99 protein-coding genes, 2 tRNA genes and 2 pseudogenes (2 of these 103 running past the window's edge) are annotated in these 113,241 nt (G+C 69.8%); 55 read left to right on the top strand and 48 right to left on the bottom strand.

What is annotated here, in order from left to right; all coding sequences use genetic code 11:
* Together AC5677_RS19465 and AC5677_RS19460 are read right to left on the bottom strand one after the other, a co-directional pair.
* A protein-coding gene (locus AC5677_RS19465) for a serine/threonine-protein kinase (protein ID WP_497196286.1) crosses the window boundary here: on the bottom strand, nucleotides 1–461 show its beginning. It extends 892 nt beyond the left edge of the window; only the first 461 of its 1,353 coding nucleotides appear in the window; its start codon is at nucleotides 459–461; the stop codon falls past the left edge of the window.
* Nucleotides 462–502: 41 nt separating this feature from the next.
* A complete protein-coding gene (locus AC5677_RS19460) occupies nucleotides 503–1,051 on the bottom strand; it encodes a helix-turn-helix domain-containing protein (RefSeq protein WP_497196285.1) in 549 nt (182 codons plus the stop codon).
* A gap of 128 nt (nucleotides 1,052–1,179) precedes the next feature.
* On the opposite strand from AC5677_RS19460, the gene AC5677_RS19455 reads away from it, so the two are divergent.
* Nucleotides 1,180–1,252 (top strand) — tRNA-Ala (locus AC5677_RS19455).
* A 226-nt stretch (nucleotides 1,253–1,478) separates the two neighbouring features.
* Here AC5677_RS19455 and AC5677_RS19450 read toward each other — a convergent pair.
* The 3 genes from AC5677_RS19450 to AC5677_RS19440 form a co-directional block, all read right to left on the bottom strand.
* Nucleotides 1,479–2,822 (bottom strand): (2,3-dihydroxybenzoyl)adenylate synthase, encoded by a 1,344-nt coding sequence (locus AC5677_RS19450; RefSeq protein ID WP_497196284.1) that lies wholly within the window; start codon nucleotides 2,820–2,822, stop codon nucleotides 1,479–1,481.
* A 598-nt stretch (nucleotides 2,823–3,420) separates the two neighbouring features.
* Nucleotides 3,421–4,122 (bottom strand): transglycosylase family protein, encoded by a 702-nt coding sequence (locus tag AC5677_RS19445; RefSeq protein WP_497196283.1) that lies wholly within the window; start codon nucleotides 4,120–4,122, stop codon nucleotides 3,421–3,423.
* A gap of 308 nt (nucleotides 4,123–4,430) precedes the next feature.
* Nucleotides 4,431–5,159 (bottom strand): DUF5324 family protein, encoded by a 729-nt coding sequence (locus AC5677_RS19440; RefSeq protein WP_497196684.1) that lies wholly within the window; start codon nucleotides 5,157–5,159, stop codon nucleotides 4,431–4,433.
* Nucleotides 5,160–5,498: 339 nt separating this feature from the next.
* On the opposite strand from AC5677_RS19440, the gene AC5677_RS19435 reads away from it, so the two are divergent.
* Nucleotides 5,499–6,026, top strand: a complete 528-nt coding sequence (locus tag AC5677_RS19435; RefSeq protein WP_497196282.1) for a peptidylprolyl isomerase — start codon at nucleotides 5,499–5,501, stop codon at nucleotides 6,024–6,026.
* Nucleotides 6,027–6,242: 216 nt separating this feature from the next.
* Nucleotides 6,243–7,157 (top strand): rhomboid family intramembrane serine protease, encoded by a 915-nt coding sequence (locus tag AC5677_RS19430; protein WP_497196281.1) that lies wholly within the window; start codon nucleotides 6,243–6,245, stop codon nucleotides 7,155–7,157.
* 271 nt (nucleotides 7,158–7,428) lie between these two features.
* Here AC5677_RS19430 and crgA read toward each other — a convergent pair whose 3' ends face one another.
* A complete protein-coding gene (gene crgA / locus AC5677_RS19425) occupies nucleotides 7,429–7,683 on the bottom strand; it encodes a cell division protein CrgA (protein ID WP_497196280.1) in 255 nt (84 codons plus the stop codon).
* A gap of 182 nt (nucleotides 7,684–7,865) precedes the next feature.
* Here crgA and AC5677_RS19420 point away from each other — a divergent pair, with 182 nt between their 5' ends.
* From AC5677_RS19420 to AC5677_RS19395, 6 genes are all read left to right on the top strand, one after another.
* On the top strand, nucleotides 7,866–8,636 hold the full coding sequence (locus tag AC5677_RS19420; RefSeq protein WP_497196279.1) for a DUF881 domain-containing protein: 771 nt from the start codon (nucleotides 7,866–7,868) through the stop codon (nucleotides 8,634–8,636).
* Nucleotides 8,637–8,673: 37 nt separating this feature from the next.
* A complete protein-coding gene (locus AC5677_RS19415; protein WP_497196278.1) occupies nucleotides 8,674–9,402 on the top strand; it encodes a class E sortase in 729 nt (242 codons plus the stop codon).
* 81 nt (nucleotides 9,403–9,483) lie between these two features.
* Complete coding sequence (locus AC5677_RS19410; protein WP_403499871.1) at nucleotides 9,484–9,660, top strand: hypothetical protein; 177 nt, start codon at nucleotides 9,484–9,486, stop codon at nucleotides 9,658–9,660.
* The gene (locus tag AC5677_RS19405; RefSeq protein ID WP_497196277.1) at nucleotides 9,657–10,313 is read left to right on the top strand and encodes an aminodeoxychorismate/anthranilate synthase component II; all 657 of its coding nucleotides are present in this window, start codon (nucleotides 9,657–9,659) and stop codon (nucleotides 10,311–10,313) included. The genes AC5677_RS19410 and AC5677_RS19405 overlap by 4 nt, the downstream gene beginning before the upstream one ends.
* Nucleotides 10,310–11,881, top strand: coding sequence for a class E sortase (locus AC5677_RS19400; protein WP_497196276.1), 1,572 nt, complete (start codon nucleotides 10,310–10,312; stop codon nucleotides 11,879–11,881). Before AC5677_RS19405 ends, AC5677_RS19400 begins: the two co-directional genes overlap by 4 nt.
* A gap of 24 nt (nucleotides 11,882–11,905) precedes the next feature.
* Complete coding sequence (locus AC5677_RS19395) at nucleotides 11,906–12,655, top strand: class E sortase (RefSeq protein ID WP_497196275.1); 750 nt, start codon at nucleotides 11,906–11,908, stop codon at nucleotides 12,653–12,655.
* A gap of 98 nt (nucleotides 12,656–12,753) precedes the next feature.
* Here the strand turns inward: AC5677_RS19395 and pknB are convergent, their stop codons facing one another.
* The 6 genes from pknB to AC5677_RS19365 form a co-directional block, all read right to left on the bottom strand.
* The gene (gene pknB, locus AC5677_RS19390) at nucleotides 12,754–14,748 is read right to left on the bottom strand and encodes a Stk1 family PASTA domain-containing Ser/Thr kinase (protein WP_497196274.1); all 1,995 of its coding nucleotides are present in this window, start codon (nucleotides 14,746–14,748) and stop codon (nucleotides 12,754–12,756) included.
* A gap of 146 nt (nucleotides 14,749–14,894) precedes the next feature.
* Complete coding sequence (locus AC5677_RS19385; RefSeq protein ID WP_497196273.1) at nucleotides 14,895–16,364, bottom strand: peptidoglycan D,D-transpeptidase FtsI family protein; 1,470 nt, start codon at nucleotides 16,362–16,364, stop codon at nucleotides 14,895–14,897.
* A complete protein-coding gene (locus AC5677_RS19380) occupies nucleotides 16,361–17,758 on the bottom strand; it encodes an FtsW/RodA/SpoVE family cell cycle protein (protein ID WP_497196272.1) in 1,398 nt (465 codons plus the stop codon). Before AC5677_RS19380 ends, AC5677_RS19385 begins: the two co-directional genes overlap by 4 nt.
* Nucleotides 17,759–17,781: 23 nt before the next feature.
* A complete protein-coding gene (locus AC5677_RS19375; protein WP_497196271.1) occupies nucleotides 17,782–19,365 on the bottom strand; it encodes a PP2C family protein-serine/threonine phosphatase in 1,584 nt (527 codons plus the stop codon).
* Between the two features lie 132 nt (nucleotides 19,366–19,497).
* Complete coding sequence (locus AC5677_RS19370) at nucleotides 19,498–20,025, bottom strand: FHA domain-containing protein FhaB/FipA (RefSeq protein WP_497196270.1); 528 nt, start codon at nucleotides 20,023–20,025, stop codon at nucleotides 19,498–19,500.
* 10 nt (nucleotides 20,026–20,035) lie between these two features.
* Nucleotides 20,036–20,860, bottom strand: a complete 825-nt coding sequence (locus AC5677_RS19365) for an FHA domain-containing protein (protein ID WP_497196269.1) — start codon at nucleotides 20,858–20,860, stop codon at nucleotides 20,036–20,038.
* Between the two features lie 529 nt (nucleotides 20,861–21,389).
* Between AC5677_RS19365 and AC5677_RS19360 the strand changes: the two genes are divergently transcribed.
* Nucleotides 21,390–21,473 (top strand) — tRNA-Leu (locus AC5677_RS19360).
* 379 nt (nucleotides 21,474–21,852) lie between these two features.
* Here the strand turns inward: AC5677_RS19360 and AC5677_RS19355 are convergent.
* Nucleotides 21,853–22,503, bottom strand: coding sequence for an FMN-dependent NADH-azoreductase (locus AC5677_RS19355; protein ID WP_497196268.1), 651 nt, complete (start codon nucleotides 22,501–22,503; stop codon nucleotides 21,853–21,855).
* Between the two features lie 126 nt (nucleotides 22,504–22,629).
* Between AC5677_RS19355 and AC5677_RS19350 the strand changes: the two genes are divergently transcribed.
* Nucleotides 22,630–22,992 (top strand): winged helix-turn-helix transcriptional regulator, encoded by a 363-nt coding sequence (locus tag AC5677_RS19350; protein WP_497196267.1) that lies wholly within the window; start codon nucleotides 22,630–22,632, stop codon nucleotides 22,990–22,992.
* Nucleotides 22,993–23,072: 80 nt separating this feature from the next.
* Here AC5677_RS19350 and AC5677_RS19345 read toward each other — a convergent pair whose 3' ends face one another.
* Nucleotides 23,073–23,507 (bottom strand): MarR family winged helix-turn-helix transcriptional regulator, encoded by a 435-nt coding sequence (locus tag AC5677_RS19345; RefSeq protein WP_497196266.1) that lies wholly within the window; start codon nucleotides 23,505–23,507, stop codon nucleotides 23,073–23,075.
* Nucleotides 23,508–23,783: 276 nt separating this feature from the next.
* On the opposite strand from AC5677_RS19345, the gene AC5677_RS19340 reads away from it, so the two are divergent.
* The 4 genes from AC5677_RS19340 (at nucleotide 23,784) to AC5677_RS19325 (ending at nucleotide 28,768) form a co-directional block, all read left to right on the top strand.
* Complete coding sequence (locus tag AC5677_RS19340; protein WP_497196265.1) at nucleotides 23,784–25,121, top strand: ABC-2 transporter permease; 1,338 nt, start codon at nucleotides 23,784–23,786, stop codon at nucleotides 25,119–25,121.
* A gap of 574 nt (nucleotides 25,122–25,695) precedes the next feature.
* Nucleotides 25,696–27,111 (top strand): DUF2252 domain-containing protein, encoded by a 1,416-nt coding sequence (locus tag AC5677_RS19335; RefSeq protein WP_497196264.1) that lies wholly within the window; start codon nucleotides 25,696–25,698, stop codon nucleotides 27,109–27,111.
* A gap of 324 nt (nucleotides 27,112–27,435) precedes the next feature.
* Nucleotides 27,436–28,413 carry a J domain-containing protein gene (locus tag AC5677_RS19330; RefSeq protein ID WP_497196263.1) on the top strand — a complete coding sequence of 326 codons (978 nt, stop codon included), beginning with the start codon at nucleotides 27,436–27,438 and terminating at the stop codon, nucleotides 28,411–28,413.
* A gap of 10 nt (nucleotides 28,414–28,423) precedes the next feature.
* Nucleotides 28,424–28,768 carry a rhodanese-like domain-containing protein gene (locus tag AC5677_RS19325; protein ID WP_497196262.1) on the top strand — a complete coding sequence of 115 codons (345 nt, stop codon included), beginning with the start codon at nucleotides 28,424–28,426 and terminating at the stop codon, nucleotides 28,766–28,768.
* A gap of 155 nt (nucleotides 28,769–28,923) precedes the next feature.
* Here AC5677_RS19325 and AC5677_RS19320 read toward each other — a convergent pair whose 3' ends face one another.
* From AC5677_RS19320 to paaA, 6 genes are all read right to left on the bottom strand, one after another.
* Nucleotides 28,924–30,057 (bottom strand): acyl-CoA dehydrogenase family protein, encoded by a 1,134-nt coding sequence (locus AC5677_RS19320; protein ID WP_497196261.1) that lies wholly within the window; start codon nucleotides 30,055–30,057, stop codon nucleotides 28,924–28,926.
* 114 nt (nucleotides 30,058–30,171) lie between these two features.
* Nucleotides 30,172–31,224: a 1,2-phenylacetyl-CoA epoxidase subunit PaaE gene (gene paaE / locus AC5677_RS19315; RefSeq protein ID WP_497196260.1), complete on the bottom strand. Its 1,053-nt coding sequence runs from the start codon at nucleotides 31,222–31,224 to the stop codon at nucleotides 30,172–30,174.
* The gene (gene paaD / locus AC5677_RS19310; RefSeq protein WP_497196259.1) at nucleotides 31,224–31,730 is read right to left on the bottom strand and encodes a 1,2-phenylacetyl-CoA epoxidase subunit PaaD; all 507 of its coding nucleotides are present in this window, start codon (nucleotides 31,728–31,730) and stop codon (nucleotides 31,224–31,226) included. Before paaD ends, paaE begins: the two co-directional genes overlap by 1 nt.
* Nucleotides 31,724–32,446, bottom strand: coding sequence for a 1,2-phenylacetyl-CoA epoxidase subunit PaaC (gene paaC / locus AC5677_RS19305; protein WP_497196258.1), 723 nt, complete (start codon nucleotides 32,444–32,446; stop codon nucleotides 31,724–31,726). The genes paaD and paaC overlap by 7 nt, the downstream gene beginning before the upstream one ends.
* Nucleotides 32,443–32,784: a 1,2-phenylacetyl-CoA epoxidase subunit PaaB gene (gene paaB / locus AC5677_RS19300; protein ID WP_497196257.1), complete on the bottom strand. Its 342-nt coding sequence runs from the start codon at nucleotides 32,782–32,784 to the stop codon at nucleotides 32,443–32,445. Before paaB ends, paaC begins: the two co-directional genes overlap by 4 nt.
* Complete coding sequence (paaA, locus tag AC5677_RS19295; protein WP_497196256.1) at nucleotides 32,781–33,731, bottom strand: 1,2-phenylacetyl-CoA epoxidase subunit PaaA; 951 nt, start codon at nucleotides 33,729–33,731, stop codon at nucleotides 32,781–32,783. Before paaA ends, paaB begins: the two co-directional genes overlap by 4 nt.
* 177 nt (nucleotides 33,732–33,908) lie before the next feature.
* Between paaA and AC5677_RS19290 the strand changes: the two genes are divergently transcribed.
* The 3 genes from AC5677_RS19290 to AC5677_RS19280 are packed head-to-tail and all read left to right on the top strand — an operon-like array spanning nucleotide 33,909 to nucleotide 36,588.
* Nucleotides 33,909–34,577: a DUF5819 family protein gene (locus AC5677_RS19290; RefSeq protein WP_497196255.1), complete on the top strand. Its 669-nt coding sequence runs from the start codon at nucleotides 33,909–33,911 to the stop codon at nucleotides 34,575–34,577.
* Nucleotides 34,574–35,902, top strand: a complete 1,329-nt coding sequence (locus AC5677_RS19285; RefSeq protein WP_497196254.1) for an HTTM domain-containing protein — start codon at nucleotides 34,574–34,576, stop codon at nucleotides 35,900–35,902. Before AC5677_RS19290 ends, AC5677_RS19285 begins: the two co-directional genes overlap by 4 nt.
* A 17-nt stretch (nucleotides 35,903–35,919) precedes the next feature.
* Entirely contained in the window at nucleotides 35,920–36,588 is a 669-nt protein-coding gene (locus tag AC5677_RS19280; RefSeq protein WP_497196683.1) for a TrmH family RNA methyltransferase, read from the top strand.
* A gap of 33 nt (nucleotides 36,589–36,621) precedes the next feature.
* On the opposite strand, the gene paaN is transcribed toward AC5677_RS19280, so the two are convergent.
* Complete coding sequence (gene paaN, locus AC5677_RS19275) at nucleotides 36,622–38,334, bottom strand: phenylacetic acid degradation protein PaaN (protein ID WP_497196253.1); 1,713 nt, start codon at nucleotides 38,332–38,334, stop codon at nucleotides 36,622–36,624.
* 225 nt (nucleotides 38,335–38,559) lie between these two features.
* Here paaN and AC5677_RS19270 point away from each other — a divergent pair, with 225 nt between their 5' ends.
* Together AC5677_RS19270 and AC5677_RS19265 are read left to right on the top strand one after the other, a co-directional pair.
* Nucleotides 38,560–40,080: a 3-hydroxyacyl-CoA dehydrogenase gene (locus AC5677_RS19270; protein ID WP_497196252.1), complete on the top strand. Its 1,521-nt coding sequence runs from the start codon at nucleotides 38,560–38,562 to the stop codon at nucleotides 40,078–40,080.
* Nucleotides 40,081–40,082: 2 nt separating this feature from the next.
* Nucleotides 40,083–40,673: a TetR/AcrR family transcriptional regulator gene (locus AC5677_RS19265; protein ID WP_497196251.1), complete on the top strand. Its 591-nt coding sequence runs from the start codon at nucleotides 40,083–40,085 to the stop codon at nucleotides 40,671–40,673.
* Between the two features lie 50 nt (nucleotides 40,674–40,723).
* On the opposite strand, the gene AC5677_RS19260 is transcribed toward AC5677_RS19265, so the two are convergent.
* On the bottom strand, nucleotides 40,724–41,242 hold the full coding sequence (locus AC5677_RS19260) for an Lrp/AsnC family transcriptional regulator (RefSeq protein ID WP_497196250.1): 519 nt from the start codon (nucleotides 41,240–41,242) through the stop codon (nucleotides 40,724–40,726).
* A gap of 221 nt (nucleotides 41,243–41,463) precedes the next feature.
* On the opposite strand from AC5677_RS19260, the gene pdhA (AC5677_RS19255) reads away from it, so the two are divergent.
* From pdhA (AC5677_RS19255) to AC5677_RS19225, 7 genes and pseudogenes are all read left to right on the top strand, one after another.
* Nucleotides 41,464–42,624 (top strand): pyruvate dehydrogenase (acetyl-transferring) E1 component subunit alpha, encoded by a 1,161-nt coding sequence (pdhA, locus tag AC5677_RS19255; RefSeq protein WP_497196249.1) that lies wholly within the window; start codon nucleotides 41,464–41,466, stop codon nucleotides 42,622–42,624.
* A complete protein-coding gene (locus tag AC5677_RS19250; RefSeq protein WP_497196248.1) occupies nucleotides 42,621–43,655 on the top strand; it encodes an alpha-ketoacid dehydrogenase subunit beta in 1,035 nt (344 codons plus the stop codon). The genes pdhA (AC5677_RS19255) and AC5677_RS19250 overlap by 4 nt, the downstream gene beginning before the upstream one ends.
* A complete protein-coding gene (locus tag AC5677_RS19245) occupies nucleotides 43,655–45,052 on the top strand; it encodes a dihydrolipoamide acetyltransferase family protein (RefSeq protein ID WP_497196247.1) in 1,398 nt (465 codons plus the stop codon). Before AC5677_RS19250 ends, AC5677_RS19245 begins: the two co-directional genes overlap by 1 nt.
* Nucleotides 45,053–45,231: 179 nt before the next feature.
* A complete protein-coding gene (locus tag AC5677_RS19240) occupies nucleotides 45,232–46,140 on the top strand; it encodes an NTP transferase domain-containing protein (RefSeq protein ID WP_497196246.1) in 909 nt (302 codons plus the stop codon).
* Entirely contained in the window at nucleotides 46,137–47,708 is a 1,572-nt protein-coding gene (locus AC5677_RS19235) for a molybdopterin molybdotransferase MoeA (protein WP_497196245.1), read from the top strand. The genes AC5677_RS19240 and AC5677_RS19235 overlap by 4 nt, the downstream gene beginning before the upstream one ends.
* A pseudogene (locus tag AC5677_RS19230) lies at nucleotides 47,705–48,112 on the top strand (potassium channel family protein); the annotation flags it as partial. The gene AC5677_RS19235 and the pseudogene AC5677_RS19230, both read left to right, overlap by 4 nt.
* A 396-nt stretch (nucleotides 48,113–48,508) precedes the next feature.
* On the top strand, nucleotides 48,509–49,915 hold the full coding sequence (locus tag AC5677_RS19225; protein WP_497196244.1) for a S8 family serine peptidase: 1,407 nt from the start codon (nucleotides 48,509–48,511) through the stop codon (nucleotides 49,913–49,915).
* Nucleotides 49,916–50,057: 142 nt separating this feature from the next.
* On the opposite strand, the gene AC5677_RS19220 is transcribed toward AC5677_RS19225, so the two are convergent.
* The gene (locus AC5677_RS19220) at nucleotides 50,058–51,167 is read right to left on the bottom strand and encodes a potassium channel family protein (protein WP_497196243.1); all 1,110 of its coding nucleotides are present in this window, start codon (nucleotides 51,165–51,167) and stop codon (nucleotides 50,058–50,060) included.
* 174 nt (nucleotides 51,168–51,341) lie between these two features.
* On the bottom strand, nucleotides 51,342–51,821 hold the full coding sequence (locus AC5677_RS19215) for an NUDIX domain-containing protein (protein ID WP_497196242.1): 480 nt from the start codon (nucleotides 51,819–51,821) through the stop codon (nucleotides 51,342–51,344).
* An 887-nt stretch (nucleotides 51,822–52,708) separates the two neighbouring features.
* Between AC5677_RS19215 and AC5677_RS19210 the strand changes: the two genes are divergently transcribed.
* Nucleotides 52,709–53,116, top strand: coding sequence for a hypothetical protein (locus tag AC5677_RS19210; RefSeq protein WP_497196241.1), 408 nt, complete (start codon nucleotides 52,709–52,711; stop codon nucleotides 53,114–53,116).
* Between the two features lie 37 nt (nucleotides 53,117–53,153).
* Nucleotides 53,154–54,464, top strand: coding sequence for a VanZ family protein (locus AC5677_RS19205; protein WP_497196240.1), 1,311 nt, complete (start codon nucleotides 53,154–53,156; stop codon nucleotides 54,462–54,464).
* Between the two features lie 36 nt (nucleotides 54,465–54,500).
* Here the strand turns inward: AC5677_RS19205 and AC5677_RS19200 are convergent.
* A pseudogene (locus AC5677_RS19200) lies at nucleotides 54,501–54,977 on the bottom strand (recombinase family protein); the annotation flags it as partial.
* On the opposite strand from AC5677_RS19200, the gene AC5677_RS19195 reads away from it, so the two are divergent.
* The 4 genes from AC5677_RS19195 (at nucleotide 54,906) to AC5677_RS19180 (ending at nucleotide 59,006) form a co-directional block, all read left to right on the top strand.
* Nucleotides 54,906–56,000, top strand: coding sequence for a potassium channel family protein (locus AC5677_RS19195; protein WP_497196682.1), 1,095 nt, complete (start codon nucleotides 54,906–54,908; stop codon nucleotides 55,998–56,000). The pseudogene AC5677_RS19200 and the gene AC5677_RS19195 overlap by 72 nt on opposite strands.
* Before the next feature lie 119 nt (nucleotides 56,001–56,119).
* On the top strand, nucleotides 56,120–57,097 hold the full coding sequence (locus AC5677_RS19190; protein WP_497196239.1) for an NAD(P)H-quinone oxidoreductase: 978 nt from the start codon (nucleotides 56,120–56,122) through the stop codon (nucleotides 57,095–57,097).
* Between the two features lie 200 nt (nucleotides 57,098–57,297).
* Complete coding sequence (locus tag AC5677_RS19185) at nucleotides 57,298–58,197, top strand: hypothetical protein (protein WP_497196238.1); 900 nt, start codon at nucleotides 57,298–57,300, stop codon at nucleotides 58,195–58,197.
* Between the two features lie 236 nt (nucleotides 58,198–58,433).
* Nucleotides 58,434–59,006 carry a bacterial proteasome activator family protein gene (locus AC5677_RS19180; RefSeq protein WP_497196237.1) on the top strand — a complete coding sequence of 191 codons (573 nt, stop codon included), beginning with the start codon at nucleotides 58,434–58,436 and terminating at the stop codon, nucleotides 59,004–59,006.
* A 102-nt stretch (nucleotides 59,007–59,108) separates the two neighbouring features.
* Here the strand turns inward: AC5677_RS19180 and AC5677_RS19175 are convergent, their stop codons facing one another.
* A complete protein-coding gene (locus tag AC5677_RS19175; RefSeq protein ID WP_497196236.1) occupies nucleotides 59,109–60,782 on the bottom strand; it encodes a Stk1 family PASTA domain-containing Ser/Thr kinase in 1,674 nt (557 codons plus the stop codon).
* Between the two features lie 314 nt (nucleotides 60,783–61,096).
* Between AC5677_RS19175 and AC5677_RS19170 the strand changes: the two genes are divergently transcribed.
* Complete coding sequence (locus AC5677_RS19170; RefSeq protein ID WP_497196235.1) at nucleotides 61,097–62,716, top strand: protein kinase domain-containing protein; 1,620 nt, start codon at nucleotides 61,097–61,099, stop codon at nucleotides 62,714–62,716.
* 59 nt (nucleotides 62,717–62,775) lie between these two features.
* On the opposite strand, the gene AC5677_RS19165 is transcribed toward AC5677_RS19170, so the two are convergent.
* The 3 genes from AC5677_RS19165 to AC5677_RS19155 all read right to left on the bottom strand — a co-directional run bounded on the left by AC5677_RS19165 (nucleotide 62,776) and on the right by AC5677_RS19155 (nucleotide 65,159).
* Entirely contained in the window at nucleotides 62,776–63,822 is a 1,047-nt protein-coding gene (locus AC5677_RS19165) for a phosphotransferase (protein WP_497196234.1), read from the bottom strand.
* 128 nt (nucleotides 63,823–63,950) lie between these two features.
* Nucleotides 63,951–64,367 (bottom strand): pyridoxamine 5'-phosphate oxidase family protein, encoded by a 417-nt coding sequence (locus AC5677_RS19160; RefSeq protein WP_497196233.1) that lies wholly within the window; start codon nucleotides 64,365–64,367, stop codon nucleotides 63,951–63,953.
* Between the two features lie 132 nt (nucleotides 64,368–64,499).
* Nucleotides 64,500–65,159 carry a response regulator gene (locus AC5677_RS19155; RefSeq protein ID WP_497196681.1) on the bottom strand — a complete coding sequence of 220 codons (660 nt, stop codon included), beginning with the start codon at nucleotides 65,157–65,159 and terminating at the stop codon, nucleotides 64,500–64,502.
* Nucleotides 65,160–65,488: 329 nt separating this feature from the next.
* Between AC5677_RS19155 and pdhA (AC5677_RS19150) the strand changes: the two genes are divergently transcribed.
* Genes pdhA (AC5677_RS19150) through AC5677_RS19140 form a run of 3 tightly spaced genes read left to right on the top strand, consistent with a single transcriptional unit; the run spans nucleotide 65,489 to nucleotide 69,213 of the window.
* Complete coding sequence (gene pdhA / locus AC5677_RS19150) at nucleotides 65,489–66,700, top strand: pyruvate dehydrogenase (acetyl-transferring) E1 component subunit alpha (RefSeq protein WP_497196232.1); 1,212 nt, start codon at nucleotides 65,489–65,491, stop codon at nucleotides 66,698–66,700.
* 2 nt (nucleotides 66,701–66,702) lie between these two features.
* Nucleotides 66,703–67,686, top strand: coding sequence for an alpha-ketoacid dehydrogenase subunit beta (locus AC5677_RS19145; protein ID WP_497196231.1), 984 nt, complete (start codon nucleotides 66,703–66,705; stop codon nucleotides 67,684–67,686).
* A gap of 24 nt (nucleotides 67,687–67,710) precedes the next feature.
* The gene (locus AC5677_RS19140; RefSeq protein ID WP_497196680.1) at nucleotides 67,711–69,213 is read left to right on the top strand and encodes a dihydrolipoamide acetyltransferase family protein; all 1,503 of its coding nucleotides are present in this window, start codon (nucleotides 67,711–67,713) and stop codon (nucleotides 69,211–69,213) included.
* 92 nt (nucleotides 69,214–69,305) lie between these two features.
* Here AC5677_RS19140 and AC5677_RS19135 read toward each other — a convergent pair whose 3' ends face one another.
* Nucleotides 69,306–69,488, bottom strand: coding sequence for a hypothetical protein (locus AC5677_RS19135; protein WP_497196230.1), 183 nt, complete (start codon nucleotides 69,486–69,488; stop codon nucleotides 69,306–69,308).
* A 203-nt stretch (nucleotides 69,489–69,691) separates the two neighbouring features.
* On the opposite strand from AC5677_RS19135, the gene AC5677_RS19130 reads away from it, so the two are divergent.
* The 3 genes from AC5677_RS19130 to AC5677_RS19120 all read left to right on the top strand — a co-directional run bounded on the left by AC5677_RS19130 (nucleotide 69,692) and on the right by AC5677_RS19120 (nucleotide 72,696).
* Nucleotides 69,692–70,558: a GNAT family N-acetyltransferase gene (locus AC5677_RS19130; RefSeq protein ID WP_497196229.1), complete on the top strand. Its 867-nt coding sequence runs from the start codon at nucleotides 69,692–69,694 to the stop codon at nucleotides 70,556–70,558.
* Between the two features lie 111 nt (nucleotides 70,559–70,669).
* Nucleotides 70,670–71,359: a GntR family transcriptional regulator gene (locus AC5677_RS19125; protein ID WP_497196228.1), complete on the top strand. Its 690-nt coding sequence runs from the start codon at nucleotides 70,670–70,672 to the stop codon at nucleotides 71,357–71,359.
* Between the two features lie 26 nt (nucleotides 71,360–71,385).
* A complete protein-coding gene (locus AC5677_RS19120; protein WP_497196679.1) occupies nucleotides 71,386–72,696 on the top strand; it encodes an MFS transporter in 1,311 nt (436 codons plus the stop codon).
* Between the two features lie 215 nt (nucleotides 72,697–72,911).
* On the opposite strand, the gene AC5677_RS19115 is transcribed toward AC5677_RS19120, so the two are convergent.
* A complete protein-coding gene (locus tag AC5677_RS19115) occupies nucleotides 72,912–73,736 on the bottom strand; it encodes a maleylpyruvate isomerase family mycothiol-dependent enzyme (protein WP_497196227.1) in 825 nt (274 codons plus the stop codon).
* A gap of 144 nt (nucleotides 73,737–73,880) precedes the next feature.
* Between AC5677_RS19115 and AC5677_RS19110 the strand changes: the two genes are divergently transcribed.
* Complete coding sequence (locus tag AC5677_RS19110; RefSeq protein ID WP_497196226.1) at nucleotides 73,881–74,669, top strand: carbon-nitrogen family hydrolase; 789 nt, start codon at nucleotides 73,881–73,883, stop codon at nucleotides 74,667–74,669.
* A gap of 19 nt (nucleotides 74,670–74,688) precedes the next feature.
* On the opposite strand, the gene AC5677_RS19105 is transcribed toward AC5677_RS19110, so the two are convergent.
* On the bottom strand, nucleotides 74,689–75,219 hold the full coding sequence (locus tag AC5677_RS19105) for an LURP-one-related/scramblase family protein (protein ID WP_497196225.1): 531 nt from the start codon (nucleotides 75,217–75,219) through the stop codon (nucleotides 74,689–74,691).
* A gap of 64 nt (nucleotides 75,220–75,283) precedes the next feature.
* Between AC5677_RS19105 and AC5677_RS19100 the strand changes: the two genes are divergently transcribed.
* On the top strand, nucleotides 75,284–77,095 hold the full coding sequence (locus AC5677_RS19100) for an NHL domain-containing thioredoxin family protein (RefSeq protein ID WP_497196224.1): 1,812 nt from the start codon (nucleotides 75,284–75,286) through the stop codon (nucleotides 77,093–77,095).
* A gap of 86 nt (nucleotides 77,096–77,181) precedes the next feature.
* On the opposite strand, the gene AC5677_RS19095 is transcribed toward AC5677_RS19100, so the two are convergent.
* The 7 genes from AC5677_RS19095 to AC5677_RS19065 all read right to left on the bottom strand — a co-directional run bounded on the left by AC5677_RS19095 (nucleotide 77,182) and on the right by AC5677_RS19065 (nucleotide 86,551).
* Entirely contained in the window at nucleotides 77,182–77,880 is a 699-nt protein-coding gene (locus AC5677_RS19095; RefSeq protein WP_497196223.1) for a DUF4232 domain-containing protein, read from the bottom strand.
* A 138-nt stretch (nucleotides 77,881–78,018) separates the two neighbouring features.
* Nucleotides 78,019–78,729, bottom strand: a complete 711-nt coding sequence (locus AC5677_RS19090; protein ID WP_497196222.1) for a helix-turn-helix domain-containing protein — start codon at nucleotides 78,727–78,729, stop codon at nucleotides 78,019–78,021.
* Nucleotides 78,730–79,030: 301 nt separating this feature from the next.
* Nucleotides 79,031–80,080, bottom strand: a complete 1,050-nt coding sequence (locus tag AC5677_RS19085; RefSeq protein ID WP_497196221.1) for an NlpC/P60 family protein — start codon at nucleotides 80,078–80,080, stop codon at nucleotides 79,031–79,033.
* A gap of 326 nt (nucleotides 80,081–80,406) precedes the next feature.
* Nucleotides 80,407–81,066 (bottom strand): DUF4232 domain-containing protein, encoded by a 660-nt coding sequence (locus tag AC5677_RS19080; protein ID WP_497196220.1) that lies wholly within the window; start codon nucleotides 81,064–81,066, stop codon nucleotides 80,407–80,409.
* A gap of 166 nt (nucleotides 81,067–81,232) precedes the next feature.
* Nucleotides 81,233–83,173, bottom strand: a complete 1,941-nt coding sequence (locus AC5677_RS19075) for an AfsR/SARP family transcriptional regulator (RefSeq protein ID WP_497196219.1) — start codon at nucleotides 83,171–83,173, stop codon at nucleotides 81,233–81,235.
* A 1-nt stretch (nucleotide 83,174) separates the two neighbouring features.
* Nucleotides 83,175–84,470 carry a M18 family aminopeptidase gene (locus AC5677_RS19070; RefSeq protein WP_497196218.1) on the bottom strand — a complete coding sequence of 432 codons (1,296 nt, stop codon included), beginning with the start codon at nucleotides 84,468–84,470 and terminating at the stop codon, nucleotides 83,175–83,177.
* 254 nt (nucleotides 84,471–84,724) lie between these two features.
* On the bottom strand, nucleotides 84,725–86,551 hold the full coding sequence (locus tag AC5677_RS19065) for an acyl-CoA dehydrogenase (RefSeq protein WP_497196217.1): 1,827 nt from the start codon (nucleotides 86,549–86,551) through the stop codon (nucleotides 84,725–84,727).
* Between the two features lie 177 nt (nucleotides 86,552–86,728).
* Between AC5677_RS19065 and AC5677_RS19060 the strand changes: the two genes are divergently transcribed.
* From AC5677_RS19060 to AC5677_RS19045, 4 genes are all read left to right on the top strand, one after another.
* Nucleotides 86,729–87,205 (top strand): SseB family protein, encoded by a 477-nt coding sequence (locus tag AC5677_RS19060; RefSeq protein WP_046927143.1) that lies wholly within the window; start codon nucleotides 86,729–86,731, stop codon nucleotides 87,203–87,205.
* Between the two features lie 174 nt (nucleotides 87,206–87,379).
* Nucleotides 87,380–88,333 carry a pirin family protein gene (locus AC5677_RS19055; protein WP_497196216.1) on the top strand — a complete coding sequence of 318 codons (954 nt, stop codon included), beginning with the start codon at nucleotides 87,380–87,382 and terminating at the stop codon, nucleotides 88,331–88,333.
* Nucleotides 88,334–88,475: 142 nt separating this feature from the next.
* A complete protein-coding gene (locus tag AC5677_RS19050) occupies nucleotides 88,476–88,823 on the top strand; it encodes a hypothetical protein (RefSeq protein ID WP_497196215.1) in 348 nt (115 codons plus the stop codon).
* A gap of 88 nt (nucleotides 88,824–88,911) precedes the next feature.
* Entirely contained in the window at nucleotides 88,912–90,066 is a 1,155-nt protein-coding gene (locus tag AC5677_RS19045) for an AI-2E family transporter (protein ID WP_497196214.1), read from the top strand.
* Here AC5677_RS19045 and AC5677_RS19040 read toward each other — a convergent pair.
* Complete coding sequence (locus AC5677_RS19040; RefSeq protein WP_497196213.1) at nucleotides 90,000–92,159, bottom strand: ATP-binding SpoIIE family protein phosphatase; 2,160 nt, start codon at nucleotides 92,157–92,159, stop codon at nucleotides 90,000–90,002. The genes AC5677_RS19045 and AC5677_RS19040 overlap by 67 nt on opposite strands.
* Before the next feature lie 288 nt (nucleotides 92,160–92,447).
* On the opposite strand from AC5677_RS19040, the gene aspS reads away from it, so the two are divergent.
* Nucleotides 92,448–94,235, top strand: coding sequence for an aspartate--tRNA ligase (gene aspS, locus AC5677_RS19035; RefSeq protein WP_497196212.1), 1,788 nt, complete (start codon nucleotides 92,448–92,450; stop codon nucleotides 94,233–94,235).
* Nucleotides 94,236–94,385: 150 nt separating this feature from the next.
* On the opposite strand, the gene metG is transcribed toward aspS, so the two are convergent.
* From metG to AC5677_RS19020, 3 genes are all read right to left on the bottom strand, one after another.
* Nucleotides 94,386–96,101: a methionine--tRNA ligase gene (metG, locus tag AC5677_RS19030; protein WP_497196211.1), complete on the bottom strand. Its 1,716-nt coding sequence runs from the start codon at nucleotides 96,099–96,101 to the stop codon at nucleotides 94,386–94,388.
* A 158-nt stretch (nucleotides 96,102–96,259) separates the two neighbouring features.
* A complete protein-coding gene (locus AC5677_RS19025; RefSeq protein WP_497196210.1) occupies nucleotides 96,260–97,843 on the bottom strand; it encodes an MFS transporter in 1,584 nt (527 codons plus the stop codon).
* Between the two features lie 215 nt (nucleotides 97,844–98,058).
* The gene (locus tag AC5677_RS19020; RefSeq protein WP_497196209.1) at nucleotides 98,059–99,636 is read right to left on the bottom strand and encodes a vWA domain-containing protein; all 1,578 of its coding nucleotides are present in this window, start codon (nucleotides 99,634–99,636) and stop codon (nucleotides 98,059–98,061) included.
* A 357-nt stretch (nucleotides 99,637–99,993) separates the two neighbouring features.
* Here AC5677_RS19020 and AC5677_RS19015 point away from each other — a divergent pair, with 357 nt between their 5' ends.
* Nucleotides 99,994–102,060, top strand: a complete 2,067-nt coding sequence (locus tag AC5677_RS19015) for a PhoX family protein (RefSeq protein WP_497196208.1) — start codon at nucleotides 99,994–99,996, stop codon at nucleotides 102,058–102,060.
* Between the two features lie 266 nt (nucleotides 102,061–102,326).
* Nucleotides 102,327–103,637: an alpha/beta hydrolase gene (locus tag AC5677_RS19010; protein ID WP_497196207.1), complete on the top strand. Its 1,311-nt coding sequence runs from the start codon at nucleotides 102,327–102,329 to the stop codon at nucleotides 103,635–103,637.
* A 96-nt stretch (nucleotides 103,638–103,733) separates the two neighbouring features.
* On the opposite strand, the gene AC5677_RS19005 is transcribed toward AC5677_RS19010, so the two are convergent.
* Nucleotides 103,734–104,552 carry a polysaccharide deacetylase family protein gene (locus AC5677_RS19005; protein WP_497196206.1) on the bottom strand — a complete coding sequence of 273 codons (819 nt, stop codon included), beginning with the start codon at nucleotides 104,550–104,552 and terminating at the stop codon, nucleotides 103,734–103,736.
* A gap of 275 nt (nucleotides 104,553–104,827) precedes the next feature.
* Here AC5677_RS19005 and AC5677_RS19000 point away from each other — a divergent pair, with 275 nt between their 5' ends.
* The 3 genes from AC5677_RS19000 to AC5677_RS18990 are packed head-to-tail and all read left to right on the top strand — an operon-like array spanning nucleotide 104,828 to nucleotide 107,231.
* On the top strand, nucleotides 104,828–105,592 hold the full coding sequence (locus AC5677_RS19000) for an ABC transporter permease (protein WP_497196205.1): 765 nt from the start codon (nucleotides 104,828–104,830) through the stop codon (nucleotides 105,590–105,592).
* A complete protein-coding gene (locus AC5677_RS18995; protein ID WP_497196204.1) occupies nucleotides 105,589–106,263 on the top strand; it encodes an ABC transporter permease in 675 nt (224 codons plus the stop codon). Before AC5677_RS19000 ends, AC5677_RS18995 begins: the two co-directional genes overlap by 4 nt.
* A gap of 26 nt (nucleotides 106,264–106,289) precedes the next feature.
* Nucleotides 106,290–107,231, top strand: a complete 942-nt coding sequence (locus AC5677_RS18990) for an ABC transporter substrate-binding protein (RefSeq protein WP_497196678.1) — start codon at nucleotides 106,290–106,292, stop codon at nucleotides 107,229–107,231.
* 112 nt (nucleotides 107,232–107,343) lie between these two features.
* Here AC5677_RS18990 and AC5677_RS18985 read toward each other — a convergent pair whose 3' ends face one another.
* Together AC5677_RS18985 and AC5677_RS18980 are read right to left on the bottom strand one after the other, a co-directional pair.
* Nucleotides 107,344–108,501, bottom strand: coding sequence for a betaine/proline/choline family ABC transporter ATP-binding protein (locus tag AC5677_RS18985; protein WP_497196203.1), 1,158 nt, complete (start codon nucleotides 108,499–108,501; stop codon nucleotides 107,344–107,346).
* A 111-nt stretch (nucleotides 108,502–108,612) separates the two neighbouring features.
* A complete protein-coding gene (locus AC5677_RS18980) occupies nucleotides 108,613–109,275 on the bottom strand; it encodes a response regulator transcription factor (protein ID WP_497196202.1) in 663 nt (220 codons plus the stop codon).
* A 360-nt stretch (nucleotides 109,276–109,635) separates the two neighbouring features.
* On the opposite strand from AC5677_RS18980, the gene AC5677_RS18975 reads away from it, so the two are divergent.
* Together AC5677_RS18975 and AC5677_RS18970 are read left to right on the top strand one after the other, a co-directional pair.
* Entirely contained in the window at nucleotides 109,636–110,577 is a 942-nt protein-coding gene (locus AC5677_RS18975; RefSeq protein ID WP_497196201.1) for an NADP-dependent oxidoreductase, read from the top strand.
* 120 nt (nucleotides 110,578–110,697) lie between these two features.
* Nucleotides 110,698–111,258, top strand: a complete 561-nt coding sequence (locus tag AC5677_RS18970) for a DUF4291 domain-containing protein (RefSeq protein ID WP_497196200.1) — start codon at nucleotides 110,698–110,700, stop codon at nucleotides 111,256–111,258.
* A gap of 88 nt (nucleotides 111,259–111,346) precedes the next feature.
* Here the strand turns inward: AC5677_RS18970 and AC5677_RS18965 are convergent, their stop codons facing one another.
* Nucleotides 111,347–112,336 carry a hypothetical protein gene (locus tag AC5677_RS18965; protein ID WP_497196199.1) on the bottom strand — a complete coding sequence of 330 codons (990 nt, stop codon included), beginning with the start codon at nucleotides 112,334–112,336 and terminating at the stop codon, nucleotides 111,347–111,349.
* A gap of 160 nt (nucleotides 112,337–112,496) precedes the next feature.
* On the opposite strand from AC5677_RS18965, the gene AC5677_RS18960 reads away from it, so the two are divergent.
* Nucleotides 112,497–112,805, top strand: a complete 309-nt coding sequence (locus AC5677_RS18960; RefSeq protein ID WP_497196198.1) for a hypothetical protein — start codon at nucleotides 112,497–112,499, stop codon at nucleotides 112,803–112,805.
* A gap of 170 nt (nucleotides 112,806–112,975) precedes the next feature.
* On the opposite strand, the gene AC5677_RS18955 is transcribed toward AC5677_RS18960, so the two are convergent.
* Nucleotides 112,976–113,241 carry the 3' end of a hypothetical protein gene (locus AC5677_RS18955; protein WP_497196197.1) on the bottom strand. Its footprint extends 364 nt past the window's final position, so the window shows 266 of its 630 coding nt (coding positions 365–630); its start codon lies beyond the right edge, outside the window; its stop codon occupies nucleotides 112,976–112,978.

Raw genomic sequence — 113,241 nt, 5'->3', positions numbered from 1 at the left:
ATCGCGATGCCGAAGTCGCTCAGCCGCAGATGCGGACGGCCCGTGCCGGTGGCCTCCAGCAGGATGTTCGCGGGCTTGATGTCCCGGTGCACCACCCCCTCCGCATGCACCGCGGTCAACCCGGCCAGCAGCTGGTCCAGCAGCGTGCACACGAACCGCGGCGGCAGCGGACCGTAGTCGCCGATCAGATGCGCCAGCGAGCCGCCGTTCACCAGATCCATGGTGAACAGCACCTTGTCGTCGTCCGCGGCCCAGCTCGCCGGGGCCAGCACATGCGGATGGTCGATCCGCAGCGCCTGTTCCCTCACGAACCGCAGCAGGGTGTGCGCATCGCTCTGTTGCAGGACCTTGGCCGCGACATAGCGGCGCCTTCGCTGGTCCCAGGCGCGCCAGACGGCACCCACACCGCCTCGACCGATCGGGTCGACCAACTCGTACCGACCGGCGAAGATCTCACCCATGACGCCCCGTCCGCTCCCGAACTCCGCAAGCTCCGCTGTGGCTAGCTCTGGTGCGCCTCATAGTGCGCCACCGCGTCCGCGGTGCGGCCGGCACCGTAGACCCTGAGGAACTCTGCCAGTTCGGGGTGAGTGGGGGCGAGGGTGTTCGCCGCATCGATGATGTCGCCCGCGTCGGAGACCGAGCGCAGCAGCGACTGGATCTCGCGCACCACGCGCCGTACGGTCGTGGCCCCCGTCGACGACGTCTGCTGCGTGGTGTTGTTGAGCACCGAACCGCCGGCCGTCTTCTTGATCTCGTCCATCCGGTCGGTGGCCTCGGCGGCGCTGACGCTGCCGTCCGCCACCTGTCCGGCCAATTCCTGCAACGCCTGGACGCGCTGGACCACCGCCGGGTTGCCTATCTTCGCGCGCTGCCCGCTCATCAGCTGCGACAGCATCGGGGCGGACAGACCGAGTACGGCGGCGAGCCGGGCCTGGTTGAGGCCGAGATCATCGATGAGACGGCGGAACAGCGCACCCAGAGGCTCCCCGTACCAACTGCGCTGCAGCTCCCGAGCCCGCGCGGTGGCTTCCTGCTGTGCTGCGTCCATACGTCTCCCCTGTCTCCCCGGTCCCGCTTCGCTGCCGCGAATCTCGCGAAGCATCCTACGGAGAGTGGCGGGGTGCGGCGATACCCGGTCGGGAAACCGGTTGGGGACCAGGTACCCTGGTCCGCGAAGGGGCCTTAGCTCAGTTGGTAGAGCGCTGTCTTTGCATGGCAGATGTCAGGAGTTCGACTCTCCTAGGCTCCACTTCTAGATACCCCTCTGACCTGCGGAAACGCAGTCAGGGGGGTTCTTTTGTCCCGATTTCCCGTGCGTGTCCGCGGGATGTGCTTGCCGCCTGTCCGATGCGCTGATCGCGACGGCCGCCCCGGATCATCACGACCTGCCTGGTCACAGCGGGCAGGCAGGCCGTGACGAGCCGCGTCAGACGCAGCCGCAGACGCAGTGAGCCGAGGCCGCGGAGGCCGGAGTCCTAGAGGCGGCCGGTCACCACCAGGTTGCCGTCCGGGGTGCGCCGCGCGAGGCCGCCGGTGCGGAAGTAGCCGTCGGTGGTGAAGGAGCGTGCGTTGTGGTCGGGCGCCCGGTAGTAGCCGCGCAGGGTGTACGGGCCGCGGGCGAGGAGTTCGCCGGGCTCCCCGTCGGGCACGTCCTTGCCGTCGGCGTCGACGATGCGGATCTCATCGTCGGGCGAGAGCGGGCGGCCCTGCGTGGTGAGCACGGTCTCGTCCGGATCGGTGGGCCGGGTGAGCGTGAGCGGCCCCTCGGCCATGGCGAAGACCTGCTGCAGGCGGCAGCCCCATTCGGGGCCTATCCGTTCGGCGGTCGACCGCGGCAAGGGCGCGCCGCCGATCTGCACGAGACGCAGGCTGCTCAAGTCGGCCTGGACCGTGGGAAGTACGTCGAGCCAGAGCTGCGCGGCCTCGGGCACCACCGATGTGAGGGTGACCCGCTCTCGTTCGATGAGCGCAAGGCATTCGGCGGGTTCCAGGTCCTGCGCCAGGACGACGGTGCCGCCTGCGGACAGGGTGCCGACGATGCCGGGGCAGCCGAAGGTGAAGGTGAACCCGGCCGGCAGTGCGGCGAGGTACACGTCGTTCTCGGTGAGCGACACCAGCTCGGCGGCGGCCCGCGCCTGGTAGGCGTAGTCGTTGTGGGTGCGCGGAACGATCTGGGGCGCCGCGGCGGTGCCGCCGGAGAGCAGGAAGAACGCCACCTGGCCGGCGCTCTGCGCCCGTGTCGGCGCCGGCGGGGCGTCGACGGAGCCCAGCGGGAAGTAGTGGCAGCCGGATATGTCGGTCGTCAGGCCGCCGTACGGGGAGGAGGTGCCCGGCGGCTCAAAGGTGAACACACGTCGTAGGAAAGGCCCTTGGCGCGCGATGTCCGCGGCCATCGCCTTGTGGTCGAAGCCCCGGTACGTCGAGGGACCGACATAGCCGACGGCCTCGGTGACCTGCACAAGGCGTGACACTTCGGACGTGCGGTCCGAGACCGGGCAGAACACGGGCAGCGCGCCGATGCGCATCAGCGCGAATGCGGTGATGACGAACTCGGGAACGTTCGGCAGCTGGACGACGACCCGTTGGCCGGGCCGGAGGCCGCGCAGCCGGAATCCGGCGGCCGTGCGGTCCACGCGCCGGTTCAGGTTCGCGTACGTGATGCGGGTGTCGCCGTGCACGAGCGCGGTCCGCGGTCCGTACTGCAGGGCCCAGTCACGCAGCAGGTTGTCCAGCGTATTGCCACGCCAGTGCCCGGCCGCCCAGTAGCGGTCGACGAACTCCTCGGGCCAGGGCGTGCAGCCGTTGAGCAGGGATGTCATGCGCTTCCTTCTGTACCGGATTCATCACCGGAAGCCGTGTGGGGTGCGTTGCGCCGTGACGGGGCGGGGCAGCGGAGTCCGGCCGCCCAGGCCACCGGGTCACCAGGTCAGGGCCGGTTCAGCGCAACGGTGGCCGCCAGGGGGAGCCGGGCTCCCGGCGACAGTCGGGCCTGCCGGTGTTCAGCCAGGTCGACGTCGCAATGCGACCCCATATCGCCCCCCCCTTTTCGACGCCGGGGAGTGATTCCGCCGTCTTGATCTCGGCAATCCAATCCCTCAACACCCCTACGGGCAATGCGCTTTCTCAACCATGGACGCTGAATTCCCTCAGCAGAAAGTCCAATGAGCGCCGTTGACCAGGAGGGACGGTCGGGGATCAGGCCGACTCGGCCTTGGGGGAGCGAGGTCGGCACGGTGGGCGGCCGGTGGAATCACGGGGCAGGGGGAATTCTGATGCGCCGGGGAGGCTGAGGGGTTGAGAGAAAGCCAGGTGCTGCGAGGTGCCGGCCGGTTACCGGGGCTGCCGCCTCCGGTAACCGGTCCAGGTCACCAATGCAGGTCACGGATGCAGGTCACCGGTGCAGATCACCGGTGCCGATCACTGATGCAGAAGCAGCTGCTGCCCCGGGTAGATGTGGTCCGGGCCCTCGTCGAGCGTCTGCTTGTTCAGGTCGTACAGGGCCTGGGCGCCGCCGTGAATCTGCTGACTGTTCGCGATGACCGAGAGGCAGTCGCCCCGCTGTACGACATAGGCGCTGCGGGCATGGGAGCCGGAGGCCTTGTGGCTGCGCTGGTGCGTCGGGGCCTGGGTGGCCGAAGGGGACCGATGGGTCCGGTGAGACTGATGTGTCTGGTGCGTCTTACGTGAGTGGTGTGTCGCCGACGAGTGCCGGTGGGGGGTGACGGCCTTCTCGTAGCCGGTGGCCGAGTCGTCGGAGTCGAAGAGGCCGAAGCGCCCGCAGTTCGGCCACGGGGCCAGGCCACGCTCCTCGGCGATGCGCTCGCCGACCGCGATCTGCTCCGACCGGGAGGCGAGGTCGGCGCGGGGCGCGTAGCGCCGGCCGCCGAATTCCTGCCAGGTGGTGCCGTCGATCTGGAGGCCGCCGTGGTAGCCGTTGCCGGTGTTGATGTGCCAGCGGCCGCTGCTCTCGCAGTGGGCGATGCGCTCCCAGTTGGTGTCCTCTGGAGCCGTTGGCGGCGCGGCCGCGACGGCCTGGCCGGCGAGGCCGGGGGTGCTCAGCAGCACGATCAGCATGGACAGGATCGCTTCGACGGACCGTTTGGCGACGTGCGACGACATGACGGTACTCCTCCGCTGTGCTCCGGAGCGGTCGCGGACGCGATGCACGCCACGACCGGTGGGCAGGGACGAGGTAACCGGCCAATATGCTTTTCGGCACGTTTGACGGCCCTGAAGGCGCGTGTTTCACCTGCCTGGACGCAGGGTTCTGACGGAGCGTGAGGGCCTACGGGCGGCGCCTCGGGCCCGCGGCCGGCCGCCCCGGTCCTCGGGCCGGCCCCCGTGCCGCCAGAAGCGCCAACGGGCCGTGCCCGCCGCCCTGTTGAAGGGGAGGCGGGCACGGCCCGTCGTGAGGGTGCCGAGTGGCGTCAGGTGGCGTTGCCGCCGCGCTCGTCGGCCTCGTCCTCGGCCTGCTTGGCCTGGACCTCGGGGTCGAGGGAGGCGCCCTCGCTGCCGTCCACGGCATTGAGGCGGCCGCGCTCGCCGACCTCGGTGGGGGCCGGCGGCTCGACCAGCCAGTCCGGGTTGGCCTGCTTGTCCCACCACTTCCAGGCGGCAACCGCGGCACCCACCGCGAGGCCCAGGATCGCCAGGCGCTTGGCGGCCTTGCCGGCGCAGGCGCGGCGGTGGTGCTTCTTCTGGAGCTTGGCGATCTCGGCGGCCGTCACCTGCCCGCGCAGCGCGGCCAGCGCGGCGCTGCCGCGGGCCAGCGCCTCGTCGCGTACCGGCTCGGCGGCGGCACGTGCGGTGCTCACCGCGTGCTCCAGCCGCGGCGCGGTGTACTCGGCGGTCTGCCGGGCGGCCTTGCGGGTGCGGGCGGCGGCCCGGCAGGCCGCGGCGTCAACCTTGGGCGGCAGGGCGTCACGGGCGTGGTCACGGGCGTGCTCGAGGCGCGGCTGCAGATGCGCGTCGTACTGCGAACGGGCCTGGTGCGCGGCTTCGACGACCTTGGGCCCCATGCGGGTGCGTGCCTCGTGGGCGTAGTGCACGGCGGCGTCCCTGGCCGTTCCGGCATACGGAGCCACCACCTCCGCGGCGTGCCGCACGCTCTCCCTGGCCGTACCGGTCGCGGCGCGCACGCTGTCCTTGCGGGTCACGGGATCCTCCTCCTCGGTGGCGTGTCCGGGGCTGTGGGGGTGGTCCCCCATGTCTGCTGTGTCGCCTGTCCACCCGGTTCAAGATCATGCCCGCTCAGATGTCGTACGGCATGTGCGAGCGGGCATCCGGGTCATTGGGGACCTTCCGGAGCCTTGTGACGACAATGCCACGGTTTGCCGCCCGGCGCGCCCGGTTCCGGTGGCCCGACGTACCGAGTGAAACCCGGAGTAACCGCGAGAAGTCAGTACGAGGGCGTCAGAGGGTGGCAGTCGCGGGACGGGCGGTCCGGTCCGTGCGAGGATCGGTAACCGCCAGTGAAGACTGATGGAAGGTAGATCGTGGCTGAACAGCTCTACGCCACCCTGAAGACCAACCAGGGCGACATCGAGATCCGGCTGCTGCCGAACCACGCCCCCAAGACGGTCAAGAACTTCGTCGAGCTCGCCGGCGGCGAGCGGGAGTGGACGCACCCCGCGACCGGCAAGAAGTCCACGGACAAGCTGTATGACGGCACGGTCTTCCACCGTGTGATCAGCGGTTTCATGCTCCAGGGCGGCGACCCGCTCGGCGACGGCACCGGCGGTCCGGGCTACCAGTTCGCCGACGAGTTCCACCCCGACCTGGCCTTCAACAAGCCCTACCTGCTCGCCATGGCGAACGCCGGTCCGGGCACCAACGGCTCGCAGTTCTTCATCACCGTCGCGCCGACCGCGTGGCTGACCGGCAAGCACACCATCTTCGGTGAGGTCACCAACGACGCCAGCAAGAAGGTCGTGGACGCCATCGGCAACACCCAGACCAACCCGCGGACCGACCGTCCGCTGCAGGACGTCGTCATCGAGACGGTCGTCATCGAGACCCGCTGAGCGGGTCCCGCGGCCCGACGCCGGACCGGTAGCGTCCCGCTCGGGGAACCATTGCGCCCCGCCCGGTCGTAGACATAAGGCGGGGCGCGAAGCTCGTTGCGGGCGGTGGCCGGGCGACGGGCGGACGGGCCGCGAAGCATGTTCAGGGGCTGGTGGCGCCGGGTGACGGGCGGTGTGTGGACGCTCCCCAGACGGAGACGAAGGACGAGGGGACCGATGGACCAGGTGCCAGGCAGCCCGCAGGAGCCGAAGGACGCCCACGGCGGCGACGGCCTGTCGGCGTGCTACCGCCATCCGGACCGTACGACCGGCATCCACTGCACCCGCTGCAACAAGCCGATCTGTCCGGACTGCATGATCAGCGCCTCGGTCGGTTTCCACTGCCCGGACTGTGTACGCGGCGGCAGCGGCACCGGCCACTCGGCGTCCGCGACGGCGCCGCGCACCATCGCGGGCGGCACCATCGCCGCCAATCCGCGGCTGATCACGTTGATCCTGATGGGCATCAACCTCGCGGTATTCATCGCGGTCTACATCGCGTCCAAGACGGACGGCAACCGGCTGCTGGGCGATCTGGTCATGCTCGGCCGCACCCCTCCCGGATACCTTCCCCAAGGTGTCGCGGAAGGCGAGTGGTACCGCCTGGTGACCGCGATGTTCCTGCACCAGGAGATCCCGCACATCGCCTTCAACATGCTCTCGCTCTGGTGGCTGGGCCCGCCGCTGGAGGCGGCGCTGGGCCGGCTCCGGTTCATCGTCCTGTACATGCTCGCCGGCCTCGGCGGCAGCGCCCTGTCGTATCTGCTCGCCCCGCCGGACGCGGCCTCCCTCGGCGCCTCCGGCGCGATCTTCGGGCTGCTGGGCGCCACCGCCGTCCTGATGCGCCGGCTGAACTACGACATGAAGCCGGTACTGATCCTGCTCGGCCTCAACCTGGTCTTCACCTTCGCCTGGCCGAACATCTCCTGGCAGGCGCACATCGGCGGCCTGGTGGTGGGCGCCGCGGTGGCGTACGGGATGGTGCACGCGCCGCGCGAGCGCCGGAATCTGGTGCACACCGCGACCTGTGTGGTGGCGCTGCTGGCCATCGTCGCCGTGGTGTGGGTACGGACCCTCCAGCTGGTCGGCTGAGCGGGTCGCACAGCTTTCGGGGACTCCCGGCGCCAAGTTGTCCACAGTGCGTGGTGGATCTTGTGCAAGCTGTGGGGAACACCCATTCGTTGCGGCGCTGACCTGCGTTTCCCCAGTCGGGACACGGGGACGCGGGTGTCGGGAGGTGGTCGACGCCGGTCACACCGGCGTCAACCGCCCGAGGGTTATCCACAGATCTTCTGAAGTTTTCCCCGGCTGTGGATAACCGTGTGGATGGCCTTGGGCAGGACTTGCCAAGGCCGGATGCGCGCTACTTCCACTGAGTGGAGACGCCGAAGCCCACCGCGATGAAGCCGAAGCCGCACACGATGTTCCAGTTCCCCAGGGCCTTGACCGGAAGGTCACCCTCGGAGACGTAGAAGAGCACGATCCAGGCGAGTCCGATCAGGAACATCGCCAGCATCAGAGGCGCGACCCAGCCACGGCCTGAATTCATCTTCAGACTGGTGGTCTTCGCCGGCGGCGGCGTGAAGTCGTCCTTCTTGCGGATCCGTGACTTCGGCACGAGGAACACTCCTGTCGATGCGCTGCTCCCCCCACCCCGGGCGGCGCTCGAGCGGGCGGTGCCCCCACCTGCGCGGGGGCGGTACGGAAGGGGTGCCGGGAGGGGAAACGGTGGGGCGCGATTCCTCGCCGCGGCGTCCGTTAGCGTAGTGCTTCCGCGGCGTCGTAAGGAGTAAGGGTACGTTGAGCAATTCCGCTGACTCCCCAGGTCGCCCCGCCCGCCCCCGTCTGCGGCCGGTACGGCTTCTGACGCTCACGGTCTTCGCGCTCGCCGGACTGCTGTTCTGGCTGAGCTTCGACACCGCCCGCGGCACCAACCTGCGCTCGGACGACTCCATGCTGCGACTGTCCGACCTCATCGAGGAACGCAGCCACAAAAACGGTGCCCAGGACGACCGTAACGCCGCCCTGCGCCAACGCGTCGACGCCCTCGCCCAGCGCGACAACGGCAGCTCCAAGGCCGAGGACGCCAAGCTCAAGGCGCTGGAGAAGAACGCCGGCACCAAGCCGCTGACCGGCCCCGGCGTCACCGTCACCCTCACCGACGCCCCGCCCAACGCCACCGCCAAGATCCCCGGCATTCCCGAGCCGCAGCCCAACGACCTCGTCATCCACCAGCAGGACCTGCAAGCCGTGGTGAACGCCCTGTGGCAGGGCGGCGCCAAGGGGATCCGGGTCAAGAACCAGCGGCTGATCTCCACCAGCGCGGTGCGCTGCGTCGGCAACACCCTGATCCTCCAGGGTCGTGTCTACTCCCCGCCGTACACGATCACCGCCGTCGGCGACCGCGCGGCACTGAACAGGGCGCTGACCGCCTCCCCCGCCATCCAGAACTATCTGCAGTACGTGAACGCCTACGGCCTCGGCTGGAAAGTCGACCAGCACGAGGCGGTGACTCTTGCCGGCTACTCCGGCACAGTGGATCTCCACTACGCACAGCCTGTGAAGCCGTAGCCCGCACGCCGCGGGGGCGGCGGGAGGGCGGAGCCCCATGCCACTGCGGAGCCGAACAGCGCTGCCGAGCCGGACGACGGTGCGCTGGATCGTACGGACGCTCAGCGAAATCTGCGTCACCACCGGCACACTCATCGTGCTCTTCGTCGTCTATGTGCTCTTCTGGACCGGCGTACGGGCCGACAGCGCGATGGACGGCGAGATCGGCAAACTCCAGGAACGGTGGTCGACCGCCCCCGTCGCCTCCCACGACAACGCCCCCACGCCCACCCGCGCCAAGCCGCCCGGCCCCTACACACCGGGCGCCTCCTTCGCCGTCATGTACATCCCGCGCCTCGGCGCGGACTGGGCCAAGCCCGTACTGGAAGGCACCGCGACCGGCACCCTCCGACGCGGCCTGGGCCACTACGACCGCACCGCACGGCTCGGCCAGGTCGGCAACTTCGCCGTCGCCGGACACCGCCGCACCTACGGCGACCCCTTCAAGGACTTCCCGCGGCTTCGTCCCGGCGACGCCGTGGTGCTGACCGACGGCACGACCTGGTTCACCTACCGCATCGACAACCGCCCCTACACCACACTGCCCGGCGACATCGGGGTGATCGACCCCGTACCGGAAAAATCCGGCTTCAACGGCCCCGGACGCTATCTCACGCTGACCACCTGCGAGCCGGAATGGGGCCACAGCCACCGGCTGATCGCCTGGGCACACCTGGATTCCACCCAACCCGTCGAACAGGGAAGGCCATCGGCTTTGAGCGGCTGACCCACCAGCGCCCGCCCTCGCCCTTTAGTCTGGTGGGGCAATCGACATCGTCATCGGCATCGGCAAGGGGACAGCGAGCGCATGTACGGCTGGATCTGGCGGCATCTGCCGGGCAACGCATGGGTGAAGGCGCTGATTTCACTGGTGCTGGTGCTGGCGATCGTGTTCGTGCTCTTCCAGTACGTCTTTCCGTGGGCGGAGCCTCTGCTCCCCTTCAACGACGTCACGGTCAATGAAGGGATGGCGGCACTCCGATGACCGCACGGATCCTCGTCGTCGACAACTACGACAGCTTCGTCTTCAACCTCGTCCAGTACCTCTACCAACTCGGCGCCGAGTGCGAGGTACTGCGCAATGACGAGGTCGCGCCGCGGCATGCCCAGGACGGCTTCGACGGCGTTCTGCTCTCGCCCGGACCCGGCACACCCGAGCAGGCCGGCGTCTGCGTCGACATGGTCCGGCACTGCGCGGAAACCGGCATCCCGGTGTTCGGCGTCTGTCTGGGCATGCAATCGATGGCGGTCGCCTACGGAGGCGTGGTGGACCGGGCCCCTGAGCTCCTGCACGGCAAGACCTCGCTCGTCGTCCACGAGGGCGCCGGGGTCTTCTCCGGCCTGCCCTCTCCCTTCACGGCCACCCGCTACCACTCCCTGGCCGTCGAGCCCGACACCATTCCCGACGACCTGGTCGTCACCTCCTGGACGGAGGCCGACGACGTCCCCGGCGGACGGATCGTCATGGGCCTGCGGCACCGCGAACTTCCGGTGGAAGGCGTGCAGTTCCACCCCGAATCCGTGCTGACGGAGTGGGGGCACAAGATGCTGGCCAACTGGCTGGTGGAATGCGGTGACGAAGAAGCCCTGCGGCGCTCTGTGGGACTTGCCCCGGTGGTCGGCAAGGCGGGCGCGTGACGCCCCTGCGCCCGGAGCGTGAAGGGAGACCCTATGAGCCGTACGAGTCGGCGCAGTCCTATGCGCACGAGCAGCCCCCTGCGGCTCAGGAGCCATACGACCCACAGGATCCCTACGGCCGCCCCGACGCGTTCGAGGCGGCCGTAGGGCAGCTCAGCGACCCCCTGAACGACCCGCTGCCGGGCCAGGCACCGCAGGCGCCAGAGCCCGGCCCCGCGCCGTACGAGCGACCCGGGCGGCCGGCCCCCCGCACCGCGAGCGCCGACTCGCCCTGGCTCCCGCCGCACCGCGGGACGGAACGGCCCGGCGTGCCGGATCCACAGCCCGCACCCGAGCTGCCCACCCACGAGGGCACACCCCGCCGGCAGCGCACCTTCGGGCCCGAGTCGGCCGCCTCCGACCAGAGCCAGGGATACGCCCGGAGCCAGGGCCACGGCTACGGACCCGGCCACGAGATCTATGCGGCCGCCGAGCCGGCTCCGGAGCCGTACACCACATCGAAGCCCCCGTCCCCCGCCTCCCCGTCTCCCTCCTCCCCACCGCCCGGCTCCGGGCCGCAGCGGGACGACGAGACCATGGCGCTGCGCCAGGCAGAGGAGCCCGCTGCGCCCCGCGGCCGCAGGAAGAGCGCGGACGGGGATGACGTTTCACGTGAAACATCCGCCCGTGAAACCGATGATGTTTCACGTGAAACGTCGGCGACACCGGCACCCGGAGGCCGTGCGGCCCGGCGTAAAGCCGCGCAGGAGGCCGCCAAGAGGGGCGGCAGACGCGGCCGGCACGGCGGCGGGGCCTCCGCAGCCACAGCGGCCGCCAAAGCCGCCTCCGTCCCCGAACCGCCCCCCGCCCCCACCACCCGGCTGGAGGCCCGCCGCGCCGCACGCGCAGCCAAGGAAAGCCTCAGCCTGATCGTCAGCCGCGCCGTGGGCGAGGTGTTCATCTCCCTCGGCGTGCTGATGCTGCTGTTCGTCACCTACCAGCTGTGGTGGACGAATGTGATGGCCGACGAGGAAGCGGGCGGCGCCACCACCACCCTCCAGCACCAGTGGGACAAGGGCGGTGGGGAAAAGAAGAATCTCGCGGTCGGCGAGCGCTTCGGCATCATGTACATCCCGAAGCTCGATGTGAAGGCGCCGATCGCCGAGGGTATCGACAAGCACAATGTGCTCGACCACGGCATGGTCGGCCACTACGACAAGAGCAGCGGGATCAAGACCGCGATGCCCTGGGACAAGAAGGGCAACTTCGCGGTGGCCGCCCATCGCAACACCCATGGCGAGCCGTTCCGCTACATCAACAAGCTCACCAAGGGCGACAAGATCATCGTCGAGACCCAGAGCGCGTACTACACGTACGAAATGGAGAGCATTCTCCCGCAGACGTCTCCGAGCAACACGAGCGTGATCGGACCCGTACCGCCCGGCTCGGGATTCACCGCTCCCGGCCGCTACATCACGCTGACGACCTGCACCCCGGAATTCACCAGTACCTTTCGGATGATCGTCTGGGGCAAGATGGTCGACGAGCGTCCGCGGAGCAAGGGCAAACCGGCAGCGCTCACAGGCTGAACGAAGGTAAGAGGGGTATACGCGGTGACTGTGACCGGACGCGACGAGGACACCGACCCCTCTGAGCCGTCACCGAAGCCGCGCCGCGGATGGCGGATCATCGCCTCCGTCGTCAGCGTTATCGGCGAACTGCTGATCACGGCGGGCCTGATCCTGGGCCTGTTCGTCGTCTACTCGCTGTGGTGGACCAACGTCCTCGCCGACCGCGAGGCCCATAAGCAGAGCGACGCCGTGCGCCAGCACTGGGCCAAGCCCGAGCGCAACGGCCCCAAGGGGCCCGGAGAGCTGGACACCAAGGACGGCATCGGCTTCCTCCATGTCCCGGCGATGGACAACGGAGAAGTACTGGTCATGAAGGGCACCGGCGCGGAAATCCTCAACGAGGGCGTGGCCGGCTACTACACCAAGCCGGTCAAGTCGAAGCTGCCCGAGGACAAGAAGGGAAACTTCACGCTCGCCGCGCACCGCGACGGCCACGGCGCGAAGTTCCACAACATCGACAAGCTCAAGGACGGCGACCCGATCGTCTTCGAGACCCGGGACACCTGGTACATCTACAAGGTCTACGCCGTCCTCAGCCAGACCTCGAAGTACAACGTGGATGTCCTCGACAACATCCCCAAGGAGTCCGGCAAGCGCAAGGCCGGCCGCTACATCACCCTGACGACGTGCACCCCGGTCTACACGTCGAACTACCGCTACGTCGTCTGGGGCGAGCTGGAGCGCACGGAGAAGGTCGACGCGGACCGCACACCCCCCAAGGAACTCAGCTAGGGCCGCGGACGCCCCTACGGCGCCCCTTCCCCTACTACGAAGCCCCGGCAGCCCTTCCAAGGGCCGCCGGGGCTTCGTAGTACGACGTGCTGCGGGGGCTAGTGCCAGCCGCCGATGAAGCCGCCGTTGCCGTTGTTACCCCCGTTATCGTTGCCGCCGCCGCCCTGGGTGGTCAGCGTCACGGTCGTGGTGCTGGGGTCGGACGGGGTGTTCGGCGCCGGGTCCTGGTTGGTCACCAGGGCGTTGTCGTCCTGCGGGCTGTCGGCAGCGAACTGGACGTTCTTGAAGCCGGCCTGTTCCAGGGCCTTCTTCGCGTCCTTGACCGGCATACCGACGACGCTGGGCACCGGCGTCTGCGCCTGGGCCTTGCCGACCGTCAGCGTGATGGTCGAACCCGGCTTGGCGTTGGTGTCGCCCTCAGGGCTCTGCTGGAGCACCTTGCCGACCTGGTTCGGGTCGGGGGTCTCCTGATCAGTCCTTTGGACCGTGAAGCCATTGTCCTCGAGCTGCTTCTTGGCTGCCGCGAAGTCCTGACCCTTGACGTTCGGGACAGGCACCTTCGGGCTCGCCTGCGCGACCGTCAGCGTGATCTTGGTGTCCTTGGCCGCCTTGGTCCCGGCCGTGGGGTCCTGGCTGAGGACGGTGCCCGGCGTACGGTCGGACGTCTTCTGCTCCCGTGCGATGTTGTGGAAGCCCTTGTTTTCGAGTTCCTTGCGCGCGTCCGTGTACTGCAGACTTCCGACGTCAGGCACGATCACCTTGACCGGCCCCGTGCACAGCGTGACCGTGACCGTATCGCCCGAAGAGATCTGTGTGCCGGCCTTCGGTTCCTGCGAGGTGATCTTGCCCTTGTCGGTGTTGGTGCAGGGCTTGCGTCCCCCCAGGGCCACCTTGAACCCGCCGTTTTTCCCGTTCTGCTGCGCTTCGTCCATGCTCTTGCCGATGAGGCTGAGCAGGTCCTGCTTGCCGTTGCCGCCGCCGTTGCCGCTGAACATCGCCCGGCCGATGAAGATCGCACCGACCAGAACGAGAACGGCCGCGAGCACCAGCAGAACCGTCGACGTGTGGCTCTTCTTCTGCCCACCGCCGCGTCGGCGGTCGCCACGCTCGTCGTAGCCGTAGCCCCCGTCGTCAGCGTTCATCGGGGGAAGCATGGAGGTCTTCGGACCGCCCCCGTCCTGCGGGCGCAGCATCGTGGTGGGCTGGTCCTGGTCGAAGCCGCCCGCCCCCATCGCCGACGTCGCGGCGACCGGCTGACCCTCCAGCGCCGCCTCGATGTCGGCGCGCATCTCATCGGCCGACTGATAGCGGTAGTCAGGGTCCTTGACCAGCGCCTTCAGGACGATCGCGTCCATCTCGGGCGTGATCTCGGGATCGAAGTTGCTCGGCTTCTGCGGTTCCTCGCGGACATGCTGATACGCCACCGCGACCGGCGAATCGCCGATGAACGGCGGCCGCACGGTCAGCAGCTCGTACAGCAGACAGCCCGTCGAGTACAGGTCGGAGCGGGCGTCGACCTGCTCGCCCTTGGCCTGCTCGGGCGAGAGGTACTGCGCGGTGCCGATGACCGCCGCGGTCTGCGTCATCGTCATACCGGAGTCGCCCATCGCGCGGGCAATGCCGAAGTCCATGACCTTGACCTGGCCGCTGCGCGTCAGCATGACGTTGGCCGGCTTGATGTCACGGTGGACGATGCCGGCGCGGTGCGAGTACTCCAGCGCCTGCAGAACGCCGATGGTCATCTCCAGCGAGCGCTCGGGCAGCAGCTTGCGGCCGGAGTGCAGCAACTCACGCAGCGTGGAGCCGTCGACGTACTCCATGACGATGTACGGGATCGAGACCCCGTCGACATAGTCCTCGCCGGTGTCGTACACCGCGACGATCGACGGATGGTTCAGCGAGGCGGCCGACTGGGCCTCACGGCGGAACCGGGCCTGGAAAGACGGATCGCGGGCGAGGTCCACCCGCAGCGTCTTCACAGCGACGGTGCGGCCCAGGCGGGTGTCATGCGCGAGGTACACCTCGGCCATGCCACCGCGGCCGAGCACCGACCCCAGCTCGTACCGGCCGCCGAGGCGACGCGGCTCTTCCATAAGCTTCTCCAGCCCTCTCCGTCAGTCCCGACCGCACCTGTGTGTGGTCCGGCGGTGTGCTGTCCGGGCATACCGTACCCGGCTCGCCGCACCGGACCGGGCCGCTGCCACAACCTGATATCCGACCGGTATTGGCATGGTCCGCGTCACTTGTTGCTCTCGAGCACTGCCTCCATGACCCTCTTGGCGATGGGAGCTGCGAGTGCGCCGCCGGCGATGTCGTTGCGGAGTGTGTCGGATCCCTCAATGACAACCGCGACCGCGACGGGGGTTCCCTTCGAGGTCTTCGCGTACGAGATGAACCAGGCGTACGGGTTGTCCTTGTTGTTCTCGCCGTGCTGGGCGGTGCCGGTCTTACCGCCGACGGTGACGCCGGGGATCTGGGCCTTGGTTCCCGTGCCTTCCTTGACGACGGTCTCCATGATGCTCTGGATCTTCTGCGCGTTCTCCGGCGAGAGGGGGTTGCTCATCACCTGCGGCGTGTGCTGCTGCACCACACTGAGGTTCTGGGCCTCCAGCTGCTCGACCATGTACGGCTTCATCAGCTTGCCGCCGTTGGCGACCGCCGAGGCGACCATGGCCATCTGCAGCGGGGTGGCGCGGTTGGACGCCTGCCCGATGCCCGCCATCGCGTTCTGCGGCCGGTTGTCGGTGGGGAAGATGCTCTCCGCGGCCCGGACCGGGGTGTCGATCTCCGGGTCGTTGAAGCCGAACTTCTCGGCCTCGGCCTTCATCTTCTTGTTGCCGAGATCCGCACTGATCTTGCCGAAGACCGTGTTGCAGGAGTACCGCAGCGCCACCCGCAGGCTGGCGTTCTCACACGGGATGGGGCCTTCGTTCTTCAGCTCGATGCCGGAGGTGTCGGGGAGCGTGTACGGCAGCGGCGACTTGGTATCGGCGTCGACGTCGGTGTACAGACCGTTCTCCAGCGCCGCCGAGGCCGTGACGACCTTGAAGGTGGAGCCGGGCGGGTAGGTCTGGCGCAGCGCCCGGTTGAGCATCGGCTCGTCCGGGTCGTTCTTCTTCTGCAGCGCGTTGTACGCCGTGGCGTCCTTGTCGGTGTTGCCCGCGAAGGTCGAGGGGTCGTACGACGGAGTGCTGGCCAGCGCCAGGATCGCGCCGGTCTCCGGGTTGATCGCGGCAACCGCGCCCTTGCTCTTGCCCAGCCCGTCGAAGGCGGCCTTCTGGGCCTTGGCGTCCAGGGTGGTCACCACGTTGCCGCCCTTCTGCTTGCCGCCGGTGAACATGTCGACCGTGCGGCTGAAGAAGAGCTTGTCGTCCGTGCCGGAGAGGATGCCGTCGTTCAGCTTCTCCAGCTGGTTGGCGTCGAAGGCCTGCGAGGCGTAGCCGGTGACCGGCGCCCACATCTTGCCGTTCTTGTACGTCCGCTTGTACTTGAAGTCGCCGCTGTCGGTGGTCGTCGAGCCGGTGATGGCCTTGCCGTCCACGATGATGTCGCCGCGCGGCATGCTGTAGCGCTCGATGGCGACCCGGCGGTTGTGCGGGTCGTTCTTGAGCTCGTCGCCCTGGACGAACTGCACCCAGTTCACGCGGATCAGCAGAGCGAGGACGAGCAGGCCGCAGAAGATCGCGACCCGGCGCAGGGGCTTGTTCACGGGCGGACCACCTGGGTCATCTCGGCGTCGGTGGACGGGGCGGGAGCCGGTGCGGGCCGGCGTGCGGTGTCACTGATCCGCAGCAGGATCGCGACCAGCGCCCAGTTGGCGATCACGGACGAGCCACCCTGGGCCAGGAACGGCATGGTCATACCGGTCAGCGGGATCAGGCCCGTCACACCGCCGGCGACGACGAAGACCTGCAGCGCGAAGGCGCCGGACAGGCCGATCGCCAGCAGCTTGCCGAACGGGTCACGGGCGGCCAGCGCCGTACGGATGCCCCGCTCGATCAGCAGGCCGTAGAGCATCAGGATCGCCATCAGCCCGGCGAGCCCGGTCTCCTCACCGACCGTGGCGAGAATGTAGTCACTCTTGGGCGCGATTCCGCCGATGAGGCGGGAGTAGCCCTGGCCGAGGCCGGAGCCCATGATGCCGCCGGAGCCGAAGGAGTACATCGCCTGGGCGGTCTCCGTGACACCGCCGTTGGACAGCTCCAGCGGGTTGAGCCAGTTGTGGACGCGGACCTGGACGTGCGACTCGAACGTCGCCACGGCGACCGCGCCGCCCCCGCTGAGCAGCAGACCGAAGACGATCCAGCTGGTGCGCTCGGTGGCCACGTACAGCATCACGACGAAGAGACCGAAGAACAGCAGCGAGGTACCCAGGTCGGTCTCGAAGACCAGGATCATCAGGCTCAGCGCCCAGATGACGAGGATCGGTCCCAGGTCACGGCCGCGCGGGAGGTAGAGCCCCATGAAACGGCGGCTGGCCAGCGCCAGCGCGTCCCGTTTGACCATGAGATAGCCCGCGAAGAAGATCGCGATGATGATCTTGGCGAACTCACCGGGCTGCAGACCGCCGACACCCGGGATCGTGATCCAGATTCGGGCACCGAACCGCGCCGGGAAGAACACCGGGGCGATCAGCAGCACCAGCGCGACGACCATGGAGATATAGGTGTAGCGCTGCAGGACGCGGTGGTCCTTGAGGAAGATCAGCACGGCCAGGAAGAGCCCGACACCGAGCGTGGACCACATCAGCTGACCCGGCGCCATCGCGCCGCCCAGCTGCTTGGTGGTGATCGCCGGCTCCTGGTCCAGCCGCCAGATGAAGATCAGACCCAGGCCGTTGAGCAGCGTGGCGATGGGCAGCATCAGCGGGTCGGCATACGGCGCCCACTTACGGACGACCAGATGCGCGACACCCGCCAGCAGCCCCAGCCCCAGCGCATAGCCAAGGACGCCGGCGGGGACCGACCCGTCCTTCGCCAGACCGACGTTGACATAGGCGAACACCGGAATCAGCACCGCGAAGACGAGCATCGCCAGCTCGGTGTTCCGGCGGCTCGGAGCTCCGATGGTGCCGACGGTGGTGGTGTTGGTGGTACTGCTCATCAGATGTACGGCCCCCTACGCCCTCACTGCTGGGTGCTGCAATTCTTTTCCAGCTTCTGCTGCTCCTCTGAGGGGGCCTGGCTGGTGGTGGGTGTGGGAGTGGCGGACGCGGTGAACGCGCTGGGCACCGTGGTGCCCGACGTCGCCTTGTCCGTCGTGCCGGGCTTGGCGGTGCTACCGGGCTTCGCGGTGCCGCCCGGCTTGCCGGCCGAACCGGACTTGCTGCCGGACGTACCGCCTGCCTGGCCCCGGCCCTTGTTACGGGCGGCCTCCTCGGCGGCGGCCTCCCGCTGCTCCTTGGCGAGGCAGGCATTGGCCTGCTTACCGAGCTCAATGACCTTCTCGCTCGCCTGGTTGCGGCTGTCGACCGCGATCGTCTCCTTGACCTGGTTCCGCTGGTACACGGGGAGGTACTTGAGTTCGATCTCGGGGTGGTCCTCGTCCACGTCGTTCAGGGAGATCCACGCCAGGTCCTGGCTGATTCCCCGGTAGAGCGCGACGTGATCGTCCTTGGCGCCGACGAAGTACTGGGTCTGCGTCCAGCGGTACCCGCCGTACAGCCCGCCGCCGACCACGGCCAGCGCGAGGGCGATGAACAGCGACCGCTTGAGCCACTTCCCGCGCCGCGGCGGCTTGAGGAAGTCCTCGTCGGTGAACGCGCCGAACGAGCCCTGCGGCGGGCCCCCGACGTCCGGTCCACCGCTGCCGGGCGGGCCGAAGGCACCTCCGGGAGGCGCCGGGGGGCCGTCCCTGCGGCCGAGCTCGGCGGCACGCGCGGCCGGCGTCTGCATCGTGCTCGGGTCGCTGAGCTGGTTCTGGTTCTCGGCCACGGCGCCGACGATCACCGGGGTGTCGTTCAGCTGCCCGGCCATCGTGTCCGCGCCGTCCACATCGAGGACGTCCGCCACGATGCAGGTGATGTTGTCGGGCCCGCCACCGCGCAGCGCGAGCTGAATCAGCTCCTGCACCGTCTCGTGCGGCCCCTGGTAATGGGCGAGGGTCTCTTCCAGCGTCTGGTGGCTGACCACCCCGGACAGCCCGTCCGAGCAGATCAGATACCGGTCCCCGGCCCGCACCTCGCGGATCGACAGGTCCGGCTCGACATGATCACCACTGCCCAGCGCCCGCATCAGCAGCGACCGCTGCGGATGCGTCGTGGCCTCTTCCTCGGTGATCCGGCCCTCGTCGACCAGCCGCTGCACCCAGGTGTGGTCCTGCGTGATCTGCGTCAGCACACCGTCCCGCAGCAGATACGCACGGGAGTCACCGACGTGTACGAGGCCGAGCCGCTGCCCGGTCCACAGCAGGGCGGTGAGCGTCGTGCCCATGCCCTCCAGCTGCGCATCCTCTTCGACCATCACCCGCAGCTGGTCATTGGCCCGCTGCACGGCCGTGCCGAGCGAGGTCAGGATGTCCGAGCCCGGAACGTCGTCATCGAGCTGGACGAGCGTGGAGATCACCTCGGAGGAGGCGACCTCACCGGCGGCCTGGCCGCCCATCCCGTCGGCGATGGCAAGCAGGCGCGGCCCGGCGTAGCCGGAGTCCTCATTGCCCTCGCGGATCATGCCCTTGTGCGATCCGGCGGCGAAGCGCAGTGACAGACTCATGCGCACCTCACCCGTCGGTTCGGGGTACAGCCGGTCTCCTCGAGCCACACTGCCCACCCTCCGGTCGGGAGCACGCCCGGGTCCGTCGGGCGGACCGCCGCGGCTCGCTCGCTCCGCTCGCTCATTGTCGTACTACTTCCGCAGCTCGATGACGGTCTTGCCGATGCGGATCGGGGCTCCCAGCGGAATCGGGGTCGGGGTCGTCAGCCGGGTCCGGTCCAGATACGTGCCGTTGGTGGAACCGAGATCCTCGACGATCCACTGGCCGTCACGGTCCGGGTAGATCCTGGCATGCCTGCTGGACGCGTAGTCGTCGTCCAGCACGATGGTGGAGTCATGCGCGCGGCCCAGCGAGATCGTCTGGCCCTGGAGGGCGACGGTGGTGCCGGTCAGCGAGCCCTCGGAGACCACCAGTTTGGTGGGTGCTCCGCGCCGCTGGCGGTTGCCGCCGCGGCCGCCGTCCTGGCGGCGCTGCTGCTGCGGCGGCGCGGCAGCCTGGCGCTGCGTACGCGCTTCCTGCCCGCCGCGCCGGGCGGCCCCGCGCTGCGTGACGCGCGTGCCGAACAGATCGCTGCGGATGACCTGAACGGCCACGATGACGAACAGCCACAGTACGGCGAGGAAACCCAACCGCATGACCGTGAGGGTCAGCTCTGACATTGCCCCCGCTTCACCCTTCGGCTTGCCGGTAAACGATGGTGGTACTGCCCACGACAATTCGCGAGCCGTCGCGGAGATTAGCGCGAGTGGTGTGCTGCCCGTCCACCACGATGCCGTTCGTGGAGCCCAGATCCTGGATCATGGGGGGCGTTCCGACCCGGATCTCACAGTGACGCCGGGAGACACCCGGGTCGTCGATCCGTACGTCGGCGTCGGTGCTGCGGCCCAGCACCAGCGTCGGACGCGAGATCTGGTGGCGGGTGCCGTTGATCTCGATCCAGCGCCGGGTCTGCGCATAGGGCTGCGGCCCTGCACCGGGCGGTGCCGTACGGGGTACGGGCTGCGCGCCGCCGGGAGGCGGGGAGGAGGGCATGGGGGGCGCACCCACGTGACCGCCGCCGGGCTGGCCGCCACGGGGCATCGCGGGGGCGGCGCGGTGGCCGGCCGGCTCCTGGGACGTGCTGGAAGCGAGCGTACGGCTGCGGACGCGGTACAGGCCGGTGTCGAGATCGTCGGCCTTCTCCAGATGAACCTTGATCGGGCCCATGAACGTGTACCGCTGCTGCTTGGCGTAGTCGCGCACCATGCTCGACAGCTCATCGCCGAGCTGGCCGCTGTAGGGGCTCAGCCGCTCGAAGTCGGGCGCGCTCAGCTCCACGATGAAATCGTTGGGGACGACCGTGCGGTCGCGGTTCCAGATGGTGGCGTTGTTGTCGCACTCACGCTGCAGCGCGCCGGCGATCTCGACGGGCTGCACCTCGGACTTGAACACCTTGGCGAAGGTGCCGTTGACGAGACCTTCGAGACGCTGCTCGAAACGCTTCAGTACTCCCACGGGGCACCTCCTTCCTCAGTCTTCGTCGGGGTCGTCCTGATCGGGTCGTCCTGATACTGCTTACTGATCGTATCCACGCGTAGGGAAATCGGCTGGTTCCCCTTTCCCGCCTGGGAGACGAGTGTCGCCCCTCACAGGGTTGCCCGGACCTTGCCTGTCTCCTTGCTCACTGTTCAAGCACTGCGATCGTAGATGTGCCCCCAACACAGTGTCCCGCAACCGCCGGGCTCTCCGACCGGGCGGGGGTATGAGCCCTTCCGGCCACGCCAGGGTGCCGCATGGTGCGCCCGGCGAGGCGCGCGACCCCGTCGGCGGACACCGCGAGTGTGAACCCTCAACGCCGCACTCGGCGAATGCCCAGGGTGAGCGCGGTCCGCGGCCCCGGTGGAGTCCGGCGTGCGGGGCCTGGGGAAAGGCGTGTGAAGGCACCCTCAACACCGTGCTAATGTTCTGGATGTCGGAAGGCGCTCGCACAAGACCCGGACGGAACAGCCCGGATCGCGTGAGAGAATCAATCGGCAGCACCCATGCGCGGGTGGCGGAATAGGCAGACGCGCTGGATTCAGGTTCCAGTGCCCGAAAGGGCGTGGGGGTTCAACTCCCCCCTCGCGCACAGATGAGACCCCCGGTCTCCGGAGAAATCCGGAAGCCGGGGGTTTCTTGTTGTGTTGTTGTGCTTGTCACGTTGTTGCGTAGGGCACATGGGGTGGGGTGTATGGGCGGGTCGGGGGCGATCCGGTGGATTCGGTTGATTCGGTCGGTCTGCCTGGTCTACCTGGTCTGACTGTTCTGCCGGGTCTTCCGGATATGACTGCGGGCTGCCGCGCATTCCGGTATTCGATGTATTCGCCGTATGCCATGGAATGCGGCGCGGAGTTCGATGGGGCCGTCGCCGGGCTGTTGGGGTATGCGGGGAAGCGGTATGACAGCGCCGCTCCCCGGTGCCGGGCATGGCGCCGGGGAGCGGCGAAGTCGGGGTGCCGGGTGCGGCGTCAGGCGGCGAAGCGCTCGACGAGGGCCTTGGCCTTGGCCGCCGCGTCCTCGAGGGCCTTGTCGCGGGAGGCCTCGTACTTCGGGATCAGGTCCGCCATCGCCTCGTTCGCCGGCGCCATGGTCAGCTCGGGGACGATGAAGTCGACGTCCAGGCCGAGCCCGCCGCCCAGGACGGCCTCCAGGTAGTTCTGGACGTACTCCATGCCCTCACGAGGAGTGCCCGGCGCGTACGAGCCGCCGCGGCTGGCGACGACGGTCACCGGGGTGCCCTTGGCGGACGGGTCGGGGCCCGCCGTGCGGCCCATGATGATCACCTGGTCGAGCCACGCCTTCAGCGTGGAGGGGATCGTGAAGTTGTACATCGGGGCCCCTATCAGGACCGCGTCGGCCTTCTCCAGCTCCTCGGCGAGCTCGACGCGCACCGCGAAGGCGGCCTGCTGCTCGGGGGAGTGGGTGGCGGGGTCGGAGAAGCCGGCGGAGGCGGCGACACCGTCCAGGTGCGGCAGCGGGGCGGCGCCCAGGTCGCGGTAGATGACGGTGCCGTCGGGGTGCTGCTCCTCCCAGGTCTTGCGGAAGGCCGCGGTCACCGAACGGGACGCGGAGCCGCCCTCAGGGAAGAGGGAGGAGTCGATGTGCAGAAGGGTGGCCATGGTGATCGGTCCTTCGGTCGCGGCCGGACGATGCGCGGCACACTTGTTGAATTCCGTACGTACCTATTAATAGCACAGGAGCTTACTTTTCTGCAGTAGCCAACGGCAAAGCGATACCCTGGGGTCATGGCGGACCACAGTGAGGCGACGTGCAGGCAGGTCGACGTCGGCATGACGCGCGTCTTCGAGCTGTTCGGGAAGCGGTGGACGGGCCTGATCGTCGCCACGTTGATGCCGGGTCCGGTGCACTTCGCCGACCTGCGGCGGGCGATCCCCGGGATCAGCGAGCGCATGCTGTCCGACCGCCTCATGGAGCTGGCGGCCACCGGCCTGGTCGTACGTGAGGTGGACGAGGGTCCGCCGCTGCGCGTCGCCTACCGGCTGACGGAGGCCGGGAGGGCGATGGAACCTGCGCTCGCGGAGCTGTCGCGGTGGGCCGAGACGTATCTCACCGATGGCGGGCAGTGTCCGGAGCGGTTCCGGCGGTAGGTGCGGGAGCGCGGGGCGCGGGAGTGGGTGGGGGCGTCGGCCCCTGGGATCTGCGTTGTCGGGGTGCTGGGGTTTTCGTATCAGCCGAGTCGTTCCTGGGCGGCGTTGTAGCGCCGTAGATACGTCGCGAAGCGGTCGAGGTCGTCCTCGTCCCAGTCGGCCAGCCGCTCATGGAACGCCTGGCGGCGGCTCGCGGTGACGTTGGCGAGCACCTCTGCGCCCTTGTCTGTGGGGTGCAGCACCTGGACGCGGTGGTCGTCGGGGTCGACGCGGCGTTCGACGAAGCCGAGCTTCTCCAGTGCGGCGATCTGCCGGCTGACCGTGGACTTGTCCAGGAGGTAGTGCGCCGCCAGGTCCGTGGCGCGGCATCCGTGCTGGTCGTCGAGGTGCGCAAGCAGGGTGTAGGAGACCAGTGACAGCTCGGGGTGCATCCGCGCGGCGGTCGCGCGGGCCCGCCTGGCGAAAGCGGTCATCTCCTGCTGGATGGTCTCGACAGAGGTGTCGCGGTGGGGCACGGGGTTGCCTTTCCTAGAGGTAGTTGTATAGTACAACGTGAGTTGGTGGTTGTATTTGCCAACCGTCTGGGTTGTATATGCCAACCAGCTGTTCGTTTCTGTGGCGCGTCGGCTCGCTGTCGTGGCGCCGCCCTGGGGATGGCCGTTCCTCCATGGCCGGGTCTTGGCTGACCGTTCATGGAGGGGGCGGGGCATGGCCTGACTGTTCACGGACGGCTGTTCGCGCCGCTGTGTCGACCGAGATGACCGATCCGCCTAGCTGAGAAGGGCTGCACCATGAGTCCGGTCCCCCGTCCCGACCACCGCCGCGACGAGCCCCGCGACGAACTCCGCGACGACTCCCGCGACGACTCCCGCGGTGCCGACCGAGTTGATCGCCGTACGGAACGCCGTACGGAACGCCAGGGCGCGCATCGCTCCGCTCGCTCCGCGGGGCTGCGTCATGTCCTGACGCATCTGATCACCCCGCTGCTGATGTGTATCGGCATGGGCCTGGCGTATCTCGGAGCCTTCGCGCATCCCGCGCCACACCACCTGCCCGTGGCGATCGTCGGGTCGGGGCGGAACGCGCAGCTGCTTGCCCAGTCGATCAACGACAAGGCGGGCGGTGACCTGGAGGTGCGGACGGTCGCCGACCGGTCCGCCGCGATCCACCAGCTCAAGCGCCAGGACATCTTCGGTGCGTATGTGATGAAGCCGAAGGGTGGCCGGGGTGCGATCGCCGGAGGTGGAGCCGGGACCGGTGCCGGGGCCAGGGTTGGAGGGCCTGAGGGGACGGGTGGGTCTCGGTCGTCCGGTCCCGAGCTGATCGTGGCGACTGCGGGGTCCGACACCAGCGCGTCCGTGGTGCAGAAGATCTTCACGCCGATCGCGGCGCAGCAGGGAGCGCCGCTCAAGGTCACTGACGTGGCGCCCACCGCGGAGGACGACCCGACGGGCCAAGGCATCTTCTTCCTGTTGGTCGCGATCAGCATCGGCTCGTACGCCTCGGTCGCCGTGATCGGCGGGGCCGGCGCCGTACTGCCGGTGCGGCTGCGGGCGGCGCTGGCACTCGGCACGTCTTTCGTGGTCGGCCTCATCGGGACGGCGTTCGCCGGCCCGGTCTTCCACCTCGTCGACCACGGTCTGTGGGGGCTGTGGGGCATGGCCTGGCTCTATTCCGCGGGCATCCTGCTGATCGGCACCGGGCTGCACACCTTCCTCAAGCGCTGGACCACGCTCGGAGTGATGGCGCTGTTCGTGATGCTCAACTTCACGTCGTCCGGCGGGATCTTCCGGCCCGAGATGCAGAACGGATTCTTCGCCGCGCTGCACTCCTTCTGGAACGGTGCGGGCTTCGTCGAAGGCATCCGCAGCCATGTCTACTTCGGCGGCTACGGACTGGCCGGGCATGTGTGGACGCTGGCCGCATGGCTGGTCGTCGGCGTGCTGATGGTCGGCGTGGCGGGCCTTGCCGAGAGGAAGCGGCGTCGGGCCGAGGCGACCGCGGTCGCCAATGCCGCGGCGGTGGCGGCGGCTGCGGTGGCGGCGACGGTGCCTGTGCCTGTGCCGTCGCCTGAGCGGGCGGCGCGGGAGGAGACGGAGGAGGAGATGGAGGAGGCTGTGGGGGTGTAGGTGGGTTAGTGGTCCAGGGGGCGGTGGTGGAGTGGGTGTGGGGCTTGGGGCCCGTCGGTCCCTGGCCCCGCGGGGGCTGGATTGGGGGTGCGCTCTGCCCGGTGCCGGCCCTGCCTGATGTTGTGTCAGTCGACGTGCCGTCAGCCCTTCCTGAGGCTCGCTTCCGGGCGCCTCATCTTGCTGTCTCTTCCTCGCACTTCTTTTACTCCTGCTTCTGTCTGCTTCTTCCCCGTCCCGCTTGTCCGTGTCCCGCTTCTTCCTCGTGCTGCTGCTTTGCCGTGTTTCTTCGGCGTCCCCAACAGCTACTGCCTGGCGGTGCTTGTGCGTCGAGCGGCCGGCGGTCAGTGGGCCACGCTGGTGGTCCGACCTCGTGTTTCAGCGGCTTCGATCTCTTTGGCCGACGCCCCCTGCGCCATTCCCATGCCTTTCGCTCCTCATATGTCAGGCCCCTGCGGAGAGTTATCCACAGGCCCTGCCGGACCGCGGGCAGTGTGGGTACCGTCATGGGCGAACGAGACGGAACCGGCCGGTCAGGCCGGACGGGAGCGGGTCGTGAAGGGGGAGGTGGCGCGCGATGTCGCGTGTGCCGTACGTATCGGGGTTTGCGAAGGCGGACGCGCAGGGGGCATCGCCCAAAGCCGCCGGCCGGGCGCTGCGCGACCGGCTGCCGCGTTCCGAGCAGGCCGCGCTGTCGATCGCGGCCGGGCGGCCGGATGCGGTGGCGGCGGTCGAGGAGTCCAATGCCGGACGGTTGCCGGAGCTGACGCCCATACGGGTCGGGCGGATGGCCGCCAGTCCCTTCGCGTTTCTGCGAGGTTCCGCGGGCCTGATGGGCTACGACCTCACGGCCACTCCGGTTACCGGCATAGGCGCACAGATCTGTGGAGATGCCCACGCCGCCAACTTCGGCCTCTACGCGGATGCCCGCGGCGGCCTCGTCATCGACCTCAATGACTTCGACGAGACCGTGTACGGGCCGTGGGAGTGGGACGTCAAGCGGCTCGCGACGTCGCTGGTGCTGGCGGGACGCGAGGCGGGCGTGGACGAGGAGGGCTGCGGCAAGGCGGCGCAGGACGCGGCGGGCGCGTATCGGCGCACGATGCGGCTGCTGGCGAAGATGCCGGTGACTGAGGCGTGGAATGCGATCGCGGACGAGGAGTTGGTCTCGCACACCGACGCCCGTGATCTGCTGGGCACGCTGGAGAGGGTCGCAGCCAAGGCACGCAAGAACACCAGCGCGCGGTTCGCGGCGAAGGCCACGGAGCGGCGGCCGGACGGTGGCCGGCGCTTCGTGGACGCGCCGCCGGTGCTGCGGCGAATACCGGATGCGGAAGCGGCGGCGGTGGCTTCCTCGCTCGCCGGCTATCTGGAGACGCTCCCTGAGGACCGGCTGCCCCTGCTGGCCAGGTACGCCGTGCACGATGTGGCCTTCCGGGTGGTCGGGACGGGCAGTGTGGGCCTGCGCTCGTATGTGGTGCTGCTGCTTGATCACCGGGGCGAGCCGCTGGTGCTGCAGGTGAAGGAAGCGCGAGGTTCGGTGCTGGCTCCGTTCGTGGAGAAGGCCGGTTTTGCGGTGCCGTCGGTGGCGCACGAGGGCCGCCGGGTGGTGCGCGGGCAGAGGCAGATGCAGGTCGTCAGTGACACGTTGTTGGGTTGGACAACGGTGCAGGACCTGGCGGGGAGCGGAACGCAGGAAGGGCTGCCGTTCCAGGTTCGGCAGTTCAGGAATCGCAAGGGCAGCGTGGATCCGGCGCAGCTGACCGGAGACCAGTTGGACGACTACGCGCGGATGACCGGAGCGCTGCTGGCGCGGGCGCATGCGCACAGCGTCGACCCGCGGCTGGTGGCGGGGTACTGCGGCAAGGGGGAGGAGCTGGACGAGGCGATGGTGGCGTTCGCGGTGGCGTATGCGGACCGTACGGAAGCCGATCACGCGGAGCTGGTGGCGGCGGTGAAGAGCGGCCGGATAGCCGCAGAGATGGGGGTATGACCAGCACGGACCGGATCTGGCGGTGATCTGCTGCGGGCTTTGACGTCGGCCTGTGGCGGGGGCTGCTGGGGGTGGGTGGCCGGGCAGGGTACGGGGCCGGGATGGGGGCGCGGGAGGCGGCTGCGGCCACGAGGGCGGGTGGTGGATGGGGCGCGGGGGCGTGGGTTAGGGGCAGGAGCGGGCGCGGGGTGGGGGGAGGGGAGGGGAGGGGAGGGGAAGCCAGGGCGGGCTGTCAGGCGGCCAGCTGCTCTCCCCCACCCCACCCCACCCCCACCCCACCCGCCTGCGGAGCCCCCGCCTCCCCATGGGCCGTACGCTGACCGAGTGACGAACTCGCACGCGGAGAACGCGCAGGACGGCCAGGACCGATCGGACGCACCGGGCGAGCCCGGCGCGTCGGGCGCACCCGATGCCTCGGCCGGCCCGCAGGCACCGGACACTGAGGCCGTCCCGCGGGCGCCCGAGGCCCCGGCCGATCCGCAGGCGGCCGACGTCCACGACGGTGAGCGGGGTGATCACGCGGCTCAGGACGAGGGCACCCGGCGCCTGGCCAAGGCCGTGCTGGCGGCTGAGCAGGCGCTGATCGAGTTCGAGATTGCGGTGGAGACGTTCCGGGTGGAGGTGGAGAACTTCTCCCGGCTGCATCACCAGCGGCTCGGCCCCATGTATGCGCGGCTGGACGAGCTGGACGCACAGATCGCCGAGGCCGTGGCGGCACGTACGGGTGACCCCGAGGACATCCGTAAGGCCAAGGAGGCGCGGGCTTCCGTGTTGCCGATGCCCGATGTGGAGGAGTTGTTCCACGGCTGGATGGGATCGGACGGGTTGTTCCCCGAGGCGCAGGCGATGCTCACCGAGCAGCCGGTGCAGCCGCCGCAGAAGGTGCGGCCCAGCGAGGAGACCCGCAAGGTCTACCGCGATCTGGTGCGCAAGGCTCACCCGGATCTGGCGCGCGACGATGCGGAGCGGACCCGGCGGGATGCGTTCATTGCGCAGGTCAATGCGGCGTATGGACGGGGCGACGAGGCGGCGCTGCGGCAGCTGGCGCAGGAGTGGGCGGCCGGTCCCGCGCCGGCCGAGGAGCGGCTGAGCGAGAGCGAGGAGCTCTATGCGCGGCTGGAGTGGCTGGCCCAGCGCAAGGAGCTGCTGGCCGTTGTCGCGGCGGAGCTCGAGGAGAGCGCGATCGGGGCGATGATCAAGATGGCGCCGCAGGATCCGGACGCGTTGCTGGACGAGATCGCCGAGAAGCTGCTCGCCGATGTCGCGGAACGCGAGGCGTATCTCGCGCAGCTGGTCGGGTAGCGTCGAGGGCATGCATATTGGTTCTGTGCCCACGGTCGGTGTCGACGCTCTCACGTCCGAGGACTTCCTTCTGGACGTGCGTGAGGACGACGAGTGGGAGGCCGGGCACGCCCAGGGCGCTCTGCACATCCCGATGAGCGAATTCGTCGCCCGTTACGGTGAGTTGACCGAGGCGGCGCCCGAGGGCGGCAAGGTGTATGTCCTGTGCCGGGTCGGCGGGCGTTCGGCCCAGGTGGCGCAGTATCTGATCCAGCAGGGCATCGACGCGGTGAACGTTGAGGGCGGCATGCAGGCCTGGGAGGCCACCGGACGTCCCGTGTCCGACGGCAAGGGCGGCACCGGCACGGTTGTCTGAGGTGCTCGGCCGGCGGCCCGGCCGAGCAGGTTCCGGCTGCGTAGTCCCGTCGGCAGACCCCGTCTGAGCTGGTCTTTGGTGGCCCGCTCGCCTCGCGCTCCCCTCTCCTGGAGATCCACGGCGCTCGCGATCGGCTTTGCGGGCCGCTTCCCCCCTCAGCTCAGCGGATGCGCGGCCAGAAGGTCGCCGAGCGTCTCCTCGTGGGCGGCGGCCGGGCCCAGGGAGAGTTCGAGCTGTTTGGCCCAGGCGTGGTAGCGGTGGAGTGGGTAGTCGGTGTCGGCGCCGAAGCCACCGTGCAGGTGCTGGGCGGTCTGGACGACGCGTCGTACGCCGTCGGCGGCCCAGATCTTGGCGACCGCGACATCGCCCGCGGGCGGTAGCGCGCCGGCCGCGCCGGTGGTGATGCGCCACGCGGCCTGCCAGAGGGTGGCTTCCATGGCCCGCAGGTCGATGAAGCGGTCGGCGGCCTGGACGGCGACGGCCTGGAAGGTGGCCACGGGATGGCCGAACTGTTCGCGTTTGCTCGTGTAGTCGCTCGTCATGGCGAGGACTCGTTCGCCGAGGCCCAGGGCGAGCGCGCAGGTGCCGGTGGTCAGGACGTGGCGCAGTGTCTCCCAGGCAGCGGGGTCGGTGATCGTTTCCCGGGTGCTGAGGCGTACGGAATCCAGTCGGATCTCGGCGTGGCGTTCGCCGCTGGTGGAGAACTGGTCCTCAAGAGCGAGGCCCGGGTGGGTACGGGGGACGAGGGCGAGGACGGCGTGGCCGTCGCGGGTGTGAGCGGGGAGCAGGATCCGGTCGGCGGTCTGGGCCCAGGGGACGGCGGTCTGGATGCCGTCGAGTATCCAGTCGGTGCCGTCCTGGCGGGCGGTCACGGCGAGTTCGGCGGGGTCGTGTCCGGTGCTGCCGCCGGCGGCCACCGTGACGACGAGGTCGCCCGTGGCGATGCCCGGCAGCACCTCGGCGCGGAGATCGTCGGCGGCGTAGGTCTGGAGTGTGTACGCGGCGGCGGTGGATTCCAGTAGCGGTACGCGTGCCAGCACCTTGGCCGCTTCACGCAGGACGAGGCAGAGGGCGATCGGGTCGAGGCCCGCGCCGCCGTGTTCGGGGCCGATCAGCAGGCTCAGCAGATCGGCGTCGGCGAGCTTGTGCCACAGGGCGCGGTCGAAGTCGTCGGCGACGGCTCCGGGGGTGAGCGCCGGGCTGGGCACGCTGTCGGGGGCGACCCCGGAGAAGACGGCTCGGGCCGCTTCGAGGGCGGCTTGCTGCTCCTCGGTGAAGGTGAAGTCCACTGGTCTGTCCTCCCGCGCGGCGCATTGACCTGACGGAGCGTCAAGGTAGAACAGGTTGCAGGAATTGGGAATGGCGGGGCGGGAAATGTCCTCTGCCGGGCGTGGCGGCCGGTGTCAGCGGTCGAAGTCCAGCTCGACCTTTTCCGTGACCGGGTGTGACTGGCAGGCCAGCACGTATCCGGCGTCCACTTCTTCCGCCTCCAGCGCGAAATTGCGGTCCATGCGTATCTCGCCGGACACCAGATACGCCCGGCAGGTGCCGCACACCCCGCCCTTGCATGCGTACGGCGCGTCCGCGCGATTGCGCAGCACCGCCTCCAGCAGCGATTCACCCTGCTGCACGGACCAGCTGCCGGAGCGTCCGTCGAGGGTGGCGGTCACCGTGCTGTGTGCGGGGGCGGAGGCGGCGGGGGCCGGGGCGGCGGGCGTGGTGCCGGTCTCGACGTGGAAGATCTCTTCGTGGATGCGCGCGCGGGGGACCTTGAGCGCGCGCAGTGCCCGTTCGGAGGCCTGGACCAGGCCGTAGGGGCCGCAGAGGAACCAGCCGTCGACCGAGTCGAGGGTCAGCAGTGTGGGCAGCAGCTCACGCAGCCGTTGTTCGTCCAGGCGTCCGGAGGGCAGACCCGCCTGCTGTTCCTCGCGGGAGAGGGTCTGGATCAGCTGGAAGCGCTCCGGATAGCGGTCCTTGAGGTCGGCCACCTCTTCCAGAAACATCGTCGAGGCTGCCGTGCGGTCGCTGCGGATCAGGCAGAAGCGGGCGTCGGGCTGCCGGGCGAGCAGGGTGGAGACGATGGAGAGCACGGGGGTGATGCCGCTGCCGCCGACGATGCCGACGAAGTGGCCGGGGCGGGGTGCGAGGGTGAACCGGCCGGCCGGGGCCATGACCTCCACGGTGTCGCCGGCTGTGAGTTCCTTGAGGGCGTAGGTGGAGAAGGCGCCGTCCTCGACGAGGCGGATGCCCACGCGCAGTACGGGCTCTTCGGTGGCCGGAGCGCAGATGGAGTAGGTGCGGCGGATCTCCTGGCCGTCGACGGATCTGCGGAGCGCGATGTGCTGGCCGGGGGTGTGCCGGAAGGTCTCGCGCAGTTCGGGCGGGACCGTGAACGTGACGGCCACCGCGTCGTCCGTGAGCCGCTGGATCTCCCGGACCTGGAGCGGGTGGAACATCACAACTCCTTGAAGTGGTCGAAGGGTTCGCGGCAGGTCTCGCAGCGGCGCAGTGCCTTGCATGCCGTGGAGGAGAAGCGGCTGAGCAGGGTGGTGTCGGTGGAGCCGCAGTGCGGGCAGCGGATCGTCAGGTCGACGGTGACGGGGCCGTTTGCCGGTCCGGTGGGGCGTGGTGGGGCGATGCCGAATGCGGCGAGCTTGCGGCGGCCCTCGGCGGTGATGGCGTCCGTGGTCCAGGGCGGGGCCAGGACCGTACGGACCTCGACCTCGGGGATGCCGTTCTCCTGCAGCACCCGCTCTATGTCGGCGGACATCGCCTCGATGGCGGGGCAGCCGGTGTAGGTGGGCGTGAGCTGTACCTCGGCGTGGTCCGGGGCCGTCAGGCGTACGCCGCGCAGCACGCCGAGCTCGGCGAGCGTGAGCACCGGCAGCTCGGGGTCGGGAACGGATCCGGCCAGTGCCAGCAGCTTCTCTTCGAGGGCGGTGAGGGCGGTGGTGGTCACCATGTCGCTCCCGGGTGGCTGCGGTGCAGATGCTGCATCTCGGCGAGCATCCGCCCGAACGGTTCGGTGTGCAGGCCCTGGCGGCCCGCGCCGGCGGTCCAGGCGCCGCGCTGCGGGCCCTGCGGGACGGTGAGTGTGGCGCGTCCCAGGAGTGTGGTGATGCGGGTGGTCCATGTGTCGTGCAGTGCGGGCCAGGGCGCGTCCAGTCCTTCGACCGGTGCGAAGAGCTCGCCGGTGAAGCGCCACAGGGCGTCCAGGCCGCGCTGCATCCGGGCGTGGCTCTCGTCGGTGCCGTCGCCCAGTCGCAGGGTCCACTGTTCGGCGTGGTCGCGGTGGTAGGCGACTTCTTTGACGGCCTTCGCGGCCAGTGGCGCCAGCTCGCTGCCGCCCGCGGCGAGGTGGTCGAACAGCAGCTGCTGGTAGGTGGAGAAGTACAGCTGGCGGGCGATGGTGTGGGCGAAGTCGCCGTTGGGCTGTTCGACGAGCTGGAGGTTGCGGAACTGCCGTTCCTCGCGGAGATAGGCCAGTTCGTCCTCGTCGCCGGCCAGGGAGAGCAGGATGCGGGCCTGGCCGAGCAGGTCCAGGGCGATGTTGGCCAGTGCGACCTCTTCTTCCAGGACGGGGGCGTTGCCGGCCCACTCGCCCAGACGGTGGGAGAGGATCAGGGCGTCGTCCCCGAGGGCCAGGGCCAGGGCCGGGGTGAGGGTGAGGTTCGTCAAAGGTGATGCACCCCGTCCGGGATCTCGTAGAAGGTCGGGTGGCGGTAGGGCTTGTCGCCGGCCGGTTCGAAGAAGGCGTCCTTCTCGTCCGGTGAGGAGGCGGTGACCTGGGCGGAGGGCACCACCCAGATGGAGACGCCCTCCGAGCGGCGGGTGTAGAGATCGCGGGCGTTGCGCAGTGCCATGGCGGCGTCCGGGGCGTGCAGGCTGCCGGCGTGGGTGTGGGAGAGGCCGCGACGGCTGCGTACGAAGACCTCCCACAGGGGCCATTCGGTGGACCGGGCGCTGCCTGCCGCGTCGGCTGCGGGGGTGTCGGCGGCGGGGCGTGGTGTCGTCATCGGTCGGCCTTCCCGTGCTTGGCCGCGTGTGCGGCGGCCGCCTCGCGTACCCAGGCGCCGTCCTCGTGGGCCTGTCGTCTGCGGCTGATCCGGTCTTCGTTGCAGGGGCCGTTGCCTTTGAGGACTTCCCGGAACTCGGCCCAGTCGATGGGGCCGAAGTCCCAGTGGCCGCGCTCGTCGTTCCACGTCAGGTCCGGGTCGGGGAGCGTGAGCCCGAGGACCTCGGCCTGTGGGACGCAGATGTCGACGAAGCGCTGGCGCAGCTCGTCGTTGGAGTGCCGTTTGATCTTCCAGGCCATGGACTGTGCGGAGTGTGCCGATTCGTCGTCCGGCGGGCCGAACATCATCAGGGAGGGCCACCACCAGCGGTTCACCGCGTCCTGTGCCATGGCGTGCTGGGCTTCGGTGCCGCGGCTGAGGGTGAGGAGGAGTTCATAGCCCTGGCGCTGGTGGAAGGACTCCTCCTTGCAGATGCGGACCATGGCGCGGGCGTAGGGGCCGTAGGAGCAGCGGCACAGCGGAACCTGGTTCGTGATCGCCGCGCCGTCCACCAGCCAGCCGATGGCGCCGACGTCGGCCCAGGTCAGGGTCGGGTAGTTGAAGATCGAGGAGTACTTCTGGCGGCCGGTGTGCAGCTTGTCGAGGAGCTCGTCGCGGCCGGTGCCGAGGGTTTCGGCGGCGCTGTAGAGGTAGAGGCCGTGGCCGGCTTCGTCCTGGACCTTGGCCATGAGGATCGCCTTGCGGCGCAGGGACGGCGCACGAGTGATCCAGTTGGCCTCCGGCTGCATGCCGATGATCTCGGAGTGAGCGTGCTGCGCTATTTGGCGTACCAGGGACGAGCGGTAGGCGTCCGGCATCCAGTCACGCGGTTCGATGCGTTCGTCCGCGGCCACGGTGGCGTCGAAGACGGCTTCGAGTGCCGATTCTTCCGGCGCGATCGTCGTCATGTGGTGCCCCCTCGCTCCCGACCGACCGATCGTTCGGTTCAATGGTGAGTGGGTGGGCCGCGGGTGTCAACCCTGAGAAAACTCAGGGGAGGGTGTGCCGGGTGCTGCCGCGTAGGTACCGTTCCGTGGCGGAGTCGGCCGAGTGTCAGCCGAGTGGATTCTGGGAACGGGGCTGGAATGCAGTCATATGGGGACGAAGCGCGGCCGCCCGCCGCGCTCTCGCTGCCCTCGCGGATCATCGTGGGCGTGGCGGCCAGCGCGGGCGCGGTGATCGTCGCGGTCCATCTGGCCATGATGTTCCTGCATGTTGCGCCTCAGAACACGCTCAGCAAGCAGCAGGGCAGCCTGATCGGCGACTACGTCTATCCCGAGTACGAACAGAACTGGAAGCTGTTCGCGCCCAACCCGCTCCAGCAGAACATCGACGTCCAGGTCCGCGCCCAGCTGCGCGGCGCGGACGGCACGCCGCGGACCACCGGCTGGACCGACCTGACCGCCCGCGACGGGGCCGACATCCTCCACAACCCGGTCCCCAGCCACACCCAGCAGAACATGCTGCGCCGCGGCTGGGACTTCTTCCTCAACACGCACACCGCGCAGAACAACCCCGTCGGCATGCGCGGCGAGCTGTCCGAGCGCTACGTCCGGCGCATCGTGATGTACCGCATGGGTGCCGAATGGAAGGCGGACGGCCGCGTCGAACGGATGCAGGTGCGCTCGATGACCACGGCCGTCAGCCCGCCGCCGTGGAGCACGGAGAAGGTCGGCGCCAAGCCCATGTACCGCGTGCTGCCCTGGTGGCAGGTCACCACAGCCGACCTGCCCAAGGGGGCGACGAACAAGTGACGTCACCGACGCCGCAGTCACCGGCCACCGAGCCCCAGGCGCCTCCCGCGCCCCAGCAGTCCCGCATCCCCGAGCCGCCCCTGGAGGAGACCCGCATCGAGCGCGCCATCGGCCGCGGGTTCGCGCAGGTCACCAGCCGGGCGATGGCCCCGTACCAGACCGCTGTCATCCGCATCGGGTTCTCCGCGACCTGGCTGCTCTTCCTGCTGCGGGAGTGGCCCAACCGCCACGCCCTCTACGGCCCCGACAGCCCCTTCAGCCTCGACATGGCCCGCCGGCTGCTCAACGGCAACCACGCCTTCTCCGTGCTGCCGTGGTCGGGCAGCAGCGGCTGGTTCGAGTGCGTCTACCTGCTGGCCATCGTGGCCAGCGCCCTGCTGATGCTGGGCTGGCGCACCCGCACCATGTCGGTGCTCTTCATGATCGGCGTGCTCTCGCTGCAGAACCGCAGCATCTTCCTGGGGGACGGCGGCGACAACGTCATCCACCTGATGTCGATGTATCTCGTGCTCACCCGGTGCGGCCAGGTGTGGTCCCTGGATGCGCGCCGCGCCGAGCGGGCCACGGCGACGGCGCCGGAGGCACCCGCCCGCGACCTGCCCGGCATCCTCCTGTGGACCGTCCTCGGCCTCGCCCTGGCCGTGGCCCAGCTGCTCGGAAAGTACGGCCTCACCTGGTTCGGCAACGGCCCCTTCCCACACATCGGCTGGAGCCTGGCGCTGTGGGGCCTGTGGGCGGTACACGGTCTGTGGTGGGCGGTGCGCCGCTACGCCCCGGGCGAGCCGCGCATCGTCCTGGACATCCTCGCCAAGCTCGCGCACAACGGCGCGCTGCTGGTGATCATGGTCGAGGTGTGCCTGATCTACGCCACCGCGGGCTGGTACAAAATCCAGGGTTCGCGCTGGCAGGACGGCACCGCGGTCTTCTACCCGATGCACCTGGACTACTTCTCCCCCTGGCCGGATCTGTCCCAGGCGCTCGGCAGCAACGGCCTGATGGTCATGCTGCTCACCTACGGCACGGTCATCGTCCAGGTGGCCTTCCCCTTCACCCTCTTCAACCGCCGCCTGAAGAACGTGCTGCTGGTCGCGATGATCTGCGAGCACCTGTCCATCGCGGCCCTGCTCGGGCTGCCGTTCTTCTCCCTCGCGATGATCGCGGCGGATGCGGTCTTCCTGCCGACGAACTTCCTGACCTGGCTCTCCGCCCGGATCTCGGACCTGCGCAAGCGTCTGTTCGGCCGCGACCGCGCGCCCCGGCCCGATGGCGGCGAGCCGGAGGCCCGTACCGACCGCGACGACGATGGCCATACCCTCGTGGGGTGAGCAGCGAGAAAACCGCCCTGGACGGCGAGATCACCGCCCCGGGCACGGAGCCCCTCCAGTACGACGAGGGCTTCGAGCCCAAGATCGGCGTCGGCCCGCACCCGGAGCCCTGGCCACAGGACACCCGCTACGACCCCGAGCTGCTCGCGCACGGCGACCGCCGCAACGTCGTCGACCAGTACCGCTACTGGACGCGTGAGGCGATCGTCGCCGACCTCGACACCCGCCGCCACGACTTCCATGTGGCCGTCGAGAACTGGGGCCACGACTTCAACATCGGCTCGGTCGTGCGGACCGCGAATGCCTTCCTGGCCAAGGAGATTCACATCGTCGGGCAGCGCCGCTGGAACCGCCGCGGCGCCATGGTCACCGACCGCTACCAGCACGTCCGCCATCACCCGGACACCGCCGACCTCACCGCCTGGGCGGCCGCCGAGGAGCTGCCGATCATCGGGATCGACAACCTCCCCGGCGCCGTCCCGCTGGAGACGACCGAGCTGCCGCGCCGCTGCGTGCTGCTCTTCGGTCAGGAAGGGCCGGGGCTGACCGAAGAGGCGCGCCGGCACGCCTCCCTGGTCTGCTCCATCGCGCAGTTCGGCTCGACCCGGTCGATCAACGCGGGCGCCGCGGCCGCCATCGCGATGCACTCCTGGATCGGCCGCCACGCCCGCATCGAGGCCCCCTGACGGGTCTCACGACCCCCTGACGGCCCTGCGGCCTCACGCGGGCCGGCGCACCTCCACCGTACGGAAGCGGTTCGCCACGAACGCGCCGTCGCACAACGCCGCGTTGGCCGCCGGGTTGCCGCCGGAGCCGTGGAAGTCGGAGAACGCCGCCGTCTGGTTCACGTACACGCCACCGGTGAGGTTGAGCGACAGCTGGGCGCACTCCTCCAGGCAGGCGTCCTGGACCAGACGCTCCACCTCGGGGTCGGTGGTGTACGCGCCGACCGTCATGGCGCCCTTGTCCCGTACGGTGCGCCGCAGCAGCTCCACCGCACCGGCCGCCGAGTCCACGGCGACCGCGAAGGACACGGGGCCGAAGCACTCCGACAGATAGGCCGCCTCGGCGTCCGGTTTGGCGCCGTCCAGCTTGACGATCACCGGTGTACGGACCGTGGCCTCCGGGAAGTCGGGATGGGCCACCTCGCGGGAGGCCAGCGCCACCTCGCCCAGCCCGGACGCGGCGTCGATCCGCTCCTTGACCTGCGGATTGACGATCGCGCCCAGCAGGGCGTTGGCCCGCGCGTCATCCCCCAGCAGCCCGCTCACCGCGCCCGAGAGATCGCTGACCACCTCGTCGTACGACTTCGGCCCGGCGTCCGTGGTGATGCCCTCGCGCGGGATCAGCAGATTCTGCGGGGTGGTGCACATCTGGCCGCTGTAGAGCGACAGGGAGAACGCCAGGTTGGCGAGCATGCCCTTGTAGTCGTCGGTGGAGTCGATGACGACGGTGTTGACGCCGGCCTTCTCCGTGAAGACCTGCGCCTGGCGGGCGTGCGTCTCCAGCCAGTCGCCGAAGGCGGTCGAGCCGGTGTAGTCGATGATGCGGATCTCGGGGCGCACGGCCAGCGTCTTGGCCAGGCCCTCGCCCGGCTTGTCGACGGCCAGGCACACCAGGTCGGCGGGGAACCCGGCCTCGGTGAGCACCTCGCGCGCCACCCGGACGGTGAGCGCCAGCGGCAGTACGGCCCGCGGATGCGGCTTGACCAGCACCGGGTTGCCGGTGGCTAGCGAGGCGAACAGGCCCGGATAGCCGTTCCAGGTGGGGAAGGTGTTGCAGCCGATCACCAGGGCGACGCCACGCGGCACGGCGGTGAAGGACTTGGTCAGCTCCAGCGGCTCGCGCTTGCCCTGCGGCTTGGACCAGGGGGCCTGCCCCGGGGTGCGGACCTGCTCGGCGTATGCGTACGCCACCGCCTCCAAGCCGCGGTCCTGGGCATGGGGCCCGCCCGCCTGGAACGCCATCATGAAGGCCTGTCCGCTGGTGTGCATCACGGCCTGCGCGAACTCATGGGTGCGCGCGCTGATCCGCGCGAGGATCTCCAGGCACACCGCCGCCCGCGCCTCGGGACCGGCGTCCCGCCAGGCGGGGATCGCGGCGCGCATGGCGGGCAGCAGGACATCCGCGTCCGGGTGCGGATAGCTGATGCCCAGCTCCGGGCCGTACGGGGAGACCTCCTCGCCCGTCCAGTCGTCCGTGCCGGGCTGGTCCAGCGCGAAGCGCTTGCCGCGCAGCGCCTCGAATGCGGCCAGGCCGTCCTGGGCGCCGCTCTCGCCGTACGCCTTGGGGTGCTCGGGGTGCGGGGACCAGTACGCGCGGGTACGGATCGCCTCGAGCGCCTGGTCGAGGGTGGGGCGGTGCCTGTCGAGCAACTGCTCTGCGGTCAGTTGCGCCGGGGCCGGTTGCGCTGCGGTCACTTCGGTGGCCATCGATGACCAACTCCTCGTCGAGCCGGGCGGAAAGCGGATGAGGCGGTGAGATCGGAACCAGAGACAAAGATCGGAACCAGGGCCGGAAACCGGAGCCGAGGCCGGAGACCGGAGCCAAGGACTGGGAGCGGATGTCCCAACGGAGTTAGAGTAACCGAACGATCGGTCGGGGCAAGAGGGTCCCGCATGCCTGTGGGCAACTCGGGTCGGGGAGGATCAATCGCCATGACGGCAATCGGGACCGGCAGCACGGTGGCAGTGGTGGGCACGGGCACCATGGGGCAGGGAATCGCGCAGGTGGCGCTGGTCGCCGGGCACCGCGTACGGCTCTACGACGCGGCCCCGGAGCGCGCCCCACAGGCCGCCGCGGCCATCGGCCGGCGGCTGGACCGGCTCGCCGAAAAAGGCCGGATCACACCGCAGGAACGGGACGCCGCCCGCGACCGCCTCTCCCCCGCGGCCTCCCTCGCCGAGCTGGCCGACGCCGCGCTGGTCGTCGAGGCGATCCTGGAACAACTCCCCGCCAAACAGGAGCTGTTCACCGCCCTGGAGGACGTCGTGGCGGCCGACTGCCTGCTGGCCACGAACACCTCGTCCCTGTCCGTCACCGCCGTCGCGGGCGCGCTGCGCCACCCCGGCCGCGTCGTGGGCCTGCACTTCTTCAACCCCGCGCCGCTGCTCCCCCTGGTCGAGGTCATCAGCGGCTTCGCCACCGACGAGCGAGCCGTCACCACCGCGTTCGACACCGCCGCCGCCTGGGGCAAGACCCCGGTGCGCTGCGCGGACACCCCCGGGTTCATCGTCAACCGCATCGCTCGGCCCTTCTACGCCGAGGCCTTGCGCGCCTATGAGGAGCGGGTAGCCGACCCCGCCACCATCGACGCCGTACTGCGCGACGGCACGGGCTTCAAGATGGGCCCGTTCGAGCTGACCGACCTCATCGGGCAGGACGTGAACGAGGCGGTCACCCACTCGGTGTGGACGTCGTTCTTCCAGGATCCGAAGTTCGCGCCCTCGCTGGCGCAGCGGCGCCTGGTGGAGGCCGGGCTGCACGGCCGGAAGTCCGGGCGCGGCTGGTTCGACTACGCCGAGGGGGCGCGGCGCCCCGCCCCGCAGACCGCCGCGCCGTGTCCCGCTCCGGAGGCCGTCGGCCTGCACGCGCAGCTGCCCGGCCCCGCCGCCGTGCTGCGCGAGCTGATCGAAGAGGCCGGCATCAAGATCACTCAGGACCGGACGGCGGGGGAGTCCGGGGGCTTCCTCCGGCTGCCCGGCGGGGCCCGCCTGGCGCTGACGGACGGCCGTCCGGCGATGAGCGCGGCGCACGGCCGCTGCATCCGGTTCGATCTCTCGATGGACTACCGGGCCGCGACGCGAATCGCGCTGGCCGCTGCGCAGGGCGCCTCGGAGGCGGACCTCGCGGAGGCGGTGGGGCTCTTCCAGGCGCTCGGCAAAGAGGTGAGCGTCATCCAGGACGTGCCGGGCATGATCGTCGCTCGTACGATCGCGATGATCGTGGACTTCGCCGTGGATGCGGCGGCCCGCGAGGTGGCGACGCCGGACGACATCGACACCGCGATGCGACTGGGCGTGAATTACCCCGGTGGCCCCATGGAGTGGGCCGGGCGACTCGGCGCCGGATGGGTGTGGGACCTGCTGGATTCGATGTACCACCACAATGCCGGTGGCCGCTACGCACCGTCGTGGGCCCTCAGGCGCCGTGCGGACCTGGAGGGACAGGTGCTCTAATCATGACCATGGCCAAGCGCGACACGTACACGCCCGATTCGCTGCTCGCGGTCGCCGTCGGGGTGTTCAACGAGCGCGGATACGACGGCACCTCCATGGAGCACCTCTCCAAGGCGGCCGGGATCTCGAAGTCCTCGATCTACCACCATGTGCGCAGCAAGGAAGAGCTGCTCCGCCGGGCGATAAGCCGCGCCCTGGACGGGCTGTTCGGCGTCCTGGCGGAGCCGGGCGCCGTCGAGGGACGGGCGATCGAGCGGCTGGAGTACGTCACCCGGCGCGAGGCCGAGGTGCTGATGGACGAACTCCCCTATGTGACGCTGCTGTTGCGCGTGCGCGGGAACACCGACACGGAGCGGTGGGCCATGGAGCGCCGCCGCGAGTTCGACCATGAGGTCGCCGACCTGCTCAAGCAGGCGGCCGCCGACGGTGATCTGCGGGACGACGTCGACATCCGGCTGGCCACCCGGCTGCTCTTCGGCATGATCAACTCGATTGTGGAGTGGTACCGGCCGGGACGCGGCGGCGCGGCGAGCCGGGACGAGGTGGCCGAGGGCGTGGTGCGGACGGCGTTCGCGGGGCTGCGCAAGAGCTGAGGGGCGGCCGGGGCGCACGGGGGCTCGGGTGCCGTGGGACGGCCCGCGCGCTACTCCTCCTCCGGCCCCAGTTCGGTCTCCTCGAAGACCAGCAGGGTGCGGGTGCTGAGCACCTCCGGGATCGACTGGATACGGGTGAGGACCAGCTCCCGCAGCTCCCGGTTGTCCTTGGTGTGGACCAGCAGCAGTACGTCGAAATCGCCGCTGACCAGCGCGATGTGAGACGCCCCGGGAAGCGCCGTGAGCTGTTTGCGCACGGTCCGCCAGGAGTTCTGCACGATCTTCAGCGTGATGTATGCGGAGGCGCCCTGACCTGCGCGTTCCTGGTCCACGAGGGCGCTGAAGCCGCGTATGACGCCGTCGTCGATCAGCCGGTTGATGCGGGCGTAGGCGTTGGCCCGCGAGACATGGACCTGTTCGGCGACGGAGCGTATCGAGGCGCGGCCGTCGGTCTGCAGCATCCGCAGGATCGCGCGGTCGACGGTGTCCAGCGGGCGCGCGGGCGGGACCGGTGGGGCGGACTCCGCCGACGGCCGGCCGCCAGGATTGGCCATCTGTTCGTCCCGCATATGGTCCCGCCTCCCCGTTGTGGACGTCCTGCATTCATCTCAAGCTGTGGAGAACCGTTTGTCCACAGGCTGAGTCCGGCTGTAGCCAAAATGCATCGGCGACCGAACAATCGGTAGGGAAGGGCTCACCCGCCCCGACCGGATGCATCCTGCCCCTGAGTCGCCCGCCACCACCCCATCAGGCGCCTCGCGCCGCCCTTCGATCCGAGGAGGTGCTCGTCATGACGGTCCTTGAGCAGCCCGGCAGCAGCAGGAACAAGAGCGCTCTGCCCGGCCCGCCGCCCGACTGGCGGCCGCGTGTCGACCCCGGGCCCCTCCTGCCCGACTCCGAGCCGTACCGCCTCCTGGGGACGGACGCCGCCCACGGCCTCGATGCCGGCCTGCTCAAGCGGCTCTACGTCCAGCTGGTGCGCGGCCGCCGCTACAACGCCCAGGCCACGGCCCTGACGCGCCAGGGGCGGCTGGCGGTCTATCCGTCCTCCACCGGCCAGGAGGCCTGCCAGGTCGCCGCCGCGCTGGCCCTGGAGGAGCGCGACTGGCTCTTCCCCAGCTACCGCGACACCCTCGCCGCCGTGGCCCGCGGCCTCGACCCCGTACAGGCGCTGACCCTGCTGCGCGGCGACTGGCACACGGGGTACGACCCGCGCGAGCACCGCATCGCCCCGCTGTGCACCCCGCTGGCCACTCAGCTCCCGCATGCCGTGGGCCTGGCGCACGCAGCGCGCCTCAAGGGCGACGACGTGGTGGCGCTGGCCATGGTGGGCGACGGCGGCACCAGCGAGGGCGACTTCCACGAGGCACTGAATTTCGCGGCGGTCTGGCAGGCGCCGGTCGTCTTCCTCGTCCAGAACAACGGCTTCGCGATCTCCGTGCCGCTCGCCAAGCAGTCCGCCGCTCCCTCGCTGGCCCACAAGGCCGTCGGTTACGGAATGCCGGGCCGCCTGGTGGACGGCAATGACGCTCCCGCCCTGCACGAGGTCCTCAGCGACGCCGTACGGCGCGCCCGCAGAGGCGGCGGCCCCACCCTGATCGAGGCCGTCACGTACCGCATCGAGGCGCACACCAACGCCGACGACGCCACCCGCTACCGCACCGACACCGAGGTCGAGACCTGGCGGGCGCATGACCCGATAGCCCTTCTGGAGCACGAACTGACCACCCGCGATCTGCTGACCGACGCCTTCGTCGGCGCCACCCGGGAGGGCGCCGAGCAGCTGGCGGCCGACCTGCGGGAGCGGATGAACGCGGACCCGGTGCTCGACCCGATGGACCTGTTCACCCACGTCCACGCCGAGCAGACCAGCCAACTGCGCGAACAGGCGGCCCAGTTGCGCGCCGAGCTGGACGCCGAGGAGACCCCCGCCCAGGAGGCCAGGCCATGACGACCACCGCTCCGACGGCCACCCGCAAGCCCGCCACCATGGCGCAGGCGCTGACCCGCGCGCTGCACGACGCCATGGCCGAGGACCCCACGGTCCATCTCATGGGCGAGGACGTCGGCGCCCTCGGCGGCGTGTTCCGGGTCACCGACGGGCTGGCCAAGGAGTTCGGCGAGGACCGCTGCAGCGACACCCCGCTCGCCGAGGCCGGCATCCTCGGCACGGCCGTCGGCATGGCCATGTACGGGCTGCGGCCGGTCGTGGAGATGCAGTTCGACGCGTTCGCCTACCCGGCGTTCGAGCAGCTCATCAGCCATGTCGCCCGGATGCGCAACCGCACCCGGGGCGCGCTGCCGATGCCACTGACCATCCGGATCCCCTACGGCGGCGGGATCGGCGGCGTCGAGCACCACAGCGACTCCTCCGAGGCGTACTACATGGCCACCCCCGGCCTCCAGGTGGTCACTCCGGCGACCGTCGCGGACGCCTACGGGCTGCTGCGCGCCGCCATCGCCTCCGACGACCCGGTCGTCTTCATGGAGCCCAAGCGGCTGTACTGGTCCAAGGACGACTGGTCGCCCGACGCCCCCACCCAGGTCGCCCCCATAGGCCGCGCCGAGATCCGGCGCCGCGGCGAGAGCGCCACGCTGATCACCTACGGTCCGTCGTTGCCGGTCTGCCTGGAGGCCGCCGAGGCTGCCCGTGCCGAGGGCTGGGACCTGGAGGTCCTCGATCTGCGCTCGCTGATGCCCTTCGACGACGAGGCGGTCTGTGCGTCGGTACGGCGTACCGGGCGCGCGGTGGTCGTCCATGAGTCGACCGGATTCGGCGGCCCCGGCGGCGAGATCGCCGCGCGGATCACCGAGCGCTGCTTCCATCACCTGGAGGCGCCGGTGCTGCGGGTGGCCGGCTTCGACATCCCGTATCCGCCGCCCATGCTGGAACGGCACCATCTGCCGGGCGTGGACCGGATCCTGGACACCGTCGCCCGTCTCCAATGGGAGTCGGACTGGACCGAGGGACGTGGTGAGTGATGGCCGTGGTCCGCGAGTTCACCCTGCCCGACCTGGGCGAAGGCCTCACCGAGGCGACGATCGTGCAGTGGCTGGTCGAGGTCGGCCAGGTGGTGGCGGTCGACCAGCCGGTGGTGGAGGTGGAGACCGCCAAGGCGATGGTGGAGGTGCCGTGCCCGTACGGGGGCGTGGTCACCGCCCGCTTCGGTGACGAGGGCGTCGAGGTCCCGGTGGGAGCGCCGCTGGTGACGGTGGCCGTGGGCGCGTTGCCGGAAGACCTGGCGGGCGAGGGCCCGGCGAACGAGGGCCCGGCGGGTGAAGCCGAGGGGACCGCTTCCCCCGGCACCGGAGCCGCAGTGCCGCAGGAGCCGGCCGGCTCGGGGAATGTGCTGGTCGGCTACGGGACGAGCGCGGCCGCGGCGCGGCGGCCGAGGATCCGGCCGGGGGGTGCGCGCCCGGACAACGGCGTACCGGGTCCGCCCGAGCCGGCGCCGGAGCCCGTCGCCCCCGCGGCTCCCGACAGTCGTACGGTGGCCGTCATCTCGCCACTGGTGCGCCGGATAGCGCGGGAAAGCGGCCTGGACCTGCGGGAATTGAGCGGGTCCGGGCGGGACGGGCTGATTCTGCGATCGGACGTTGAGCGGGCGATCCGGGAGCGGGAGCAGGCCCAGGCGGCGGCCTCCGTGACGGGCGTGGTGGGGGCCGCGTCCGCCGCCGGGGCCGTACCGCAGGCCGAGCGCATCCCGCTGAAGGGGATGCGGGGCGCCGCCGCCGAGAAGTTCAGCCGCAGCCGCCGCGAGATCCCGGACGCCACCTGCTGGGTGGACGCCGACGCCACCGAACTTCTGGCCGCCCGAAAGGCGATGAACGTCCCCGGGGCCCCGGCGGTCTCCCTGCTCGCGCTGCTGGCCCGGATCTGCACGGCCGCACTGGCGCGCTACCCCGAGCTCAACGCCACCGTCGACACCACGACCCGGGAGATCGTCCGGCTGCCCGCCGTCCACCTGGGCTTCGCCGCGCAGACCGACCGCGGCCTGGTCGTCCCGGTGGTACGCGACGCCCACACCCGTACGGTCGAGGAGCTGTCCGCCGAGATGGCCCGGCTCACCGCGACCGCCCGGTCCGGTGGCCTGTCCCCGGCCGAGCTGACCCACGGCACCTTCACCCTCAACAACTACGGCGTCTTCGGGGTCGACGGCTCCACGCCGATCCTCAACCACCCCGAGGCCGCGATGCTCGGCGTCGGCCGGATAGCCGCCAAGCCCTGGGTGCACGAGGGCGAACTGGCCGTCCGGCAGGTCGTCCAGCTGTCGTTCACCTTCGATCACCGGGTGTGCGACGGTGCCACGGCCGGCGGTTTCCTGCGGTTCGTCGCCGACTGTGTGGAGCAACCGGCGCTGCTGCTGCGCGCCCTGTGAGCCGGCGCCGCGCCCCGTTGTGCGCGGTCGCGGCCCCGTGACGGCCAGGGCCACATCCCTGGCCGCGACACCTGTGTGAACGGCGCGCCCCTGGCGATACTCATGGGGTGAGCGACATTCGCGGGGTGAGCGGCATCCAAGGAGTGAGCGGCACTCGAAGGGTGAGCGACACTCAAGGAGTGAGCGACCACACCGACTACGACGCCGTCGTGCTGGCCGGCGGCGCGGCCCGCCGGCTCGGCGGGGTGGACAAACCCGCCCTCTCCGTCGGCGGCCGCGCCCTGCTGGACCGGGTCCTCGCCGCTTGCGCCGACGCGGCGACCACCGTCGTCGTCGGCCCCCGTCGTCCGGCGGGCCGCCCCGTCGTCCGGGCCCTGGAGGACCCGCCCGGCGGCGGCCCGCTCGCCGGACTCGAGGCCGGACTGCGGCACACCACCGCCCCGACGGTCCTCGTCCTCTCCGCCGATCTGCCCTTTCTGACGGCCGCGACCGTGCGCAGCCTCCTTGCGGCCGTCGCCGGGCCGGCGAGCGGCTCGCCTCTCGACGGGGCCGTGCTGCGCGACGCCGACGGGCGCGACCAGCCGCTGGTCGCTGCCTACCGGGCCGAGCCACTGCGCCGCGAACTCGCCCTGCTGCACGCCGAACACGGCTCCCTGACCGGGCTGCCGCTGCGCGCCCTGCTGTCCGAGCTGACGCTGGCGCGGGTCCCGGATGCCACCTCCACGGCGTCCTTCGACTGCGACACCTGGGAAGACATCGGCGCCGCACGTGCGCGTATCAGGGAGCATGGCAACGTGTTGGATGAATGGATCACCGCAGTCAAGGCCGAACTGGGCATCGACCTCGATGTCGACACCGCGACCCTGCTCGACCTCGCCCGGGACGCGGCACACGGCGTGGCCCGTCCGGCCGCGCCGCTGACGACCTTCCTGATCGGGTACGCGGCCGGCCGGCAGGGCCTCGATGTGACGGAACTGGCCCACCGGGCGGCGGCGCTGGCCAACCGCTGGGCCGCGGAAGGCGGCGAGGGCGCGCAGCCGGACGGCGCCACGGGTGCCACGGGCGGCGAAGCGAAGACCGCGGAATGACCGAGGGGGAGTTCGACGCCGCGCTGGACGACGCGCTCGCACTGGCCAACGAGGCCGTGCCCGCGGGCGCCCGGCGCGATCCCGTGAGCGGCCCGTTCGGCCCGTTCGACCCGTACGGGGCGGACCGGGCGTACGGCGGGGGCGGTGCGTACGGCACGAGCGGGCGAAACGATGCACGGCGGGCCGCCCCGGACAACGAGAGCGCCGGGCGCGCCTCTGCGGACAGCGCATCCGGTACCGGCGAGGCACCCGCCGCCGCCCGTCCCGCACCCGCCGACCCTCCCGCCGCCCCCCCTGACCCCACCCCGCTCGCCGCCTGCCCCTGGCCGGCCGCCCGGGACCGCGCCCGCCGCGCCGTGTCCCGGCCGCTGCCGCCCGAGAAGACGCCTCTGGGCGAGACGCTCGGCCGCACCCTCGCCGGCCCGCTCGCGGCCCTCACCGATCTGCCGTCCTTCGACACCTCGGCCATGGACGGCTGGGCGGTCTCCGGCCCCGGCCCCTGGCAGCTCGACGCTCCCGGCGCGTCCGCCGGCATCCTTGCCGGTCATGCCCCCGCCGCCCCGCTCCCCGACGGCCACGCGATCCCCATCGCCACCGGGGCACGGGTCCCGGCCGGCGCCACCGCCGTGCTGCGCAGCGAGCACGGCGAGGTGCGGGAGCGCAGCGACGGCCGGCCCCGGCTGTATGCGCTGCGGTCCGCGTCGCCGGGCCAGGACATCCGGCCGCGCGGCCAGGAGTGCCGCCGCGGCGACGAGCTGCTGGCGGCCGGCGCCGTGGTGACCCCCGCGGTGCTCGGCCTGGCCGCGGCGGCCGGTTACGACGAGCTGACCACCCACCCCCGCCCGCGGGTCGATGTGTTCGTCCTGGGCGATGAGCTGCTGCGCCACGGTCTGCCGCACGAGGGACGGATCCGCGATGCGCTCGGCCCGATGCTCGGCCCCTGGCTGCACGCCCTGGGCGCCGAGGCGGCCGCGCCGCGCCATCTCGCCGATGATCCCGACACGCTGTACGCGGCGATCGCCGGCTCCCGGGCCGATGTCGTCATCACCACCGGCGGCACGGCGGCGGGCCCGGTCGACCATGTCCATCCCACGCTGCGGCGTCTGGGCTCCGAGGTGCTGGTGGACGGCGTCGAAGTGCGCCCCGGACACCCCATGCTGCTCGCCCGGATCACCCCGCACCGCCACCTCGTCGGGCTCCCCGGCAATCCCCTCGCCGCCGTCTCCGGACTGCTCACCCTCGCCGAGCCGCTGCTGCGGACGCTGTCCGCCCGGCGTGCCCCGGCCGCGTACCGCACGCCGCTGTGGTCGTCGGTCCACGGGCATCCACGCGACACCCGGCTCGTACCGGTCGGCTATCGCGAGGACGAGAGGTACGGGCTGATGGCGGAACCACTCCACTTCCACGGGCCCGCCATGCTGCGCGGGATCGCCGCCGCCGATGCGCTGGCCGTCATCCCGCCCGGCGGCGGGGACCGCGGCACCGAGGTCGACCTCCTCGAACTCCCCTGGCCGGCCGACTGGTCGCGGCCCGTGGCCGGGCAGGCCCCCACTGGAGGCGCGGAGTGAAGCTCCCGTCCTACGACGCCGCGGCGCGCGACGTTCCCGAGGACCGTTCGCACCGCGTGATACTGCCGCGCCGCACTCCCAAGGCGCCGCTGCGGCAGGTCGCCCGCCGTCTGCTGATGGCGTTGCTGGTGCTGATGGCGACGGTCTTCATCGTGTGGATCGACCGGGCGGAGTATCACGACAACGCCAATGGCTCGGTGGATTTCCTCGACTGCGTCTACTACGCGACCGTGACGCTCTCGACCACCGGCTACGGCGACATCGTCCCGTACGGGGACAGCGCGCGGCTGCTGAACATCCTGCTCATCACGCCGCTGCGGGTGCTGTTCCTGATCATTCTGGTCGGCACGACCCTGGAGGTGCTGACCGAACGCACCCGCGAGCAGTGGCAACTGAAACGCTGGAGTCAACGTTTTGCCGAATGGAACACAAGATTGATCGCCGCGCTTAGCCCTTGACCGCGTCCTGCACGAACGCCGCAATGGCGACGAGTAGACCGAGCACGCCGATCACCGTGCTCCACGCAGCTTGGCGGTTCGGGCTACTGGCAAAGCTCGCCCACCAACTGCCCGTCATGCCCCGGTCGACGTGGCTTCGTCCAGTCTTGGAGCCCCCTTTAGCGGTATCTGGCCAACCTCTCGGCCAATTGTCTTGCCGTGACGGCCTGCTGACATGATGTGACGCGCATGACGTGCGCCCGACAATCAGGCGAACGACAGACGGCTGCCTCAGGCAGTCGGCCGGAACGGGGGCCGCAGCGGAACGCCGGGGCTCACGGATGCAAGGAAGGTATGAGGGGGATGAGCTTCACGCGCACGCTGCGTGCGGTGGGCGGCGCGGTGGTGGCGGGAGCACTGCTCTTCGGCGCCGCCCCGACCGCTTCGGCAGACGAGATCAGGGACGCGCAATGGCCGCTGAAGGCATTTGACGCGGAGAGCGTATGGAAGGAATCGACGGGCAAGGGTGTCACGGTCGCGGTAATCGATGATCCCGTCTACGGCAACCACCCGGACCTGAAAGGGAATGTGCTCCCGGGGAAGAGTTTCATTGATGGGGGGCGTGGTGATCAGGAGAGCGAAAATAATCACGGAACTGGGATGGCGTCACTCATCGCTGGGCATGGGCATGGTGCAGGCAGTTCCGATGGCGTGATGGGCCTAGCGCCGGATGCAAAGATCCTTCCCGTTGGGAGGCCGGATTTCGGACAGGGAGACGGAAGTACCTACGTTGATGATTGGATTAGGTACGCAGTCGATCACCATGCATCAATCATCAACATGTCTATCGAGCCTACTTCGCTCTCAGACACCGATAAAGAAGCACTGGCCTATGCGAGCAAGAAGGACGTTCTGGTTATAGCGGGCGCCGGGAACGATGGGGCCGAGCTAGGTCCCTTGGCTTCATCTCCCGGAGTCGTCACCGTGGGGGCGGTGGACAAGTCCGGGAAAATCTGGCCGAATTCTAATTCGGGTAGCCAGGTGATGCTTTCGGCTCCCGGCGTGTATATCACGTCTGCTTCTGCAAAGAGGTCAGAATACCCCTACCGGCGGGCCAATGGAACTTCTGACTCCACGGCCTATGTTTCAGCTGCCGCGGCACTCCTGCGTTCGAAGTTCCCTGACCTCACCGCCGGTCAGATTGCCAATCGTCTCGTCAAGACGGCTGGTCTCGCGCCGGGGAAGCAAGGCCTTAAGCTTCCTGACCCGCATTACGGATATGGCTTTATTCGGCCGTTGAAGGCGCTGACGGCCGATATTCCTGCTGGTCCCAAGAACGGCCCGCTGAAGACTCCGAAGACGGCCCCGACCGGTGGAGCAACCGGCCCCAGTGCATCGGGTGGCGACCAGGCAAGCGAGAAGAAAGACAGCGGGCTCGGTACCAGTGCCATTGTGGGCATCGCAGCTGGTGTTCTCGTCGTTGTCGCGATCATCGTCATCGTCATCGTCGTGGCCCAGAAGAAGAACGGCCGTAATGGTCCACCCCCCGGCGGTCCTGGCGGGTACGGCGGGCCTGGCGGACCCGGGTTTGCGCCGCAGCCGCCCGGCCCGTACCAGCAACAGCCGAACGTGCCGGGTTCCTACCCGCCCGGCCCGTATCAACAGCAGCCGAGCGCGCCGGCCTCCTACCCGCCGGGCCCCTATCAGCAGCAGCCGGGCGCGCCCAGTCCGTACCCGGCGCCGCCACCCACGCAGCCGCCGGGTCGGTAACGCCTTGTCGTAGCGATAGGGCTGTAACCGAACCCAGCAGCCCGCACACCGCGGTACGCCTCAGGGGCCCGGACGATCGTCCGGGCCCTTCGCCTTGCCCGGGTAGGTGCGCCGAACACTTCGCCGAATGGAACACATGCCTTCAGGCGTCGTGGTCGATGGCCATCGCCCGCTGAATGGTGATGAGTCGGTCGGTGAGCTGGAGCTTTGCCGCCTCGGGCTCGGTGTAGTCCAACATCCTGCCCCCGCGTAGGACGGCCACGACCAGATCACTGCACTCGCGGGGTGAGCGACCCGCTTCCGACTTCGCCACCGGACGCTCAGTGAGATCCAGCCCGCTGCCGTAGGTCATCAAGTCCTCAAGAACTACTCCCGCGCTCGGGCTGGCCATTGCCGTGCCGAGCAGCCGGCCCGCCGAGCTGGAACTCGTGATGACGGTGTCGGCACCGCTCTGCTTCAGCAGCGGCATGTTCTCGTCCTCGCGGACCGCCACGACGATGGCGGCGTGTTTGTTGAGCTGGCGCGCGGTGAGCGTCACCAGGGCAGCGGTCTCGTCCCGGTGGGTGGCGACGACCACCTTCGTGGCCCGGTGCAGCTCGGCCCTGCGCAGGGTGTCGGAACGGGTCGCATCCCCGAGCACACCCACCAGCCCGTCACTGCTCGCGGCGTCCACCGTCTCCTTCTGAGGATCGACCACAACGATCTTCTCTTTGGGGACCCCCTGGCTCACGAGGGTCCCGACGGCGTGACGGCCCTTTGTGCCGTACCCGATGACGACGACGTGATCCCGCATCCGGGACCGCCAGCGATGCACCCGTACCTGTTGCCGGGTGCGTTCGGTCAGGACTTCCAGGGTGGTACCGACCAAGATGATCAGGAACAGCACGCGGAGTGGTGTGATGACCAGGATGTTGATCAGCCGCGCGGCATCGCTGACCGGTGTGATGTCGCCATATCCCGTGGTCGAAAGCGTGACGGTTGCGTAGTACGCCGCATCGAGGAGCCCAACGGTCCCGCCGGCGTTGTCGTGGTACCCGGCGCGGTCGGCCCACACGATGCATGTCGTGACCGCAAGTACCACGAGCGCCATGACAAGTCGGCGCAGGACTTGCTGGAGCGGTGGCCTTACGCCTTGCGCGGGCATGACGATGGATCGGCTGGCCTCGTCAACCTGGGTGCGCGAACGCGACCAGAGGGATCGGAGAATGGAGACTCTTCCGGCGCTGTGGGGTGGACGCTGCTCTTCCCTCATGCGGTTGGCTCCCCGTGACCTGCCAGTTCTGCGGCATTCCGCGCGTAAGACATACGGCCATCCTCGGGGATCGCCGCTGTCGTTGCGTCCCGGTGAGGGGGGTTTCGTGGCATGTGTATGTCCCCTCTCGCGGGCATGTCCAGGACGCTGTCTTTATGTCCCGTCCAGGGGGTGCTATTCGCCTTTCGGCGGTTCACCGTGTTCCAGGTACTCGGTGTGCGCTTGGGCTCGGGCGTTGATCGCCGCCTTTACGCGGCGCGCGAGTCGGGGGATCAGCAGCTCGTCCAGGTCGCTTGCGGGGTGGAACTCGGCGGCCAGTAGTTCGTCGGCCGCGAGCTTGATCCCGGCCGGTTCGTCCGGGGACAGCTGTCCGCCATCGAAGACGTACAAGACCTTGTCGCCCTCGGCCTCGCTCGGGGCCCAGTCGATGACCAGCAGCGGCCCGATGGCCGGAGTGATGCCAAGCTCTTCCTGAACCTCGCGCCGGCAGGCGACCAGAGGCGATTCTCCGCGCTCGATGTAACCGCCCGGGATCTCCCACTTCGGCTTGTAGGACGGTTTGACCAACAGGACCTGGTCCTGATCGTCGAAGAACAGCGCGCCTGCTGCCATCCGGGGGGTCGCCATGCGCTGTTCCTGCTCGTTCTTGGCCATGTCGCCGACCCTACTTACGAGCTCGTGCATGCATGGCATCGCCCACCTAACGAACTGGCGGGCTCTCGCGCGTCACCTCGGCCGACGCGCGCACATGAGCGACACCGTCCAAGCCGTCGCCGGCCTGCTGTCTCATCAGCAGATCACCGACCTGGCATCGGCACGGCAAATGTGAACACCGAGCCCCACCGAAGTCCCCGACATCCCACCGCCTACCGTGCACGAGCTCGCTAGCGACGCGGCGAGCGCACGCCGGGGCGCACCTTCTCCGACTGGGCCTCGGCGCCGACGGCGCGTTGAAGCTGTACGGGATAACGGGAAACACCAGCCCTTGGGCCGGCTTCGGAGGAGTGAGCTGTCGAGCTGATCGATCCCGCGCTCTCGACGGGGCGTGCGCCAAGGGGAGACGGTCGCCCGGCTTGCCAGCCAGGCCCCTTTGAGGCGTGCCCCGGCGACGTGCTGCTGCGCCCGCGCGACGGCGGGGTCCACCGCAAACGACAGCCCAGGCCGTCCTCGGCGTTGGCCTGGGCAAGAAAGGCGTGAGCGTACCATCCCAGACTCCACCAATCAGCCAAGAAATCCTCTTTCTGGAATTTTCCTCAAAGATGACAAATGCGGCGCAATTTGGCCGAACCCTACATCGGTAGATGCGGCCACTCCCCTTGCGTGGCCGAATAATTCCTGAGTGGCCGATTCTAGCCGTCGCTAGTTTGGCCATGCCGATTTGAGCCACTGACCGCTGTATCGCTAAAAACTTGCTTGCGCCCGAAGGTCAATACCGCTTAAAGTCAGCTCGCGAGCAAGGGGCATACTATTCCTTGCCGACATTCGCGAACACGGCATCTCCGTTCGACCCACGGAGATCCATGAATGAGGGGGATTCACGAATGAAGATTTTCTCGCGCAACACGGTGCGCAGTATCGCGTTTGGGGGGGTGCTACTCGCGGCATTGGGCTCCACTGCTGCATACGCTGGCGGATCCACGAGCACCAAGCTGAGCAATGGCGTGCTTTCCTTCGAGGCTCATAACGGGCGTGAGATAGGCCAGTCTTCTTCGAAGATCTACTTCGGCGAGAAGTATAAGAAGACGGGCGGGAGCTCCGTGTACGCGAAGCTGACCGTCATCTTCGAAAAAGCCACCTACAAAGACCAGGAAAAGCTCGTCAAGAATGGGCAGACCATCTCCTACTCGGGGAGCGCCCCCGTAAGTTACGCTCCGGATTGCAGTGCCGTAGGCCTCATGTGGGCGGGTGGCCAGAGTTACGAGACGCCTTATATTAAGCAGCTCTGCTGAAACTCCCTTCCTTTCCGCCTCTTGAAAGATGTACCTGGTGATTGAAGCATCTATCGGCGCGCTGCCTGGCCTGATGCCGGCATTTCTCGTCATCGCAGTGATGCTAGGCATTCCGTCAGTTATGGTGGCGAAGGCTAAGGGCGGGAGCATCGGTCTTTCGCTTCTGTTCGCGGCGGCTCTGGCTGGCGTGCTCGCCGTAACGCTTATGCCAGGTGGAGGAGGTTCAGGGCAGGCCGGCATTTGTGATGCCGGCCTGCCCATGCAGGACTTCCTGGCCTCCGAGTCGGCGCGTCTTAACGTGCTGCTGTTTATCCCTGTGAGTTGTCTCGCAGTACTCCTCTTCCGGCGGCCGATTTTGGCCCTTTCCGGAATGTTGATGGTGACGTGTGGCGTTGAGCTGGTCCAATCATGGACAGATCTGGGGCGCGCGTGTAGCTACGACGACATCAAGGCAAACGCACTCGGTGGCCTTCTCGGCACCCTCCTCGGGATCGTGATCTCGTGGATTCAGAAGCGCCACTCACCTTTCACGCGTGCAGATGCACTGTGGGGCATCTGCACTGGTGCGGTAGGTGTCGTCATCCTTACGGCATCGTTCGCCTTTACTGTCGAGCCAGTTCACGGCGAGGCGAAATCGCAGCGCATGCACGCAAATATGGAAGAAATGCGCAAACAGGACGCTTGGCTGCAAAAAACAGTGAACGACCTGTATGGAAAGGAAACGCAGGTCACGCAGTCCACCAGTGAAAAGTTGAAGGGCGGACGTTGGCGCCTCAAGGCAGAGACGGCGCGTGGAGAAGTTACTGCCCTGTGGCCAGACCGAAAGCTCGAAGGCTTCGCCTCGAAGGTGGGCACAGGCGACACCGGTTCGCTTTCCGCAGACGAGATACGGGCGGTTGGTGACCAATTCGCTAACAAATGGTTCCCCGATGATGTGGCTGGCGCCAAGGTCACCTACCGAACTATTCATGGCAAGAAAGCGCCACGCATGCTGGTTTACCGCCGTTACGTGGACGGGGTGATGATGCCAATGCGACTGGACATGACTGTCTCGTCTGCTGGTCGCATCACGGGTGTGGCTGCGCGAAGCATCCCGGATCCGAAACTTCAGAAGGCCACTGTGACGAAAGCTGCAGCGAAGAAGCAGGCTGAACACGTTGCGGGAGACGAAGACGCGGTTCCGGTCAAGCTACTTGCCCAACGGGTCAACCACGCTTGGCGACCTGTATGGATGGTTTCCCTGGTGCGGGGTCCGGAGCAAAAAGTGGAGTCAACGGTCTTCATCGATGCTGTAACGGGTGACGAAGTGACGCCGGAACCCATCGGAGATGGTGACTTGCAGAGCTGACCATAGCGACGCGGCGAGCGTACGTTCGCCGCGTCGCTAGTTGATCTGTCGGCGCCACTTGCCCTCATTCGGGTGGAGGGTTCGTTTGTCTTCCTGCCACCCGAACGGCCGGGTCCCCCCTGTAGGGATGCCGGCCTGCTGCAACGCGCGGTGCTTGCGGGCGACTCGGCGGGCGGTGTCGGCCGACTGCTTGTTGTTGGTCGCTGTCACGATGCGCGCAACCGTGCGGCCGTTGTCGGTCAGAAGATCGAGAGAACCTGTGATGTCGATGATCGGGCGCCCGAAGTTCTGGACGACCTCGATCGCGTCTTCCAGGTGCCGATTGTCACGGGTGGGCCGGTCGATGTCGTAGACGATCAAGCCGTCGATGCGCTTGCCGTTCGGCGCGATTCCTCGTTTGAGATCTTCGAGCGCGCCCTCGAAGACGGGGCGGACGACGCGATAGCCGATCTCCCCGTTGGGGAGGCGTACACGTTTGCGCTTCCATGCGCTGGTGTCCGGCTCCTCGTACGTGTGGACGTACTGCCCGCCGCGCGACTCGACGAACGATCGGTTGTCCTTCTCCTGCTCGTCGCGGCTCTTGATGTCGCGGCCGGTCATAGGGCGGAACGCGGGTTTGACCTCTGTGTTCTCGGTAGCTTCGTTAGCAGGAGTAGCGGGACCCTCGTCGGCCTCGAAGGACAGACGGACCAGACCGGCCCAGTTCTGACCTTTGAGATCCCCCCAACGGGCACGCTGTACAAGCTCGTTGCCCATGAGCTTAGGTTACTTTCACCAAAACGCTGGAGAACCGCCTTGCGCGACCACACCGTCATCGTCGGATACGGGACCAAGGGCCGCAGTGCCGTCCAGACGCTCCGCGCCACGGGGCTGCCCCGCGACCGCATCGTCATCGTCGACCCGAGCGCCAAGGTGGTCGAGGCGGCGGTGGCCGAGGGCTTCGCGGGGGTGGTGGGCGATGCGACCCGCAGCGATGTGCTCGTACGGGCGGAGATCCAGCGGGCGCATCAGGTCGTGATCGCCACCCAGCGCGATGACACAGCGGTCCTGGTCTCCTTGACCGCCCGTCAGCTCAACAAGCGGGCGAACATCGTCGCGGCGGTGCGCGAGGAGGAGAACGCGCCGCTGCTGCGGCAGTCCGGCGCCGACGCCGTCATCACCTCCGCGAGCGCGGCCGGACGGCTGCTGGGGCTCTCTGTGCACAGCCCGAGTGCGGGCACCGTCATGGAGGATCTGATCCAGCAGGGCAGCGGGCTGGACCTGATCGAGCGGCCGGTGGTGAAGTCCGAGGTCGGTAAGTCCGTGCGGGAGACCGACGACCTGGTCGTCTCCGTGCTGCGCGGCCACCGCCTGATCGGTTACGACGACCCGGATGCCAGTCCGTTGCAGTCCGCCGACCGGCTGATCACGATCGTCCGTGCGGCGCCGACGACGGAGCCGGACATCCTCGGCAGGCAGAACCGCTCCCCCTCGGCGCTGCCCGGCACCGGCGTCGCCCCGATGCGGAGGGTGAATGACCACCGGACGGACGAGTAGCCGGGCGCTCTTCGGCGTCTGACGGCCCACCACCGGGCCATGGTCCCCGGACCGCCGGGCTGTGGTCCCCGGACCCCGCCCCATCGCCCCGTGCCCGGTCGGCGAGTAGCCTCGCGCTCATGCGAGCGATCACTATCCCGGAGCCCGGTGGCCCGGAAGCACTTGTCTGGGCGGACGTGCCCGATCCGCAGCCCGCCGAGGGCGAGGTCCTGATCGAGGTCGTGGCCAGCGCCGTGAACCGCGCGGACCTGCTGCAGCGCCAGGGCTTCTACGACCCGCCACCCGGCTCGTCGCCCTACCCCGGTCTGGAGTGCTCCGGCCGGATCGCCGCGGTCGGTCCGGGGGTCCATGGCTGGGCCGTCGGCGATGAGGTGTGTGCGCTGCTGGCGGGTGGTGGCTATGCCGAGAAGGTGGCCGTCCCGGCCGGGCAGGTGCTGCCGCTGCCGCCGGGCCTCGACCTGGTGACGGCCGCCGCGCTGCCCGAGGTGGCCTGCACCGTCTGGTCGAACGTCTTCATGATCGCGCACCTGCGGCCGGGTGAAACGCTGCTGGTCCACGGCGGTGCCAGCGGTATCGGCACGATGGCGATCCAGCTCGCCAAGGCGGTCGGCGCGCGGGTTGCGGTCACCGCGGGCGGCCCCGAGAAGCTGGCCCGCTGTGCCGAACTCGGCGCGGACATCCTCATCGACTACCGCGAGCAGGACTTCGTCCAGGAGCTCCGCAAGGCCACCGACGGCCAGGGCGCGGACGTCATCCTCGACATCATCGGCGCGAAGTACCTGCAGAAGAACGTCAAGGCGCTGGCGGTCAGCGGTCGGCTGGCGATCATCGGGATGCAGGGCGGGGTGAAGGCGGAGCTGAATCTCGCCGCCCTGCTCGCCAAGCGCGCCGCGATCACGGCCACGGGCCTGCGTGCGCGCCCGCTGAACGAGAAGGCGGCCATTGTCGCGGCGGTCCGCGAGCATGTCTGGCCGCTGATCGGCAACGGTCAGGTGCGGCCGATCGTGGACCGTGCCATCCCGATGGCGGACGCCGCCGAGGCGCACCGCGTGGTGGACGCGAGCGTGCATGTCGGCAAGGTCGTGCTGACGGTCTGACCTGCCGCCGCGACCGGCAGGGCTCCGCGTACGCCGACAACACGGAGCCCCGCCGCCGCGTCCGGTCCACCGCGCTGCGGACGGCAACCCCTCCCGCTCCACGGCACATCACCCGATCGGCATCGCCGGGATGTCCCGAATGTGGCTACATGTGACGCTGGGCAGGTCACTCGACGGCTCGGCACGGGAGGGGCACGGCTGTGGCTCCAGGATTCCGTTCGCGCATTACCACCGGTCTGCTCGTGGCCGCCGCCGCTCTGCCCGTCCCACTTGCGACCACCGCGACGGCCGAGGAGCAGCGGAACACCGCAGTCGACCGCCCGCCACACCTTGCAGGGCGGCATGCGCTGCCCGACAGCTATGCGGAGGATCCATCGCTGGCCGGAAGCCGCGCGGGGGAGGGCCGTGGACACCCCGGCCGCCCGGAGTCGCTCGGATACCTGCCGGGGTTCCCCAAGCCGGACGCCGACATGGACGTCCCGGACTTTCCCGGGCTGCGGGACTTCCTCGCCGAGATCCCGGATGAGATGCCGCGCTATCCGGATGATCCGCCCGAGTACCTCCCCTGGCACGACCGGCATCACGGGCTCGATCCGGACTCGGACTCGGACCCGGACTCCTCGGCGGCACCTGACGACGACTTCACGGACTCGACGGATCCCGGGGACTTCGAGCCCGATACCCCTGAGAGTGCGCCCGATGAGGAGGACATCGAGCGTACGGCTCCCCTTGCCCCAAAGCCCGCTGCGCCGAGACCCGCTGACCCGGCGCCCGCACCCTCCAGGCAGGCACCCTCCCAGAAGGTCCCGTCGCGCCCGTCCCCGTCCCGGCCGTCCCCTTCTCGGCCGTCCCCTTCCCCCCACTCCGACGTCGCAGGCCGCCTCGACCAGCACCCGTACATGCCGCTCCAGCCGCCCGCCAAGCCCAAGCGGAACAGCACCCCGCCGGACGACGCAGACGCCGACCCGGCCGCCTCCCCCGGCCCCTACGCCATGGACGGCACAACGGCCCCCGTCGAACGGGTCCTCCCCATGGGCGCCGGCCTCGCGCTCACCGGCCTGGGGCTGGCCTTCCTCGGCCTGCGGCTGCGCCGCCGCTGACCCCCGGCCGCAGGTCATGTTTCACGTGAAACCACCCACCCGAAAAAAAGCCGCCGTTTCACGTGAAACAGGGAGCACCACCCAATCCCCATGTTTCACGTGAAACCAGCCATCCCAGGGAGCCGGAGAACCCCCGCCGAGTCCTTCTCCCCCGCTTCGCCCGCCAGGCGGGCCCAAAGCAAGGAGAGAAGCACGGCGGATCACCCGGCGACGTCGGGGTACGAGACAATGTCGGCATGGATATGCCGATGAACGAACGGTCGCAGGAGAACCCGCACGTCCTGGTTGTCGGCCCGGACGGCATGGCGCTCGGCAGCGCCGGGGCAGGTGGCGCTGGTGGCGGCGCGGAGAACGCCGAAGAGCCCCGCGAGGTTCCGGTGACGGACATGGTCGAACAGCCGGCGAAGGTCATGCGCATCGGCAGCATGATCAAGCAGCTGCTGGAGGAGGTGAAGGCCGCTCCCCTGGACGAGGCGAGCCGGGTCCGCCTCAAGGAGATCCACTCCAGCTCGGTCAAGGAGCTGGAGGACGGGCTGGCACCCGAGCTGGTGGAGGAGCTGGAGCGCCTCTCCCTGCCGTTCACCGACGAGTCGGTGCCGACGGATTCGGAACTGCGCATCGCCCAGGCCCAGTTGGTGGGCTGGCTGGAAGGCCTCTTCCACGGCATTCAGACCGCGCTGTTCGCCCAGCAGATGGCGGCCCGTGCCCAGCTGGAATCCATGCGCCGCGCGCTGCCGCCCGGTGCCTCGGTCGAGGGCGACGAGGGCCAGCCCGGACACGGCGGCGCCCGCTCGGGCCCGTATCTCTGAGGTCGGCCCGCGGGCAGGAAAGTCTGCGCGGAACGGCGGAAGGGCCCGGCACACACTGTGTGCCGGGCCCTTCCGCCGTTGTCTGCCGCGCTGCCGGGAGGATCAGGCGTCGCGCCCCGTCGAGACGATCAGCGTGATCGGCTCGCCACCGTCCGGGTCCCACGAGGAGTAGCCCCTGGGCGACTGGTCCGTGATGGTGTTCTTGCCCCAGGTGGGCCCGTCCTCGTATTTGATCTTGTAGTTCCAGTGTGCGGCGTCCATGCACGCCTTCGCCGTTTTCAGGTCCTTGAAGGCGAACGACGGGAGGTTGATCTTTTTCGTTTCGCCGTAGGTGTGGGTGGCCTCGGTGCAGTCGGTCACGCGAACCGGAATGGAATAGGTGTTTTCGGGCCGGACGCTCGCCGTGGACGTCGGGGTGCTGGTGTCCGTCGGGTCGGACGACGTCGCGTACGTCGACGGCGGATCGTCGGTGCCGACGTCGCTGGATCCGCCCGCGCTCAGCCCGATGCCGATCGCTATCGCGGTGACCACGATGACACCGACTATGGCCGATACGACGATCACCGCCGTGTTGCTCTTACGGGCGGGACCCCCGCTCGGCGGGATCGGCGGAGTCATGGGCTGCGGCGTGTAGGTGGGCGGCCCCTGGAACCCACCGCCGTTGAACGGAACGGGGGTCTGCGCGGGCGCCGGCGCCGGGGTCGGGTAGGCGTTGTTCACCGGCGGCGGCGTCGACGGACCGAAGGCCGCCTGCGTCGGCTGATACGGCTGCTGCACGCTCGGCGGCGCCGGGGTGTGCGGATTGCCGGTCGCAGTGGGGAACACCGCGGAGGACACCGAGGAGCCGCTGGTGCGCGCCCGCGGGCCCTCGCTGATGATCAGCGGCGACCCGGCCTGTCCGGACCCGGCGACCCGCAGACACTCGTCCCGCATCGCCTCGGCGGTCGGGAACCTCTCGTTGGGGTTCTTCTTCAGCGCACGGGCCACCAGGGCGTCCACGGCCGGCGGCAGCGAGCGGTTGATGCTCGACGGGACCGGCGGCTCTTCCTGGACGTGGGCGTAGGCGATGGCGAGCGGGGAGTCCGCGTCGAAGGGCAGCTGCCCGGTCAGCAGCTCGAAGAGCATGACGCCGACCGAGTAGAGGTCGGAGCGGGCGTCCACGCCGCGGCCCAGCGCCTGCTCGGGCGACAGGTACTGCGGGGTGCCGACGACCATGCCGGTCTGCGTCATGGAGGTGACACCGGACTGCATGGCGCGGGCGATGCCGAAGTCCATGACCTTGACGACATTGCGCTTGGTCATCATGACGTTGCCCGGCTTGATGTCCCGGTGGACCAGGCCCATCTCATGGCTCGCCTCCAGCGCGGCGAGCACATCGGCAGTGATCTTCAGCGCCTTCTCGGTCGGCATCGCGCCGTGCTGGGCTATGTCGTTGTCGAGCTCCGAGCGAAGCGGCTGCCCGGAGACGTACTCCATGATGATGTACGGCACCATGCCGCCGTCGAGCTCGTCCTCGCCGGAGTCGAAGACCGAGACGATATTGGTGTGCGTGAGCTTCGCCACGGACTGCGCCTCGCGGCGGAAGCGTTCGCGGAATGCCTGCTCGCGACCGAGCTCGGTATGCAGTGTCTTGATCGCGACCTCGCGGTCCAGCACGCTGTCGTACGCGAGATGAACGGAAGCCATTCCGCCCGCACCGAGAAGATCACGAAGCTGGTAACGTCCTCCGCCGACCGAACGGCCCTCGAATTGGCCTTGAGCGCCGTCCTGGCTCATGGTTTCCGCTTCCCCCTGGGCGACTGCCCGTATGTATCGCGATCAAATTCTGGAATTCCGCAGCCAAGTCTGCCCCAGGGCCCGGACACGTCAAGCCGTGTGCCCGTTCCGTGACCAGATGTGCAAGATCCGGTCACGCGCGCGAGATCTTTTGCGTCTTCGATTACCCCTGGTGAGCTTGCCCCTACTGGCATCCGGGCGGTTTGATGACCGGTCCACGACGGACCGGTGGGTGTCGTCGAACCTGTAGCGTGCTGTAGCGAAGACCGAGACCTTACCGCTCTTGATGCGGATCGATTCGACGGCGAGGACCGATGGCACCGACGCAGAGCCCGCAGGGCCCGTCCGATCCTGAGGCCACCGGCTCCAACATCCCCGATACACCGGAGATGTGGGGCAATGGAGGGCTTGTCGGCGACGGCCGTTACCGGCTCACGCACCGGCTCGGCCGAGGCGGTATGGCGGAGGTGTTCGCGGCAGAGGACGTACGGCTGGGCCGTACCGTCGCCGTGAAGCTGCTGCGCGCCGATCTGGCCGAGGACCCGGTGTCCAAGGCCCGCTTCACGCGCGAGGCACAGTCCGTGGCCGGACTGAACCACCACGCCGTTGTCGCCGTCTATGACTCCGGCGAGGACTTTGTCGCCGGCAACACCGTGCCGTACATCGTGATGGAGCTGGTCGAGGGCCGCACCATCCGTGACCTGCTGCTCAACGCCGATGCCCCGCCGCCGGACCAGGCGCTGATCATCGTCTCCGGAGTGCTGGAGGCGCTGGCCTACAGCCACCAGCACGGCATCGTGCACCGTGACATCAAGCCCGCCAACGTGATCATCACGCACAGCGGCGCCGTGAAGGTCATGGACTTCGGGATCGCCCGTGCGCTGCACGGCGCTCAGTCCACGATGACCCAGACCGGCATGGTCATGGGCACCCCGCAGTACCTCTCCCCGGAGCAGGCGCTCGGCAAGACCGTGGATACCCGCTCCGATCTGTACGCCACCGGCTGCCTGCTGTACGAACTGCTCGCGCTGCGGCCGCCGTTCACCGGCGAGACCCCGCTGTCGGTCGTCTACCAGCACGTCCAGGACATGCCGGTGCCGCCGTCCGAGGTCGCCGAGGCGGTGCCGCCGGAGCTGGACGGCCTGGTCATGCGGTCGCTGGCCAAGGACCCGGACGACCGTTTCCAGACCGCGGAGGAGATGCGCGGGCTGGTCCAGTACTCGCTGCAGATGCTGCAGGAGCAGGGCGGCCACACCGGCACCTGGAACACCGGCCCGGTGGCGATACATGAGGGCGGCGCCCCGGCCATGGGGAGCGCCCCCACCACCGCGCTGCGGCAGCACCCGGACGGCGGCCAGACCACGGCGCAGCCGATCCTGCCGGGCGGGCGGGACGACGACGGCGGTTTTGACGGCGGTCACCGGCCCGGCAAGGGCGGCCGCGGCAAGATCTGGCTGATCGCGGCGCTCGCGGTGATCGCCATCGCGGTGGGCGTGGCCTTCGCGCTGCAGAACACCAAGAAGGACGACCCCGGGACGAACCCCGACAAGACGTCGTCGCCTTCGGCCTCCCCGCACGACAAGACCAGCGAGCCGCCGTCGGAGGAGCCGAGCACGCCGGATACCCTGCCCGGCACCACAGGCGGCGACAACAACACGTACTCCCCGCCGCCGAGCGAGGAGCCCAGCACGCCGCCGAGTTCCGAGCCGCCGAGCTCGGAGCCGCCGAGCTCGGAGCCTCCGACGTCCGCGCCGCCCACCGACGACACCAGCAACGGCGGTACGACGGACGGCGGCGCGATCGACGGCGGGACGTCGGACGGCGGCACCAGCGATGGTGGGACCACCGACGGTGGCACCACCGACGGCGGTACGGACAGCGGGACCACCGGTGGTACGGACCCCGGCGCGACGCTGGGCGGCACCGGCGGCTGACCGGTCGGCTGACATGAACGGCGGGGCCGCTCCAGGACTTCTGGAGCGGCCCCGCCGTTTCACGTGGAACAACCGGCGAACGCGTCCCGGACCGCTGTGTACTCCCGGGTCCACCACACCGCCAGCGCGGACGCCGCCGGGAACTGGGGATCGGTGCGCGGATCACCCAGCCGGTAGCGCCAGGTGAGCATCCAGAAGTCGTTCAGCCGCTCCCACCACACCCGGTGCACCGCGGCGGCCAGTTCGTCGGGCCCGGCCCCGCAGGCGCTGCGGTAGGCGCCCGCGTACGCCGCCACCTTGGCGAGGTCGAGGGTGCCGCAGGGCCGTACGAAGAAGATCGCGGCGGCTCGTACCGCCTCCTCGGCGCGGGGCTGGATGCCCAGCCGGTCCCAGTCGACGATCGCGGCCGGTTCCCCGCCGCGGTAGAGCACATTGAGCGGGTGGAAGTCGCCGTGCACCCAGCCGGCGGCGGGCGCGTACGCCGGGCGGCGGTGCGCCAGCCGCTTGAGCAGGGACCGGCGCTCCAGGAGGCGGTGCTCGGCGAGCTCGTCGAAGCTGGTGCGGGGGCGGGTCCGGCGGGCCAGCGCGAGCAGCTCGTCGATCAGCTCGAAGGTGCGGGCGGGGTCGGCCGACTCGGCCGGGTACGGGGGCCGCGGCCGGTGCGGGGTGGTCGCCATGACCTGCTCCAGCGCGGTGTGTACGAGCCCCAGCAGCGCGCCGAGCCGACGGGACTGGGCGCGGCTCAGCGCGGTCCCGCCCAGGTGCCGGCCCTCGACCCAGGGGTGCAGCGCGTAGCAGCGGCCGTCCAGGACGGTGACCGTGCGGCCGTCCGCGGCGGGTACCGGTGGGGCGACCGGTAGTCCGAGGTCGGCGAGCCGGAGGGTGGCGCGGTGCTGGCGGGTGATGGCGCCGAGGTCGCCGTCGAGGTGGTGCTTGAGGAAGTAGCGGCCGTGTGTGGTGGCGAGGAAATAGCCGTGGTTGAGCAGGCCTTCGGCGACGGGTTCGCACGACAGGGGCTCCCCGGCGCCTTCGTAGCGGCGCAGCAGGGATCCCAGGAAGCGCCCGTCGGGCGTCGCCGCCGGCCGGACTACAGATGAGCGCAGCACTCGCCAGATGTTAGATCAACAAGGTCCGGCGGAGCGGGCCTATGGGAAAGCCTTACACACGGTGCGCATATCGGAGCCTCGCCCGGTCTGCGTGGCACGGTGTGTGGTGGTGCGGTGTACCGACCGCGTCATACGGCCTCGGCGTACCGGAAGACCGGGACGTCCGTGAGGTGGTGCAGGGTGACGAACTCCGGCTCGATGCGAAGGAATACCGGGTCGAAGGGGGCGCCGTCCGCCAGCCGGGGGGTGCGGCCGAAGAGCGCGCGCTCCGCGGGGGTGGGATGGCAGAGCCGGGCGGTGCCGGTGCACTGCACGGACCAGGTGTCGCGCGCGCCGCTGTTGACGTTGTCGGCCGCGTAGGCGACGACGCTGCCGTCGAGCGCCTGGTGGTAGTCAAAGCCGCGGTGGAGCCGCAGCACCAGCTGCCCGTCGAGGAGGAGATGCCGGGTGATGGTGGTGAACGGCAGGGCCCGTCGGCTGGCCGACACCCGGCCGTACGCAGTCCGGCTCAGCAGCTCGATCGCGCGGTAATCGTCGGGGGGCATGCCCTCACACTGCCCGCCCGTACCGGCCGCGAAATAGGGGCGGGGGCCCCGAAAAGGCGGGACCAAGGTCCCGGCCGCCGGGATCTGGGGCGGGCCTCTTTTCCGGTGCTCCGTACCTGGTGAGAGGCCGTTTCAGTGTTTTTCCGCCTGCATCCGTGCGACATATGCGGCGGCCTGGGAGCGGCGTTCCATGCCGAGCTTGGAAAGCAGGCTGGAGACATAATTCTTGATCGTTTTTTCGGCGAGATGGAGCCGTTCGCCGATGACGCGATTGGTCAGCCCCTCGCCGATCAGATCGAGGATCTTGCGTTCCTGTTCGGTGAGATTCGCCAGCCTGTCGTCGCCCCTTGCGCTGTTGCCGTCGCGCAGCCGTTCCAGGACGCGGGCCGTGGCCACCGGGTCCAGCAGCGACTTTCCGGCGGCCACATCACGCACCGCGGAGAGCAGCTCATTGCCCCGGATGGCCTTGAGGACATATCCGGCGGCGCCGGCCATGATCGCGTCGAAAAGGGCCTCGTCATCGGCGAACGAGGTGAGCATCAGGCACTTGATGTCCGGGTCCTGGGAGCGGATCTCGCGGCAGACCTCGACGCCGCTGCCGTCCGGCAGCCGGACGTCGAGCACCGCCACATCCGGGCGCGTCGCAGGGATCCTGATCAGCGCGTCGGCGGCGGTGCCCGCCTCGCCGACGACCTCGATGTCCTCTTCGACCGACAGCATTTCGTGGACGCCCCGCCGGACGACTTCGTGGTCATCGAGTAGGAAAACAGTGATTTTTCCGTCTTCGTGCACGGCATCAGTCTCACACACCAAACTCTTCCCGTGCTCCAGGTCACCGATATAACGTGCCGGTGTCCCGGCGGCCTGCAACGCTGTGACCAGGAGTTGTTCCCACCCTTTGCGATTTACTTGGAAATCCAAGCAAAATCGCAGGTCAGCGCCGTTTTCACTTAGGCTTTGGCACTGGGTAACGTGCAAACAGCAGGCCACTGTCCGGGACGCTTTGTTCCACCCGGATCCGGCCGCGATCGCACACACCCCGTGCGCCGTATCGGATACCGGGTGAGCCGCAATACGGCCACCGGCGGACCCCGGGGGCCGGACAGACGGAGGAGCAGCACGTGACCGTGGAAGGCACTGCCCAGCGGAAAAGCACCCGCGCCGGCAGCAAGCGCACCACCGCCAAAAAGGCGTCGCCGGCGAAGAAGGCGGCCCCGGCAAAGGCCACCGGCCAGTCGGACCAGGCGGAGCAGGACCAGCTCGTACAACTGCTGACCCCGGAAGGGAAGCGGGTCGAGCACCCGGACTACGCGATCGATCTGTCCCCCGAGGAGCTGCGCGGGCTCTACCGTGACATGGTCCTCACGCGGCGGTTCGACGCCGAGGCGACCACCCTCCAGCGTCAGGGCGAACTGGGCCTGTGGGCCTCGCTGCTGGGCCAGGAGGCCGCCCAGATCGGCTCCGGGCGCGCGCTGCGCGACGACGACTACGTCTTCCCGACCTACCGTGAGCACGGCGTGGCCTGGTGCCGCGGCGTCGACCCGACGAACCTGCTGGGCATGTTCCGCGGCGTCAACCACGGCGGCTGGGATCCCAACAGCAACAACTTCCACCTCTACACCATCGTGATCGGCTCGCAGACGCTGCACGCGACCGGCTATGCGATGGGTGTGCAGAAGGACGGCGCGGATTCCGCGGTCATCGCGTACTTCGGTGACGGCGCCTCCAGCCAGGGCGATGTCGCCGAATCCTTCACCTTCTCCGCGGTCTACAACGCCCCGGTCGTGTTCTTCTGCCAGAACAACCAGTGGGCGATCTCCGAGCCCACCGAGAAGCAGACCCGCGTCCCGCTCTACCAGCGCGCCCGCGGCTACGGCTTCCCGGGCGTACGGGTGGACGGCAACGACGTACTGGCCTGTCTGGCGGTGACCAAGGCAGCGCTGGAGCGGGCGCGTACCGGTCAGGGCCCCATGCTGGTCGAGGCGTTCACCTACCGCATGGGCGCGCACACCACCTCCGACGACCCGACGAAGTACCGGGCCGACGAGGAGACGCTCGCCTGGGAGGCCAAGGACCCGATCCTGCGGCTGCGGACCTACCTGGAGTCCGAGGGCTTCGTCGACGACGCGTATCTCGCCGCCATCGAGGAGGAGAGCGAGGCGCTGGGCAAGCGGGTCCGCGATGTCGTACGTGCCATGCCGGACCCGGATCCCATGGCGATCTTCGAGAATGTCTATGCCGACGGGCACGCGCTCGTCGATGAGGAGCGCGCGCAGTTCGCCGCGTACCAGGCGTCGTTCGCCGACGCCGATGCCGTCGCGGAGGGGAACTGACCATGGCCGTCCACGAGAAGATCACCATCGCCAAGGCGATCAACGCCTCGCTGCGGACCTCCATGGAGGCCGACCCCAAGGTCGTCGTCATGGGCGAGGACGTCGGCAAGCTCGGCGGCGTCTTCCGCGTCACCGACGGGCTGCAGAAGGACTTCGGCGAGGACCGGGTGATCGACACCCCGCTCGCCGAGTCCGGCATCATCGGCACCGCGATCGGCCTGGCCCTGCGCGGCTACCGCCCCGTCGCCGAGATCCAGTTCGACGGCTTCGTCTTCCCCGCCTACGACCAGATCGTCACCCAGCTCGCCAAGATGCACGCCCGTGCGCTGGGCAAGGTCAAGGTGCCGGTCGTCATCCGCATCCCGTACGCGGGCGGAATCGGCGCTGTCGAGCACCACTCCGAGTCCCCCGAGGCGCTCTTTGCGCACGTCGCGGGCCTGAAGGTGGTCTCCCCCTCGAACTCCTCCGACGCCTACTGGATGCTCCAGCAGGCCATCGCGGGCGACGACCCGGTCATCTACTTCGAACCCAAGCGCCGCTATCACGACAAGTCGCGGCTGGACACCGAGTCGATCCCCGACCCGCTGCACAAGGCACGGGTGACGCAGGCCGGCACCGACCTCACGCTCGCCGCCTACGGTCCGATGGTGAAGGTCTGTCTGGACGCCGCCAAGGTCGCGGCCGAGGAGGGCAAGTCGGTCGAGGTCGTCGACCTGCGCTCGATCTCCCCGATCGACTTCGACACCGTGCAGTCGTCTGTAGAGAAGACCGGCCGGCTGGTCGTGGTCCACGAGGCCCCGGTCTTCTTCGGCTCGGGCGCGGAGATCGCCGCCCGGATCACCGAGCGCTGCTTCTACCACCTGGAGGCCCCGGTCCTGCGGGTCGGCGGCTTCCACGCCCCGTACCCGCCGTCCCGGCTGGAGGACGAGTACCTTCCGGGACTGGACCGGGTGCTCGACGCCGTTGATCGCGCGCTGGCGTACTGAGGGGTTTGAGGAGAGTTCGTGACCATGACTGCAACCACCGCAGGCGCCCAGCGCTTCCGCGAGTTCAAGATGCCCGACGTGGGCGAGGGGCTTACCGAGGCCGAGATCCTCAAGTGGTACGTCCAGCCGGGCGACACCGTCACCGACGGCCAGGTCATCTGTGAGGTCGAGACCGCCAAGGCCGCCGTCGAACTGCCCAGCCCCTATGACGGCGTGGTGCATGCGCTGCACTTCGACGAGGGCGTCACCGTCGATGTCGGCACCGCCATCATCTCCGTGGACACCGACCCCGGAGCCGGGCCCGCACCGGCCGCGGACGCGCCCACCGCGCCCGTCGAGGAGGACGCGGAGCCGCAGGGCCGGCAGGCGGTACTGGTCGGCTACGGCGCCGCTCCGGCCTCGACCAAGCGCCGGGCCCGCAAGCCGCAGCCCGGCGCCGCGACGGGTGCCCGTCCGTCGCCCGACCACCGCCCCACGACGAGTGCTTCGCACGCCCTCATCGGATCCCAGCCGGAGCCGGTGAACGCCGCGCTGCAGGCCGAGCTGAACGGCCGTTCCGCGGTCGCTCCGGTGGCCGCGGCGCCGGTCGCGCCGGTCGCGCCGGTCGTACCCGCCGTGGTGCCCGGCCGTCCGCTGGCCAAGCCCCCGGTACGCAAGCTCGCCAAGGACCTCGGCATCGACCTGGCGACGATCGCACCGACCGGTCCGGGCGGCATCATCACCCGCGAGGACATCCACGCGGCGGCCGCCCCGGCACCGTCCATTGCTGCCGCCCCGGAACCCGAAACCGTGGCCCCCGCCGAGCTGGGCGCGGTCGATACCGTCGCCCGCGAGCGCCGGGTGCCGGTCAAGGGCGTACGCAAGGCCACCGCCCAGGCGATGGTCAATTCGGCCTTCACCGCGCCCCATGTCACGGAGTTCATCACCGTCGATGTGACCCGCACGATGAAGCTCGTCCAGCAGCTGAAGCAGGACCCGGACATGGCCGGGCTGCGCGTCAACCCGCTGCTGCTCGTCGCCAAGGCCTTCCTGGTCGCCATCAAGCGGCACCCGGAGGTCAACGCGGCCTGGGACGAGGCGAATCAGGAGATCGTCTACAAGGACTACGTCAACCTCGGTATCGCGGCGGCCACTCCGCGCGGCCTGATCGTCCCCAACATCAAGGACGCGGGCGTCAAGACGCTCCCCGAGCTCGCCGCGGAACTGGGCGAGCTTGTCGCCACGGCCCGCGACGGCAAGACGTCCCCGGCTGCCATGTCCGGAGGCACGGTCACCATCACCAACGTCGGTGTCTTCGGAGTCGACACCGGCACGCCGATCCTCAACCCGGGGGAGTCCGCGATCCTCGCCTTCGGCGCGGTCAAGCTCCAGCCCTGGGTTCACAAGGGCAAGGTGAAGGCCCGCCAGGTCACCACCCTGGCGCTGTCCTTCGACCACCGTCTGATCGATGGCGAACTGGGTTCCAAGCTGCTCGCGGATATCGCGGCGATCCTGGAACACCCCAAGCGCCTCATCACCTGGGGCTGAGCCGGCGACGCCGAACTCGGCAGCAGGGGCGGTGTTTCACGTGAAACACCGCCCCTGGCCGTTCCTGCCCTGGCCGTCTCCGTTTTCGACGGTCAGCCTCGCAGCAGCTCCACCGCCCGGCTGAAGTGCGCCACCGGTCCGGTCGGCCCGTCCGGATCGTCGGCATGCGCCGCGCGCCGGGCCAGCGTGCTGCTCGCCCAGACGGCGGCGACGATCAGTGCCACCACGACGGTGTTCCTGGTCCGGCGTCCGGCGTTCGTCCTGGGCTGCATCATCAACTCCCCTTGAGTGGCGGAGCCGCCCCGGCTCCTGCCTCTATTCACCCATGGGATTCGGGCCGGTCCGTACGCGTCAGGTACGGACTCCCGTAAGCCTTTAGTCGGACCCCTCATCCCCCTTGGGTCCCCCTTCAGGCAGGGGGTGTGGGCGGGCGGGAAAGGGTTTGCCGCCGTTGACCGGGCTGCTTACGGTCGGTGGGGTGAGCGACGAAATGATCATCAGGCGTTATCGGGCGGCCGACCGTAACGCGGTGACCGACCTGTGGTCCCGCGCCGCGCGGCAGGCGCATCCGTTCATCGAGGGGGAGGGCGAGGGCGAGCGGGCGCGGGTCGTACGCGAGGTGTATCTCGTCCGGGCGGAGAACTGGGTCGCGGAGCGCGCCGGCCGGGTCGTGGGGCTCCTCGGGCTACTGGACGGCCATGGCGAGGGCGGCACCGGGACCGGCGCCGAGATCGGTGGGCTGTTCGTGGCGCCCGAGGACCAAGGGCGCGGCATCGGCCGGGAGTTGGTGGAGCACGCGGCGGCACTGCGCGGCGCGCTGCGCCTCGAGGTCTTCGAGGAGAACGCCCGTGCCCGCCGTTTCTACCAGCATCTGGGATTTACCGAGCGGGCGCGGCGGACGGACGAGGAGACCGGGCACCCGCTGATCGCCCTGGAGCGGGAGGCGCCGCTGCGGTCGGTGTCGTGGCTGCATGTGCGCGACGGCCGGCTGCTGAGCGTGCGGACCCGGGGCAATGACACGTTCTACCTTCCGGGCGGCAAGTACGAGCCGGGGGAGACCGCCCCGGAGGCGCTGGCGCGGGAGCTGTCCGAAGAGCTCGGGCTGGTCGTTCCTGCGGAGCAGTTTTCGCAGGCATTCGTCATCCACGACGTTGCGCACGGCAAGAACGGCCGCCGGCTGCATATGACGTGCTTCACCGGAGGTCCCCAGGACATCGTCCCCGAGCCGGGGCGGGAGATCGCCGAGTACGCCTGGTTCGACCGGCAGGAGGCGCGGGAGCGGTGCGCGCCCGCACACTCCCAGGTCGTGAACCGCTTGATCGCGCAGGGGCGGATGCCCGGGTAAGGAGCGGGCGGGCAGGGCGCGTAAGGCTCTTACCAGTACAAAAGGGTCTCCTTTTGTCCGCATCACGGAATGCGGTGTCGGACGCATACCTGTTGTATCTATCCTGTGCGCATGCCCTCTCCGTCGGCGTCCGCCGCCCCCGCCAGATCTGGTCCCGCTCCCGCCAAGCAGCCTCCCGCCGCCGAGCGGGTCTATGCGCACATCAAGGACGCCGTCCTGCAGCGCCACTACGAGGGCGGCATGCTGCTCACCGAGGGCGAACTGGCCGAGGCCGTGGGGGTGTCGCGGACGCCGGTGCGGGAGGCGCTGCTGCGGCTGGAGGTCGAGGGGCTGATCAAGCTCTACCCGAAGAAGGGTGCGCTGGTGCTGCCGGTCTCCGCACAGGAGATCGCCGACGTCGTCGAGACCCGGCTGCTGGTGGAGAAGCACGCGGCGGCCAAGGCCGTACCCGCGAGCGAGGTGCTGACCGCCGAGCTCGAGGAACTGCTGGAGAAGATGCGGGAGCAGGCCGCAGCGGGCGATCTCGCCGCCGTCTCGGTCACCGACCGCTGCTTCCACGCCGCCATCGTGCGCAGCGCCGGCAACCAGATCCTGGACCGGCTCTACGAGCAGCTGCGCGATCGCCAGCTGCGGATGGGCGTCGCCGTCATGCACGCGCACCCGGACCGGATCGCCAAGAACATCGCCGAGCACGCGGAGATCCTCCAGGCGCTGCGGGACGGCGACCCGGACGCGGCGACCGACGCCGTGCACCGGCACGTCAGCTGGGTCCGCAACCTGGCGCAGGGAGAGGTGCGATGAGCGGGGGAAGTACCGGCGGCGCCGGCATGGGCAGCGGCGCCCCGCGGCTGCTGCCCGCGGACCCGCCCGGAGGCCGTAAGGCCATGGCGGTCTGGGGCATCGGCGTCGCGGTCTACTTCGTCGCGATCACCTACCGGACGAGCCTGGGCGTGGCGGGCCTGGACGCCGCCGAACGCTTCCACATCAACGCCTCGGCGCTGTCGACGTTTTCGATCCTGCAGCTGCTGGTGTACGCGGGCATGCAGATACCCGTCGGCCTGCTCGTCGACCGGCTCGGCACCAAGAAAGTGCTGACCATCGGCGTGGTGCTCTACACCGTCGGCCAGTTCGGCTTCGCGCTCTCCACGTCGTACGCCATGGCGCTCGGCTCACGTGCCCTGCTCGGCTGCGGTGACGCGATGACTTTCATCAGCGTGCTGCGGCTGGGCTCGCGATGGTTCCCGGCCCGCCGTGGCCCGATGATCGCGCAGATCGCGGCGCTCGTCGGGATGGCGGGCAACCTGATCTCCACCCTGGTGCTCGCCCGCTTCCTGCACAGCTTCGGCTGGACCCCGACCTTCGCCTCCAGCGCGGTGGGCGGCATCGCCGTCCTGGTCCTGCTGCTGCTCTTCCTCAAGGACCACCCCGAGGGGTACGAGCCGCCGCCCGCGTCCACCGAGCACACCGGCGCGGCCTTCGTCCGCCGGCAGATCGCGGATGCCTGGCGCGAGCCCGGCACCCGGCTGGGCATGTGGGTGCACTTCACCACTCAGTTCCCGGCGATGGTCTTCCTGCTGCTGTGGGGCCTGCCGTTCCTCGTCGAGGCGCAGGGCCTCTCCCGTGGCACCGCCGGTGAGCTGCTCACCCTCATCGTGCTCTCCAACATGGCCGTCGGCCTGATCTACGGCCAGGTCATCGCCCGCCACCACGCGGCCCGTATGCCGCTGGCCCTGGGCACGGTCGGTGCCACCGCCCTGCTGTGGGCGATCACCCTGTCGTGGCCGGACGATCACGCGCCCATGGCGCTGCTGATCGTGCTGTGCACGGTCATGGGCGCCTGTGGCCCCGCCTCGATGATCGGCTTCGATTTCGCGCGGCCCGCCAACCCACCCGAGCGTCAGGGCACCGCCTCCGGCATCGTCAACATGGGCGGCTTCACCGCCTCGATGACGACCCTGCTCGCCATCGGGGTGCTGCTCGATGCGACCGGTGACAACTACCGGATCGCCTTCGCCTCGGTCTTCGTCCTGGAGACGCTCGGTGTCTCCCAGATCCTGCGCCTGCGCAGCCGCGCGGCCCGCCGCGAGCGTGAACGGCTGGTCGTCAGCCGGGTTGAGGCGGTCCACGTCCCGGCGTGAGGCCAGGGCCGGAATCCGGTGCCCGGCGCCGCCTGGCCCCGATTCCGGTGCGGCGCATGGAGATCATCGGCGGAGCGCACTGTTTCACGTGAAACAGTGCGGTCCTCGCTGGTCCTCCGCCGCGTACAGGCACCAGGCCGCCGCCGGCCGCCGCTCGCCAGAGACGCCCCGTCAGTGCCGTTTCCGGCCGGGGCGTCCCTCGAAGCCGGCGTCGGTTACGGCGTGACCGCGAAGTTGTCCAGGATCGCCGCGGCCAGCTCCTGATCGCCGTCGATCTTGATCTGATCGGCGACGGCCGCCGGGCGCATCCGGCCGCAGGCCAGACGGTGGAAGATGTCCCAGTCCATGGCGAGCGTCACCGTCGGGCCGAGCGAGACGCTGCCGTTGATCGTGCCCTTGCCCTCGGAGTCGATGCGTACCGTGCGCATGAACTCCAGCGAGCCGCTGACATCGAAGACCACGGCGGAATCGGCGGGTGCCTGGGCCCTCTTGGCGACCACGGCGGGCAGCGTCTTCAGCAACAGATCGCGCGTCAGATGGGCGCCGGGGGAGTCGAGATTGCCGGGCTTGCCGAGCGCCCGGCGCAGGTCCTGCTCATGCGCCCAGACGTCGAAGGCCCGCTGCTGGAGCACGAAGTCCAGCGGTCGGTCCTCGGCGAGCGGGCTGCGCACCACCGTGTCCGGCTGGCGGGTCTCGTTGCGCAGCTGCCGGGAGCGGCGGATCACGGTGTATTCGAGCTCGCTGAGCATCTCCGGCGCGGTGTGGTGCCGCCGGACATCGACCTGCACCTCCATACGGCGGGCCGACTCGCTGCGCACGTGGTAGAGGTCGCGCGGCAGGGTGTGGATCGGCCGTGGGTCGCCGAGCATCTCGCACTCCAGGCCGATCACATGCGAGACGACATCGCGCACGGACCAGCCTGGGAGGTCCGTCGCCCTGCTCCACTCGCCCTCGACGAGCGGAGTCACCAGCTCGGCTATTGCTTCTATGGAGTGCGTCCAGGCATCGATGGAGGACTGAAGGCTGGGATGGACGGTCACGGGACCCCTCGGACGGTTCGTACGCGGGCTGCTGTCTGTGCAGTTAAGTTACGCTGCGCACGGGCACCCCGGCAGTGCTTTCGGGTGACCATCGTAGGTGGATGTTTGACGGCAGCCCGGTTCGAAGGCTTAGGCGGTGGTACTGTGCGCGCTTCCCTGCTGCAGATTGGCGTGGATCCGGCGGAATCCGTCAATTCCCGGCGGCTGCGGGTGGCTTCGCTGGTGCGTGAGCAGTCCGGCAGCGATCTTGTGGTGCTTCCCGAGCTGTGGCCGGTCGGTGCGTTCGCCGCCGACCTCTTCGCCACCGAGGCGGAACCGCTGACCGGCCCGACTCATGACGCGATGGCCGCCGCCGCGCGGGACGCCGAAGTCTGGCTGCACGCCGGATCGGTCATCGAACGCGCCGCCGACGGCACCCTGTACAACACCTCGCTGGTCTTCTCCCCCGAGGGCCGGCTCGCCGCCGACTACCGCAAGATCCACCGCTTCGGCTTCGACCAGGGCGAGGCGGTCCTGCTGGGCGCCGGCGACCGGGCCGTCACGGTCGGCCTGCCGGGGACCACCGCGGGCCTGGCCACGTGCTACGACCTCCGTTTTCCGGAACTCTTCCGGCAGCTGACGGCGGCCGGCGCGGAGCTGCTGATCGTGCCCGCCGGCTGGCCGGCCCGCCGCCGCGCACACTGGTCGCTGCTGGCCCGCGCCCGTGCAGTGGAGAACCAGTGCTACGTCCTGGCCTGCGGCACCGCAGGCACCCACGCCGATGTCGAACAGGCCGGTCACAGCGTCGTCGTCGACCCCTGGGGCGAGGTACTGGCCGAGGCCGGGCCGGACGAAGAGGTGCTGACCGTCGACCTCGACCCGGCCAAGGTCGCCAGGACCCGCGCCGACTTTCCCGTCCTGCGCGACCGGGTCCTGGGCCTCGACCGGCCATAGCGCGCGCCGGGCGGGGACGTCAGTCCTCCCCGCGCTCCCGCTCCGCCAGCCGGATCACACACACCGCGACGGCGATCAACAGCGCCGGGTCCGCGTCCTCCCGAACGACATCGACCCCGTACGTGTCCCGTACGGTCAGTCGGCGCCGCGAGATGTCGGCCAGCAGTTCGCCCTCGTACTCGACCGCGAACTCCCGGTCCAGGATCTTGCCGCTGACGTCCAGCTCGGTGCCGTCCACCAGCTCCACGCGGTAGTGGTTGCGCAGCAGCGAGAGCCGCTTGCGGCGGACGGTGGCCAGCGGCCGGTCGTCGCGCTCGATGGTCATGGTGTCGCGCAGGGCCAGCATCTTCTTGCGGATGGTGATCAGCACCCGGCCCTGCAGGTCCTTGAGCTCGAAGGTCTCGCGCAGCCGCAGCGCCTTCCCGTCGACGAGGAAGGCATGCCGGCCGTGATCGTCCTCGATCCAGTAGTCGTCGCCGATGCCGAGGATCCGGTCGCGTACGAGGTACTTGCGGGGGGACGGGGGCCGGCCCCCGGGTGAGTGCAGCATGGCTGAGGTGTTCCCCGGGCCCCCTGCGGAATGCGCACGCACCGGGGTGACGTTGAATGGGGACATGGCTTCACGTGCGCGCGTCCGGGCCCCCGAGCTGATCGGCAAGGGCGGCTGGCTCAACACCGGCGGTAATGAACTCACCCTGTCTGACCTGCGAGGACGCATTGTCATCCTCGATTTCTGGACGTTTTGCTGTGTGAACTGCCTGCACGTCCTGGACGAGCTGCGCGTACTGGAGGAACGCCACCGCGACACCGTCGTGATCATCGGCGTGCACTCCCCCAAGTTCGTCCACGAGGCGGAGCACCAAGCAGTCGTGGACGCCGTGGAGCGCTATGGCGTCGAGCACCCGGTCCTCGACGACCCGGAGCTCGCCACCTGGAAGCAGTACGCCGTCCGGGCCTGGCCCACCCTCGTCGTCATCGACCCCGAGGGCTATGTGGTCGCCCAGCATGCCGGTGAGGGCCATGCGCATGCCCTGGAGAAGCTGGTCGAGGAGCTGACGGCCGAGCATGCCGCGAAGGGGACGCTGCGCCGGGGCGACGGCCCCTACGTGCCGCCGGAGCCGGTCGCCACCGATCTGCGCTTTCCCGGCAAGGCCGTACGGCTCCCCGGAGGCAGCTTCCTCGTCTCGGACACCACCCGGCACCAGCTGGTGGAGCTCGCCGCGGACGGCGAACGGGTGCTGCGCCGGATCGGGAACGGCGAGCGCGGGCTGGACGCCGGCTCCTTCAATGAGCCGCAGGGCCTGGCGCTGCTGCCCGACGGGAAGGTCGCCGTCGCGGACACCGTCAACCACGCCATCCGGGTCTTCGCCCCCGAGAGCGGCGCGCTGGAGACGGTGGCGGGCACCGGCAAGCAGTGGTGGCAGGGCTCGCCGACCTCGGGACCGGCCCGCGAGGTGGATCTCTCCTCGCCGTGGGACATCGCCTGGTGGCAGGACCGGCTGTGGATCGCGATGGCAGGCGTGCACCAGCTGTGGACGTACGACCCGGAGGCCGGCACGGTCCAGGTCGCGGCCGGCACCACCAACGAGGGACTGGTGGACGGTCCGGCCGAGGAGGCGTGGTTCGCCCAGCCGTCCGGGCTCGCGGCGGCCGGGGACCGGCTGTGGATCGCGGACTCCGAGACCAGTGCGGTGCGCTGGGTGCAGCGCACGGACACCGGCGACGGCTATGAGGTCCGTACGGCTGTAGGCACCGGGCTCTTCGACTTCGGGCACCGCGACGGCGCCGCCGATCAGGCGCTGCTGCAGCACCCGCTGGGCGTCACGGCGCTGCCCGACGGATCGGTCGCCATCGCGGACACGTACAACCACGCGCTGCGCCGCTTCGACCCCGTGAGCGGCGAGGTGACGACGCTGGCGACGGATCTGCGCGAGCCCTCGGCGGCCGTGCTGGCCGACGACGACATCGTGGTGGTGGAGTCCGCGCGGCACCGCCTGACCCGGCTGCGGCTGCCGGAGGAGGCGGTCCGCGTCGAGTCGGTGGCGCATCGCACCCAGCGCGCGGCCACCGAGGTGGCCGCGGGCAAGCTCCGGCTGGACGTGGTCTTCCAGGCGCCCGCCGGGCAGAAGCTCGATACCCGCTACGGCCCCTCGACGCGCCTGCTGGTCAGCGCAACCCCGCCGGAACTGCTCGCCGACGGCGCGGGCCCGGACACCGACCTCAGCCGGGATCTGGTGCTCGCCGACGGCGTGACCGAGGGCGTGCTGCATGTCTCGGCGATGGCGGCGTCCTGCGACGACGACCCCGCGATCGAGTACCCCGCCTGCCATGTGCACCAGCAGGACTGGGGAGTTCCGGTGCGGGTCGTCGACGGCGGGGCATCCCGGCTGGCACTCGTCCTGGCGGGGCTGGACGAGGGAGCGTAGGACCGACGGCTTTCGTCCTTGCTGGTTTCACGTGAAACCAGCAAGGACGTACACCGCGCAGGGGACAACTCCCCTGTCGGCTGGGGCTACTTGTCGGTCTTGACCGGGCGGGAGTTGGTCGCCAACTGGGCCTGGACCAGGCTCAGGTACCAGTCGCTGACCTTGGCGGTCGCACCGATCGACGGGTGCTGGTCATACTGGCCGAAGTGCAGGGCGGTGGCCGTCCCCTGCAGGGAGAAGCTGTACGTCCTCATGACGCCGAAGTACATGAGGTTCTGCTTCTTCCCCTTGTCCGAGGCGGACTTGGTGGGGATGGTCGCATAGGCGGTTGCGCCCGGCGCGACCGAGATCCGGTGGTTGTCCAGGTTCTCCGGTGTGCTTTCGTAGAGTCCCAGCGGCTTCGTGCTGTCGTACGACCCGTCCTTGGAGGGGGCGTCGCCGCGGAACAGCATCGGAGCGTTGTAGAGGTAGCAGGACGAGCTGCTCTTGTTGCGGTACTTCAGGATCACGTGGCTCGGCTGGGACACCTGAACGAACCTGAACGAGCCGGGCACGGGGCGGCACATGCTCCGCCGCCTGTTCGCAGCGGCGCCTGCACCCGCACCCGCACCCGCGGTACCACCGATGATCTTGTGCTTCTTGCTCTTCGAGGTCGAGGAAGAGGAAGAGCTCCTCTTCGACTTCTTCGAGGAGTGGCTGTTGCAGCCGGTCAGCGCGAGCGAGCCGGCGAGCGCGAGGGCCAGCGTGGCATACGCGGCGGAGCGTCGGGAGCGGCGTGCGGTCATGGGTGGGTCCCCCAGTAAGTCACTGCGGATCAGCGAGTTGTCCGTGTCATGGCACCGCCACGATATCGATTGCCGGTCCGGACACCAGGTTCGGTTCATGGCGGTGGCGTCTTTGCAGGTCAAGGGGTGTGGGCGGGATCAGTCCGGACAACTGGGCAAGCCGCTGTTCTCCAGCTGTTCCGGGCGAATCCGGATGCCCGGTACCCACACCTGCTTGCCGTCGTGGTCGACCTGGAACCACATGCTGCTGTGTCCGCCCGCCTCGTCCGTGACCGTGACCCCGTTGGCGATCCGGCAGCGGGCGTGCAGCGTGTCGCCGTGCCAGACATGCCCGGCGACATTGGAGCGGCGGTAGGGGGCGTAGGGGTCGAGAGCCAGCCCGAGCGCGCAGTTCTCACTGCGGCTGTGCCGGCAGTCCCGCTCCACGTTGTGCACGGTGATCCGGGCCGAGCCGGTGCCCGCCGCAGTGCCCTGGGGCCCGTCCGTCCCGCCGGTCAGCGCCGGTACGGCGAACGCGGCGGCGGTCAGCACGGCGACCGTACCGGCCACGGCGAGCACCAGCGGCAGCCGCCGCCGTCCGGGCGGTACCGGGTCCTGGGCGTCCGTCCCGGCGGCGACCTCGGTCTCCGCGGCCGGTGGCGGCGTGCCGTCCGCCGCCTCATGCGCCCGGTGCAGCAGCTCGACCAGCGCGGGCAGCCGGTCCTCGCCGGTGAAGGAGAGCTTGCACCACTGCACCAGCAGCCGCTCGTCCGGCAGGCTCTGGCCGCGCAGATAGCGCGAGAGGGAGGAACGGCTGGCGGGCAGCCGGCTCTCCATGTCCTTGAGGCTGTAGCCCAGTTCGCCATGCATACGGCGCAGCGCCGAGACAAAGTCCCGTATGGGTCCGGTGAGTTCGTCAGGCAGAGGGGCCAGTGGCTTACGGCGGACATTTGCGGGCTGGTTCGGATTGCCAGGCACGTCTGGCATTCCAGCACAGCGGACATGCGCATGCGAGGGGCACTTCCGCTCCCCTGTGGCGGAAGTACCCCTCGTTACGCGATCCGGATCCGACCCGGACCGGTTGGTGACGTTTCACGTGAAACCGCGCGATGCCGATCACGTGCTTCCGACGGCGCGATGTTTTACGTGAAACATCGCCAGCCGCACGGGCTCAGTCTCCGAACTTCACCGGTCGGTACGGCTTGAACTCCGAGTCACCGCCCGGCAGCCCGTATGTCAGGCTCCGGTGGTCGGTGCCGTGCCCACCGCGCTGTTCGTACGCGGTGTACGAGGAGTGCGCATCGTTGTCCCACTTCTCGAAGATCACCACATGCCGGGTGTTGCTGTCGCCAGCCGCGTCTATCAGCAGGTCACCGGGCTTCAGCTCGCCCACCGAGAGGGGCCGGGTGATCCCGCGGTCGGTGGCCAGCCCCACGGTGTTGGTGCCGGGTGTCGGCACGCCCAGTGCCATCGAGGCATAGCCGGAGCAGTCCTGGCGGTAGCCGTCCTTCCAGACCTTCGCCTGGCTGTACGGGACCTGGGCGCCGCCGTTCGCGGTGAGCCAGGTGGCGGCGCGGTTCAGCATCTCCTGGCGGGTGCCGCCGGGCTGCGGAGGCTGCGGGCTGCCATGGACCGGCACACCCGGCAGCCGGTCCTGCGGAATGTCCACCGCGACGACGCTGAGGAACCCGCTGACCGGGCCGGTGATATGTGCCATGAACGTCGAGCAGGCGTTGCCCTCACACACCTTGTGGCCGGTGTCCACCTGGTAGTCCGCGGTGATCCGGTCCTGCCCGGGCGCGGACTTATTGATCATTCCGACCGAGGGCGAGTTGGTGTCGGCGGTGGCATGCACCACCCATCGCGTGCCCCAGGTGGGGAAGTCGGCGGCCGTGGCCTGCCGCACGGACCCGGCGCTCGCGGTACGGGCGGTGAGTGCGGAAGCGCCGGAGGCCTTGCCGGTGGTGTCGCGGGAGAGCTTGGTCGTGGCCACGGAGTGTCCGCCGGCTGCCGCGGCGCCGCCCTCGCTGCCGTGGGCGAACCCGGCGAACGCGCCGATGCCTATGCCCGCCGCGGCCACCGCGGGTATCGCCTTGCGCAGCAGGGTCCTGCGGAACGGGGAGCGCAGCCCCGGCCCCTCGCCGCCGCTGCCGTTCGCGAGAGCCTCCCCGGGGTGTGTGCCGTCTGCCAGTTGCGTGCTCCCGTGCCGGTGCTCGTCCATGCCGATTCCCCTCCGTGTACGGCCGGTTGGGCGGTTGCCGCGTCGGCCCTCGGTATGCCGCCGGATGGTCCGGTCGCGGCGACGGCAACCATCGTGTTCCGGGGCGGGCGGCCGCTCGGTGGCTGTGTGTCCCATGGGACGTCCCGGCCGAGCACAAGCCGGTGACCTGCGGAGACATGGGTGAGAGGAGGCAGGAGCGGGACAACGTACGGGCATCGCCGGGACATGACGGGACATCTCCCGGCGTGGCCGGAGCGCTTGGGCACAAGGCAGGGCGCCCGCTCGGGGGAGGGCGGGCGCCCTGGTTCATGGGGTGGTGCGACGGCCTACCAAGCTGCGGCGTCGTTCGGGTCCGACTGCCAGTACGTCACCCAGGCACTGTCGTCGAGGTACACCGAGCCGGGCAGCGCCACCTTCGCGGAGCCGCCGATGCTCCCCTTGCCGTCCCGGCCGGGGAGACTGACGCTCAGTGAGGTCACCTTGCGGCCATGGCGCCCGCTGCCGTCGGCGGACGAGGTCAGCACACCGGCATAGCCGGACGCGCCGGGGGCGAGGGTGACCACCGCCTGCGGCTTGCTGCTCGGGAGGTCGGCGAGCGGGGACTGCGCGTCATCGAACCGCAGATACGGCGCGGCGTAGAGGTCGCACGTGGAACCGGAGGTGTTGGTGGCCTTCAGAAGAAGGTGGTTGACGGGCCGGGCGAGCGGCTCTGCCACGATACGGATCTTCGCGGCGTCGCAGGCGGTGTGCCGGGCGCGGGTCCCCCGACTGCCCTCGTCGATGCTGTCGGAGGTGTCCCCGGCCGCCGGATACCGGGCGGCCAGGGGGACCGGGGCGACCCGCTTGGCGGGCCGCGTCTGCAGTGCGTTGGCGTCGTCCTGGCTGCCGCAGGCGGTGAGGGCGAGCGCGGCGACGGCGGTCAGCCCGGCCGCGGTGATGCGCAGCGTACGGCTGTGACGCCGGCGGGCGTTCTCGTTGCGTGGCATCTCGGGCCTCCCCCTGTCGGCGGTCCGGCCGGCGCGTAGGCCGGTCCTGCGCCGGCCACCCCGGCGTCGGTCCCGCGGTCTGCCCACCACTTTGCCGCCCTGCGTTGGCGTTCCGCTAACGCCTGCCTAACGCGCCGGGGCCCCCCGTACCGCCCGCCGAGGCGGTTCACTTCCCGGCGCCGCCACCCTTCTCGCCGCGCTCGTCCCGCTCGTCCCGCGCGAACAGCTGGGTGAGCGTGCTGATCGTGTAGACGTCGGTGGCCTCTTCGTCCACCAGATGCATCTCCGCCAGCCGGTCCAGCCCGTCCTGGGTGCGCTCCGGGTCGTACCCGGCGAGCGCCGCCGCCACGGACGCGTTCAGATGCCCGTCCGCGCTCTTGGCGAGCGCGCTGAGCAGCCGGGCGTCGTCCGCCGACAGCCGCGCGACCGACATCCGGAGTGCCGCGGCGATGCCGCTGTCCTCCGCCGACAGCAGCGCCAGCCGCCGCTGTTCGTCGCGCAGTGCCGCCGCCAGCCGGGCCAGCCGCCAGCGCGGCCGGGCGGTCAGCTGGGCGGCCGCGGCCCGCAGCGCCAGCGGCAGACCGTCGCACAGATCCACCAGCTCCCGGGCGGCGGCCGGGTCCTCGGCGACCCGCTCCGGGCCGAGCATCGCGCCCAGCAGCGCCGCGCCCTCCTCGTGGCCGAGCGCCTGGATGCCCACCGGCCGGGCCCAGTCGGTGGCGACCAGCCCGTCGAGCCGGCTGCGGCTGGTGACGACCGTGGCGCAGCGCGGACCGCCGGGCAGCAGCGGCCGGACCTGCGCGGAGCTGCGGGCGTTGTCGAGGACGACGAGCAGCCGGCGCTCGGCGACCAGTGACCGGAACAGCGCCGAGGCGGCCTGCGCCGAGCCGGGTACCCGCTCCGGCGGCGTGCCGAGCGCGAGCAGGAAGTCGCGCAGGATCTCGGCGGACGCTGCCTCGTCGCCCTCGCCGAAGCCGCGCAGATCGGCGAAGAGCTGGCCGTCCGGGAAGGCCGCGGCATGCAGATGCGCCCACTGCACGGCGCAGGCGGTCTTGCCGACGCCGGCCGGTCCGGCGATCACGGCCAGTGGGCTCTCGCCCGTCGTGTGATCGGTCAGGACATCGGTCAGTGCGGCGAGTTGATGATCGCGTCCCAGGAACCGGGCCGGCGGCCTGGGCAGCAGCCGCGGCGCGGCCCGTGTGGCCCCTTCCCGAGCACCGGGAGCCGATGCCGTGGCGCCGCCTTGCCCGGCCCCCCGTCCCGGTCCGGCCGCGGGAGTCGTCGCGCCGGCCGACGCGGGGCGCCCGCCGTCGCCGCCGGGAGCCGAGGCCGGAGCCGGGGACCCCTTTGCCGCGGAGGTCCCCTCCCGCTCCGCCCGCAGAATCTCCTCGTACGCGCCGCTCAGCCGCTCGCCCGGGTCCACGCCGAGCTCCTCGTTGAGCAGCCGCCGTGTGCGGTGGAACCACTCGAGCGCATCGGACTGCCGTCCCGCCCGGAACAGTGCCCGCATCAGCGCGGCGATCAGCCCTTCGCGCAGCGGATGGCTGACGGCCGCGGAATAGAGGATGGCCGCCGCCTGCTCGTGCTCACCGAGCGTGCCGTGTGCCCGCGCCAGCGCCTCGACGGCCGTCAGCCGGCGCTCCTCCAGGGCGTGCGCCGCGGCCGCGAACGGCGGGCTGGTGACCGTGCCGGTCAGCGCCGGGCCGCGCCACAGCCCCAGCGCCTCCCGCAGCAGTGGCACGGCATCGCCCGGCGCGGCCTCCGGGCGCGCCAGCGTCACCAGCTCCCCGAACCGGTGGGCGTCGATCAACTCCTCCGGCAGCTGCAGCAGATACGCAGAACCATGGGTGGTCAGCTCGATCCCGTACGCCGCCGCCCCGCCCTCGGCGAGCGTGGCGCGCAGCCGCGAGACATGTCCCTGGACGACCGTACGGGCGTGTTCGGGCGGCTCGTCCTCCCACAGGGAGTCGATCAACTGCTCAAGTGGCACGGTGGTGTTGGGCTGCAACAGCAGCAGCGCCAGCACGCTGCGCCGTTTGGCCGGCCCGAGCGGCAGCTCTCCGGTGCCGGTCGTGACCGCGACCGGGCCCAGCAGTGAGAATTCCAACTCAGCCCTCCAGGAAGGCCGTCAGGGCGTTCGCCAGCAGATAGGGGTCCTTGGCGCCGCACAGCTCACGTGCCGAGTGCATGGAGAGGATCGCGACGCCTATGTCGACCGTCGCGATGCCGTGCCGGGCGGCGGTGATCGGGCCGATCGTCGTCCCGCAGGGCATCGAGTTGTTCGACACAAAGGACTGCCACGGCACCCCTGCCCGTTCACAGGCCGCCGCGAACACCGCCCGGCCGCTGCCGTCGGTGGCGTACCGCTGGTTCACATTGACCTTCAGGATCGGCCCGGCGTTGGGCATCGGGTGATGTCCCGGCTCGTGCCGTTCGCTGTAGTTGGGGTGTACGGCGTGTCCGGTGTCGGACGAGAGGCAGACCGTGCCCGCGAAGGCCCGCGCACGGTCCTCGTACGAGCCGCCGCGCGCGAAGACCGAACGCTCCAGCACCGTGCCGAGCAGCGGGCCGTCCGCGCCGGTGTCGGACTGGCTGCCGTTCTCCTCGTGGTCGAAGGCGGCCAGCACCGGGATGGCGGTCAGCGCGCTCCCGGCGGCGGCAGCGGCGGTCAGCGCGGCCGTACCGGCGTGCACCGAAAGCAGGTTGTCCATCCGCGGCCCGGCGACCAGCTCCTGATCGCGCCCCAGATAGGCGGGCGGCTCGATGCTGTGCACCATCAGGTCCCAGCCCTGCACCTCCCCGGCCGCGACGCCGATCTCTTCCTCGACGAAGGAGATCAGATCGCCCTCCGCGACGTCGCCCAGCCCCCAGATCGGCGTCATGTGCCGCTGCTTGTCCAGCTTCAGCCCGTCGGTGTTCACCGCCCGGTCGAGATGCACGGCCAGCTGCGGTACGCGCAGCAGCGCGCGGTCCACGTTCACCAGCCGGTGGCTGCCACCCTTGAGTGTCACTCGCCCGCTGAGCCCCAGATCGCGGTCGAGCCAGGTGTTGAGCAGCGTGCCGCCGTACACCTCCACGGCGATCTGCCGCCAGCCGCGCGCACCGGTGTCGGGAATCGGCTTCACGCGCAAATTGGGAGAGTCGGTGTGAGCCCCCACAATCCGGTACGGAGTGGCCGCGTCCGCGCCCTGCGGCACGTACCACGCGATGATCGCCCCGCCGCGCAGTACGTACTTGCCGCCGCTCTGCCCGTCCCACGCATCGGTCTCCGCGACCTGCCGGAAACCGGCCTTCTCCAGCCGCTCCGCCGCATTCGCCACCGCGTGATACGGCGATGGGCTGGCCGCGAGGAATGACATCAGGTCGTCGGTGTGGCCGCGATCAAAGCGGGTGGGGTTGCTCATGTCCTCAGCATAAGGAGCCGAACCCCCCAATCCCGGTGCTCTCGAGCCGTGACTCCGGTCCCTTCCGGCCATGATGCGTGTGACGTACACCGAAGCATGGCGGACGGCGCAACTCCGGTTGGCCCTCCCGCAGCGGCCCGCCGTGCACATGACCGTGCCCGCCTCTCCGGGGGAAGAGAGGCGGGCACGGTCAGTCTGGATGCCGATTCTGAGAGACGTCTGAGAACGCGGCTCAAAGGGCATCCGGGAGGGGCCTAGAACGCGGCCTCGTCCAGCTCCATCAGCGACTGGTCGATGGACTCGGCGAGGGAGCGCTGGACGGCCAGGCCCGGCAGAACGTTGTGGGCGAAGAACTTGGCGGCGGCGATCTTGCCCTCGTAGAACGGCTTGTCCTTCGAGGAGGCGCCGGCCAGCTTCTCCTGCGCCACCGCGGCACCCTTGAGCAGCAGGTAGCCGATGACGACATCGCCCGAAGCCAGCAGCAGGCGGGTGGTGTTGAGGCCGACCTTGTAGATGGACTTGACGTCCTTCTCGGTGGCGGCGAGGTCGGTCAGCATGGCGCCGACGATCGCCTCCAGGTCGGCGGCGGCCTTGGCCAGCTCGCCGCGCGCCTGCTCCAGCTCCGCGCCGCCGGCCGCGTCGGCCAGGAAGCCCTTGATGGTCTCCGACAGCTGGGTCAGCGCCGCGCCCTGGTTGCGGACGATCTTCCGGAAGAAGAAGTCCTGGCCCTGGATGGCGGTGGTGCCCTCGTAGAGGGTGTCGATCTTGGAGTCCCGGATGTACTGCTCGATTGGGTACTCCTGCAGGTAGCCGGAGCCGCCGAAGGTCTGCAGCGACTGGGCCAGCTGCTCGTAGGACTTCTCCGAGCCGTAGCCCTTGACGATCGGCAGGAGGAGGTCGTTGAGGGCGTTCTCCGCGGAGGCGTCCTCGCCCGCGGCCTCCTTGATGATGATCTCGTCCTGGACGGTGGCGGTGTAGAGCACCAGGGCGCGCATGCCCTCGGCGTACGCCTTCTGCGTCATCAGCGAGCGGCGCACGTCGGGGTGGTGGGTGATGGTGACGCGCGGCGCGGCCTTGTCGGTGAAGGCGGCCAGGTCCGGGCCCTGCACGCGCTCCTTGGCGTACTCCAGGGCGTTGAGGTAGCCGGTCGACAGGGTCGCGATGGCCTTCGTGCCGACCATCATCCGCGCGAACTCGATGATCATGAACATCTGGCGGATGCCGTCGTGCTTCTCGCCGATCAGCCAGCCCTTGGCGGGGTGGCGGTCGCCGAAGGTCATCTCGCAGGTGTTGGAGGCCTTCAGGCCCATCTTGTGCTCGACGTTGGTGGCGTAGACGCCGTTGCGCTCGCCCAGCTCGCCGGTCTCGAAGTCGAACTCGTACTTCGGGACGAGGAAGAGCGACAGGCCCTTGGTGCCGGGGCCGTGGCCCTCGGGGCGGGCGAGGACGTAGTGAAGGATGTTCTCCGACATGTCGTGCTCACCGGAGGTGATGAAGCGCTTCACGCCCTCGATGTGCCAGGAGCCGTCCTCCTGCTTGACGGCCTTGGTGCGGCCGGCGCCGACGTCCGAGCCCGCGTCGGGCTCGGTCAGCACCATCGTGGAGCCCCAGCCCTTGTCGACGGCGATCTTGGCCCACTTCTTCTGCTCGTCGGTGCCCTCCTCGAAGAGGACGCCGGCGAACGCGGGGCCGGAGGCGTACATCCACACCGCCGGGTTGGCGCCCAGGATGGTCTCGGCGAAGCCCCAGAGGAGGGAGCGGGGCGCGGTGGTGCCGCCGAGCTCCTCCGGGATGCCCAGACGCCACCACTCGGCGTCCATGTAGGCCTGGTAGCTCTTCTTGAAGGTGTCCGGGACTGGCGCGGTGTTGGTCTCCGGGTCGAAGACCGGCGGGTTCCGGTCGGCGTCGGCGTAGGAGTCGGCCAGCTCGTTCTCCGACAGCCGGGCGATCTCGGACAGCACGCTCTTGGCGGTGTCGACGTCCATCTCCGCGAACGGTCCGGTGCCGTACACGCTGTCACGGCCGAGCACCTCGAAGAGGTTGAACTCGATGTCGCGGAGATTCGACTTGTAGTGCCCCATGGGTACGGCTCCGTAAGTGTTCGGGAGGTAAGGGACCTCGAGGGAGGTTGCAACCTCAATACGCAATACCAGCTAGTAGCTACGATGATGCTACCCGTCGGTAATAACAAGCAACCCCTAACCGCCCATCTGTGATGAGCGTCCCCCGGACAATCGCCGAATCAGTACGCTGTGGCCATGTACGGCTACGACCAGAACGCGGGTGCCGGGCAGCAGCAGTACGGAGCGCCGCCGCCCCCGCCGCAGCAACCGGCCCCCGGGGGCTACGGCGAGCAGCCGCTGTATCCCGAGCCGTCCCCGCCCTCCCTCGCCGATGCGGTGCGCGCCTTCACCACCGGCTCGATGTCGGCCGAGGACTTCCAGGGGATCTTCTCCACGTCCAAGATCTACTGCCCGCGCGGTGACAACCCCGGGTTCCTGGCGCTGCACAACACCCAGCAGCCGGTGATCCCGATGTTCACGTCGCTCAAGGAGCTGCGGCGGTACGCGGGCAAGGAGTCCAAGTACTTCGTGATCACCGGCGCCGAGGTGCTCGATCTGCTGCCCACCGGCTATGGCTTCGTCCTCGACATGGAGGGCGATCACCGGATGGTCTTCGATGCGAAGGCCGTGGAGCAGATGGTCGACTTCGCGATGCGCCGGATGTACGGCTAGGGCCCCTCCGCGTGCGCCCTGCGGCCGGCCGGTGACTTCCGGGCCGGCCGCACTTCTTTGTTCAGCTCGCCTCTGACCTGCGAAAACACTCACTTCATGGCTATCGGGAATGCCGCACGCCTTGCCAGTTGTTAAGGATTCAACTAAGTTGTGCGAACGACCGAGGAGGCCGCCATGCCCGCTGTGACCGTAGAGAATCCGCTGACCCTGCCGCGCGTGGCGGCACCTGTCGCGGCGCACACCCGTCCCGTGCTGGCCGTAACCACCGCTCCGAGCGGATTCGAGGGCGAGGGCTTCCCGGTGCGCCGGGCGTTCGCCGGCATCGACTACAAGTACCTCGACCCGTTCATCATGATGGACCAGATGGGCGAGGTGGAGTACGCGCCCGGAGAGCCCAAGGGCACGCCCTGGCACCCGCACCGCGGCTTCGAAACCGTCACCTACCTGATCGACGGCACCTTCGTGCACCGCGATTCGCACGGCGGCGGTGGCGTCATCAACGACGGCGACACCCAGTGGATGACGGCCGGTTCCGGTCTGCTGCACATCGAGGCGCCGCCGGAGTCCCTCGTCATGAGCGGCGGTCTGTTCCACGGCCTTCAGCTGTGGGTCAACCTGCCCAAGAGCGACAAGATGATGGCTCCCCGCTACCAGGACATCGGTGGCGGCAAGGTCAAGCTGCTGACCTCGGCCGACGGCGGTGCGCTGCTGCGGCTGATCGCCGGCGACATCGACGGCCACCAGGGTCCGGGCATCACGCATACGCCGATCACGATGATGCATGTGACGGTGAACCCGGGCGCCGAGGTGACGCTGCCCTGGCGTAAGGAGTTCAACGCGCTCGCCTATGTCCTGGCCGGACGCGGCTCGGCCGGTGCGGAGGGCCGCCCATTCCGGATGGGGCAGACGGCGGTGTTCGGAACCGGTGACTCGCTCACCATCCGGGCCGACGAGAGTCAGGAGTCGCGCAGCCCGAACTTCGAGGTCGTGCTGCTGGGCGGGCTGCCGATCCGCGAGCCGATGATGCACTACGGCCCGTTCGTGATGAACACCCACGCCGAACTGGCCCAGGCCTTCGAGGACTTCCAGGCCGGGCGGCTGGGGACGATTCCGGCGGGCGAGCACTGAGGTAGGGACTCGGCCGACGGCGTATCGAGACGGCTGACGTATCGATACGATCGCCAACGGCGTTGCCAGGGGCGGTGTTTCACGTGAAACACCGCCCCTGCGCGCATGCGGCTGCCGAGTGAGGGCGGGCGGTGCGGCCGGGATGTCGCGGCACGCATGGATCGACGAACTGATCGACTTCCTGCTGGAGCGTCTCGATGACGAGGGCGTGGCGGTGCTGGAGGGGCATCTGCCCACGCGCGTACCCGTCGAGTACGACCGTCCCCGGCCCAACCAGATGGGCGGCGGTGTGTTCCTCTGGGGCTGCGAAGCCTGCTGGCGCACGCCAGAGGAATGGCGGCCCTGCCCCGAGGAAAGGTGGCCGCGCGCCGCCGTCCGCGCGCTGGCCCTGCCGTTCGCCGATGATGCGCACTACCGCGAGAGATGGCGGCCGGACCACCGCGACCTGTGGCTGCCCTATTACCGCGATCGCGAGAGCGGGTGGCGGTGAGGACCACGGCGGCGGTGTTTCACGTGAAACGCTGCCCCGCCCGTTTCGGGCCGGGTGCCGGGGGTGCCCCACGTGGTGGACTGTCCGGGTGCGAAACGACTCTGACAACGGCTCGGTTCAGGGCCAAGGCGGCGCCGGTCGCGACCGGGCGTCGGCGGGTGCGCCACTGCTGCCCATCGAGGCCCGCCGCGCCGCGGCCTGGTGCGCGGTGGCGCTGCTGGTCTCGTCCGTCCTGGCCGTCGGCGTATGGCTGTGCGTCGAGCTGAGCGCGGCGGTCACGCCCGTACTGCTGGCGCTACTGGGGAGCGGACTGCTCGGGCCGCTCTACCGGCGGCTGGTGCGCATGAAGCTCAACCGCTCGCTGGCGGCCGGGCTGACCTGCGCCGTTCTGGTGATCGTGGTCGGCGGCGCGGGCTACATCGTGGTCAGCGCCCTGATCGACAGCGGCGACCAGATCATCGCCTCGCTCAAGCAGGCGGCCAAGGACCTCTCCAAGTACTTCGGTACGGCCGGCACCTCGCTCAACGACATCGCCTCCAATGCCAAGAACCTGGTCGGCAAGTTCGGTGGCACCGCGGCGTCCGGCCTGCTGGCCGGCGTCAGTGTGGTCGGGCAGGCCATCGCCGCGGCGGTCCTCGCCCTGCTGCTGACGTTCTTCTTCCTGCGCGACTCGGACAAGGCCGTCCGCGCGCTGCACGACTGGGCGCCCGGCAGCTCCGCGCCGCAGCTGGAGCGGATGGCCCGCCGCGGCTTCCAGAGCATCGAGGGCTTTATGCGCGGCACCACCTTCATCGCGCTGATCGACGCCATCTGCATCACCGTCGGACTGCTGATCCTTCAGGTGCCGGGCGCCGTCGGTCTGGGCGCGCTGGTCTTCGTCGGCGCCTACATCCCTTACCTGGGGGCCTTCATCTCGGGCGCGGTGGCGATCCTGGTCGCCCTGGCCGACCGCGGCTTCGTCATCGCGCTCTGGGCGCTCGGCGTCGTGCTCGCGGTGCAGGTCCTCGAGGGTCATGTCCTCCAGCCGATGATCCAGAGCCGTACGGTCCAGATGCACCCGGCGACCGTGATGCTGGCGATCACCGCGGGCGCGAGCGTCGCCGGAATCCTCGGCATGCTGCTGTCCGTACCGCTGACCGCCGCCGTCTCCGGCGTCCTCCACGAGCTCCGTGTGCACTATGCGGCGGGATCCGGGACCGACGGGCCGGACGGCACCGCGCCGCCGTCCCCCGCGTCCTCGTAGAGCTCGAACCACGTCGACTTGCCGTCTCCGCGTGGGTTCACGCCCCACGCCCCGGCCAGCAGCTCCAGCAGCACCAGACCGCGCCCCGACGACGCCAGCTCGCCGGGGGTGCGGCGGTGCGGGAGCTCATCGCTGCCGTCGGCGACCTCGACCCGTATCCGGCGGCCGCCCCGCTCGCCGGAGATCTCGGCGACCAGCAGCGCATCGCCGTCGGTGTGCATCAGGACGTTGGTGATCATCTCGGAGACCATCAGCACCGCGGAGTCCACCTGATCCGCGTCGGCCCAGTCGTGGAGTACGTCCCGGATCTGGGCGCGGGCCTCCGCTATCCGCTCCGGCTCGGCCTGCGCCACGGACAGGACGGTGCGCCGTACGGGCTGCTGCATCAGCGTGCCACCGGTGCCCACCCCGCAGCTGCCGCCCTCGCGGTACAGCAGCAGCATCGCGATGTCGTCCTCGCGGCGGTCCACCAGCGGCCCGGTGGTGTGGTGCGACGGCGGCCCGTGCACGGCCTGGACCAGGGCGTCGGCCATCTTCTCCAGGCCCTCCGGATGCGCCCCGCCGTCGTACTCCTCGATGATGCCGCGCAGCCGCGCCCAGCCGGTCTCCAGGTCGTGGCCGCCGGTCTCGATCAGCCCGTCGGTGCAGACGAGCATCGTCTCGCCGGGCTCCAGCACGAACCTGGTCGTGGGGTAGTCCGTGTCCGGGTCGATGCCCAGCGGCAGGCCGCCCGCGGTCGGGCGCACCAGCAGGGTGCCGTCACTCAGCCGGACCGCCGGGTCGGGGTGGCCGGCCCGCGCGATGTCCAGCAGCCCGGTCGCCGGGTCCACCTCGACGTACAGACAGGTCGCAAAGCGCTGGTCCTGGACCTGCCCACGGGACTCGGTCTCATTGATCCCGGCCAGGAAGCGGGAGGCGCGGGAGAGCACCGCGTCGGGATGGTGGCCCTCCGACGCGTAGGCGCGCAGGGCGATCCGCAGCTGGCCCATCAGCCCCGCGGCCCGCACATCGTGCCCCTGGACATCCCCGATGACCAGCGCGGTCCGTCCGGACGGCAGCGGGATCATGTCGTACCAGTCGCCGCCGACCTCGAGCCCGCCGCCGGTCGGCACGTACCGGGCGGCCACGGTCATGCCGGGGATGTCCGGCTGCACGGTCGGCATCATGCTGCGTTGCAGCGCGGCCGCCAGCTCCTGCTGGGACTCCTGTATCCCCGCCCTGGCCAGCGCCTGGGCCAGCATCCGGGCGACGGTCGTCAGCACCGAGCGCTCGTCCGGCGAGAAGCTGACCGGCTGCGCGAACCCCGCCATCCACGCCCCGATCGTCCGCCCGGCGTTCACCAGCGGCAGGAACGCCCACGAGGTGCGCCGGAACGGGGCGGCCAGCGGCCATGTGGCGGGATACCGGCGGCGGTAGTCGTCCGGCGTGGGCAGATAGATCGCGCGCCCGGTACGGATGACCTCGGCGGCCGGATACTCGGTGTCCAGCGGCATATTGAGAAACGGCCGCTCGTCGCCTGGTTCGTGCCCGTGATGGCCGATGACCGACACCCGGTCGCCCTCGATACCGAAGACCGCCAGGCCGTTCGGCATGAATCCGGGCATCGACAGCCCGGCCGCGACCCGCAGCACCTCGGCGGTGGACCGTGCCTCGGCCAGCGCACGGCCCGCGTCCAGCAGGAATGCCTCGCGCGAACGCCGCCAGTCGCCGGTGATCGGGGTCTCGGCCGCGGAGGTACCGGGCTGCGGCTCGGGCACCTCCTGCAGGGTGCCGACGAGCTCGAAGCCGCCGTTCACCTGCCGTGGGCGGGAGCGGGAGCGCACGATCCGCAGCACCCGGCCCCGCTCGTCCACGATGCGCAGCCGCGCCTCGGCGACCGTCTCCTCGGAGAGCGCGAGCTGGACCACCCCGTTGATCTCCGCGAAGTCGACGGGATGAAAGCGGGAGCGTATGGCCGCCTCGCTGAGCTTCACCGGCACCGCCGGCAGCCCGAGCAGCCGGGCCGCTTCGGCGTCGAGGCTCACCCGTCCCGATGCGTTGTCCCAGCTCCACAGGCCGGTGGCGATGGCGGCCAGGAGCTCCTTGGTGCGCATTGCATCACTTTAGGTGGATTTTGCGGGGCCCGACCAGTGAGCCTGACGTGATCATCGTCCCGGCCGCGCCGCCCCGCTTCACCCCACGGCGATCGTGTTCGGGATATGTCAATGAAGGGGTGCGGGCCGGGGCGGTAACCTGGAGCGGTTATGTCAATCCTGGGGTGGCCTTTTTCGGGTGATCCACGGGGTGAGCGACCAGGCGTCCGAGCCCCGCGTTCGGTTTCCGTCGTGTGGTCGGATCCCTCCCACAACTCCCCACCTCGATCGCGACGACTTGGATGAGCGATGCATCGGTACCGGTCCCATAACTGCGGCGAGCTCCGGGCCGCGGACGTCGACACCGACGTCCGCCTCAGCGGCTGGCTGCACAATCGACGTGACCTGGGCGGCATCCTCTTCATCGATCTGCGCGACCACTACGGTCTCGTGCAGCTCGTCGCCCGTCCCGGCACCCCCGCCAACGAGGCCCTCGGCTCGCTGACCAAGGAGACCGTCGTCCGCATCGACGGCCGGGTCAGCGCGCGCGGCGCGGACAACGTCAACCCCGACCTGCCGACCGGCGAGATCGAGATCGAGGTCTCCGAGGTCGAGGTGCTCGGCGCCGCCGACCAGATCCCGTTCACGATCAACGCGGACGACGGCGTCAACGAGGAGCGGCGCCTGGAGTACCGCTTCCTCGACCTGCGCCGCGAGCGGATGCACCGCAACATCATGCTGCGCACCGCCGTCATCTCCGCCATCCGCCACAAGATGGTGGCCCTCGGCTTCAACGAGATGGCGACCCCGATCCTGTCCGCGACCTCCCCCGAGGGCGCCCGCGACTTCCTGGTCCCCTCGCGGCTGCACGCCGGCAAGTTCTACGCGCTGCCGCAGGCCCCCCAGCAGTTCAAGCAGCTGCTGATGATCGCCGGTTTCGACCGCTACTTCCAGATCGCGCCCTGCTTCCGCGACGAGGACGCCCGCGCCGACCGTTCGCCCGGCGAGTTCTACCAGCTCGACATCGAGATGAGCTTCGTCGAGCAGGAAGACGTCTTCCAGCCCGTCGAGAAGCTGATGACCGAGCTCTTCACCGAGTTTGGCAAGGGCCGCACGGTCACCTCCCCCTTCCCGCGCATCCCGTTCCGCGAGGCGATGCTCAAGTACGGCTCCGACAAGCCGGACCTGCGCGCCGAGCTGGAGCTGGTCGATGTCTCCGACGTCTTCGCGGGCTCCGGCTTCAAGGCCTTCGCGGACAAGCACGTACGCGCCCTGGCCGTGCCGGACACCGCCGACCAGCCGCGGAAGTTCTTCGACCAGATGGGTGACTTCGCCGTCCAGCAGGGCGCGAAGGGCCTGGCCTGGGTGCGCGTCGGCGAGGACAACGCCCTCTCCGGCCCGATCGCCAAGTTCCTCACCGAGGACGACATCAAGTCGCTGGTCGACGCCCTGGACCTCAAGCCCGGCCACGCCGTCTTCTTCGGCGCCGGCGAGTTCCACGAGGTCTCCAAGATCATGGGTGCGGTCCGCGTCGAGGCCGCCAAGCGCGCCGGCCACTTCGTCGAGGGCGAGTTCCGCTTCTGCTGGATCGTCGACTTCCCGATGTTCGAGAAGAACGAGGACACCGGGCAGATCGAGTTCTCCCACAACCCGTTCTCCATGCCGCAGGGCGGCCTGGAGGCGCTGGAGACCCAGGACCCGCTGGACATCCTGGCCTGGCAGTACGACATCGTCTGCAACGGCACCGAGCTGTCCTCCGGCGCGATCCGTAACCACGAGCCCGAGGTCATGTACAAGGCCTTCGGGATCGCCGGTTACGACAAGGAGAGCGTCGAGGCCGAGTTCGGCGGCATGCTCCGCGCCTTCAAGTTCGGCGCCCCGCCGCACGGCGGCATCGCCCCGGGCGTCGACCGCATCGTGATGCTCCTCGCGGACGAGCCCAACATCCGCGAGACCATCGCCTTCCCGCTCAACGGCAACGCCCAGGACCTGCTGATGGGCGCCCCGTCGGAGGTCGACGAGGCGCGGCTGAAGGAGCTGCACCTGAGCATCCGCAAGGGCCCGGCGAAGCCGACCCCGTACAAGCCGACGAAGTGACGCACGCAGCGGCATGAGGACAGGGCCCGGAACCGGCGACGGTTTTGGGCCCTGTCCCTTGGGGCGACGGCGGCCCCGACCCACCTCGGCAAAGACGACGCCCCCGGACCGAACCCGGTCCGGGGGCGTCGCGCACGCTCTGGCTGCGGCTCAGCCCTCTTCGCCGCCGAACCGCTCGCGGTACGCCTCCAGGTCATCCTCGGTGATCTTCGCGAAGAGCACCGGCGGCACCGTGAACGGCGTCCCGGCCGGAACCGCGGCCAGCGCCTTCGCCTCGTCCTGCGAGATCCACACGGCGCTGTCGTTCTCCAGCGCGAACGCGCCCCGCATCGCCTTCGCCGACGCCGGGATGAACGGCTCCGAGACGACCGCGTACAGGTGGATGAGGTTCATCGCCGTGCGCAGCGTCAGCGCCGCCGCGTCCTTGTCGGTCTTGATCTCCAGCCACGGGGCCTTCTCCTCGAGGTAGGAGTTGCCCGCGCTCCACAGGGCGCGCAGCGAGGCGGCCGCCTTACGGAACTGCAGGGCCTCCATGTGGCCCTCGTACTCCGCCAGCAGTCCGGCGATCTCCTCGCCCAGCTTCTGCTCCGCGGCCCCGGCCTCGGCACCCGCCGGCACCTCGTCCCCGAACCGCTTCCGCGAGAACGACAGCACGCGGTTGACGAAGTTCCCGAGCGTATCGGCGAGGTCCTTGTTCACCGACGACGAGAACAGCTCCCAGGTGAACGACGTGTCGTCCGACTCGGGGGCGTTGGCGATCAGGAAGTAGCGCCAGTAGTCGGCGGGCAGCAGCTCCAGCGCCGCGTCGGTGAAGATGCCCCGCCGCTGCGACGTCGAGAACTTCCCGCCGTAGTAGTTGAGCCAGTTGAAGGCCTTGAGGAAGTCGACCTTCTTCCACGGCTCGCGGGTGCCGATCTGCGTCGCCGGGAACATCACGCTGTGGAACGGCACATTGTCCTTGGCCATGAATTCCGTGTACCGGACGTCATCGGCCTCGTACCACCACGACTTCCAGTCGCGCTCCTCCGGAGCCTTGTCCGCCCACTCCTTCGTCGACCCGATGTACTCGATCGGCGCGTCGAACCAGACGTAGAAGACCTTGCCCTCGGCGGCCAGCTCCGGCCACACGTCGGCGGGAACCGGGACGCCCCAGTCCAGGTCGCGGGTGATCGCCCGGTCCTGCAGGCCCTCGGTCAGCCACTTGTGCGCGATGGAGGAGGCGAGGGTCGGCCACTCCTTGCTGCCGTTCCCCTCCAGCCAGCCCTCGACCTCGTGCTGCAGCTTCGACTGGAGCAGGAACAGATGCTTGGTCTCGCGCACCTCGAGCTCACCGCTGCCGCTGATCGCCGACCGCGCGTCGATCAGGTCCGTCGGGTCCAGCACGCGGGTGCAGTTCTCGCACTGGTCGCCGCGCGCCTTGTCGTAGCCGCAGTGCGGACACGTACCGACGATGTAGCGGTCCGGCAGGAAGCGCTCGTCGGCGATCGAGTAGACCTGCCGGATGGCGCGCTCCTCGATGAAGCCGTTCTCGTGCAGCTTGCGCGCGAAGTGCTGGGTCAGCTCCCTGTTCTCCGGCGAGGAGCTCCGACCGAAGTAGTCGAATTCGAGCCCGAAGCCTTCGTAGATCGCCTTCTGCTTGTCGTGCTGCTCCGCACAGAACGCGTCGACCGACTGCCCGGCCTCCTTCGCCGCCAGCTCGGCAGGGGTCCCGTGCTCATCCGTCGCGCAGATGTAGAGCACGTCGTGCCCGCGCTGCCGCAGATACCGGGAATACACGTCGGCCGGGAGCATGGACCCCACCATGTTGCCCAGGTGCTTGATCCCGTTGATGTACGGAAGGGCGCTGGTGATGAGGTGTCGAGCCATTGCCGGCTGCTCCCAAGTCGCTACGGTGAGTGATGATTTGCTTTACCAAACGTCAATATCGTACTGGACGGGGGGTGGGGGGCTGCGCGGGCTTTTCCCGGCCCTCCGCGGGGGTGCCGTCCCGCGGCCCACGCCGTGCCGGGCTCTACCGGCGGGCGCTACCGGTGGGCGCGCGAGGCGCGGGCCGGCGGGGCCGGAACGGCCTGCCGCGGGGGCCGGCCGTTGACCATCAGCCCGGCGACGAGCGCGGCCAGGAGCATGATCGCCGCGCCCACTCCGATCGCCACGGTGAAACCGTCCACCACCCCGTCGTTCACGATCGCGCCCCGCAGCGGAGGGGGGATCCTCTGGCCGCCGGTCCGCCGCGCCGCCTCGGCGAGATGTGCCGCGATGTAGGTGGCGCTGGTCGACGTGGCGATGGTGTTGAGCAGCGCCGTACCGATCGAACCCCCCACCTGCTGGGCCGTGTTGACGGTCGCGGAGGTGACCCCGGCGTCCTGCGGTGCGACCCCGGACGTGGCCGTCGCCATCACCGGCATGAAGATCAGCCCCATCCCCAGGCCGACCAGGAGCTCGGCGGGCAGGACGTGCGAGACATAGGCGGGCCGGGCGGTCAGATACGTCAGCGTGTACAGACCGGTGGCGGCGAGCAGCGCACCGGGGACCATCAGCAGGCGGGGCGCGAGGCGGTGCAGCAGCCGCGCCGAGATCTGCGTGGAGCCGATGATGATCGCCGCCGTCATCGGCAGATACGCCAGCCCCGCCCGGACCGGCGAATATCCGAGCACGACCTGGAAGTAATACGTCATGAACAGGAACATCCCGAACATCGCGATCACGGCCAGGGCCATGGTCAGGAAGGCGCCGCCCCGGTTCCGGTTCCGCACGATGTGCAGGGGCAGCAGCGGATAACGGGCCCGCGTCTGCCACCAGCCGAAGCACGCGAGCAGCGCCACACCACCCACCAGCAGCCCCATGACCCGTGCGTCACCCCAGCCCCGCGGCTGAGCCTCGCTGCACCCGTAGACGATCGCGACCAGCCCGCTGCAGCCCAGCAGGACGCCCGGGACGTCCAGCCGGGCGCCGCCCCGGTCGCGTGTGTCGCGCAGAAAGACCGTGGCACCGACCAGCGCGACGACGGCGACCGGGACATTGACGTACAGGCACCAGCGCCAGTTCAGGTACTCGGTCAGCAATCCGCCGGCGATCAGCCCGATGGCCGCGCCTCCGCCCGCAATGGCGCCGTAGATCCCGAAGGCCTTGCTCCGCTCCTTGCCGATCGTGAACGTGGTCGTGAGCAGCGACAACGCCGACGGCGCCAGCAGCGCACCGAACGCACCCTGCAGGGCCCGCGCCCCGAACAGCAGCCCGGCCCCCGTTGCCGCCCCGCCCAGTCCGGAGGCGGCCGCGAACCCCACCAGCCCCACCATGAACGTCCGCTTCCGCCCCACCAGGTCCGCGATCCGGCCGCCCAGCAGCAGCAACCCGCCGAAAGCGAGCGTGTACGCGGTGATCACCCACTGCCGGTCCGCATCCGAGATCCCCAGGTCGTGCTGGGCCGAGGGCAGCGCAATGTTCACGATGGTGGCGTCCAGGACCACCATCAGCTGGGCGATCGCGATCACGACCAGGGCCCACCAGCGACGGGGGTCGGGGGGCGCGGCCCAGCCGGGGGTCCGGGAGCCGGCGCCGGGGACGGGAACGGCGCTGCCCTCTCCGCTCGCCGCGCTCGCATCAGTCATGGGCCCGCCTCGCTCGGCTGGTACGGACACCCCGGTCGCCCCGGCAATCGGGGCTAATGGGGTGTTTCACCCATTCAGCGTAGGTAGCGGAACGGGTGCTCGCCTCTCGTGCCCTGCCTCAGGGGCCGGCGCGTACGACAACGGCTGCGGCCGGGCCCCGATGAGGCCCGGCCGCAGCCGGTGAGGGTGAGCGTTCTGGTGGCGCGGGGGGTGGGTCAGTTGTCCTTGAGGACGCCGGCCGTGCGGGCCTCGGTGAGCCACTCGGGGAATTCGACCATCAGCTGCTGGTAGAGCTCGTCGGCGGAGAGGGCGCGGGGGTCGCGGCCGGCGTGGAAGAAGCCGGCGTTGTCGACGACGCGCTTCTCCGGAACGGCCAGGTCGTCGAGCTTCCGGAGGAAGTCGAAGCCCTTGGCGTCCGGGTCACCGAAACCGACGAACTGCCAGAAGATGGGGAGTTCCGCCGCCTCGCACAGGGCCTTTTCGGCGGCCGGCTTGGAGGTCGGGGCGCCGTCGGTCTGGAAGATGACGAACGCGGGGGCGGTGCTGCCGGACTTCTTGTAGTGCTCGACCACGGCGTTGATCGCCCAGTGGTAGTTCGTACGGCCCATGTGGCCGAGACCGGAGTGCAGTTCCTCGATGCGGCCCTCGTAGTTGGTGAGGTCGAGGTCTGCGGTGCCGTCGATGTCGGTGGAGAAGAAGACGACCGGGACGATGCCGTCGTCGTCCAGGTTGGCGGAGAGGCCGAGGGCCTGCTCGGCGAGGTTCTGGACCGTGCCGTCCTTGTAGTAGTTCCGCATCGAGCCGGAGCGGTCGAGTACCAGGTAGACGGCGGCGCGCTGGGTGGCGAGGTTGTGCTTCGCCAGGGTGGCGGCGGCGGACTTGTAGAGGGAGACGAGGGCGGGGGCGGTGGTCTCGACCTTGGTGAGGGAGAGGGGCTGTGGCTGTGCCGTCGCCTGCTCGGTCTCCGCCTTGGGCTCGTCCGCGGTCTCCGCCTTGGGCTCTGCCTTTGGCTCTTCCGGCTGTGCCTCGGCCGGTGCTTCGGCCTGCGGCTCCGGGGTGGGGGTCGGCTCCGGTTCGGGCTGGGCCTCCGGCTCCGGCTCCGGTTCGGGCTGGGCTTCGGCCGCAGCCTCGGGCTCGGCCGCAACTTCGGGCTCGGCCGCAGCCTCGGGCTCGGGGGCGGGCGCGGTCTCGGGCGCCGCGGTCGCCTCCGGCGCGCTCTCCGGCTCCGTCACGACCTCGGCCTTGGCCTCCGGCTCCGCCGCGACCTCCACCTCAGGCTCGACCTCCGGCTCCGTCACGACCTCCGCCGCGACCTCCGCCTCAGGCTCGACCTCCGGCTTCGGCGTCGGGGCGTCGAAAGCCTGGCTGACGAGGTCGGGGAGGTCTTCGGGGGCGGTTGCCGGGTCCTCCGTGGCCGTCTCCGCGGCCTTGGGCTCCTCGGCGGGCTCCGTGACGGCGGGCTTGGCGGCCTCGGGGGCCGCGGCCGGCTCGGGGGCCTCGTCCCGCGCGGCCTCCTCCCGTACCGGAGGCGTCGTCTCCGCTTCGGCGTCCACCGGGCTGCCCTGTGCGGGGAGGGTGGCCGTCGTCGGGGCCGGGGAGTCGCTGGGCGCCGTCCGGGCGGCCGGGACCTCGGGTTCCGGGGTGGGGGTGGCGGCCGGGGTGGATTCCTCGCGGGCCTCCGGGATGGTTGCCGATTCCGGTGTCGTATCGGCGCCGTTCGGTGCCGCGTGGGATTCTTCGCGGGCCGCCTTGGAGCGGCCGAAAGCGTTGCGCAGCAGACTCCGAATGCCCATCGGCGAACCTCTCTAGCATGTGGTGGGTGCGGCGAATGTCCGTGAAGCCCGGACATGTCCCTGACCAGGACGGATACGTAAGGGTAGCGGCCTGGACCGGCCTCACCGTGGGACCCCGCGCCTTGTGTGGCGGGCGATCCGGGGGTGTGCAGGGCTTGGCAGGTCATTGACCCTGCATACGGCAGGTCTTGACCGTTCGTACGGCCTCTCGCGGAATCGTATCGGCCCGGGATTCATCAGGAGTTCATGTTTGCGTCGCTGTGCGGCGGACTGGGGCCCATAGCGTCACGGCGAATCCAAGGCGTTGCCAAATTGTTCGGCGTTCTTCGCCGTTCTTCGTCGTTCTCAGGGGGAAGCGTGCGCAAGTTCCTGCCGTTGATCGGCTCTCATCCGGGCGGGCGATCGGCTATGACGTGCAGGTATCGCTGTGGCGATGCCTGTTTTCATGACACACCCAATGTGAGTGACAACGAATATGTCGGGGATGTCATCGCCGGTGCGCTGTCGCGGCGTTCGGTGGTCCGGGCGGCCGCCGTGGTCACGGTTGCGGGGGCGGTAGGCACCGTAACGGGCGGTTTGGGGGCGGTGCCGGAAGCCGCGGCCGCGTCCAAGGGGCACGGGCACGATGGCGGGAAGGCGGCGCGGGGACTGCGGTTTGCGGCGGTTGCACCGAATACCGTTGATTCCGTTGTCGTTCCCGAGGGGCATGCGCAGAACGTCGTCATTCGATGGGGCGACCCGATTCTGCGGGGTGCGCCGGCCTTTCGGCCGGATCGGCAGTCGGCCGAAGCCCAGGCCGGACAGTTCGGTTACAACAACGACTACATGGCGGTGCTGGACCTGCCGCAAGAACGTAATCGCCAGGTGCTGGTGATCAACCATGAGTACACGGATGAGCAGTTGATGTTCGCCGGATACGACGCGGAGAATCCGACGCGGGAGCAGGCGGAGATCGGCTGGGCGGCGCACGGAATTTCCGTACTCGTCACGCAGGAGGAAGAGCGGAGCGGCCGGCTGACGGCGGTCACCCGGCACCGGCTCAATCGGCGGTTCACCGGTACGACGCCGTTCGAGGTCACCGGACCGGCGGCGGGGAGCGAGCTGCTGAAGACCTCGGCCGATCCCGAAGGCACCCGCATTCTCGGGACGTTCAACAACTGCGGTGGCGGCATTACGCCGTGGGGCACGGTGCTGTCGGGCGAGGAGAATTTCAACCAGTATTTCGCCAATGGGGGTTCCGTCACCGATCCGGTGGCCGCCGCGCGGCTCAAGCGGTACGGGATTACCGGCGCCGCCAGCCAGCGGAAGTGGGAGCGGTTCGACAAGCGGTTCGACGTGACGCGCGAGCCGAACGAGGTGAACAGGTTCGGCTGGGTCGTGGAAATCGATCCGTACGATCCGGAGGCCACGCCGCGGAAGTTGACCGCATTGGGCCGGTTCAAGCACGAGGCGGCCGAGCCGCGGCTGACGGACGACGGGCGGCCCGTCCTCTATATGGGCGATGACGAGAAGTTCGACTATTTCTACAAGTTTGTCTCCGCGAAGCGGATGCGGCGGGGTGACGGCCGGGCCGCGCGGGAGCACAACCGGACATTGCTGGACGAGGGGACGTTGTACGTCGCCAAATTCACCGGCGACAGCGCGGCGGGGGAGATCGACGGGTCCGGGAAGCTGCCGGCGGACGGGGAGTTCGACGGGTCGGGCGAATGGATTCCGCTGGCGAGCGGCGATACGTCGTTCGTGCCGGGGATGAGCGCGGAAGAGGTGTACGTCTTCACGCGGATGGCAGCCGACAAGGTCGGCGCGACGAAGATGGACCGGCCGGAGGATGTCGAGCCCAGCCCGCGTACCGGGCGGGTGTATATCGCGCTGACCAACAACAGCGACCGGGGAAAGCCGGGGAAGGCCGCGGCGGATGAGGTCAATCCGCGGAACGGCAACAAGCACGGGCAGATCGTGGAGCTGGCCGAGCGCGGGGGCGATGCGGCGGCCCGGCATTTCCACTGGCGGCTGTTCCTGGTCTGCGGCGATCCCGCGGATCCGGCCACGTATTTCGGTGGGTTCCCCAAGGACCAGGTCAGTCCGATTTCGTGCCCGGACAACATCACGTTCGATGCGTACGGGAATCTGTGGATTTCTACGGACGGCAACGCGCTCGGCAGCCACGACGGCTTGTTCGGCGTGGCCACCGCGGGGCCCCGGCGCGGTGAGGTCAAGCAGTTCCTGACGGTGCCGACGGGGGCCGAGACGTGTGGGCCGCTGGTGCAGGAGCGGCGGGTGCTGGTGGCCGTGCAGCATCCCGGTGAGGTGGACGGGGCGAGTGTGGAGAAGCCCGCGTCGCAGTGGCCGGACGGGCCGGGGGCGTTGGTCCGGCCGTCCGTGGTGAGCGTGTGGCGCAAGGACGGGCGGGACATCGGGGTGTGAGCCCCGGTCCGCACAGGAGACCGGGGTGCCCCTCCACGGGGGGAGGGGCACCCCGGCCGGACCCGAATCGCCGCGCCGCCCTTGCCCCCACATCACGCCCCGGAAACGAATGAGCAAGAGATAGGTAAGAACTAAGTCGTTCAGGTATCCGATTCGCAGGTGCGCCCGTCTTCTGCGGTGACCATTGTCCTGAGCCGCCCGTTGTGCCTCTAGGCGGCCGGTACGTAGGCAAGAACCCTTTCGAGGGTGACGGGAGATGTGGGCGCATGGGGCTGACCAGTCAGTCGCTCGAAATCACGGTGATCGTGCTGGCCTTGGCCTGTGTGGCTGCCACGGTGTGGCTCTGGCCTCGGCTGTCGCGGAGCGGGGTCCGGCCGGTGCTGGGCAGGCTCGGCGCCATCGCGGCCACCCAGCTGTCGATCGTCTGCGCGCTCGCTCTCGCGGTGAATTCGAGCTTTGAGTTCTACGGCAGCTGGGACGAGCTGCTGGGCAACAACGAGCAGGCCCCGGTGTCCGTGAGCCAGAACGGCGGGAAGTACGCCTCGATCGGCAACATCAAGGGCGGGTTGGTCCAACCGGCCGGTCCCCAGGGTCTCGATCGGGTGACCGGTCTGCCCAAGGGGCCCGCCGACAAGGTGGGCAAGGTCGAGTCCGTACGGATCATCGGCCGCCGTACCCGGGCCATCAACCCGGGCTTCGTCTATCTGCCGCCGCAGTACTTCCAGCAGCAGTTCCGCCGCCAGCGGTTCCCCGTCATGGTCGTCATCAGCGGCTACCCCGGCGGCATCATGAACCTCGCCCAGCACCTCCAGGTGCCGCAGAACGCGGGCCGGCTGATCGCGCAGGGCAAGATGCAGCCGACCGTGATCGTGATGGTCCGGCCGACGATCGCGCCGCCGCGGGACACCGAGTGCGTGGACGTGCCGGGCGGGCCGCAGGCTGAGACGTTCTTCACCAAGGACCTGCCGGACGCGATGAAGTCCGCGTACCGGGTGGGGCACGACCCCAGCGCCTGGGGCGCGTTCGGGTACTCGTCCGGCGGTACGTGCTCGCTCCAGCTGGCGATGCGCAATCCGAAGATCTACACCTCGGCGGTCTCGCTCTCCGGCGACTACGCGATCAAGGACGACCTGACCACCGGCAGCCTCTTCGGCACGGGTATCGAGGGCGCGAAGCGCGAGCGCGAGCACGATCTGCTGTGGCGGCTGAAGCATCTGCCCGCGCCGCAGATCTCCGCGCTGGTGGCGAGCAGCCGTAAGGGCGAGCCCGATTACGGGGACACCATGAAGTTCCTCCAGGCCGCCAAGCCGCCGATGACGGTCGATTCCATCATCCTGCCGCGCGGCAGCCACCAGTTCGCCACCTGGCGGCGCGAGGTCGTTCCGGCCCTGGAGTGGCAGAGCCAGCAGCTGACGTTCCCCCAGGACACCGAGGCGGCCAAGCCGCGGCCGAAGCCGGGGACCGGTCCCTCGCAGGCCCCGGGCCCGGGGCGGGGCACCGCGCCGTCGAGCGCGCCGACCGCGCCGCCCGGAGCGGCCGAGCGCAAGCGCGTGGAGGCGGAGCAGTCGCGGGGCTGAGCCGGGAGTGAGCGAAGGGGGCGCCGGATTCGTCCGGCGCCCCCTTTCGTATGCCCTTGTGGTGTCGCGCGCTGTCGCGCGGTGCCCCCGTGGTCCTTATGGGCGGTAGACCATGCCGGGCTCCGGCTTCGCCGGGGAGAGCAGCTGGGAGACCGTGACGATCGTGTAGCCGCGCTTCTTCAGCTGCTCGATGATGCCGGGGACGGCCGGGACGGTGCCCTTGTAGATGTCGTGCAGCAGGATGATGCCGTCGCGCTCGGTCTGGTCCAGCACCCGCTTGGTGATCAGCGCGGAGTCGTTGGTCTGGTAGTCCTTGGCGGTCACGCTCCACAGGACCTGCGCCAGGCCGAGTTCCTTGCTGACCTGCGAGACGTCCTGGTCGGTCCGGCCCTGCGGCGGGCGCATCAGCCGGGGCGTCTTGCCGGTGATCTTCTTTACGGCGTCCTGGACGCGGGAGAGTTCCTTCTTCGCCTCGGCCGGCCCGATGTCGGTGAGGATCTTGTGGGACCAGGTGTGGTTGGCCAGTTCATGGCCCTCGGCGTCGATCCGCTTGACCTCGGCGGGGCGTTCGGCGATGTGGTTCTTGCCGAGCATGAAGAAGGTCGCGTGCACCTTCTCCTTCTTGAGGATGTCGAGCAGGCGGTTGGTGTTCTCGCTGGGGCCCGCGTCGAAGGTGAGGGCCACGCACTTGGCCTTGCTGCAGTCGACGCCGGAGGCGTTCGCGCTCTTGGTGGCGTCCCCGTTCTTGGCGTCGTCCCCGTTCTTCGAGTCCGCGGAGGCGGTCGCATCGGCGCGGGCGTCGGCCGGGGCGGTGACGTCGTAGGTGGCGCAGCCGCTGAGGGCCAGGGTCAGGGTGGTGGCCGCCAGCAGCCCGGCTATGGACGTGCTGCGGGCCGTGGACTTCTGCTTCGGCATGCGGGGCTCTTTCGGACGCGGGCGGTGGACGGGCGTCCGTGACAGAGGCCCCCTTCACGGCCTGACCTGCGTTTTTGGCAGGGCGCAGCGCGGCATGGCAGGGGGATGACCTGCCATGTCGTGCTGTGGTCAACGGACTCGAGAGACTATACATAGTGTGTATTCATGCGGTGTATACGTGGGGTGTCTACGTGGGGTGTCTACACGAGGTGTGGAGGGACCCGATCGGACGCGGTGGGCGCGACACACCGCCCCCGCCGGGATGGACTCGTACCGTGACCGCACCGCAGCCCGACGTTCCCGACGACTGTCTGGCGCACAACGACTGGATCTGCGGCGACTACCTGAGCACCCGTCGGTGGATCCTGTTCGACGCGGTCGTCCAGCACATCCAGCTGACGGTGATCTCGGTGGCGCTCGGGCTGCTGATCGCGGTCCCGCTGGCGCTGCTGGCCCGGCGGCGGCGCTGGACGCTCGGGCCGGTGCTCGGCATCACCACGGTGATCTACACGATCCCGTCGCTGGCGATGTTCTCGTTGCTGCTGCCGGTCTACGGGCTGTCCGCCACGCTCGTGGTGGTCGGCCTCGCCCTCTACTCGCTCACGCTGCTGGTCCGGAACATCCTGGCGGGGCTGGAGGGCGTCCCGGCCGAGGCCACGGAGGCCGCGCGCGGGATGGGGTACGGGCCGATGCGGCAGCTGCTGACCGTGGAGCTGCCACTGGCGCTGCCCGCCGCGATGGCCGGGCTGCGGATCGCCACCGTCTCGGCGGTCGCGCTCACCACCGTCGGTGCCATCGTCGGGTACGGCGGGCTGGGCAATCTCATCTACGCCGGGATGAACTCGTTCTTCAAGGCGCAGGTGCTCACTGCCTCGGTGCTGTGCGTGATCATCGCCGTGGTCTTCGACCTGCTGCTCCTCGGGGCGGAACGACTGCTCACGCCCTGGCGGCGGGCCGGCCGGAAGAAGCGCCCGCGCGCCCGTACGGCAGGCCGCTCGGGCGGCACGCGACCGCTCACCGCGTCCGGGCGGCGGCCGTGAACACCCTTCCCGCGGTCTGGTCCTGGCTGACCACCGCCGCCAACTGGTCCGGCGAGAACGGCGTCTGGCACCGCCTTGAGCAGCACCTCGTCCTGACCTTCGCCTGCCTGGCCATCAGCACCCTGCTCGCGCTGCCCGTCGCGCTGACGCTCGGTCACCTGGGGCGCGGCGGCGCGCTGGCCGTCAACCTCGCCAACATCGGGCGCGCGGTGCCGACCTTCGCCGTACTGGTGCTGCTCCTGCTGACACCCCTCGGGCGGTACGGGCAGTGGCCCACCATCATCGCCCTCGTGCTGTTCGCCATTCCGCCACTGCTGACCAACGCGTACGTCGGGATGCGCGAGGTGGACCAGAACGTGGTGCGGGCCGCGCGGGGCATGGGGATGACCGGCCGGCAGCTGGTCTGGCGGGTCGAGGTGCCGCTGGCGTTTCCGCTGATCCTGACCGGTGTCCGGATCGCCGCCGTGCAGCTGGTGGCCACCGCTACCCTCGCCGCGCTGGTGGGCGGCGGCGGGCTGGGCCGCATCATCACCGCGGGGTTCAACCTCGCCAGCACCCCGCAGGTGGTCGCCGGGGCGGTGATCGTCGCGGTGTTCGCGCTGCTGATGGAGGTCGCGTTCGAGCTGGGACAGCGGTGGGCGCCGTCGTGGGTGCGGGGGCGGATCCGGTGAACGGCGTCCGTGCCGCCGTAACGGTCATCGCCGCTTCGGTCCTCGCTTCCGTTCTTGCCGGCTGCACCAGCGGGCCCTCCCTGGAGAACCGCAGCGCGATCACCGCCCCGCCCGGGGACAGCCGGCAGCTCTCCATCGGCTCGGCCGGCTTCACCGAGAGCGAGTTGCTCGCCCAGATGTACGCGGCGCTGCTCCGCCACGCCGGATACCGCACCGGCATCCTCACCGTCGGCAACCGCGAGCTGTACGAACCGGCGCTGGAGAGCGGCCAGATCGATGTCGTCCCGGAGTACGCCGCGACCCTCGCCGACTGGCTCAACGCCAAGGAGCACGGGCCCAAGGCCGCGCCCGTGGCCTCGCCGGACGTCGACGCGACGATGGCCGCACTGCGCAAGCTGGCCGCACCGCGCGGCCTGACCGCGCTGCCGCCGGGCCGGGCCGTCGACCAGAACGCCTTCGCGGTGAGCGCCGCCTACGCCGCCAAGCACCATCTCAGGACCCTCAGTGACCTGGGCCGCGCCAAGCTGCCGGTGCGGCTGGCGGCGGGCGATGAGTGCGTCCAGCGGCCGTTCTGCGCGCCGGGGCTGCGCACGCGATACGGCATCAACATCACGGCCGTCGACCCGAAAGGCGTCGGCACCACCCCCGCCAAGCAGGCCGTGCAGAACGGCCGGGACCAGATGGTGCTCACCACCAGCACCGATGCCACCCTCGACCAGTTCGGACTGGTGCTGCTCGCCGACGACAAGAAGCTGCAGAACGCCGACAACATCATCCCCGTGGTCAACCGCTCCCGCGCGGGCAGTGCGCGGGCCGCCGCCGCGCTCAACCGTCTCAACACGGTGCTGACCACGGCCGACCTGGCCCATCTCAACGAGCAGGTGGACAGCTGGCGGCGGCTGCCGGCGGATGTGGCGCACGACTACCTCGTGTCCAAAGGGCTGTTGCCGAAGAAATCCGGGAGCTGAGCCGCTTCTGCCGGGCCGTGCGGGGCGACCGTCCGCGCGACCGACCGGGGAGCCCTGGATGTTTCACGTGAAACGGCCGTCCGTGGGCGTTTCACGTGAAACATCGCCCCGCTCACTCGGTAGGCACCGAATCCACCTCGGCCCGCTCCCGCGGCACCCCCCGCTCGTCGGAGTCGATGGTGCGGCGCAGCGCCTCGTGGAGCGTGGTCGGGGTGAGGACGCCGAGGAAGCGATGGCCGTCCAGGACCGCGATCCAGCCCGCGTCGTGCTTGAGCATTTCGCTGAAGGCCGCTTTGAGGGTGCCGGACACCGGCACCCAGGCCTCCATACGACGGGCGTGGTCGGAGACCCGGCCGGTCGCCGCCGCCATCTCCTCGGTGCCCACCCAGCCGTGCAGTTCGCCGTCCTTGTCGAGGACCACCGCCCAGCGGGCGCCCTCGGCGCGCAGACGGGTAGCCGCCTCCGCGGCCGGTTCGCCGAGCCGGGCGAACGGCGGGCGTTCCAGGTCGTCGCGGTCGATGGCGGTGACCGAGAGCTGCTTCAACGCCCGGTCGGTGCCGACGAATTCGGCGACGTAAGGGGAGGACGGGGCGCCGAGGACGGCGGCAGGGGTGTCGTACTGCTCGATGCGGCCCTCGCCGTAGACCGCGATCCGGTCGCCGAGGCGGATGGCCTCCTCGATGTCATGGGTGACCAGCAGCACCGTTTTGTGCATGGTGGCCTGGAGCCGCAGAAATTCCTTCTGGAGCCGGTCGCGGACGACCGGGTCGACGGCGCCGAACGGCTCGTCCATCAGCAGTACGGGCGGATCGGCGGCGAGCGCGCGGGCCACGCCGACGCGCTGGCGCTGGCCGCCGGAGAGCTGTTCGGGGTAGCGCGAGCCGTAGACGGCCGGGTCCAGGCCGACCAGGTCGAGGAGTTCGGCGGCCCGCTCGCGGGCCCTGGCCCGCTTCCAGCCGGTCAGGAACGGCACGGTCGCGGTGTTGTCGAGGACGGTGCGGTGCGGGAAGAGGCCGGTCTGCTGGATGACATAGCCGATGCGGCGGCGGAGCTGCACCGGGTCGACGCCGGAGATGTCCGAGCCGTCGACATGGATCGTCCCGTGGGTGGGGTCGATGAGCCGGTTGACCATCATCATGGTCGTCGTCTTGCCGCAGCCGGACGGGCCGACGAGGGTCACCAGCTCGCCTTCGGTGACCTCGAAGGAGAGGTCGTCGACGGCGGTGGTGCCGTCCGGGTACCGCTTGGTGACGGAGTCGAACCGGATCATTGAGCCATTGAATCCCGGCCGGGCGCCGAGGTCTCGTCATGCGAGCAATCGGGGCCCCGGCCCCTGCCCGGCCGTGCGTCCGTATGCGGCCGCCGGCCGGCCCCTGTCCACCTATTCACCGCTCATCCGGTACCCGGCCCCCGGCACGGTCTCGATCACCGGCGGGTACCCCAGTTTGGCGCGCAGCTTGCTGAGGACGACGCGTACGGCGTTGGAGCGGTAGCTGGTGTGCTCCTCCCAGACCTCCTCGATCAGGTCATCGCCGCTGACCACCGCGCCGTCGGCGCGCAGCAGCACCTCCAGCACCGCGAATTCCTTACGGGACAGCGGCAGCGGGCGGCCGTCGCGCAGGGCGAGACGCCGCGCGGTGTCGACGCTGACCCCGGCCCGTTCGATGACCGGCGGCAGGGCGGGCCGGACCCGCCGGCCCAGCGCCAGGACCCGGGCGCGCAGCTCCTCGTACGCGAACGGCTTGGTCAGATAGTCGTCGGCGCCCGGCCCCGGGCCGTCGACCCGCTCGCGTACCGTGCCGGACGCGGTCAGCATCAGCACCCGGGCCGGCAGCCCCTGCGCCGCCACCCGGCGGCAGACCTCGTCGCCGTGCAGGCCGGGCAGATCGCGGTCCAGGACGAGCACGTCGTACGCCCCGAGCCGCAGCTTGCCCAGCGCTTCCAGGCCGTCCTGGGCGACATCGGCCTCGATCGCATCGCGGCGCAGACCCTCGGCGATCATTTCCGCGAGGCACTCCTCGTCCTCCACCACCAGCACGCGCATGGGCCCATGTCTACCCGAGGCGCACCTTTCGCCGAGGCAAGCGCCCGGCCGCGACGTGCCAAGAATCGGTCAGGGAAACGCAATGCGGCCCCGGGCGGGCCTGTGCGCAGTTCGGCCGGCCGTCCCCGACGCCCGCGCCGCGCGCCGTATAGGCGGACCCGGACCCGAGCGCACCCCCGGCGGGCCCGGCCGGGGCGGGACACCGTCGAACGGGGGTCTGAGCCGGGCCATAAGAGTTGCTTCCGGAACACCGCCTTGCCTCCTGCCGCATCCGGCCCCACCGGCGTGCTTACGATCCACTTCGGCCGCCGGTAGGGGACGGGTGACCTCCGGTTGGGGAAGGGTGGAAGGGAACGCCACATGAGAGCCGTAGCAGTCAGCGCATTCGGTGAACAGCCGCAGCTCATGGAACTGCCACAGCCCGAGCCAGGGCCGGGAGAAGTCCTGGTGCGGCTGGCCGCCGCCGGACTCAACCCGGTCGACTGGAAGCTCGCCGACGGCAAGTTCGGCAGCGCCGTACCCGCTGCCTTCCCGCTGGTCCTGGGGTCGGACGGGGCCGGTGAGGTGCTTGCCGTCGGGACCGGGGTGCGGCGGTTCACCGTCGGGGACGCGGTGTTCGGGCAGTTCCAGCGGCCGGAACAGGGCGGCGGATCGTACTGCGAGATCGCGGTCGCCGACGAGCAGGCGATCGCCCCGGCCGCCCGCAGCGTCACCTACGCGACCTCCGCGGCGGTGCCGACGGCCGGGATGACGGCGTACAACCTGGTCGAGGAGACCCGGATCAGCGAGGGCCGCCGGGTGCTGATCGTCGGCGCCACCGGCGGCGTCGGCACCTTCGCCACCCAGCTCGCGGCCGGCCGCGGCGCCGAGGTGCTGGCCACCGCCCGCCCGGCCATGGCCGAGCTGATGCGGAATCTGGGCGCCGCCGAGACCTTCGACCACACCGCGGGCCCGGTCGCGGACCAGGTCCTCGCGGCCTATCCCGACGGCGTCGACGTCCTGATCGACATGACCAGTGACCCCGGCGGGTTCGTCGAACTCACCAGGACCGTCCGGGACGGCGGCACGGCCGTCTCCCTCATCGGCTCGGCCGACGCGGACGTCCTCACCGAACACAACCTCCGCGGCTTCAACTTCGTCAACCGCCCCTCCCCCCAGCTCCTGGAGATCCTCGCCGGGCAGGTCGACGCGGGCCGCCTGACCGTCCTGGTGGGCCGCGAGGTCCCGCTGGAGGAGGCCCCCGACGCGCTCGCCGCGAGCCGCACCGGGCGCGCGCAGGGTAAGACGGTCGTCGCGATCTGAGCGCCGCGCGGTGCCACCGCGCCGGCCGCCCGCCTCGGGGTGGGCGGCCGCCGCACGGGACGACCCGCCCCGCGGAAAACCGGTGGCCGCGCCGGGCCCCGGTCCGGCACCCTGCCTCCGATGCTCCGTCAGATACGCGCCGACCACGACGCGACCACCCTCGTCGTCTACCAGGCCTACGCACCCGCCGTCGCCGACGCCGCCCTCCGCGCCGGCCGCTTCGTGCCGCCGTTCTCGTTCCGCCGGATGACCTGGATCAAGCCGTCGTTCTGCTGGCTGATGCACCGCAGCAACTGGGCCCAGAAGCCGGGCCAACAGCGCATCCTGGCCGTCCGGATCACCCGGAGCGGCTGGGAAACGGCCCTCTCCCGCGCCACTCTGACGACCGCCGACCCCCAGGCCGTCGCCGCCGCCGCGGTCCACGTCCAGTGGGACCCCGAACGCTCCCTGCGCGGCGCCCCGCTGAACCACTACAGCATCCAGGTGGGCATCGGCCGCGATCTGATCCGCGATTACGCCGAGGAGTGGGTGGTCGGCCTCACCGACCTCACCGACCGCGTACGCAAGATCGCCACCCTTGTGCAGAGCGGCCGCGCCGCACAGGCCCAGCGCCTGCTGCCACCGGAGCGCCCGTACGAGGTCCCCCGCCCGATCGCGGCCCGGCTGGGCATCGACGGCTGAACGCGGGGGGCTACGACGCATCCGGCCGCCGCTCGGCCATGCCGAAGGCCTGGAAGTCACCTGCCCGGCCCGCCCCGGCTCCCCGCGGTCAGGCCGCCCCGCCGGTGCGCAGCCGTCGTACCGCCCGCACCGCAGGCGGCCCCACCGCCGCCAGCGCGGCCGTCACCAGCGCCACCTGGATGACGGTCCACACCCCGTCACGCAGCGAACCGGTCAGCGCATCCGCGTACGCGGACGCGGCGGCCCGCGGGACCACGGCCGGCAGCCCCTCCAGCGCATGGGCGCGCAGCAGGGCGAGGGCCGTCGCGAGCAGCGCCGCCGTCGCGGCGCAGCCCGCCCCCGCGCAGATCAGCGCCCGCCGCCGGCGCCGCGCCAGCAGCAGCCCGGCCAGCAGACAGACCGCCGCGGCCGACGGGAGCAGGGGCGCGGCGGTGCGGACGGCCCGGTAGGCGAGGCGGGCGCGGGGGACGTCGGGGCCGCGCAGGAGGACGACCTCGGCGCCCATGCGGGGGATCCGGTGGGCGATGTCGATGCCCAGACCGTTGCCGGCCAGCTGCTGGCGGACGCGGTCGAGGATCGGGGTGAGGTCCAGGGTCACCGAGGCGTTGCCGGAGGCGGTGAGGCTGCCGTCCAGCGCCTGATGGGCGGTGCGGTGGACGCCGGTCCAGACCGCGGGGAAGGAGCGGCCGGTGACGACCTGGCGGACTTGTTTGCCGACGAATTCGCGCAGACCGCGAGTGAAGCGCTTGAGCAGTGCGGCCCGTTCGGGGCGGGGGATCGCCTTCAGCAGGCCGTCGAGCCGGACATGGGTCATCACCCCGTTGGTGACGTCGTGGACGATGGCGTCCTGGACGGCGCGGTTCGCGGCGAGCGGCGCGACGGTGGCCACGTACCGGTCGGTGTCGGTCAGTTCGCTGCGCGCCCAGACGGTGGCCAGGCTCAGCGGCAGCAGCAGCGTGCCGATGAGCAGCAGCGCACCCGCCCCCAGCGCGCGGCCGGGCCGTCGCCGGGGCTGTTCGGGCAGGCGCTGTGCCTCCGTCACCCGGCCGCGGGGGCGTACGGGTGCGCTCGCTGACATCGCGTCCGGTCCTTCCTGGTAGGAGGGACTGCGGCCAAGTGGCCAGGTATCCAGGCAAGACCGGACGGGCGGCGGGCGCGAGCCGGGGCGGTGCCAACGGGTGATCACATACGCCGGACGTACGCCGGACACCCCCGAGCTCTGCCCATAGCATGACGGCATGTCGGTCAACATTGATGTCGAGATCACCGTCACCGAGACATCCGGCGCGGAGCAGGCGGAGCGGATAGCCGACGCCCTCAACGACGTGGCGCGCGACGAGGGGATCCAGCACGAGATCAGCTTTGTGGTGGACGAGTGGGAGGGGCGGTTCGAGGTGGTGGGCGGCACCGAGTACCCGTTGATCATCGCCCGCTTCGGCCAGTGGCAGCCGGAGTTCGAGAGCCGCGTCCACGGCGCGGTCCGGGCCGTGGCGCCGGCCGCGAAGGTGGACATCCGGTGGGGGTACCCGGACGACGAAGACGCCTGACGGTGATCACTCACGTCGAGGACTTCGAGCAGGCCTTCACCTACGGATGGCGGGACGATGGGGCGGAGCGCCTGCACGCCGAGGCCGGGGCCCTGCTCGCGGCCGTGGACGACATGTCCTGAGGCCGCCCCGGCCCTGCCTCCGCACACGGGCACCGAGCCCGATGCGGTTCAGTGCCCGTCCGGCTCCGCCCGTGGGAAGCACTCCGTGAAGTGGACGGCGTGCTGGCTGTTGAGCGCCACCCGCGCCCAGGAACCATCCGTGAAGCCGAACTCGAACGTATCGGCGTCGATGTCCGTACGGTGCCGGACCCAGGCCACCCGCCCCGCCGGCAGGCTCCAGCCCGCCTCGGCACGGCCGAGTTCGCCGCGGCGGCGGCCTCGCTGGACGTAGCTGACGTGCAGCGAGCGGTCGGTGAGCTGGAGCACCGGCAGCG

The organism is Streptomyces sp. JLSY215, from assembly GCF_059682825.1.
Note: the sequence above shows the minus strand (reverse complement) of the source record. Positions and strands in the feature narration are given on the sequence as shown.

Bases quoted from the DNA above. Each gene is read 5' to 3' on its own strand.
- AC5677_RS19125 (WP_497196228.1), top strand. From the start codon at position 70,670: ATGCCCTCTCCGTCGGCGTCCGCCGCCCCCGCCAGATCTGGTCCCGCT.
- AC5677_RS18985 (WP_497196203.1), bottom strand. From the start codon at position 108,501: ATGATCCGGTTCGACTCCGTCACCAAGCGGTACCCGGACGGCACCACC.
- AC5677_RS19080 (WP_497196220.1), bottom strand. From the start codon at position 81,066: ATGCCACGCAACGAGAACGCCCGCCGGCGTCACAGCCGTACGCTGCGC.
- pknB (WP_497196274.1), bottom strand. From the start codon at position 14,748: ATGGAAGAGCCGCGTCGCCTCGGCGGCCGGTACGAGCTGGGGTCGGTG.
- AC5677_RS19190 (WP_497196239.1), top strand. From the start codon at position 56,120: ATGCGAGCGATCACTATCCCGGAGCCCGGTGGCCCGGAAGCACTTGTC.
- AC5677_RS19180 (WP_497196237.1), top strand. From the start codon at position 58,434: ATGGATATGCCGATGAACGAACGGTCGCAGGAGAACCCGCACGTCCTG.
- AC5677_RS19445 (WP_497196283.1), bottom strand. From the start codon at position 4,122: ATGTCGTCGCACGTCGCCAAACGGTCCGTCGAAGCGATCCTGTCCATG.
- AC5677_RS19140 (WP_497196680.1), top strand. From the start codon at position 67,711: ATGACTGCAACCACCGCAGGCGCCCAGCGCTTCCGCGAGTTCAAGATG.
- AC5677_RS19050 (WP_497196215.1), top strand. From the start codon at position 88,476: ATGTCGCGGCACGCATGGATCGACGAACTGATCGACTTCCTGCTGGAG.
- AC5677_RS19170 (WP_497196235.1), top strand. From the start codon at position 61,097: ATGGCACCGACGCAGAGCCCGCAGGGCCCGTCCGATCCTGAGGCCACC.
- AC5677_RS19135 (WP_497196230.1), bottom strand. From the start codon at position 69,488: ATGATGCAGCCCAGGACGAACGCCGGACGCCGGACCAGGAACACCGTC.
- AC5677_RS18975 (WP_497196201.1), top strand. From the start codon at position 109,636: ATGAGAGCCGTAGCAGTCAGCGCATTCGGTGAACAGCCGCAGCTCATG.
- AC5677_RS19040 (WP_497196213.1), bottom strand. From the start codon at position 92,159: ATGCGCACCAAGGAGCTCCTGGCCGCCATCGCCACCGGCCTGTGGAGC.
- paaE (WP_497196260.1), bottom strand. From the start codon at position 31,224: ATGTTCCACCCGCTCCAGGTCCGGGAGATCCAGCGGCTCACGGACGAC.
- AC5677_RS19055 (WP_497196216.1), top strand. From the start codon at position 87,380: ATGCCCGCTGTGACCGTAGAGAATCCGCTGACCCTGCCGCGCGTGGCG.
- AC5677_RS19430 (WP_497196281.1), top strand. From the start codon at position 6,243: ATGGACCAGGTGCCAGGCAGCCCGCAGGAGCCGAAGGACGCCCACGGC.
- AC5677_RS19060 (WP_046927143.1), top strand. From the start codon at position 86,729: ATGTACGGCTACGACCAGAACGCGGGTGCCGGGCAGCAGCAGTACGGA.
- AC5677_RS19350 (WP_497196267.1), top strand. From the start codon at position 22,630: ATGGCGGACCACAGTGAGGCGACGTGCAGGCAGGTCGACGTCGGCATG.
- AC5677_RS19380 (WP_497196272.1), bottom strand. From the start codon at position 17,758: ATGAGCAGTACCACCAACACCACCACCGTCGGCACCATCGGAGCTCCG.
- AC5677_RS19290 (WP_497196255.1), top strand. From the start codon at position 33,909: ATGCAGTCATATGGGGACGAAGCGCGGCCGCCCGCCGCGCTCTCGCTG.
- AC5677_RS19405 (WP_497196277.1), top strand. From the start codon at position 9,657: ATGACCGCACGGATCCTCGTCGTCGACAACTACGACAGCTTCGTCTTC.
- AC5677_RS19355 (WP_497196268.1), bottom strand. From the start codon at position 22,503: ATGGCCACCCTTCTGCACATCGACTCCTCCCTCTTCCCTGAGGGCGGC.
- AC5677_RS19025 (WP_497196210.1), bottom strand. From the start codon at position 97,843: ATGACTGATGCGAGCGCGGCGAGCGGAGAGGGCAGCGCCGTTCCCGTC.
- AC5677_RS19335 (WP_497196264.1), top strand. From the start codon at position 25,696: ATGTCGCGTGTGCCGTACGTATCGGGGTTTGCGAAGGCGGACGCGCAG.
- AC5677_RS19160 (WP_497196233.1), bottom strand. From the start codon at position 64,367: ATGCCCCCCGACGATTACCGCGCGATCGAGCTGCTGAGCCGGACTGCG.
- AC5677_RS19105 (WP_497196225.1), bottom strand. From the start codon at position 75,219: ATGCTGCACTCACCCGGGGGCCGGCCCCCGTCCCCCCGCAAGTACCTC.
- AC5677_RS19270 (WP_497196252.1), top strand. From the start codon at position 38,560: ATGACGGCAATCGGGACCGGCAGCACGGTGGCAGTGGTGGGCACGGGC.
- AC5677_RS19375 (WP_497196271.1), bottom strand. From the start codon at position 19,365: ATGAGTCTGTCACTGCGCTTCGCCGCCGGATCGCACAAGGGCATGATC.
- AC5677_RS19370 (WP_497196270.1), bottom strand. From the start codon at position 20,025: ATGTCAGAGCTGACCCTCACGGTCATGCGGTTGGGTTTCCTCGCCGTA.
- AC5677_RS19460 (WP_497196285.1), bottom strand. From the start codon at position 1,051: ATGGACGCAGCACAGCAGGAAGCCACCGCGCGGGCTCGGGAGCTGCAG.
- AC5677_RS19215 (WP_497196242.1), bottom strand. From the start codon at position 51,821: ATGGCCAAGAACGAGCAGGAACAGCGCATGGCGACCCCCCGGATGGCA.
- AC5677_RS19005 (WP_497196206.1), bottom strand. From the start codon at position 104,552: ATGCCGAAGCAGAAGTCCACGGCCCGCAGCACGTCCATAGCCGGGCTG.
- AC5677_RS19450 (WP_497196284.1), bottom strand. From the start codon at position 2,822: ATGACATCCCTGCTCAACGGCTGCACGCCCTGGCCCGAGGAGTTCGTC.
- AC5677_RS18960 (WP_497196198.1), top strand. From the start codon at position 112,497: ATGTCGGTCAACATTGATGTCGAGATCACCGTCACCGAGACATCCGGC.
- AC5677_RS19095 (WP_497196223.1), bottom strand. From the start codon at position 77,880: ATGACCGCACGCCGCTCCCGACGCTCCGCCGCGTATGCCACGCTGGCC.
- AC5677_RS19070 (WP_497196218.1), bottom strand. From the start codon at position 84,470: ATGAGCAACCCCACCCGCTTTGATCGCGGCCACACCGACGACCTGATG.
- AC5677_RS18980 (WP_497196202.1), bottom strand. From the start codon at position 109,275: ATGCGCGTGCTGGTGGTGGAGGACGAGGAGTGCCTCGCGGAAATGATC.
- AC5677_RS19260 (WP_497196250.1), bottom strand. From the start codon at position 41,242: ATGCGGGACGAACAGATGGCCAATCCTGGCGGCCGGCCGTCGGCGGAG.
- paaD (WP_497196259.1), bottom strand. From the start codon at position 31,730: ATGGTGACCACCACCGCCCTCACCGCCCTCGAAGAGAAGCTGCTGGCA.
- AC5677_RS19225 (WP_497196244.1), top strand. From the start codon at position 48,509: ATGAGCTTCACGCGCACGCTGCGTGCGGTGGGCGGCGCGGTGGTGGCG.
- AC5677_RS19235 (WP_497196245.1), top strand. From the start codon at position 46,137: ATGACCGAGGGGGAGTTCGACGCCGCGCTGGACGACGCGCTCGCACTG.
- AC5677_RS19210 (WP_497196241.1), top strand. From the start codon at position 52,709: ATGAAGATTTTCTCGCGCAACACGGTGCGCAGTATCGCGTTTGGGGGG.
- AC5677_RS19175 (WP_497196236.1), bottom strand. From the start codon at position 60,782: ATGAGCCAGGACGGCGCTCAAGGCCAATTCGAGGGCCGTTCGGTCGGC.
- AC5677_RS19020 (WP_497196209.1), bottom strand. From the start codon at position 99,636: ATGGGCATTCGGAGTCTGCTGCGCAACGCTTTCGGCCGCTCCAAGGCG.
- AC5677_RS19085 (WP_497196221.1), bottom strand. From the start codon at position 80,080: ATGGACGAGCACCGGCACGGGAGCACGCAACTGGCAGACGGCACACAC.
- AC5677_RS19010 (WP_497196207.1), top strand. From the start codon at position 102,327: ATGGGGCTGACCAGTCAGTCGCTCGAAATCACGGTGATCGTGCTGGCC.
- pdhA (WP_497196249.1), top strand. From the start codon at position 41,464: ATGACGGTCCTTGAGCAGCCCGGCAGCAGCAGGAACAAGAGCGCTCTG.
- AC5677_RS18970 (WP_497196200.1), top strand. From the start codon at position 110,698: ATGCTCCGTCAGATACGCGCCGACCACGACGCGACCACCCTCGTCGTC.
- paaN (WP_497196253.1), bottom strand. From the start codon at position 38,334: ATGGCCACCGAAGTGACCGCAGCGCAACCGGCCCCGGCGCAACTGACC.
- AC5677_RS19410 (WP_403499871.1), top strand. From the start codon at position 9,484: ATGTACGGCTGGATCTGGCGGCATCTGCCGGGCAACGCATGGGTGAAG.
- AC5677_RS19065 (WP_497196217.1), bottom strand. From the start codon at position 86,551: ATGGGGCACTACAAGTCGAATCTCCGCGACATCGAGTTCAACCTCTTC.
- AC5677_RS19340 (WP_497196265.1), top strand. From the start codon at position 23,784: ATGAGTCCGGTCCCCCGTCCCGACCACCGCCGCGACGAGCCCCGCGAC.
- aspS (WP_497196212.1), top strand. From the start codon at position 92,448: ATGCATCGGTACCGGTCCCATAACTGCGGCGAGCTCCGGGCCGCGGAC.
- AC5677_RS19325 (WP_497196262.1), top strand. From the start codon at position 28,424: ATGCATATTGGTTCTGTGCCCACGGTCGGTGTCGACGCTCTCACGTCC.
- AC5677_RS19090 (WP_497196222.1), bottom strand. From the start codon at position 78,729: ATGCATGGCGAACTGGGCTACAGCCTCAAGGACATGGAGAGCCGGCTG.
- AC5677_RS19265 (WP_497196251.1), top strand. From the start codon at position 40,083: ATGACCATGGCCAAGCGCGACACGTACACGCCCGATTCGCTGCTCGCG.
- AC5677_RS19415 (WP_497196278.1), top strand. From the start codon at position 8,674: ATGCCACTGCGGAGCCGAACAGCGCTGCCGAGCCGGACGACGGTGCGC.
- AC5677_RS18965 (WP_497196199.1), bottom strand. From the start codon at position 112,336: ATGTCAGCGAGCGCACCCGTACGCCCCCGCGGCCGGGTGACGGAGGCA.
- AC5677_RS19250 (WP_497196248.1), top strand. From the start codon at position 42,621: ATGACGACCACCGCTCCGACGGCCACCCGCAAGCCCGCCACCATGGCG.
- AC5677_RS19245 (WP_497196247.1), top strand. From the start codon at position 43,655: ATGGCCGTGGTCCGCGAGTTCACCCTGCCCGACCTGGGCGAAGGCCTC.
- AC5677_RS19145 (WP_497196231.1), top strand. From the start codon at position 66,703: ATGGCCGTCCACGAGAAGATCACCATCGCCAAGGCGATCAACGCCTCG.
- AC5677_RS19220 (WP_497196243.1), bottom strand. From the start codon at position 51,167: ATGAGGGAAGAGCAGCGTCCACCCCACAGCGCCGGAAGAGTCTCCATT.
- paaA (WP_497196256.1), bottom strand. From the start codon at position 33,731: ATGACGACGATCGCGCCGGAAGAATCGGCACTCGAAGCCGTCTTCGAC.
- AC5677_RS19120 (WP_497196679.1), top strand. From the start codon at position 71,386: ATGGGCAGCGGCGCCCCGCGGCTGCTGCCCGCGGACCCGCCCGGAGGC.
- paaB (WP_497196257.1), bottom strand. From the start codon at position 32,784: ATGACGACACCACGCCCCGCCGCCGACACCCCCGCAGCCGACGCGGCA.
- AC5677_RS19100 (WP_497196224.1), top strand. From the start codon at position 75,284: ATGGCTTCACGTGCGCGCGTCCGGGCCCCCGAGCTGATCGGCAAGGGC.
- metG (WP_497196211.1), bottom strand. From the start codon at position 96,101: ATGGCTCGACACCTCATCACCAGCGCCCTTCCGTACATCAACGGGATC.